Origin of the sequence: Lentzea sp. NPDC004782 (assembly GCF_040609115.1) — a bacterium.
Taxonomy (GTDB): domain Bacteria; phylum Actinomycetota; class Actinomycetes; order Mycobacteriales; family Pseudonocardiaceae; genus Lentzea.
In genome coordinates this window covers 1-88,795 of record NZ_JBEXJN010000018.1, presented here as the reverse complement: position 1 = coordinate 88,795, position 88,795 = coordinate 1, and the positions used below count along the sequence as shown (strand labels likewise).

The 88,795-nt window shown below is 66.1% G+C and carries 55 protein-coding genes and 9 pseudogenes; 42 read left to right on the top strand and 22 right to left on the bottom strand.

Going from position 1 to position 88,795, the window contains the following annotated elements; all coding sequences use genetic code 11:
- The 4 genes and pseudogenes from ABZV40_RS18805 to ABZV40_RS18790 form a co-directional block, all read right to left on the bottom strand.
- A pseudogene (locus ABZV40_RS18805) lies at positions 1-1,756 on the bottom strand (hypothetical protein); the annotation flags it as partial.
- A gap of 90 nt (positions 1,757-1,846) precedes the next feature.
- Positions 1,847-2,386: a hypothetical protein gene (locus ABZV40_RS18800; protein ID WP_355442573.1), complete on the bottom strand. Its 540-nt coding sequence runs from the start codon at positions 2,384-2,386 to the stop codon at positions 1,847-1,849.
- A 208-nt stretch (positions 2,387-2,594) separates the two neighbouring features.
- Positions 2,595-2,903, bottom strand: a complete 309-nt coding sequence (locus ABZV40_RS18795) for a WXG100 family type VII secretion target (protein WP_355442570.1) — start codon at positions 2,901-2,903, stop codon at positions 2,595-2,597.
- Positions 2,904-2,948: 45 nt separating this feature from the next.
- Positions 2,949-3,278, bottom strand: a complete 330-nt coding sequence (locus tag ABZV40_RS18790; protein ID WP_355442567.1) for a WXG100 family type VII secretion target — start codon at positions 3,276-3,278, stop codon at positions 2,949-2,951.
- Positions 3,279-3,613: 335 nt separating this feature from the next.
- Between ABZV40_RS18790 and ABZV40_RS18785 the strand changes: the two genes are divergently transcribed.
- Together ABZV40_RS18785 and ABZV40_RS18780 are read left to right on the top strand one after the other, a co-directional pair.
- Complete coding sequence (locus ABZV40_RS18785) at positions 3,614-3,844, top strand: hypothetical protein (RefSeq protein WP_355442563.1); 231 nt, start codon at positions 3,614-3,616, stop codon at positions 3,842-3,844.
- A gap of 320 nt (positions 3,845-4,164) precedes the next feature.
- Positions 4,165-4,821: a LuxR C-terminal-related transcriptional regulator gene (locus tag ABZV40_RS18780; RefSeq protein WP_355442560.1), complete on the top strand. Its 657-nt coding sequence runs from the start codon at positions 4,165-4,167 to the stop codon at positions 4,819-4,821.
- Here ABZV40_RS18780 and ABZV40_RS18775 read toward each other — a convergent pair.
- The gene (locus ABZV40_RS18775) at positions 4,801-5,334 is read right to left on the bottom strand and encodes a hypothetical protein (protein WP_355442557.1); all 534 of its coding nucleotides are present in this window, start codon (positions 5,332-5,334) and stop codon (positions 4,801-4,803) included. The two genes, ABZV40_RS18780 and ABZV40_RS18775, sit on opposite strands and share 21 nt — an antisense overlap.
- A gap of 443 nt (positions 5,335-5,777) precedes the next feature.
- Between ABZV40_RS18775 and ABZV40_RS18770 the strand changes: the two are divergent.
- From ABZV40_RS18770 to ABZV40_RS18755, 4 genes and pseudogenes are all read left to right on the top strand, one after another.
- Positions 5,778-7,036 (top strand): annotated as a pseudogene (locus tag ABZV40_RS18770) (transposase); the annotation flags it as partial.
- A gap of 284 nt (positions 7,037-7,320) precedes the next feature.
- Positions 7,321-7,563: a hypothetical protein gene (locus ABZV40_RS18765; protein ID WP_355442554.1), complete on the top strand. Its 243-nt coding sequence runs from the start codon at positions 7,321-7,323 to the stop codon at positions 7,561-7,563.
- A 529-nt stretch (positions 7,564-8,092) separates the two neighbouring features.
- Positions 8,093-9,064, top strand: a complete 972-nt coding sequence (gene egtD, locus ABZV40_RS18760) for an L-histidine N(alpha)-methyltransferase (RefSeq protein WP_355442551.1) — start codon at positions 8,093-8,095, stop codon at positions 9,062-9,064.
- Positions 9,065-9,635: 571 nt separating this feature from the next.
- The gene (locus tag ABZV40_RS18755; RefSeq protein ID WP_355442549.1) at positions 9,636-10,886 is read left to right on the top strand and encodes an FAD-dependent oxidoreductase; all 1,251 of its coding nucleotides are present in this window, start codon (positions 9,636-9,638) and stop codon (positions 10,884-10,886) included.
- 254 nt (positions 10,887-11,140) lie between these two features.
- On the opposite strand, the gene ABZV40_RS18750 is transcribed toward ABZV40_RS18755, so the two are convergent.
- Positions 11,141-11,413 (bottom strand): integrase core domain-containing protein, encoded by a 273-nt coding sequence (locus tag ABZV40_RS18750; RefSeq protein WP_355442715.1) that lies wholly within the window; start codon positions 11,411-11,413, stop codon positions 11,141-11,143.
- Between the two features lie 100 nt (positions 11,414-11,513).
- Here ABZV40_RS18750 and ABZV40_RS18745 point away from each other — a divergent pair.
- The 20 genes and pseudogenes from ABZV40_RS18745 to ABZV40_RS18650 all read left to right on the top strand — a co-directional run.
- A pseudogene (locus ABZV40_RS18745) lies at positions 11,514-11,828 on the top strand (helix-turn-helix domain-containing protein); the annotation flags it as partial.
- 4 nt (positions 11,829-11,832) lie between these two features.
- Positions 11,833-12,012, top strand: a pseudogene (locus ABZV40_RS18740) (IS30 family transposase); the annotation flags it as partial.
- Entirely contained in the window at positions 11,993-12,412 is a 420-nt protein-coding gene (locus tag ABZV40_RS18735) for an integrase core domain-containing protein (protein WP_355442546.1), read from the top strand. The pseudogene ABZV40_RS18740 and the gene ABZV40_RS18735, both read left to right, overlap by 20 nt.
- 270 nt (positions 12,413-12,682) lie before the next feature.
- Positions 12,683-14,287, top strand: a complete 1,605-nt coding sequence (locus tag ABZV40_RS18730; RefSeq protein ID WP_355442543.1) for a fatty acyl-AMP ligase — start codon at positions 12,683-12,685, stop codon at positions 14,285-14,287.
- A complete protein-coding gene (locus tag ABZV40_RS18725; RefSeq protein ID WP_355442540.1) occupies positions 14,284-15,156 on the top strand; it encodes an acyl-CoA desaturase in 873 nt (290 codons plus the stop codon). Before ABZV40_RS18730 ends, ABZV40_RS18725 begins: the two co-directional genes overlap by 4 nt.
- A complete protein-coding gene (locus ABZV40_RS18720; RefSeq protein WP_355442537.1) occupies positions 15,153-16,121 on the top strand; it encodes an acyl-CoA desaturase in 969 nt (322 codons plus the stop codon). Before ABZV40_RS18725 ends, ABZV40_RS18720 begins: the two co-directional genes overlap by 4 nt.
- A 10-nt stretch (positions 16,122-16,131) precedes the next feature.
- Positions 16,132-16,416, top strand: coding sequence for an acyl carrier protein (locus ABZV40_RS18715; protein WP_355442534.1), 285 nt, complete (start codon positions 16,132-16,134; stop codon positions 16,414-16,416).
- Complete coding sequence (locus tag ABZV40_RS18710; RefSeq protein WP_355442531.1) at positions 16,413-17,471, top strand: fatty acid desaturase; 1,059 nt, start codon at positions 16,413-16,415, stop codon at positions 17,469-17,471. Before ABZV40_RS18715 ends, ABZV40_RS18710 begins: the two co-directional genes overlap by 4 nt.
- A 6-nt stretch (positions 17,472-17,477) precedes the next feature.
- Entirely contained in the window at positions 17,478-18,668 is a 1,191-nt protein-coding gene (locus ABZV40_RS18705; RefSeq protein ID WP_355442528.1) for a cytochrome P450, read from the top strand.
- Positions 18,669-18,866: 198 nt separating this feature from the next.
- Positions 18,867-19,025 (top strand): transposase, encoded by a 159-nt coding sequence (locus ABZV40_RS18700; RefSeq protein ID WP_355442525.1) that lies wholly within the window; start codon positions 18,867-18,869, stop codon positions 19,023-19,025.
- Between the two features lie 291 nt (positions 19,026-19,316).
- A complete protein-coding gene (locus ABZV40_RS18695; protein ID WP_355442522.1) occupies positions 19,317-20,096 on the top strand; it encodes a helix-turn-helix domain-containing protein in 780 nt (259 codons plus the stop codon).
- Positions 19,985-20,374 (top strand): integrase core domain-containing protein, encoded by a 390-nt coding sequence (locus ABZV40_RS18690; protein WP_355442519.1) that lies wholly within the window; start codon positions 19,985-19,987, stop codon positions 20,372-20,374. The genes ABZV40_RS18695 and ABZV40_RS18690 overlap by 112 nt, the downstream gene beginning before the upstream one ends.
- 333 nt (positions 20,375-20,707) lie before the next feature.
- Positions 20,708-21,361 (top strand): annotated as a pseudogene (locus ABZV40_RS18685) (YdcF family protein); the annotation flags it as partial.
- A 222-nt stretch (positions 21,362-21,583) separates the two neighbouring features.
- Positions 21,584-23,107: a tyrosine-type recombinase/integrase gene (locus tag ABZV40_RS18680; protein WP_355442516.1), complete on the top strand. Its 1,524-nt coding sequence runs from the start codon at positions 21,584-21,586 to the stop codon at positions 23,105-23,107.
- A 70-nt stretch (positions 23,108-23,177) separates the two neighbouring features.
- Positions 23,178-24,935: a hypothetical protein gene (locus ABZV40_RS18675; RefSeq protein WP_355442513.1), complete on the top strand. Its 1,758-nt coding sequence runs from the start codon at positions 23,178-23,180 to the stop codon at positions 24,933-24,935.
- Positions 24,932-25,789, top strand: coding sequence for a hypothetical protein (locus ABZV40_RS18670; RefSeq protein WP_355442510.1), 858 nt, complete (start codon positions 24,932-24,934; stop codon positions 25,787-25,789). Before ABZV40_RS18675 ends, ABZV40_RS18670 begins: the two co-directional genes overlap by 4 nt.
- A gap of 379 nt (positions 25,790-26,168) precedes the next feature.
- Complete coding sequence (locus tag ABZV40_RS18665; protein ID WP_355442507.1) at positions 26,169-27,290, top strand: tyrosine-type recombinase/integrase; 1,122 nt, start codon at positions 26,169-26,171, stop codon at positions 27,288-27,290.
- Positions 27,291-27,298: 8 nt separating this feature from the next.
- The gene (locus tag ABZV40_RS18660; protein ID WP_355442712.1) at positions 27,299-27,610 is read left to right on the top strand and encodes a helix-turn-helix transcriptional regulator; all 312 of its coding nucleotides are present in this window, start codon (positions 27,299-27,301) and stop codon (positions 27,608-27,610) included.
- A 1,291-nt stretch (positions 27,611-28,901) separates the two neighbouring features.
- On the top strand, positions 28,902-29,969 hold the full coding sequence (locus ABZV40_RS18655) for a hypothetical protein (protein WP_355442504.1): 1,068 nt from the start codon (positions 28,902-28,904) through the stop codon (positions 29,967-29,969).
- A 24-nt stretch (positions 29,970-29,993) separates the two neighbouring features.
- Complete coding sequence (locus ABZV40_RS18650) at positions 29,994-30,773, top strand: serine protease (protein ID WP_355442502.1); 780 nt, start codon at positions 29,994-29,996, stop codon at positions 30,771-30,773.
- Positions 30,774-30,903: 130 nt separating this feature from the next.
- On the opposite strand, the gene ABZV40_RS18645 is transcribed toward ABZV40_RS18650, so the two are convergent.
- A complete protein-coding gene (locus ABZV40_RS18645; protein ID WP_355442499.1) occupies positions 30,904-33,018 on the bottom strand; it encodes a hypothetical protein in 2,115 nt (704 codons plus the stop codon).
- 640 nt (positions 33,019-33,658) lie between these two features.
- Here ABZV40_RS18645 and ABZV40_RS18640 point away from each other — a divergent pair.
- From ABZV40_RS18640 to ABZV40_RS18615, 6 genes are all read left to right on the top strand, one after another.
- The gene (locus ABZV40_RS18640; protein WP_355442496.1) at positions 33,659-34,486 is read left to right on the top strand and encodes a hypothetical protein; all 828 of its coding nucleotides are present in this window, start codon (positions 33,659-33,661) and stop codon (positions 34,484-34,486) included.
- Positions 34,483-34,872 (top strand): hypothetical protein, encoded by a 390-nt coding sequence (locus ABZV40_RS18635; RefSeq protein ID WP_355442492.1) that lies wholly within the window; start codon positions 34,483-34,485, stop codon positions 34,870-34,872. Before ABZV40_RS18640 ends, ABZV40_RS18635 begins: the two co-directional genes overlap by 4 nt.
- A gap of 199 nt (positions 34,873-35,071) precedes the next feature.
- Positions 35,072-35,908, top strand: coding sequence for a class I fructose-bisphosphate aldolase family protein (locus ABZV40_RS18630; protein WP_355442489.1), 837 nt, complete (start codon positions 35,072-35,074; stop codon positions 35,906-35,908).
- 62 nt (positions 35,909-35,970) lie between these two features.
- Positions 35,971-37,071: a 3-dehydroquinate synthase II gene (locus tag ABZV40_RS18625; RefSeq protein WP_355442486.1), complete on the top strand. Its 1,101-nt coding sequence runs from the start codon at positions 35,971-35,973 to the stop codon at positions 37,069-37,071.
- Positions 37,068-38,231, top strand: a complete 1,164-nt coding sequence (locus tag ABZV40_RS18620; RefSeq protein ID WP_355442483.1) for an FAD-dependent monooxygenase — start codon at positions 37,068-37,070, stop codon at positions 38,229-38,231. The genes ABZV40_RS18625 and ABZV40_RS18620 overlap by 4 nt, the downstream gene beginning before the upstream one ends.
- Positions 38,228-39,112 (top strand): arylamine N-acetyltransferase, encoded by an 885-nt coding sequence (locus tag ABZV40_RS18615; protein WP_355442480.1) that lies wholly within the window; start codon positions 38,228-38,230, stop codon positions 39,110-39,112. Before ABZV40_RS18620 ends, ABZV40_RS18615 begins: the two co-directional genes overlap by 4 nt.
- A 317-nt stretch (positions 39,113-39,429) precedes the next feature.
- Here ABZV40_RS18615 and ABZV40_RS18610 read toward each other — a convergent pair whose 3' ends face one another.
- From ABZV40_RS18610 to ABZV40_RS18600, 3 genes and pseudogenes are all read right to left on the bottom strand, one after another.
- Positions 39,430-39,714 (bottom strand): Tn3 family transposase, encoded by a 285-nt coding sequence (locus tag ABZV40_RS18610; RefSeq protein WP_355442709.1) that lies wholly within the window; start codon positions 39,712-39,714, stop codon positions 39,430-39,432.
- 79 nt (positions 39,715-39,793) lie between these two features.
- Positions 39,794-40,242 (bottom strand): annotated as a pseudogene (locus tag ABZV40_RS18605) (hypothetical protein); the annotation flags it as partial.
- Positions 40,243-40,648: 406 nt separating this feature from the next.
- Positions 40,649-41,257, bottom strand: a complete 609-nt coding sequence (locus ABZV40_RS18600; RefSeq protein WP_355442478.1) for a TetR/AcrR family transcriptional regulator — start codon at positions 41,255-41,257, stop codon at positions 40,649-40,651.
- Positions 41,258-41,392: 135 nt separating this feature from the next.
- Here ABZV40_RS18600 and ABZV40_RS18595 point away from each other — a divergent pair, with 135 nt between their 5' ends.
- The 8 genes and pseudogenes from ABZV40_RS18595 (at position 41,393) to ABZV40_RS18560 (ending at position 47,121) form a co-directional block, all read left to right on the top strand.
- Entirely contained in the window at positions 41,393-42,163 is a 771-nt protein-coding gene (locus tag ABZV40_RS18595) for an NAD(P)-binding domain-containing protein (protein ID WP_355442476.1), read from the top strand.
- Between the two features lie 100 nt (positions 42,164-42,263).
- Entirely contained in the window at positions 42,264-42,395 is a 132-nt protein-coding gene (locus ABZV40_RS18590) for a hypothetical protein (protein WP_355442473.1), read from the top strand.
- A gap of 58 nt (positions 42,396-42,453) precedes the next feature.
- Positions 42,454-43,290: an agmatine deiminase family protein gene (locus tag ABZV40_RS18585; protein WP_355442470.1), complete on the top strand. Its 837-nt coding sequence runs from the start codon at positions 42,454-42,456 to the stop codon at positions 43,288-43,290.
- Positions 43,176-43,529 (top strand): annotated as a pseudogene (locus ABZV40_RS18580) (agmatine deiminase family protein). Before ABZV40_RS18585 ends, ABZV40_RS18580 begins: the two are co-directional and overlap by 115 nt.
- 2 nt (positions 43,530-43,531) lie before the next feature.
- On the top strand, positions 43,532-43,774 hold the full coding sequence (locus ABZV40_RS18575; protein WP_355442467.1) for a helix-turn-helix domain-containing protein: 243 nt from the start codon (positions 43,532-43,534) through the stop codon (positions 43,772-43,774).
- 10 nt (positions 43,775-43,784) lie between these two features.
- A complete protein-coding gene (locus ABZV40_RS18570; protein WP_355442464.1) occupies positions 43,785-44,429 on the top strand; it encodes a transposase in 645 nt (214 codons plus the stop codon).
- The gene (locus ABZV40_RS18565) at positions 44,420-44,791 is read left to right on the top strand and encodes a hypothetical protein (RefSeq protein ID WP_355442461.1); all 372 of its coding nucleotides are present in this window, start codon (positions 44,420-44,422) and stop codon (positions 44,789-44,791) included. The genes ABZV40_RS18570 and ABZV40_RS18565 overlap by 10 nt, the downstream gene beginning before the upstream one ends.
- Before the next feature lie 305 nt (positions 44,792-45,096).
- Positions 45,097-47,121, top strand: a complete 2,025-nt coding sequence (locus tag ABZV40_RS18560; protein WP_355442458.1) for a ricin-type beta-trefoil lectin domain protein — start codon at positions 45,097-45,099, stop codon at positions 47,119-47,121.
- Positions 47,122-47,378: 257 nt separating this feature from the next.
- Here ABZV40_RS18560 and ABZV40_RS18555 read toward each other — a convergent pair whose 3' ends face one another.
- The 11 genes and pseudogenes from ABZV40_RS18555 to ABZV40_RS18505 form a co-directional block, all read right to left on the bottom strand.
- Complete coding sequence (locus ABZV40_RS18555) at positions 47,379-48,200, bottom strand: cytochrome P450 (protein WP_355442455.1); 822 nt, start codon at positions 48,198-48,200, stop codon at positions 47,379-47,381.
- A 354-nt stretch (positions 48,201-48,554) separates the two neighbouring features.
- Positions 48,555-49,032, bottom strand: a pseudogene (locus tag ABZV40_RS18550) (DDE-type integrase/transposase/recombinase); the annotation flags it as partial.
- Positions 49,033-49,139: 107 nt separating this feature from the next.
- Positions 49,140-50,591, bottom strand: coding sequence for a group II intron reverse transcriptase/maturase (ltrA, locus tag ABZV40_RS18545; RefSeq protein ID WP_355442451.1), 1,452 nt, complete (start codon positions 50,589-50,591; stop codon positions 49,140-49,142).
- Between the two features lie 647 nt (positions 50,592-51,238).
- Positions 51,239-51,580: a hypothetical protein gene (locus ABZV40_RS18540; RefSeq protein WP_355442449.1), complete on the bottom strand. Its 342-nt coding sequence runs from the start codon at positions 51,578-51,580 to the stop codon at positions 51,239-51,241.
- The gene (locus tag ABZV40_RS18535; protein WP_355442446.1) at positions 51,577-51,774 is read right to left on the bottom strand and encodes a hypothetical protein; all 198 of its coding nucleotides are present in this window, start codon (positions 51,772-51,774) and stop codon (positions 51,577-51,579) included. Before ABZV40_RS18535 ends, ABZV40_RS18540 begins: the two co-directional genes overlap by 4 nt.
- A gap of 334 nt (positions 51,775-52,108) precedes the next feature.
- Positions 52,109-52,459, bottom strand: coding sequence for a hypothetical protein (locus tag ABZV40_RS18530; protein WP_355442444.1), 351 nt, complete (start codon positions 52,457-52,459; stop codon positions 52,109-52,111).
- A gap of 410 nt (positions 52,460-52,869) precedes the next feature.
- Complete coding sequence (locus tag ABZV40_RS18525; RefSeq protein WP_355442441.1) at positions 52,870-55,128, bottom strand: NB-ARC domain-containing protein; 2,259 nt, start codon at positions 55,126-55,128, stop codon at positions 52,870-52,872.
- A gap of 1,401 nt (positions 55,129-56,529) precedes the next feature.
- Positions 56,530-56,970: a cold shock domain-containing protein gene (locus ABZV40_RS18520; protein WP_355442706.1), complete on the bottom strand. Its 441-nt coding sequence runs from the start codon at positions 56,968-56,970 to the stop codon at positions 56,530-56,532.
- Positions 56,971-57,343: 373 nt separating this feature from the next.
- Positions 57,344-59,590, bottom strand: coding sequence for an NB-ARC domain-containing protein (locus ABZV40_RS18515; protein WP_355442438.1), 2,247 nt, complete (start codon positions 59,588-59,590; stop codon positions 57,344-57,346).
- A 73-nt stretch (positions 59,591-59,663) separates the two neighbouring features.
- A complete protein-coding gene (locus tag ABZV40_RS18510) occupies positions 59,664-60,281 on the bottom strand; it encodes a type VII secretion system-associated protein (RefSeq protein WP_355442435.1) in 618 nt (205 codons plus the stop codon).
- Positions 60,282-60,355: 74 nt separating this feature from the next.
- Positions 60,356-61,000 (bottom strand): type VII secretion system-associated protein, encoded by a 645-nt coding sequence (locus ABZV40_RS18505; protein WP_355442434.1) that lies wholly within the window; start codon positions 60,998-61,000, stop codon positions 60,356-60,358.
- Between the two features lie 270 nt (positions 61,001-61,270).
- On the opposite strand from ABZV40_RS18505, the gene ABZV40_RS18500 reads away from it, so the two are divergent.
- On the top strand, positions 61,271-61,768 hold the full coding sequence (locus ABZV40_RS18500) for a hypothetical protein (RefSeq protein ID WP_355442431.1): 498 nt from the start codon (positions 61,271-61,273) through the stop codon (positions 61,766-61,768).
- A gap of 366 nt (positions 61,769-62,134) precedes the next feature.
- Positions 62,135-63,542, top strand: a pseudogene (locus ABZV40_RS18495) (IS1380 family transposase).
- 1,141 nt (positions 63,543-64,683) lie between these two features.
- Here ABZV40_RS18495 and ABZV40_RS18490 read toward each other — a convergent pair.
- Complete coding sequence (locus ABZV40_RS18490; RefSeq protein WP_355442428.1) at positions 64,684-88,779, bottom strand: hypothetical protein; 24,096 nt, start codon at positions 88,777-88,779, stop codon at positions 64,684-64,686.
- Positions 88,780-88,795: the final 16 nt, after the last annotated feature.

Genomic DNA, 88,795 nt, shown 5'->3' with positions numbered 1-88,795 from the left:
CAACCTCACCACCGATCAAACCCGACGCATCCGAACGCTCACCAGCACCCGCACCCGCACCAGCACCCGGCGACATCGGAGCCATCGGAGCCATCGGCGGCATCATCTGCATACCCGGCACACCAACACCAGACGCCCCATCACCCACCGGCGACGACGACGCCCACCGCTCAGGCACCGCACTGTCCACACCAGACCCAACCACCGGATCACCGACACCCGCCAACCCCGCACCCCGCCACGGCTCAACCTCACCACCGATCAAACCCGACGCATCCGAACGCTCACCAGCACCCGCACCCGCACCAGCACCCGGCGACATCGGAGCCATCGGAGCCATCGGAGCCATCGGCGGCATCATCTGCATACCCGGCACACCGGCCGCACGACGGTCATCTGCCGCCATGCCGTCAGGCGTGCCACCTGCGGCCCAGTCCGCGGGCATCGACGTTTTCGGGAGTGCCGGCGGCGCGAACGGGGCGACAGGTTCGAGGCCGGAGTCTCCAGGCTTGGGAATGCCTGAGCCCGTTTCGGCAGAGCTGGGCTTGGGCGCGTTGAGGCCGCTGCCAAGGCCACTCGACGAGGGGGGAAGGGAAGCCGAAAACGGAGCCGGAACGAAGGGCGCGGCGCTGGGAACACCGGAAAGCGGCGCACCGGAAGCATCGAACGGCTGCGGCGAGAACGAACCCCCCTCCGGCACACCCCCACCATCAAACGCACCGGGCGAACCCGGACGCGGCGCACCGGAAGCGTCAAACGGCTGCGGCGAGAACGAACCCCCCTCCGGCACACCCCCACCATCAAACGCACCGGGCGAACCCGGACGCGGCGCACCGGAAGCATCGAACGGCTGCGGCGAGAACGGGTTCGCGTTCAAATCGGACAGCGTGCGGACGTCGAACGGCTGCGGCGGAGTGATGCCGCTCCCGTTGGGATTCGGTACCTCCGGCCCGTTGAACTTGAGTTCCGGTAGCGGCTTGGGGTTTCCTACGAGGTCGGGCAGCCGCTGTGGCTTGCTGTCGAGGCCGGGGCCAGGCGGATTGGGCTGCGCCCCCAGCGGGTTCGGAGTGCTGATGGGGACCAGTTCCGTTTCGAATCGCGTCTGTTCGTACTGGGCCGCCAGAATCTTCAGCACTTTACGCATGTCCGCGTCGAGCATCTGGACGATCTCGGGGAACAGGCTCACCCGGATCAGCCCGTTGTCCATCACAACGCTTTGCCCTTGACTGCGCAGCCAGTCCGGAGGGCGCATCCGCTTGGCTTCGTTCGCGTAATGAACGTCGATCGCCTGGACTGTTTGCTGCGCCCACTTGAGGTAGTCGCTGGAACGCAGCAGCTGCTCGGGAACCGAGTTGATCCGGGCCGGACCTCCGCGGAGCTGTTGAGCGTGGCTTTCGAAGGACTTGGCGAACTGGTCCATGAGGGCCAGAAAGGACTTGGCCGCCTCACCCTGCCAGGGCCCTCCCTCGCCGGCGAGCGCCTCCGCCTGGGCTTTCACCTGCTTTCCGACGATGCTGAGCGTTTCCTGCGCCATGTGAAAGTTCAGGCCCGCGTTGTAGAGCGTCCTCGGGTCGGACAGGTTGATGCTGGCGTCGAGTCTGGTGCCCTTGCCGACCGCAGCCGCTCCGTAGATCGCGGCCTTGATCTCCTTCCAGCCCCACCTGTCGTAATCCGCCCTGGTCGTGGCCGCTCCGTCACCAGTCGCGATGACGGCACCATCCTGGTTCTGGAATCCCGCTGTCGAGCTGTCAGCCATGTCACGGAGCTTTCCTGTCGGCGGCCGGTGGCCAGTGCTGGAAGGGCGAGGTGCGGCGGATCGTGTCGCTGATCGTGTCGCTGGGTCAGATCAGGCGGAAGTAGCGGGAGCCGGAGCCGCCACGGGAGGCGGGGCGGTGCCTGGGGATGCGACGACGCCAGGCACAGCGGCGGGAGCGGCGACACCCGTGGCCCTCGCTATGTAATCCTTGGCGCTCTGGATGTGGTCTCCGAGGTCGCGACCAGTGGCCTTGTTGAGCTCCTCGGCCGACTTGTAGGCGGCAGCGAGCTTGTCGAGCTCGTCCGCGGTGACGGTGATGGCCTGGATCGCCTTCACGATGAAGTCGAGCGTGGCCGGCTGAACCGCCGTGCCCTTGCCCCCGCTGCCCCCGGTCACCTTGATGACCAGTTCGTGGGCATCGAAGAACGCACCGGGAGCGAGCTGCACGGCCCCAATCTTGCTCTGGACGTCCCGGAGCGGAGTGATCAGCAAACGAAGGTTTTGCGAGAAGACCTTCAGCGCCTCGGTGCTGACCCGGATGCCACTGGTCGCGTTCTTGTCACCGCCCGCGGCCTTCGGCAGGTAGTCCTTGTACTTGTCCTCGTACTGGCTCGCTGGCGGTGGCGACAAGGTGTCTGAAGGACCAGACGTGTTGCCGTCGTACGGGCGGGCTGTGTTGTCACTCTGCGGAGCAGAGTTGCTCCCGCCAGGCTTCTGAGATGCAGTCGGTTCTTTCGGTTGACCGTTCATATCAACCATTGCAATCACTCCCTCTGAAGAACGGCTTGCCGAACCTCGGTGTGGTGCCACCAGGGAATTCCGGTGGCACCACACCGATTCACTTGACGCTGTAGCCGCCCCAGGCGTTCATGCCGGCGCGCTCAACGTCCAGGTAGCTCCCGGTGATGTTGTTGAGTGTCGCCTGCGCGCCGTTCAGGCTGCGGTGCATGCGCACGGCGGCCGCATCCCACTGGCTCCTGGCCTGCTCGTAGATGTGCTTGGCGCCGTCGTCCCAGTCCCCCAGGGTGGCACGGATCTGCCGGTCCATGCTCGCCAGTTCGGACTCGAGACGGCTGGTGATCGCGGCCATCTGGTCGCACACCGAGTCCGCCATACCGCGATTGAAGGTGTAGGTGTAGCCGGCCATTGCAAGGTCCTTCCGAAGTGTGGAGCCGAAGTGGTCGCGAGGGGCCTACAGGCCCTCCAGTCCAGGCCCGACGGGCATGCGAGCCGCGAGGTCGTTGTTGTACGCCTCACCGTTCGTGATGACACGACGGTTACCGTTCATCACTTCGATCATCTCGCCGAGCTTCCCGATGATGTAGTTGCAGTCGGACACCCACCCGTCCATCGAGCGATGGAAGGTCCGCGAGGCTTCACCGGTCCAAGTGCTGCGCAGCAGGGAGAGTTCCTGATCGACCTGGTTTACTCCGGCGCGGGCGATGGACTGCGTGTTGCCGAGATACGTCGCAGCCTGGTGCATTCCCGGGGTGGTGGTGGTTGACGTTCCGGACATTGGCATCTCCTCAGTGAACGAACTTGTTCAGGTTGCCTGGCGCGGGCAGCCCTCCAGGCAAACCCCACCGGAACAGAGAAGAGCACATGTCTCTCGTCTCATTCACTCCTTCGCCGTATTGATGCCCATCCACACCACGACCGCGACACGTTCGCCCATGGAGCGGACCGCCACCGAGCAACGACTCGAAGGAACAACGAGTGCGGACGAACGGGCAGGCCTCGCGCCCACACCTGGATCTGCATCTGCTCACAGGGAACGCTTGAGGCCGCGTCTCAGATGTTCACCGCCAAATCCGGCGCGGTGAAGTCCGCTGATGCACGAACACACCAGGAGGAACCGTGAAGAAGCTGGCGGGCGGTACGGCCTTGACGCTCGGCCTGCTCACCGCCTCCGCTACGCCCGCGTTGGCGGACAGCTGGTACTACACCGGATACTGGTACTACAGCGTGGAGGGGTGCGAGGCGGGCTACCAGCAGATGCTCCCGCCTGGCAGCCATACCGACCTGCCACACGAGTGCAGGTACAACGCGGGCGGCAACGTCTACGAACTGTGGCGCTTCCGGCTCTGACTCCTTTCGCCGGTGTTCGGTTCTGCCATCGCGCATCAGGGCTGCCGGGCAGGCGGCCCGTCCGGCAGGGCGGCCGCCCGCAGCACAAGAGGTCCACAGTGGACTTGTTCGGCCGAGGCGCCATGACGCCTCTGGTTGTGGCCCTTCTGACTTCACCGGGTGGGACGGCGGCGGCGTCAGAAGGGCCCTGAGCCCAGCCGACGACGCCGTCTGCGTTCGCTCAACGCAACAGGCAAACCCAACCGGCAGCTTTGCGATTCCGGAAAGCTGCCCCCCGCCGAAGCTGGAGATCAGTCAACTTCGCACGGTTCCATGGCACCATGACCTCGCAGACAGTCTGGACGACCATCCGCCCAGCAGCCACCAACCAAACGCGCCGCGAACTCGTCCGGGTCATGGTCCAGGCGTCCGACCCGCTCGTCACCTCGGGCATCACCACCACGCTGCACTCGATTCCCGGCATCGCTCTCGTCGCGGAGCCGAGCTTGGCGGAAGTGGTGGTGGCCGTCGCCGACTCGTCACTGCCCGCGCTTCACACGCACGGCAGCCTCCGCATCGTCCTCATCGCCGACGACGTGCGCCATCCCGGCCTTCTGGCCGCGGTGGAACACGGACTGATCGTGCTGGTGCCACGCATGGAGGCAACGCATCAGGCGCACCTGCTACGTGCCATCTCCGCAGTTCACCGCAGTCACGGCCACGTTGCTGCCGAACACCAGAACAGCCTGCGGCAGGTCCTGCTGGAGTGGAGTGAGAACGACCCCCGGTCTACCGGCCCTTCATCCGAGGACCTGTCCCCGCGAGAGGTCGAAGTGCTCCGGTTCCTCGCTGCCGGCCTCGACACCAGCGAGATCGCCGAGAGGCTCATCTACTCCGAGCGAACGGTCAAGAACGTGTTGCACAACCTCCTCAACAGGCGCAACCTCCGCAACAGGGCACACGCCGTGGCCTACGCCCTACGACAGGGTCTGATCTGACGCACCGCCGGTCACCCCGACAAGCTCACGTTCGTCCCTCAAGCACCACGACAGAAACAGCAGTTCGGGCAGCAGCGACCGAAGCAGGATCACCGTGCGCGTCGCCTTCTTCTCCCCATCGATCATCAACCGATGAGGATCGTGTGAGACGAGCACATCGCCGATCAAGCGACACCACGCATCGATGTCCGATGCACCTCTCAACACCACCACGGCATCGGCCATCGGCAACGTGACTGCCACGCGCCGAGCAGCTCGCACCGTGTCATTCAGGCACTCCACGGCATGCCAGGCGATTTCCCAGTCGGCGGCAGTCACAGGTAAGTGATCACTTACGATAGCGACGAGCCGTTGGTCGGTCAGCGGACCACGCGGCACCAGCCTGCCGATGCCCAAAGCGCCGCCACCAACCCAGACACAGCCTCTCAGCCCGAATTCGGCCAGCCGGACGACAGCGTCCGCACAGAACCTCAACGTGGTGATTTCCTCCTGGGTGAAGACTCCGACGACCATCTCGTCACCACAGCGGTCCCACCGAGCCATTAACTCACTCTCCGTATCCGGTTCGACGCACCCTCAGCACAGTCAAACGAAGCCAAACGAAGGTTTACCAGGAAATCGCGAGCGTAGGGCGACACAGCGCCAAGTGCCCCCTTCCGTCCACCTAATCCTGCCCTGGCCAGGAGGCCAGGACGGCGAAACTCGAACCAGCTCCCAGGTCCCCGGCTCGGTGACCCACCGACCCGTGCACGACAAGGCATCCACCGGGCCTGGCGGCAGGCAGGTCCGGGGTGAGTGCACGCTCCGAAACCGCCGGCGTGCCGTGACCTCCCCCTGGCTCCACCAGGTTGAGCCAGGGGGTCAACGCTGTCACCCTGCGTCTCTCCGCGAACGCTCCGCTGCACCCCCTGGGGCTCCGGCAAAGTCTGTGGCGTGGATGCAGGGCGGGCGCGGCGAAAGCGCACGGGTATCACCAGCGGACGGTGAAGGACGTGCCGGTCGATGGCCGCCAGGTTGTCGTCCGCCTGCGCGTACGGCGGCTGGTCTGTCGGCTCGGAACTGCCTGCGGCAGACGTTCCGAGAACAGATTCCCGGACTGCTGGAACGCCATCAGCGCCGCACGGTGCGGCTTGTCCGGCAGATATCCCCATGTAGCGCAAGAGTTATGTGGCCGGGCGGCACGCCTGGTCGGCCTGCTCGCTGTACCCGCCGCCGCCAGCGCTACGCCACGATCATCACCGATGCCGAGACCGCCGACGTTCCGCGGCCCTGCCCGGTCGCGACGCGGCCACCCAGGAGTCGTGGCTGCGCGAGTCCCCCGGTGTCGAGGTCGTGTGCCGGGACGGCTCGGCCACCTACGCCGAAGCTGTCCGCCGAGCCCTGTCCGACGCGGTGCAGGTCAGTGACCGATGACACCTACGGCGCAATCTCTGCGACAAGATTCTGCTCGAGGTACGCGTGCACGCCGGATGCTGGGCCACCGTCAACCCGCCCCGTCCCGGCGGCGTTCACGAGCAGACCATTCGCGAACGCTGGAACAAGGTCCACGACCTACTCGGCCACGGGGTCGTCTGCTCAACTGCTCCCTCCGCCTCGGCGTGGCCCTGAAACACCGTCAAACGCTACGCCCGCATGCCCGAACCTCAGGCCCTGCGCATCACCCCGACCTACCACCCGCTCCCACCTGATCATCTGCGTGCCCGCCGCGCGGCCGATCCCGCGGTCCCTGTCACTCACCTGCACGCAGAGATTCGCGAACTGGGCTACACCGGCAGTGCCACCCTGCTGGTCCGCTACCTCAACCAGGGCCACGCCGAAGGCGACCGCCCCGTCACCCCAGCCGCCTCCTGCTCACCAAACCCGCGAACCTGCGCCCGAACGACACCACCCTGCTGAAGAAGATCGCCGCAGCCTGCCCCGAGATGACCGCACTCGCCAATCTGGCACGCGGCTTCGCCGCACTGCTCACACCGGCTGCCGGCAACGACGTGAAACTCACCGAGTGGATCGCGCAGGCCCGCGCCGTCGATCTGCCGCATATACGCAGTCTCACCAACGATCCCGAGATCGACCGGTCCGCTGTGGACGGTGCCGTCACCTGGCCCTACCACAACGGCCGCACCGAAGGCGCCAACACCCGCACCGAGAGAATCATGAACAAATACACGGACGCGCCGGATTCAGCCTTCTCCACCACCGCATCCTCCTACCCTGACAGACAGCCGGCATCACCACCGACTACGGGCCAGAGCCCTTCGCATGACACGCCCCAGCCCCTCGATCGGGGCAAGCCCGGCAGCAAGATCCACGCGATGAGCGACCGCGGCGGCATCCCGCTGACCGTGGCCATCTCCGCGACCAACCGCAACTACCACCTCGAACTGGAAACCGCCGTCGACGGTCTGGGTCCCGGTCAAGGGGCTGGCCGGCAAGCCTCGCCGACGGCCGCACAAGCTGCACGCCGACAAGGACTACGACTACCCGTCCTGCCGCACAGCGTTGCGGCGCCGGGGCATCATCACCCGGATCGCCCGCAAGGGCATCGAGTCACCCAAGAAGCTGGAACGCCACCCCTACGTCATCGAACGAACCCTGGAGTCGGTTTCCCGGTTCCACCGCCTGGCACGCCGCTACGAACGCAAAGCCGCCCACTTCCTGCCATTCGCCCAGCTGGCCTGCACGGTGATCCGCTACCGCCGAATCATCAAGCCGGACCTGCTCACCCACAACAACCCCCAATGAGATGCGGCCTAAGCTTGAGCCAAGGGCAATGCAGACACGTTGTCACGCACCTCACCTCCGGCCGGACTGCTCAACACGATCGACCGCGATGCGGAAGGCCAGGCATTCCATCCTCGACTACCTCGACCCCGCCACCTACGAAGCCAACCGCAATCCCGCTTCCTCACTTCAGTTCAGGTTGACCAGACCTTGTCGACTTGTCCGTCTGAACGGACAAGTCCACCTCAACCCGCGAGTGACCACAATGGACAGTGTTGACAGCCAGGCGCACACCGTGGCGAAACCGGACAAGCCCCGGATGTCGCCGATCTGCTGACGATGGATGCGGCGCCGAAATCGTCTCTGAACTTCTTGCTGACAAAAGGAGAAGTGCTCCGCGGGCACGATGTGAGCACGCCCTGTGGGTGTCCGAAAGGGCACAGAGCACAACCCTCACGTCCGGATCGCTTGACCACGATCATCGCTGGCGGGCAGGTTTCACACCCGCACGTGGTGACCGCCGTTCCATTGCCGTGGAGGTCCGACCCGCATGACCGAGCCAGCGCTGGACGTTCATCTTACGCCCGAGTACGCGGCGCAGGCGCTCCGCGCGGACGTGCGCGCGGGGCTGACCGCGTACCCGAAATGGCTTTCGCTGAAGTGGTTCTACGACACTGTGGGCAGCGCGTTGTTCGAGGACATCACTCGACTGCCCGAATACTATCCAACCCGCGCCGAACGTGAGGTGCTTGCCGAACGGGCCCAGGAAATCGCGCGGACGACCGGCGCGTACGCGCTGGTCGAGCTGGGCTCCGGATCATCGCAGAAGACCCGGTTGTTGCTGAGCGCGCTCAGCCAGCACGGCAGTCTCCGTGAGTTCGTACCACAGGACGTCTCGGTGTCGGCGCTGACCGAGTCAGCGCGCGCGATCCTTGCGGACTATCCGGGACTCATCGTCCGCGGCGTGGTCGGAGACTTCACCCAGCACCTCCGCCTTCTGCCCGGCGAGTCACCGCGTGTGGTGGCGTTCCTCGGCGGCACGATCGGCAACCTGCTCCCCGACGAAAGAGGAAAGTTCTTTCGGATGGTGCGCGATGTGCTGCAGCCTGGAGAGTGGCTGCTGCTCGGAACGGATCTGGTGAAGGACCCCGAGACGTTGGTGCGTGCCTATGACGATTCGCAGGGCGTGAACGCGGAGTTCAACCGCAACGCGTTGAGCGTGATCAACCGGGAGGTCGGAGGTGACTTCGACCTCGAGGCGTTCGAGTACGTGGCGCTGTGGAACGCCGAGCAGGAGCAGATCGAGTTGGGGTTGCGCGCCAAGCGGGACATGCGAGTCACACTCACCGAACTTGGCCGGACCGTGGAGTTCCGCGAAGGAGAAGAGCTGAGGACAGCGGTGTCCGCAAAGTTCCGCGAAGACGTTGTGCGGAAGGAACTTGAGGACGGGGGCTTCGAGTTGCACCGCTGGTGGACCGATTCGGAGGAACGTTTCGCCGTCTCGTTGGCCCGAGCCATTTAGGTACCGACACTCCAACAGCCGAGATTACGAGACCGTTTCAGAACAACCGGTGTGGCTGCTGGTGGTTCCTGATGTTTGGGCGGGGTTGATCGTGTGATTGAAGAGGAGCCCGATCACTCGTGGCGGCACAGTTCTCGCCTCCGTCGAACTATGGGGTGTGGCGTGATCGGCGCCCATGCCTCCGACGACGTCCTTGGTCAATTGCGGTTTCCTCTTGAGCGCACCTCTCCTTGGGAGCTCCGGATGCCGCACGGCCTGACTCCTCGTCGAGCTGCTCGGCCAGAACCAAGATCCGGCACCAGCCAACGATGCCCCGTGGCGTCTTGTAGGTGCAGTACAACGCGTTCACGCTGTCGGCGATCCGGCTAGCGCGCTCATCAACGCGGTGAGGTACTCGCAGGCCTGCCGGATCGGCTGCATCCGGCCGAAACACGGCTTCACCCCACCGTTTGCCTCCATCACAACGTGATCATCCCGAGACGAACACCTCAAGAGCGCCCTCTCCACCCGAACTCTCTCCTGTCGAGATCATCTGAGTGCTGCGGCCGCAGCAGGAAGGACTTGATCACCGATGTCGATCGCGGTTGTCGGAGGTGGAATCGTCGGACTCAGCTGTGCGTGGAGCCTGCACCGCCGAGGGTTTGATGTCACAGTCCTCGACGCGGGGCGGTTCGGTGGTGAGGTTTCAGCGGTCAACGCGGGCTGGGTCACTCCCTCGTTGTCCACCCCGCTGGCCACTCCTGGCATTCTCCGGACCGGCGTGCGGCAAGCGTTCGATCAACGCGGCTCCCTCGTGATCAGGCCGCGAGCGAACGCATCGTGGATCCGATGGCTGTGGCGATTCCGAGCGGCAGCCGCGCCGGAAGCGTACAAACGCGGTGTGAAAGCGCTCTTGGAACTCAACGACAAGACTCTCGACCTGTTCGACGAGTACCGCGACAGCGGGGTCGACTTCGAGATGCACAGCACCGGCATCCTGGCATTGGCACGTGATCACGCTCATCTGAGCTGGTTCACGCAGCTGTTCGACGAACTGGGTCGACTGGGCTTCCAGGGCGACATCGAGTATCTCAGCCCGGAGCAAGCGCGCGTGCGCGAGCCCGCGCTCGGCGACGCGGTCGGCGCCGCCGCTCGGACGTCGATCGACCGGCACGTCGATCCGATGTCACTCACCGCGGGGTTGGCGGACTACCTGCGCCGCCGTGACGTGCGTCTGCTCGAGCACACACCGGTGGAAGGGATGGTCCAACGCGACGAACGATGGGTGCTCGCGACCCCGTCCGGGTCGGTGCAAGCCGACAACGTGGTGGTGGCACTTGGTGTCGCAACCAATTCGCTGTTGCGTCCGCTGGGAGTCCGAATTCCGATCCTCGGTGCCAAGGGCTACTCGATCGACCTGCAGGGCGAGGGCCAACTGCCGACGCACGCGCTCTACTTGATGGAGCCCAAGGTCGGTCTCAGTCCGCTGTCACGCGGGTTAAGGATCGCCGGAATCTTCGAACTAGGTGGGCAGCAAGACAACGAGGTCGTTCCGCGCCGAATCCGGCAGATCGTCGAGGACACCATGGGGTATCTGCGCGACTGGCAACCCGGTATGACGGGCTACGAGAGCCAGGGGACGGCTGGACTCCGACCCGCGACCCCGGACAGCCTGCCGTTTCTGGGACCGATTCCGCAGCTCCCAGGTGTCTATCTGGCCACAGGTCACGGGATGCTCGGCGTCACGCTGGCGCCGGCAAGCGGTGAAGCGATCGCGGACATGGTCGAGACACGGACTGTTCCGGAGACGCTGTTTCCCTTCCAACTCGCCGGCAGGCTCTGACTGCTCGTAGCGAGGCCTTGCCGCCGTCGTCCTGCCGTCGACGGGAGCTGGCGGACTCCAGGCATTTCCGGTGACGGCGGCGAGTGTGAGCGACCGGCTCAGCGAACGCGGCGTTCGCGCATCCACTACGGCCTCGTGCTACCTGTATCCACGGCGCGGCCAAGCACGGTGCGGCCGTGTGCTCAAGACGCCTTCCTGAACGGCACAAGTCTGCTCGCCAGCTCGCACCGCAGGCGCCGCGGCTCTCTGAACCGTCACGGATTTGAGACCGGCTTCGGTTTCAGACCAGCGCCGGTCGGCGCGGCGGGTGTTGAAGCGTAGTACGCGGCTTCGTACTCGGCCGGGGTCAGGTAGTCCAGGCGCGAGTGCAGGCGGGCGTTGTTGTACCAGTCTGCCCATTCCATGAGCGCGAACTCGACCTCGGAGAGGGTCTTGAACGGACCGTGCCGGTTGATGACCTCAGTCTTGAACAAGCCGATGATCGACTCCGCTAGAGCGTTGTCGCAGGCATCGCCCACGGAGCCTATGGACGCCGAGAGTCTCTGTAGAGCAAGGGATCGGTGAACTTCACTGACGTGTACTGGGCGGATTCAACTGGTCGTCGCAACACCCTTGATCGAGGGTGGAATGATGACTGGACCAAAGCAAAAGAGGGTTCGGGAGTATCGCGGGCAGATGCCCTCGCCGGGACGTCCGTCGGTGGCGTGGCGCGAAGATCGCGTGAGGTGCTGGGCGGCGATCGCTGATGGGGTGCTGACCGATGAAGCATCGGTAGCGGCTGGTGTGTCGGCTCCGGTCGGTTACGGGTGGTTCCGCCACGCTGGCGAGGTGAATCCGCGACTGTCCACAACGGTCTCCGGCCGCTATCTGTCGTTTGCCGAGCGTGAGGACATCGTGCTGCTGCGCGCTCGCGGCCTGGGCGTGCGTGAGATCGCTCGCCAGCCTGCTACGCCAATACTTTCCCAAAGGCACCGAACTCTCCCGCTGGAGCGCCGAGGAAATCGCCGCAGTCACCGCCACACTCAACTCACGCCCCCGCAAGACACTCGGCTGGAAGGCACCCGCCGAAGTCTTCGCCGACCATCTACGATCAACCCCAGGTACCGGTGTTGCGTCCACCGATTGAATCCGCCCAGTACACCTCTGACCAGTACGCCCGCTCGGCGGCTGACGCCGGAGTGCGGCTTTCCGTCGGCAGCAAGGGCCAGTGCTGGGACAACGCAGTCGCCGAGTCGTTCTTCGCCACCATCAAGACCGAGCTGCTCGATCGGCAGCCCTCGCCCACGAAAGCCAAGGCGCACAAGGCGATCTTCGAATACATCGAGAGCTGGCGCAACACCCGCTGCAAGCATTCCAGCCTCGGCCACCTCAGCTCCGCCGCCTACGAATCGACTCGATACCTGCCCCCGGCCAGCAACCCGGTTCACACGTTCTTCTTCGATGCAGGCGCTGTTGCCAAGATCTGTGGATCAAGATCTTCAGGTGGCTTTCTCGCCGGGGGTGTTCGACGAGCCTGCAGTCGATGAAGGTGGGCGCCTATTCGGACGAGTGCGACGAGCTGGGGTGCGTTGACCGCGCGCCAGGGGGTGGTTGCCGCTGGACTCGCAACTGGGACTGCGATCGCTGCGAGTCCCGGGAGCGCTTGAACGAGCGCTACCACAACCATCACGGCAGTGGGCTGCCTGCACTTGTGGCTTGGGCCGCGAGCGCAAACAAGTTGGCATGGACGGGCAAAGACGTAGTGAATCCGGCCAGAGGTTCTAGATTGTGCAGCTAGCCGAAAGAAGGAATCGCGAATGGTTCCATCTAATCTTGATCACACGATCATCGATGTGCTCAGACGTCGCGCGACGCAAACGCCGGACCACGTCGCCTACCGTTTCCTGGACGATGGCACCGGCGATCGAAGCACCTCGTGCACCTATCGCGAACTGTGGGTTCACGTCCGTACGGCCTCGGCGTGGCTGCGCGAGCTCGGGCTCGCCGGGCGCCGCGTCGTACTGGCCATGCCGCCTGGCATCGACCACGTCGCCACCTTCTTCGGCGCACTGCACGCGGGTGCCACCGTCGTACCCGCACCTGCACCCACCGGCCGCAGAGCCGCCGGCCACCTCTCGTCGATCATGCATGACTGCGATGCCGCCGCCGTGGTGGCGAAGTCCGGACACCTCGAACGATTCAACCTGCTGACTGGTGATACCCCGCGCCCGGTGCGAAGGCTGAGTCCGGAGTGGATGGACGCCGAGTGGGCGGACGCGGCCGAACTCACGCCCGCCGTGGTCACCGATCCGGCCGTGGTGCAGTACAGCTCGGGCTCCACCGGGCAGCCGAAAGGCGTGATTCTCAAGCATGAGCACTTGATGAGCAACGGTCGGGTGCTCACCGCACACATCGGCGAGGAGCCTGATCGCGTAGGGCTGACCTGGCTGCCACCGCACCACGACATGGGCCTCATCGGCACGATCGTGTTCGCGCTGCACGGTGGGTGGCCGCTGGTGATAATGGCGCCGGAACATTTCGCGCAGCAGCCCTACCGCTGGCTGCGCGCCATTGGCGAGCACCGAGTTACGATCTCGGTGACTCCAGCGTTCGCTCTCGACCTCTGCACGCGATCCGTGACCGACGAGGAGCTGTCCGGTCTCGACCTGTCATCGTTGCGGCACCTCTTCTGCGGCTCGGACCAGCTGTTCCCACATGCGGTGACCTCGTTCACCGACCGCTTCGCGCCGTACGGCTACCGCGAGCAAGCACTGATCCCCTGCTACGGCCTCGCGGAGGCGACGCTGTTCGTCAGCGGACGCGTGCCTGGGTCTCCGCTCGTGGTGCATGACGGCATCACCAGCTGTGGGGTCCTGGGCGCGGGACACGAGCTCCGGATCACCGACCCCGATACTGGCACGCCAGTACCGGATGAGGTCGTCGGGGAGATCCGGGTGCATGGACCGAATGTCGCCGAAGGCTACCTGGATCGTCCGGAGGACACCGCGCGCAGTTTTCCCGGCGATGGGTGGCTCCGCACCGGAGACCTCGGTTTCCGCCACCACGGCGAGTTGTTCGTGACCGGGCGGTTGAGCGGCATGATCGTGGTGAATGGACGCAACATCCAACCGCAGGACATCGAACGCACGGTCAACGCCGCACATGACCTCGTGCGCCGGAGCGTGGCCTTCGGCGTCGCCGTGGATGGAGCTGAAGCGGTCGTCGTAGTGGCAGAGCTGCGGTCCTACGACGTGGATGTCGCCGGCGTGCGCGCACAGGTACTGGCCGCCGTCGCCGCGGAACACGGTGTCCGCCCTGCCGACGTACGCTTCGTCAGCATCGGCTCCATTCCGACCACGACGAGTGGCAAGCTGCGAAGGAATGCCGCGCAGAGGCACTATCTCACTGGAGTCACGCCATGATGTCTCTGCGCACACTCGCGCTCGTCACGGTGATCGCCTCGACTGCGGGATTCCTCGGGGCTGTCGCGTTCAGCGTCCACTTCGGACTCTCTTGGACACACCTCACGCTGTTCGTGGTGATGTACCTGTTCACCTCCTTCGGCGTCGAGGGTGGTATGCACCGCTACTTCACCCACCGCTCGTTCGCCACAGGCTCGGTGCTCGCCACGTTGCTCGGTGTGGCCGGGTGCATGGCGGCGCAGGGCCCGATCCTCTTCTGGGTCTCGGTCCACCGCAAACACCACGCGTTCGCCGACAGGGAAGGCGATCCGCACTCGCCGCAGCCGATCGGCGACGACCGCCTGGCAGTGGTCCGCGGGCTGTGGCACGGACACATGGGCTGGCTGTTCCGTCTGGACCGCACGGGATGGCACCGGTTTGTGCCAGATCTGTTGCAGGAAAACAGGATCCTGTGGCTGGACCGTTACTACGCCGCATGGGTGCTGCTAGGCCTGGCGTTGCCCGCGGCAGTGGCTTACGGCCTCACGGGAAACGCCGTGGACATGCTGGGAGGCTTGCTGTGGGGTGGCCTCGCACGCATGTTCCTGCTGCACCACGTCACGTGGTCGGTGAACTCGCTCGGGCACACCTCGGGCAGGCGTCCGCACGAGACGCGCGACGCCAGCCACAACATCGCCTCACTCGCCCCGATCACCATCGGCGGATCCTGGCACAACAATCACCACGCCCGGCCCGCGCTCGCGCACAACCGGCAGCAGTTCTGGCAGGTCGACCTCACCGGGTCGGTGATCCGCCTGCTCGACCTCGCTGGCCTGGTGACAGACGTCCGCTACCCAGACCGACCGCATCGCGAGGAGGCGCGGCGATGACGACGCCGGCGAACTCGATCGTCCGGCTCGATCCGCACAGCCTGACGATGAAGCGTTTCTCCGCTCTCACCACGATGGTCCTGCCGATGATCGGCACGGGCATGGCGGCCTGGTTGCTGTGGACAGGCCAGTACACCTGGCTGGACATCACTCTGTTCGTCGTCATGTACCTCGTGCACATGGCCGGTGTGACGATCGGGTTGCACCGCTATGTCACGCACCGCGCGTTCTCCACATCGCCTTGGCTGACGAACGTGTTGATGGTCGCCGGAGGCATGGCCGCGCAGGGACCTCTCCTCTTCTGGGTCGCCACCCATCGCCGCCACCACCGGTTCGCCGACCACGAAGGCGACCCGCATTCACCGAACTTGCACGGGTTCGCTTTCCGGCAGCGGCTCCGTGGCCTCTGGTACGCGCACATGCCGTGGATGCTGAGCGAAGAATCCACGAAATGGTCGGTGTTCGCCCCCGACGTGCTGAGAGACCGCAGGTTGGTCGCGCACCACCGCTACTACCCGATGTGGGTGCTGCTGGGCCTCACGCTGCCCTCCGTGGTCGGACTGGTCGCCGGACAGAACGCTGCGGCAGCGTTCACAGGGTTCGTGTTCGGCGGTCTCGCGCGGATCTTCATGGCCAACCAGGCCGCCTGGTGCGTCGGCTCCATCTGTCACTCGTTCGGCAGCCGGAGGTTCGCGAACGACGACTACAGCACGAACAACTGGTGGGTCGCGGTGCTGACGTTCGGCGAAGGTCTCCAGAACAACCACCACGCCTTCCCCGGCTCGTTTCGGCACGCGGTGCACTGGTGGGAGCCCGACCTGAGCGGATGGATGATCGCAGGACTCGGCCGTCTCGGCCTGGTGTGGGACCTGCGCGAACCGACAGCGACGGCGATCGAGAAGAGACTCCGCCCGGCATCGGACAGATCGGTTCCCAACATCCAGCCCTGGACATCGACGAAATGATGGAGCACTCATGAGGTCGTCCCACAAGGCCAATGGCTTCACGGGTCCGGTCACCGAGGAAACGCTGCGGCGATGGCTGGTCGGCTACCTCGCTGACCAGATGAAGGTAGATGAGTCCGAAGTGGACCCAGAACGTGAGTTCGAGGCGTACGGCCTCGACTCGCGCGTAGGCCTCCAGCTTTCTGGGAAGCTGGAGAAGATACTCGAACGCAGGCTCAGCCCGGGACTGGTCTACCAGCACCACTCGATCAACGCTCTCATCGCGCATCTGATGCGATCGGAGGTGGAACGGTGACTTCCTCAGAAGCTGACGCGTTCGCGGAGTTCCTGGAAAGGTCACGGGGCCTTGAGGGAAGAAGGCTCACCGACTCCATCCCGAAGGAGTTCTTCAGGCCGCGCGTGGGCAGAGGCCTCTTGGGCTTCGCGGTGAGTTCGGCGCTCTACGTCGGCGCTGTGGTAGCGACGGCGTTCGTTCCGCACTGGTCGCTGTTGCTCCCGCTGTGGCTGGTCGCCGGACTCGGGGGGTGGGGCCTGCACTGCATCGCGCACGACTGCGGTCACGGATCCTTCTCACGATCACGCAGGCTCAACGTCGTGATCGGCAGCGTCGCGCTGCTGCCTCTGCTGTACCCGTTCCACTCGTGGCGGCATGTGCACAACATGCACCACACGCACACGAACAACATCGAGCTGGACACGGATTGGCGTCCGCTGCCGGTCGAGGTCTACGAGCGGCTGTCACCGTTCGCGAAAGCCGTCTACGCCGGCATCCGAACGTGGGCCTTCTGGGGCGGCACGATCCACTACTGGCTGGTGTCCGCCTTCCGACCTGGGTTCTTTCCGAAAGTGGCGGCACGAGTGGAGGTACAGCGTTCTATCGCGTTCACCGCTCCGGTCGGTCTGCTGTACCTCGGCGGCCTTTGGTACTTCACCGGTACGAGCGGGCTGGTCATCCACTTCGTGATGCCGTTCCTGTTCATCCATCTGTGGTTCAGCGGCACCACGCTCATGCACCACAGCGCAAGCGACGTGCCTTTCCTGCACTCGGAGCACTGGACCCGCAACGCAGCTCGGTTGTTGCTCACCACCGACTACGTGTACCCGCGACTTCTGTTGTTCCTGACGCACAACATCTCTGTGCACACGGCACACCACGTCGCACCCGCCATCCCGTTCTACAACCTGCCTCAGGCCCAGGAGGCCCTCAAACGAGCACACCCCGGCATGGTGCGCGAACGCAGGCTGAGCGCGGGGTCGCTGTGGCGGATTCTGCGCGACCTGCACCTGCACGACGAGCGGACGGGCTTCTACCAGGACTTCGAGCACCGGCCCGTGCAGCCGGGAAGGTGAGCGCCGATGACTAGCGTGCGGATGAGCCCCAACGAAGCGCTGGCGACGCTGTTCACCGATGAAGGCAAACGGAACCCCTATCCATGCTACGAAGCGCTTCGCGAGCTCGGACCGGTGATTCCGCTCGGCCCGAACCTCACCGTCGTAACGGGACACGCCGAGAGCGCTGCCGTGCTGCGCGATCGGAACTTCCTCGTCACAGACGCTGCTGAGCACCGCCTCACCGGCATGATCACGCACTCGTCGTGGAACTGCTTCACCAAGATCGTGATGTTCTCCAACGAACCGGATCACAGTCGCCTGCGCGAGTTCTTTCGCGAACCCTACTCACCGAGAAACGTGGGGAAGACACGCGCTCTCGTCGAGAGCCAGGCGGAGCGCTTGTGCGACGAACTGGCTGAGCGAGCTCCCAGGCCGATCGATCTGGTTGAGGAGTTCACGTTCCGGCTTGCCGCGGCGGTCACCGGCGACCTGCTCGGCATCCCCGAACCTGACCAGCCGGCTTTGCGCGGCCCGATTCTGGCCGCCACGACGGCGTTCGAACCGATCTTCGATCCGGCCGAGCTGGCTGAGGGTGATCTGGCCATGGACGAGCTGCTCACCCATGTGGCGCGACTCGTCCACCGCTCACGCTCGTGTCCCCGCGACGACCTGACAAGCGCGCTGGTCCGCGAACGCGACTCACTCGGGTTGATCAGCGAAGAGGAGTTGCACGCCGGGCTGGTGATGCTGCTGATCTCCGGCGCACAGACACCGAGCGACCTTCTCGGCAACGCCATCCGGCTGGCTCTGGACCACCGCGGCCAGGAAGCGGAACCTGGATTCGTCACCGAAGTGCTTCGACACGACCCACCAATCCACGCCCTCACCAGGGTGGTGGATCGGGAAGGGGAGATCGCTGGTATCACCGTGCGGCCAGGCTCACGCGTCTTCGTGCTGCTCGCCGCCGCGAACCGCGACCACCGCCGCTTCGCTGCGGCCAACGAGTTCAACCCGTCCAGGGAACACAACCAGCCCCTCGCGTTTGGTCTCGGAGCTCACCACTGCCTGGGTGCGGCGCTCGCGACGATGCAGACCGAGGTCGCGCTCGGCGTGGTGCTGCGGCGGTTCCCCCGGATGCGACGGACGGGCGAGTACGGCTATCGAGGACAGCTGGTGCAGCGAGGCCTGACGCGGTTGGACGTCAAGCTGAGCTGATGCCAATACCACGAAGACCGCATCTCGTTCGGGGTGTTGCGAGGTAGGCGATATCGTTGATCAACGATGAGCGATGTGGAGAAGTGCTGCCCGGAGCCGTTGTGGCTGGTGGCGCAGCCTTTGCTGCCGATGCGCCGCAACGTCACCCGTGCGGAGGGCTGGCGGCGCCTGGACGACCGGTCGTGAAGGCGGCCATCGGTGTACGTGCTGCGGACCAGATGTGCCTGGTCGGCGCTGCCGGCGTCGTTCGGGGTCAGCACGCCGACCGCGCATCGCCGGTTCACCGAGTGGGTCGAGGCGGGCGTGTTCACCCGGCTGCACCAGACGCCGGACGCGTGGATGACATCCCCCACGTAGTCCTTGCTGCATCAACGAGGTGACGTCCCGGACAGCCTGGCCCTGGCCGGACATCAGCACCACGATCGCCCGCCGCAACCGGACCGGATCCTTCGAACTCCGGCTGATCCGCTGCAGCATGCGGCCTTCCTCCAACGACAACGGCCGGACGAACACGCTCGGCCGACAAGCCACAACCACCTCCCGCGCTCGACATGCGGGACCAGCCTGCCGTGTGGGGTGTCAAAACTCGGCGTCGGACCATTGACCTGCGGTGATCGCGCATGACGGCAGTGAGGCATGCTTGTGGCTGTGGCGTTACGACTGCTGTATCTGATCTTCGTCCGACTCGCTGACTGGCTGGTTCTGCTCGGCCTATCCTCCGCGGCCAAGGACGTCGAGCTGCTCGTGTTGCGGCACGAGATCGCCGTCTTGCGTCGGACCACTCGCCGCCCGCGTCCGGATTGGGCCGACCGCGCGGTACTCGCGGCACTGGTGCGACAACTCCCCCGGCTGCTGCGCGAGCATCGATTGGTGGCGCCAGGCACCGTGCTGCGATGGCATCGGCGCCTGGTCGCGAAGAAGTGGACCTACCCGAACCGGACTGGGCGCCCACCACTCGATGACACAGTGGTGGCGTTGATCGAGCGGATGGCACGGGAGAACCCAGGCTGGGGCTACCGCCGCATCCAGGGCGAACTGCTCAAGCTCGGCCACCAGGTCGCCGCGTCGACCATCCGCCGTGTGCTCCAGCGTCTGCGGATATCGCCCTCGCCGACCCGGAACACCGACGTCTCCTGGCGGCGGTTCCTGCGAGCTCAAGCCGCAAGCATGCTGGCCTGCGACTTCTTCCACGTCGACTGCGCCATCACCCTGAAACGGGTCTACGTGTTCTTCGTAATGGAAGTAGCCACGCGCTACGTCCACATCCTCGGCACCACCACGAACCCTGGACCACCCAACAGGCTCGTAACGTACTCATGGACCTCGGCGACCAGGCCGACAGCTTCCGGTTCCTGGTCCGTGACAGGGTCGGACAGTTCACCGCCTCCTTCGACGCCGTCCTGGCCGACGCCGGCGTCGCCGTCGTGAAGATCCCGCCACAGTGCCCACGAGCCAACTGCTACGCCGAACGATTCGTCGGCACCGTCAGACGTGAAGTCACCGACCGCCTGCTCATCATCAACGAACACCACTTGAGAACAGTGCTGGACCGCTACGCGTCCCACTACAACCACCGCCGACCCCACCGAGCGCGACAACTCACCCCACCACGACCAGACCATGCCATTCCGCAGCCGAGCCCAACTCCGATACGCTGTCGACCGATCCTCGGCGGCCTGATCAACGAGTACGAACCCGCCGCCTAACACACAGGTCAGAGCCACGCGGCCGACTTTTGACACCCCACACCATCGACCTCGGCCCCGCATCGACACCCGCGGCCCGCCCATCGAACGACGTGTCCGCCACGCCATCGAAACCGCCCGCGCCTATGTCCGGTGGAACCGCCTCGACGACGCGCTCGCCGTGCTGTTCGCCGCAGAACACGATGCACCCGAACAAGTCCGCTACCACCGGCTGTCCCGCATCCTCGTGCGAGAGATGATCAGGCTGCCGCGCCCGGCCGCCGGCGCTGTCGAACTGGCCTCCAGGATGGGGGTGCGAGGCACCGACCCCCGTCCGCCGTAACGTGCCTGGGCATGGCGACCACCGCACTTCCCCAGGACCTGCGAGCCGATGTCGAAACCCTGTGGGCCTACCACGACATGGGTCACGAGCCGCGCCGCTGCGACGTCGGCATCGGCCTGGGCAGCCACGACCTCGGCGTCGCCACCCACACCGCCCAGCTCTACCACCAGGGCATGTTCCCGCGCATCGTGTTCACCGGCGCCAACGCGCCCACCACGATCGACCGCTTCCCCCGCGGCGAAGCCGTGCACTACCGCGAACACGCCATCGCCCTCGGCGTACCCGCCGAAGTGATCACCATCGAGACTCAAGCGACCAACACCAGCCAGAACCTCACCAACAGCCGCGAAGTCCTCGCCAACGCGGGCGTACAACCGACGTCGATCATGCTGATCTCCCGGCCCTACCAACAGCGACGCGCCTACGCCACCTGCCGCAAAGTGTGGCCCGAAGTCGACGTCGCGTGCTCCTCCCGGCCCATGCCACTCGACGAGTACATCGCCAGCATCGGCGACGTCGACCGGGTGATCAACATGCTTGTCGGCGACACCCAACGCATCACCGAATACGCCCGACGCGGATTCGCCATCGAACAGGACATGCCCGACGAAGTCGACGCCGCCTACCAAAGGCTCGTCGCAGCCGGATACACCAGCCGCCTCATCTGTAATAACAACCGCTCTGCCCGCGCTCCGTCCGCGCGCTGCACGTGTCTATCCGAACGTATGTGCGAACGCGGTGATAGGTTCTCGCGTCATGGATCGGCAGCTTCTCGAACCGTCCCAAATGGACGGCAAGCTCACGTACAGGTTCGACACGACCGGCCGCCGGGTGGCCCTCTTGCCTGCTTGTGCATAACCGGTCTCTGACCGGAACATGCCACCTCAATGATCACGATGCGATGGCATGTCCGCTTCACTCGCTCCGAACTGCCGCAACTGACCACTCCTCTTCCCTTCGTTGCTGAGCTTCCGACTGACTGGGAGGAGTGGCTGCGGCGGGCGGATGTCGTTGCAGGCACACCGTTTCTGCTGTCACCGTCCTATGAGTACGACGTCGTGTTGAACGACTTCTTTCTGGGCGTCGAGATGGTGGCCAGTGCCAGGTACACGCAGTCGGGCTACGCGCGGGACATTGCGGCGTTCCTGACGTTCCTGTGGTCGGCGCGCGAGCGACGCTCGTGGCGGGACGCGACCGAGGCGGATCACTTGGCCTATTTGCACTGGCGGCGCCGCGATCCCGCTGGGCCGTGTGTGTCCGGCGCCGCGTGGGATCGCGAGGTCGCGGCGGTCAACCGGTTCTACCGGTGGGCGTTGAAGCGCGGGCACGTGCGCGTCAATCCGATCCCGCAGGCCACGCGACGTCGGGTTCCGCTGGAGGCGGGGTGGGCGAACCAGGCCACGCTGGACGAGCAGCGGCCGGCCACGTACTCGCACGACGCGGTCCGCGAGCGGGTGGAGTGGCTGCCGCCCGTGGAGTACCGGCAGTGGAGGGAAGTCGGTGTTCGAGGGTTCACGGCTGCAGGGTTGCCGGACGAGCGGTTCCGCGGCCGGTGGGCGGCACGGAACGCGGCGTTCTGCGACTTGATGGTGCGCACCGGGCTTCGCTTGTCCGAGCAGGCGGCGCTGACCGTGTTCGAGGTGCCGCTGGATCAAGGGGTGGGCGGCTATCAGCGGTTCTGGTTGTCGCCGTCGATCGCCAAAGGTGGGTCGGCTCGCTGGGTGTACGTGCCGGCGTCGGTGATCGCTGACTTGGTCGCCTACACCGAGATCGACCGCCCTGCGGTGGTCGAGGCGGCCCAGGATCGATACCGGCAGGTGCGACGGCCGCTGGTGGTGCCGGATCCGGTGCGGCCGGTCGCCATCCAGGTGACCGCGGCCGGGGTCCGTCGGCGCCTCAAGGTGGCACAGCTCGACGCGGCCGAACGTCGGGCGCTGCTGGTTGAGGGGCCGGATGGGCTGGAACCGGCGTTGTTCTGGCTGGGCGAGCACGGCTGGCCGTTGTCGGTGCATCGGTGGAAGAAGATGTTCGCCGAGGCGAACAACCGCTGCCGGAAGGCCGTGGTCGGGCTTGCCGCACACGCCCACATGTTGCGCCACACCTTCGCGGTGGTGACGTTGGAACAGTTGCAGCGCGGTCATATCGCAGTGCTGGCGGAGCTAACGGAGGAGCAGCGCGGTCACTACACGCGGGTCTTCGGCGACCCACTGGACTGGGTGCGCCGCCGGTTGGGGCATCGCTCTGTGGTGACCACTCAGATCTACCTGCATACCCTGTCCGAACTGGAGATGCATACCCGCACGGCACTGGTCCCGGACGGGTGGGAAGACCCACGTGCCATCGCGGCGGACGTGCTGCTGGTCGACGCGCCCTCGAACGATGATCCCTTGGGAGTGCCCGGTGGAGCGTGACGGACGTGGGAGCACCTACGCCGGTCGTCCCGCCGCCGTTCCCGAGCGGGTCTACGTCCCAGCGGCCGAGGTGGCCGACTCCGCGGGCGGCCTGGTCGTCGAGTTCCTCGGCGAGGACGGCCGCAGTGGCACGTTCCTGATAGGCGAGCTCCCATTGCCGGGATGGCATGCCGTGCTCGCGGCGGTGTTCGCCGCGCTGGTCGGCCCGGCGGGCACCCGCCGCACGCTGGCGTCGGCCACGACCGCATGGGGAACACTGGGACGATTCGCCCGGTTCCTGGCCGACTTGCCGGACCCGCCGACGACTCCGCGGCAGCTGATCGCCTCCCAGCTGGACTCCTTCCTGCTACACCGTGTTGACGCGATCGGCGCTGCGGCCGCATGGATGGAAATGGGTGTGCTGCGGCGGATCTTCCGACGGCCGCCGCTGCGTGATCTGGTGTCAACGACGGCGCTGAACTATGTGGGGCGACGCGGCCAGAACACCAAGAAACCGGGGGCACCGGGCTACTCCGACGGCGAGTGGGCACGGCTGGTCGCCGCGGCCCGCACCGATGTCGAGGCGATCCGCGACCGCATCGACGCCGGAGAGCGCCTGCTCGCGGCCTGGTCCGCCAGCCACTCCTCGCTCGACCACATCGATCGGGAGCTGGCCGAGCAGCTGGGGCGGATCGCCGAGAGCGGCGTCGTTCCGCGGCTGGCCGGCGCGATCGGGCAGGAGCGCGGGCACCGCACCGCGCTCGCGCAGCGGCTGTTCGTCACCCAGGCTGACCGGGAACCGTTACTGGTGCTGCTCGGCGCAGTGACCGGCCGCAACCCGGAGACACTCAAGGAGCTGCCCGCCGAACACCGCGTCCTCGACGGCCGCGCGGTCGAGCTGCGGGTCACCAAGCGCCGCCACGGACCACAGCGCTGGTTCGACACGGTCACCTGGGAAATCGGCCCGCCCCACCGCGAACTGCACACCCCCGGCGGCCTCTACCTGCTGCTGCACCGGTTGATGGCCCGAGGCCGCGCGTTCCGTGTCTCGCCGACCGGCTCGAACTCGATCTGGTCGGTCTGGCGCAACGCCCGCACCGGCGGCCTGGCCGGAGTGCACGAACACGAGGACCCATTCGCCGCCAGCCTGACCACCTCCATCAACTTCACTCAGTGGGCACGCCGGCACGATCTGCGCGCCGACCCCGCCGACGCACACACTGCGGCTCCGCCACTGCAAGTGCGGCTACCGCGCGTCCGCACCAGCGTCGAGGTCCGCCGCACCCGCGCGGTCGGCGGTCACCTGCCCTCAGCGGTGCGCTCGAACACCGTCGACGTGCTGTTCGCCAACTACCTTCGCGGAGATCCGACCGCACGCGACTGGGCCGAAGAGGTTCTCCGCGACGCGGTGGTCGACGCCGAGCAAGCGGCGCTGGCGGCGCACGACCGTGTCCTGCACGCGGGCGGGCGCACTACCTTGCGCATCGAACCCGCCCACCACACCGTCGCGGCGCAAGAGGGTGCCTGGACCGCGTGCAGTGACCCCGACCAGCACCCCGGCACCAGCCAGCCCTGCCGCCGCATGTCCTTCCTGGACTGTTTCCACTGCGGGAACTGCGTGATCACGCGCTCACATCTGCCGTCGATCCTCGCGCTGCTGGACGATCTTGCCGCTCGCCGCACTCAGCTCGGGGAAACCAACTGGTGGACCCGCTACGGCCCAGCCTGGGCCGCAATCCAGCGTGACGTGCTGCCGAAGTTCACCCCCGCCGAGCTCACCGCCGCACGCGCGAGTGCACCAGCCGACGCGCTGCTCGAGCTGGCCGAAGACCCCTGGGAGCGCCCGTGACCGCGCACGAGCTGCACGAGCCGGTCGACGCACAGCAGCACGTGCTGGCTGGCCGACCCCTGCGGCCCGGTGTCCTGCTCGCCGAGACCTCCCGGTTCGGCGACGATGTCTGGCGGCTGGAGCATGGCCTGCTCCAACACCACCTAAAGGCCCTCGTCCTCGACTTTCCGTCCGTGCCCGAGCGCTATCGGTTGCACGCCAAGCAGTTGTGCTACGCGATGCTCGCCGGACCGCTGCCACCTGGCGAGCGCCGACAGAACGTGAGCACCGTCTGCAGCGTGTTCAGCGAGGTGCGGCGATTTCTGCACTGGCTCGACGGTCGGCCGCCCGAGGGCACACGTCCCGCTCGCCCCAGCCTCGCCGAGGTGACCGAACAAGACATCACGGACTTCCACCGGCATCTGCTGACGCTGCCCGGCCTCGGCGCACGCCAGCACGCCCGCCACGCCGTCCGCCTGCTCTGGCGCTACCGCACCGGTCTCTCGGACCCGCTGCGCGTCAACCCACATCAGGTCGACAGCTGGTCGGACAGCAAGCGTGCCAGGGAGAACACGACCGACCGCATCCCCGAGCCCGTCCTTGGTCCACTGATCACCTGGGCGCTGCGGTTCGTCGACGAGTTCGCCCCGGACATCCTTGACGCCGAGCAGCGCTGGCGGGACTACCGATCGCGCTTCCGCAACGGCAAACGCGGCCACAACGCCGGTATCTCCCATCAACTCCAGTCCTATCTGGACGACCATGGCCGAACCGGACGTCCACTGCCCGGCCGGCCACGAGGGACGCCCGAATCTGCAGTTCATCGCCGCCGAGATCGGCATCAGCCACACCGGACTGATGCGCCGGCACCGTGACACGGTCGCCTGAGCCGCCGCACTCGTCGGCGCAACTGAACACACCTGGCTGGACACCAGCATCCGCGGACGACTCGACGACAGGCCCTGGATCAGCGGCATCGCGCTGAACCACCCCACCCAGTCGATCCGCAAGCTGGCCCGGCTGCTGCAGATCTCCTGCTACATCGTGATCGCATTCCTGTCCGGAATGCGCGACAGCGAGAAGCGGGCGGAGTTGCATCTGATGACGCATTCAGCACGCTTGCGTACTGGCGAAGTTGCAGGTCAGGGCGCTGTGTAGAGACAGCTTGCTGCTTGATCGACGAATGTGCCAGCACCTCTTGCGCTCGAACCTCCTCGACTCAACAATGTTGCATCTGATGTAACGGAGGGTGGAGTGGGTCGAGCGGCTGATCTGCCGGGCGCTGCGCATCTGGTGCTGGCGGGCAACGTCGTGCACCTCGACCCGGCGCCAGCAGTGTTCGAGGCGATGTTGGAGGGCTGGAACCGGCAGCAGCGGACGCGATTTCTGAAGTGGGAAGGGACGATCAAGCCTCGGTTGTCACTGGTCCGCCGATTCGCCGAGTTCACCAACCAGTACCCGTGGGAGTGGGAGCCCGCCGAGGTCGAGGCGTTCTTCGCCCATCTTCGGTCGACGAATCCGAACTTCACGATCTCGACGGGGCGGCAGTACCAGAACGGCCTGCGGATGTTCCTGGACTTCATCACCGACACCCGTTACGGATGGCTCGCCACCTGCCTTGAGCAGTTCGGCAGGGCTCCGGCGCAGATCCTGCACGAGTGGAACTCAGTGACCCACGTGGCCGAGTTCGAGGGACAGCCGGGGCGGCGCCCACTGACCTACGAGGAGGTCCAGGCGCTGTTCGACGCGGCGGACGCCCGCGTGGACGACAAGCGCGCCCGTGGCCGCAAGGGTTCGTTGACGGCCATACGGGACTCCGCGCTGCTGAAGGCTTTCTACGCGTACGGTCTTCGCCGTCAAGAGATGGTCGGTCTGGACTTGGCGGACTTGAGGCACAACCCCAAGGCGCCGGACTTCGGCCGGTACGGCGCACTGTTCGTCCGGTTCGGAAAGTCGTCCAATGGCAGCCCACCCAAGCGCCGCACCGTGTTCACCGTCCCGGAGATGGACTGGGTCGTGGACGTGCTCGACCACTACGTCACTGAGGTCCGACCGCGGTTCGATGTCGGCCAGCACCCGGCGTTCTGGGTGACCGAACGACGCGGCCGGTTGTCCAAACGCGGTGCCAATGAGGCGTTCGAGACCGCTCGTCAGGAGGCCGGGCTGCCCGAGGAGCTCGACCTGCATAGCCTCCGCCACTCGATGATCACGCACCTCGTGGAGTTCGACTACCCCGAGAGATTCGTTCAGGATCAGGCAGGCCACAAGGTTGCGGCTACGACGGCGATCTACACCGGCGTGTCGGACGAGTATCGCAACCGACTGCTGAAGAGCAAGCTCACCGCGCGCCACGCCGAGCTCTGGGAGAAGCCGTGATCAAGAAGATGAGGATCCGCTGGAACCTCCGCAAGCTCATGGCCATCCAGGACATGTTCCAAACCACCGACCTGGGGCCACTGTTGGCCGAACGCGGCGTTCACCTGTCCCGCGAACAGGTGTATCGGTTGGTTACCCAGTCGCCACAACGATTGTCGATGGACACTCTCGCCGCGCTCTGCGACATCCTGGGCTGCACCCCGAACGACCTCATTGAGGTCGAGACCGTCAACGCCGAAGTCCGCAAGGCCGCCGGCGAGACGACGAACAGGGCACCGGCGGTGCGCCGCACCACGATCCGGAAACCTGAAGGACTGTGATCGCCCCGTCGACGGCGGCCAGACTCGCCCGCCAAGCCGCCCGGATGGACGCCGCGATGACTGCGGCCATCACCTGCATCACTGCGGTGCTACCAGCTATGACGGCCGACGACGCAGCGGTGGCGCTGGACATCGCGGTGCCGACCACGGCGCGGGGCGCGGCACGGTTCATCGAAGAACTGGTCGATCACATGACCGCTCACGCCGATGCGCTCACGTCAGGAAGTTCGCAGTGCCCACCGCTCGTGCTTCGCCTGACCCAGGTTCTGCACGAGGCAGGACAACCAGTCATCCGGCCGGGCTGCGCACAGTGCGGAAAGATCCGTGCCGACCTGCGGCAGCTTCGGTCTGAGGGACGGATTTGCGGGACCTGCGATGCCCGGTCGAGGAAAGGAACCTGCGGCCGATGTGGAGCCACAGAGGCGAAGATCGTCGCCAAACGCCCTGAAGGCGGCATCTGCAACCGCTGCTACTGCGTCGACCCCGAGGTTGTCGAGGAGTGTGGCGAGTGCGGCAGGCTCCGCTGCCCAGCAGTGCGCCTACCCGACGGCGGATCGCTCTGCCGGGTGTGTTGGAATCGCCCCCAGCACACGTGCGTGTCCTGTGGAAAGACGGCCGCCGCCGCGCTTCTCGCCGACGGCGGGGCCTACTGCCACTTTGTTACAACCGAGAGCGGAGGCCGCGTCGGCTCTGCGGAAAGTGCGGCAGGCGCGGCAAGATCGCTCGCAACGCGCACGGGGACCAACCCGACCTCTGCGACAGCTGCTACCGCGGCCCGGAGACCGCTTGTTCACGCTGCGGACGAGTACGACCGTGTCAACGGATCACCTCCGGTGAACCGATTTGCCAGAGCTGCTACGCCCGCGACGAGCGGCCCCGGATGACGTGCGCTCGTTGCGAGCGCGATCTTCCCGTGATGGCTTACTGGCCGATCGGTCCGGTCTGCCAGACCTGCTACACCGCAATCCTCCGGTCCCCAGCCGAATGCGCACGCTGCCAAGCATCCCATCCGCTAATCGCGCGGGACGAGGACGGCGCTGGCGTCTGCGGGCCCTGCGCAGGGCACGACGTAGACTACACTTGCCGGCAGTGCGGACGGTCCGGGAACCCTTACGGACATGGGCGTTGCGCCCACTGCGTCCTCGCCGACAAGGTCAACGACCTGCTCGCTGGTCCAGACGGGACCATCCCAGCTCAACTCCAGCCGCTCGCGGACGGCCTCAGCAAAGCACATTCGCCGTTCAAGGCCATCCAGTGGGTTCACGAGCATCCGAACGCCCAACTGCTGGCCGTGTTCGTCGCCGAAGGCCGCCCGATCAGTCACGACCTCCTGGACGAGCTGCCGCCCGGTGCCACTCTTCAGCATCTCCGACAGATGATGGTGCAGACCGGGGTACTCCCCGAACGACACGAGGACCTCGAACGCGTTCCGGCCTGGTTGGAGCACCATTTGGCCGACAAGCCGGTCGAGCACGCCAACCTCGTCCGCCCGTTTCTGCACTGGCACCTGCTGCGCCGAGCCCGAAGCCGGGCAGGCAAACGCCCTTTCCCCACCACCGTCGGCCGCGACCTGCGCCGCCGGATCCTGGTCGCCCTCGACTTCCTAGCCTGGATCGATGCTCAGGAAACCACCCTGGAAGACCTACGCCAGGACGACCTCGACCGATGGCTTGACGAGGAGAGCACCCAGCGCCGCAATAGGGTCCGCTACTTCCTCGGATGGACAGCCGACCGCGGTCTCAGCCGCCGGCTGACCGTTCCGTCCATCCCGCGCCAGGAACCCGCCGACCTACTCGACGACGATGAACGTTGGCAACTCTTGCAACGCTGCTTGACCGACGAGACCCTTCCACGCGAGGCGCGGGCAGCCGGAGCGCTCATCGTCCTGTTCGCCCTCCAAGCCCAGCGGATCCGGCACCTCACCGCAGACCAGCTCATCGAGAAGGGTGACGACACCTACCTGACGGCGGGGCGTCACCCGATCCTGCTGCCGCCACGACTGGGCGTTCTGCTCCGTGGCCTGGCGGCCCGGCCGCCGGCCCCGCTCATGATCCCCCACGGCCCCAACACTCCGAGGTGGTTGTTCCCCGGCCGCGTTCCCGGGCAACCCATCGACGGCCACAGCCTCACCAACCTGCTCAACCGGCACGGCATCAGCGCCCGGCCTGCCCGCAACGGAGCCCTAGCAGCACTCGCCACCGACCTGCCAGCCGCGATCCTCGCAGACCTCCTCGGCCTCCACGTCAACACGGCAGTCCGCTGGGTCACCTACGCCCGCCGAGACTGGACCGACTACCTCGCCGCACGGGCCGCCGAGCAGAAGAACCGTTCTGCCGTCCAGCCTGTCTCATCGACATGATCTGCCGCCCGCAGAGGAGACACCATGGGATACGCCGAGATGTTCGCCTACCACGTCATGCCGATCACGCGCGCTCGTCGTGATGCAGACGGCAATTACGATCTCCTCCAGTGGGTCGGGACCGGGTTCACTTTCGGCGAAGGCACGTTCGTCACCTGTTGGCACTGCGTCGGCGCGGAGCTCCCTGATGACGAGGTATATCTCGCTGTTGGCCGACGAGGAGGCGTGCAACAGTCGAAGCGGGACTGGCCCATCGAGCTTCAGCAACTCGCCCGAGACACCAACGGAGCCGACCTCGCACTTGCCCGCATCGAGCCGTGGTTCAGCCCACGATTGGCGCTTGCCGCCGATCCCCTGGAGTGGGGCGACGACGTCGTCGCGTTCGGCTTCCCGCACACCCTGGACACCATCGATCCGGAGACCAACGAGAAGCGCATTGAGACCCATGCTCGCGTGTTCAAGGGGTATGTCACTCGCCTGTTCCCCGATGAGTATCAGGGCGACGCGGTAGTCGAGTTGGCGATGCCCGCCCCGGTGGGCATGAGCGGTGGGCCGTTGTTCAACGTTCAACGGTCAGCGGCACGTGGAGGGACATCTAACGAGCCGTTCGAGTGCTTCGGGGTCGTGTTCGGCGAGCGGATCCATCAGACACCCGACGGCGAGATCAAGTTCGGCACGGCCCTTCGGCTCGACACGCTCCGCAACGCCACAGCGGAAGCAACGAACGGCCTTCGCCTTGCCGAGTACCTCACACGCACCGAAGCGGACACTCCAGAGGTCGGGAATACTGCACGGTCCGAATAAGTGCCCTCCATCAGTAAAACGCGCCTATTTATGCTATGGTGACGGTCACAACAGAAGGAGTGGTCAAATATAGAGTGTTATAAAGTACTCGATCATTGGAGAGCAGGTCGGGGTGATGTTGGTTTGCGTATTACGAAACCGTGCAGCGCCAAAGTGTTTCAACGGCATGAGCCGTCCCGGCGGCCACCTCTGCTTCTAGCTCGTCGATCCGGCTGTGTACGACCAGTAGATTGACTAACCGTTCGCCGGCAGAGTCGTCGCCAGCGTCAGCGAGTTGGCGCAACACGTCTAGCGCCTGGTCGGTCTGATCGTGTTTGATCAGCAGGTCAGCCAGCCTTTCGCCGGCCAACCAATCGCCAGCTTCGAAGCGTTGGGCCAGTTCACCGATCCGGTCGAGCGCAGCCAGCGCGTAGACCTCTCGGCGAGCAGCGCTGTAGTCGTTCGTGTCCGCGAGCGGATGCAACGTGCTGGATGGTTGGTCTCCCTGATTGTCGTCAGCCCGCAGGTGGGCCGAACCTTCGGCCGCCTGCGCCTCGCCGGTGTCGACGAGTGGCTGCAGCATGGCGAGTGCTTCCTCGATCAGTCCCTGATCGGCCCCCACTCCAGCAAACTGGACTGCGGCGTGGGCAGCGCGAGCATTACCGAGTTGGGGCAATTCCTCGAGCCGACCCTGCTCGATAAGCAGGGGAACGAAGTAGAAGGTGGCGTACCCATCGCCAGCGTATGCGTACGGGCGCAGTACAGCCATAGCATCGTCGATGTGGCCCTGCTTGGCCAGAAGACGGGCAAGGTAGGTGGCCGCCGATGAGTTACCACAGTCCATTGCCTGCCTGTATAAGGCTTCGGCAGATCCGTTGCGGCCGCGGCGGGCGGCGTTCTTAGCCAAGAGAAGTGCGTCCCCGGGGTCGTGGTGTTCGACGAGTGCTTGCCAGGCGGTGTCGGGGAGGTGGGTAGTACGGCGCACCCGGCCGGCGTACTGGTAGAGGTAGTCAGCGACCTCATACCCTGCGATCTGCCTCATCCCCGCAGGAACGGGTGTGAGTGCGGATGTCGCACCGTTGAGCCTTGTGATGGCGTAGGAGATAGCGTGGAGGAACCAGCCCTTGGGCGCGGTGGCTTGCTGAACGGGGTTGAGGTAGGCGGGTGCCGCCGCGGCGAGGTAATCGCGTGTTATGGCCGCTCGGGCGCCGACGCGGCGGGCGTCGAGTGCGGCAGTGATAACCGCCTTGCCGTAACACTGCTCGGCCGGGGCGTGTTCCCGGTGGTGGATCAGTTGTGGTCCGGCGGCTATGACTTGGGTGAATCCAGTGTCCGGGGTGTCCAAGGCGACGCGGATGCGCCGATCTCCAGCGACGGTCTCGGCACGGCGCCGCTCCGCCGGGGAGAAGTCGTCGGATACATGGATCACGTTGGCCACGCCGAGCAGCTCCCGGTCGTTGGCGTGGAGGTCGGGCCGGCCAGGTGCCCGGACTAGCGTCCGGCCTGCGTACTCGTGAGGCCACAACGTTGCCACCAGCACAGTGCCTGCGGCCACTAAACGCCGAACGAGTCCAGCCGGGACTCCGTGCGAGCTGTCGAGGTAGCGCTGCAACTCGTCAAACCACACCACCGTGCGAGGCAACGGCGCGTCCGCCAACGCGCGGAACGGCTCGATATCTGCCGCATCAGGGTGGATCAGCCACCACTCGGGCAGCACCGCGCAGACTGCCTCGAACATCGCCCGGGTCTTACCCACCGAGGAGCTACCGACCAACAGCACCAGGCCGCCATGCTCGGCAGCAGCGTTGATCGCGGCGCGCAATTCTGGGTCGAAGTCTCGCGGTACGTACGTCGGTAGTTCGCCTTCGGCACCATCAACCTGGATTGACGCATGCACTCCGAGCAGCCGTGGCCGGGCCTCTCGTACTCGCACAGCCCCAATTGGCCGACGCAAGTGCGCGGTGGTGGCCCGTTCCCATGCCGCCGTCCAGGGCGCCTGGGCGTCCCCTTCAACGCCACACGCGGTCAGGAATCTGGTGACGGTCTGCCGTATCGGCGCGGACTTGCCGCGCAATAAGTTGTTCAACGTCGACGGAGGCAAGAGCCGGGGCGCCTCACGCCCGTGGTTGGGGTTGATCGCCTTGTCCAAGTCGGCATACGACCGCGAACCCCGAAGCCGCTGCAACGCACTGGCGAGCTCGGACAGCGTCTGCACCGTCGCCGGATCGACACTGCCTGCGCTGCCGGCGTTCGGGTCGCCGCTCATCGAGGACCTCCAGCCTGTTCGGCGACCTGTCGCCGAACACCCACCGGACCAGCGTAGAACGCAACCAATCTGCCCACGTTCCCGCTGTTCACCCGTTCAGCACCAGCGGGCTGGGCTTCGGCTTCCTCCCACCCCGATGCCGAACACCCTGACCGGGGATTTGCCTCGGAGTCACCTCAGGGAGAACCGGCCGGCTCCTCCCGCCTCAACCCGCGACGGGAGCACACCATGGCAACCAAGCACACCGACAAAACCTGGCGGCAGAAGATCACCCTCGCCGCCATCACCGGCCTTCTCGCCGGCGCCGCTCGGGAACTCGTGTCCTGGGCCCTAGATCACATCCACTGATCCACCATCACGCCTGCAGGCCCGGCCAATCGTCCGGGCCCGCAGCGTGCACAGTTCCCCAACGTAGGAATACTGCACGGTTGGAATACATGCACTCCACCAGTAGTCAAGCACCTGCGCCGCGGATGCGTCACCGTCCACCGCCGACGGCAGGCCCTACCGCTGGAAGCTGACCAGCCGCGCGTTCAAGGGCGAGGCCGACGCCACCGGCGTCGAGGCCACCTGGATCATCGGACATCCGGCAGCCCGCGCGGCCGCCGTTCTGGAGCGGCTGCAACCCACCGACCGGTCGATGCTGTTCTCCCACCTCGCGCACAGCAACGCCACCAGCACCTCCAAGACCGCCCCCACCCAGGCGCAAAGCACCGGCACCACCAACGCCCAGCTCGGCGAACTCGCCCGCTGGATCAACGACTACTGCACCCGGCACGGCCGCACCGACAACATTCCGCCGGTCAACGGCCAACCCTGGCGGCTGTCGACCAGACAGTTCCGCCGCACCCTGGCCTGGTTCATCGCCCGTCGCCCCGGCGGCTCGATCGCCGGCGCCATCCAATACCGGCACCTGAGCGTCCAGATGTTCGAGGGCTACGCAGGCACCTCCGACGCCGGCTTCCGCGCCGAAGTCGAAAGCGAACAAGCCCTGGCCAGAGGCGAGCACCTGCTTGCGCTGATCGACACCCACGAGCACACCGACATCGCCGGACCAGCCGCCGACGAAGCCCGGCACCGACTGGACGGATCCGCCGACCGGGCCAGGTTCAGCGGCACCGTGCTCACCGATCCACACCGTCTCCGGCGGCTTCTGCGGCGTGAGGACCCAGCCATCTATCCCGGCACGTTCGCCACCTGCGTGTTCAACCGCGACAAGGCACTCTGCCACCAGCGCCGGGATAACCACGGCATCGCCCGCCCCACTCTGGGCAACTGCCAGCCGCTCAAGTGCGCGAACGTCGCGCTCACCACCGACAACATCGGCGCGCTGCGCACCGAACGCGACCGTATCGACTACGAGCTCACCCGGCGGCCGAGCCTGCCTCCGCTGCTGCAGCACCGCCTCCTCAGCCGTCGCGACCAGATCAGTCACTTCCTCGACCGCCACGCTCCGGAGGCCTCGTGACCCGCCGCACCGCCCTGCCTACGCGCGACGAGATCCAGGTCGCGATCTCGCACCTCGCCGAAGCCGCCGGCAAGCCGCCGACCGTCCTGGCACTGGCACGCCACCTCGGGCTCGCCAACACCACGTTCCGCCGCAGCTTCCCTGGCATCGCCACCGAGCTCAACCAGCACCGGTCGCAGCCATCACCCCACGACCCCGCCGCCGTCAGCCAGTTCGCGCAGCTCAAACGCGACAACGACAATCTCCGCCAGGACAACCACGAACTCAGACAACACCTCGAACTCGCCATCTCGAACATCCAACGGCTCACCCTGGACAACCATCAGCTACGGCAAAATCTCGAAGCCGCCGTCAAGGTTCGTCGGCTCGACGGCCGTCACCCCTGACGCGGAAAGGCCGCGCGCCCCGCCGCTCCGGCGGTCAGGCAATGGCCCTCGGGGTTGCACCCGGCGTGTCGGCCGCCGTGCGCCTTGTTTGTTCGGGCGGACAATGGTGCCCATTGAGGCCGACCTGTTAGCGCGCCAGCATAGCAGGACGATAAGTTGCCCCTTAACGTCAACCACTTCCCGCGATCCAAGGGCGCAAATGAAGCATCATTTAGCTCAGATCCCCGCAGCACGCCGAATTCGACTCAATCGATTATTCAGAAACAATCCACAAAGGACGCTGATTGTCCCGCTGGATCATCCTCTGACTGACGGACCTCGCACGGTCCATGCGTGCACCCTCAACAGCCTCGTCGGGCAGCTTGCCGTCAGCGGCGCGGACGCGGTCGTGGTCCATAAAGGAAACGTGCGCTTCATCGATCCGGCGTGGTTCAAGCAGCTCTCGCTAATTCTGCACTTGAGTGCGAGCACCGCACATGCGCCAGACCCGGATCACAAGGTCCTGGTGGGAACCGTCGAGGAGGCGCTGCGCTTAGGGGCCGACGTCGTCAGCGTGCACGTGAACATCGGCGCCCGCGAAGAGGCACGACAGCTCGCGGACATGGCAGCCGTGGCGGAGTCCTGTGACCGCTGGAATGTTCCTCTACTGGCAATGATGTACCCTCGCGGGCCTCAAATCGCAGATCCACGTGACCCCGCGATAGTAGCGCACGCCGTGACGGTGGCTGCAGAACTCGGCGCCGATATCGTCAAGACCTACTACGTCGGCTCGGACGAAGCAATGCGACAGGTCACGTCCATATCGCCAATTCCGGTCGTCGTAGCTGGCGGGCCGTTCACCACCAGCGAGAATGATCTGATGGAGTTCGTCGATGGTGCGCTGAACGGCGGCGCGGCCGGACTTGCCATGGGGCGGAACATTTTTCAGGCTCCACATCCTGGCGATCTCACCCGAATGGTTGCGCAACGGGTGCACGGCGATATCGTGCCAGCGGCGCCGACCGAGCTGCTCGCCGCTCACCCGCAGCTGACGTAGCCACTTCGCATGTTTTCTGTTCGACCGCCTCAACCCTCCACATAGCCGAGGATGTAAACCGTATGAAGCTCACTTGGGTCGACGTGCGCACGTGCCCGAACAAGGCCGCTGTCATGGAGGAAGCTCTCCACATCAAGGTGGATGGAATCCTTTCGGACTCCATCGCCGATTTCGACGGCCTGCCGCCGACAGTGCGGAAGGTCTTCTTTCCAGCCGGAAAGAGCTTGCCTGACGACCTCAGTCAGGTTGACGTGGTGATTGTGGCGCCGGACGAGCACGGGCAGCCTCACGAGCTTGCAACAGCTCATCCTGAGGTGGAGTTCGGGCAGTACGTCGAGATCATCGACGCTGCGACGCTGGACGAGGCGTGCCAGTCAGCGCAGAGCAACCACTGGAGCCTGCTGCACTTCCGCGACCCTACGAAGATCCCGCTGGAAATCGTGATCGCCGCCGCCGCAGATTCATCCGGAAAGCTGATCACCATCGCTCAAGACGTAACCGAGGCTGAAATCATCTTCGGTGTCCTGGAGCACGGTTCGGACGGCGTCATGCTGGCGCCCGCAATGGTGGGTGACACGACAGCGCTCAAGGCAGCGGCGGACGGCACGAGTCCCTCGCTGGACCTCGTGGAGTTGACGATCACGGCGACCGAACACGTCGGCATGGGCGAGCGGGCCTGCGTCGACACATGCACCTACTTCCGCAAGGACGAAGGCATCCTGGTCGGCTCGCATTCCAAAGGCATGATCCTCTGTGTCAGCGAGACCCATCCGCTGCCCTACATGCCCACCCGTCCGTTCCGGGTCAACGCGGGCGCCATCCACTCCTACACCCTCTCGGCCGAGGGCCGTACTCACTACCTCAGTGAGCTGAAGTCCGGCAGCAAGGTCATGGCAGTCGATACCTCAGGCCGGAGCCGGATGGTCACCGTGGGTCGTGTCAAGATCGAAAGCCGCCCGCTGATCTCCGTGGACGCCGTAGCTCCGGACGGGCGAACGGTCAACCTGATCTTGCAGGACGACTGGCACGTGCGCGTGCTCGGCCCGGCGGGCGCGGTGCTCAACAGCACCGAACTCAAGCCGGGCGACACGGTCCTCGGCTACCTCCCCACCCAGGACCGGCACGTGGGCTACCCGATCAACGAGTTCTGCCTGGAAAAGTGACCGTGGGCGACACAAAGCCACTGGAAGTCGCGGTTGTAGGGGCAGGCATCACGGGGCTCACCCTGGCAGCGGCACTGCGGCGGGCCGGCATCGGTGTCGTGGTGTACGAGAAGACGAACGCCTTCGGCGACATCGGCGCGGGCATCCAACTCGCCCCCAACGCGGTGCGTCTGCTGCACCGCCTCGGGCTGGCGGACGCCCTGGCCGCTGTCTCGGTGCGATCGACCGCGATCGAAATACGGGACGGGCACACCGGTCGGGTCCGGGACCTGATCTCGCTGGACGACTGCGAGAACCGCTACGGCGCGCCGTACTACCTGCTCACCCGCTTCGACCTGCACACATTGCTTGCATCTCAGCTTCCGAACGACGTGGTCCAACTCGGCAAGGCCTGCGTCTCGGTGACCGAGAGCGACGCGGTCGTTCAGTGCCGGTTCGCCGACGGCACCGGCGCCGAGGCCGATGTGCTGATCGGTGCTGACGGCATCCGCTCAGCGGTACGCGGTGCAAGAATGGACGACCGGCCCGACTATTCCGGCTACAGCGTGTATCGCGGGTTGGTCGACGCGAACGGGCTGCCGATCTCGTTCACCGAGCCGCGGTCGGTCATATGGACCGGCACTGATCGGCACTTCGTGTGCTACCCGGTAGCAGGCGGCAGAATGGTCAACTTCGTTGCGACCGTGTCGGCGCAGGCGTGGGGTGCTGAGTCCTGGTCGGAACCAGGAGAGGTCGACGATGTGCTTGACGCGTTCGCTGACTGGGACAGCCTGCGTCCCCTGATCGAGGCTGCCGGCACGGTCACCCGCTGGGGCCTGCACGTCCGAGAGGACGGCCTGGATTGGACCACGGACCGGACGGCACTGGCAGGCGACGCCGCGCATCCGATGCTGCCGTTCACTGCGCAGGGCGCCGGTCAGGGCATCGAGGACGCGGTCGCCCTGACCGCCGCGCTGACACGCCACGGGGACAACGTCCCACTGGCGCTGCAGGCCTATGAGCAGGCACGCCGCCCTCGAGCCGTGAAGGTCCAAACCCTGTCCCGGGACATGGCACGCACCTTCCACAGCAACGCCACCGAACCTCAGCAACATCCAGAAGCCCGTCTGGCAAGCGACAGCCTCGACTGGCTCTTCAACCACGACGCGGAAGCATTATGACAACTACCGAGACGACCACCGAACACACTCGCCTCCAGAACGCATTGCCGGTCCTAGCTGATCACGACATCAACGCCTACCTCGCGCGGATTGGTGCTGATCGACCGGACCGTCCGACCCTGGAGGCGCTGCGGCACCTTCAGGAACGCCATGTGCTGTCGGTTCCGTTCGACACCATCGCGGTTCACACCGGAGAACCGGTGCAGTACACGCTCGACGCCGTACGAAAGATCGTGGAGCAGCGGCGAGGCGGCTGCTGCGTTGAGCTCAACTCCGCGTTCGGCACCCTGTTGAGCGCGCTCGGTTACCAGGTGGAGTTGCTTCCGGGCCAGATCTACCGGAAGTCGGTACTCGACAAAGGTAGCGGCCACATGGCGCTCGGGGTCACAGTTACGTCGTTCGGGCAAGACCAGGGTCCTTGGCTGGTCGACGTCGGCCAGGGGTACAACAGTAGGCACCCGCTGTGGATGAACCTGCGCGAAGCGCAACCCGATCCGCACGGCACGTATCTGCTGACCAGCGCACCCTACGGCGACGTCGACGTCTCGCTTGACGACAACCTGTTGTACCGCTTGGAGACCAGGCCGCGCGAGGTGGGGTACTGGAACCGAACCCTGTGGTGGTATCGCACCTCCCCACGCTCGCCATTCGCGGCGGCACCGATCTCCATCGCACGCACGGAACAGGGAAGAAAGACGCTGCGGGGGAACGAGTTGATCACGGAGAGCGACGGACAGCGTGTGCTGCAACGGTTCGACAGCGACGAAGCATTGCTGAACGCCTACCTCGAGCACTTCGGCATTGCACTAGATCGGGTGCCCTCGGCACAGGAACGGATGTTCACCGCAATAGCCGCCGAGACGGACACAGCATCAGCCTAGGAGCAGTGATCGGGTGAGGCGGCCTCCAGGACTACTGCCGCCACTGTGCCAACCGAACCACCGTTCGACCGAACCGGAGCCCGATGATGATCACCTGTTTGCTTAGTCGGTCAGTGGTCAACCTCAAACTGTCGCTACAAGCCGGCGCGGTGCAAGCTCGGTCGGCACACTCTCGGCCACTCCGAGTTCCGTGCGGTCGTGCATGACGGTATGGCCCGCATCAGCTGCCTGGCTTGCGCCACCGACGGCGCCGATCACTTCTGGCACCTGGCCGCCACGGCACCCGCGGCCGACCGGGCAGAGCTGTCCGAGGAACTCTACTTATCATAGATCTCGTTCGGAGCCGGTCGCAGACTGCGCTGACCCGCTCTGCCTGGGTCTCGCAGCGGTCGTCGCCCGATACCTTCGGCCAGTTGCAGCGGTTGGAACGAGTAGTGGCCGTGCACGTTGATGTGGGCGTACCAGTAGGGGTAGATGCGCAGCACGTCCTCGTCGAGCACCGGGTAGCCGGATTCGCGCAGCGTGGCCAGGATGCGGTCCAGATAGACGGTGTTCCATGGAGCGACGCAGTTGACGACGAGGCCGAGCGCTGTGCGTGCCAGGAAATACGTCCGTGCAGGTCAGCAGGTGTCGGTGGATAGCGGTCATCATCCGGCATGATCGCGGCCGTGCTGATCCGGTTCACCTGCCTCGCCGTGTCCCACGTCCTCGCCGCGCTGTGGTTCTTGCGCGGCTAACGTGCGGAATCAGCGTGATTCGATCAAGCCCGTCTGAGACGAGTACCTCGTGCAGGCGTTCTGCTACGCGGCAGCAGTCGACGATCGTGATGCCAGGTCCGGGATCGAGATTGAACACAAGCCGGTTCGGCAGATCTCGTTCGCCGTCTACGACAGTCCATTGAGGAACGTGAAGTTCGAGTGCGGCGAGGTTGGCGGCCCAGACGAGCGCGGCAAGTTCCTCCAGCATCGGATAGCGAACGACCTCGTCGGCATCGTCTCCGCGTCTGGAACCAGCGCCACGCAGTGGCACGGTCGGCAACCAGTCCGGTGTGCTGGCACAGGAGTTCTTCTGGAAGAACTCCTGTCCGCGAACGCCGTTGGGAACCGCACGAACGTGACGGGCCTGCCGCGCAAGTGCGGCAACAGCAAAGGTGCTGTCCGACTGTAGTAAGCGATGACCTCACCTTTGGTCGTCCCGACGGCCGGTTGCGGCACACCGCTTGGTGCGGCTTCCGTGCAGACCGCGCCCCCGCCGAAGTGACGGCACCGCAGTCCGGCCGCCCCAGCCCTCCGCCTACTCCGAAACCGCCCGATATCGACCGGATACAGCGCTTGTCCAAGTTGGACAGGGTAAGCGTGCGGGTACCGGTCCTGACCGTCACGCGGCTGCCACTGTCGGGGGGCGGACCTGAGCACGTGCCTGTTCCTGACACAGCCGCAGTCAACGCGGCGCGTGGGAACGCGAGGACGAGGCTGCCCGCGGCGTTGACGCGGCCGTCGCACTGGACCGCGGGGGCTGGTGAGCGCCGCTGGCGGTTCAGTCGGTTGCGGGTAGCGGTTCGGTGTTGTGGCTGCTCAGGCCGTCGAGGGAGATGCGCAGCAGGCGGCGCCACTGGTCGGGGTTGGTGTCGCCGGTGATCTGCACGGCCTGGCTCAGGGACGTGCTGAGCAGGACCAGATCCGCGGTGGTGACGCCGGGGCGCAGGACGCCCGCGTCCCGGCAGCGGGTGCGCAGGTCGTCGATGAACGAGTAGCACCGCTGGGCGCATGAGCTGGTGGGGCCACCGGTGGCGACGTAGCTCTCGACGAGCGCGCGGTTGCCGGCCTGCGTGGTGAGCATCTGCTCGAAGAAGCCGGTCAGTGCCTGCCAGGGGTCCTCGGTGGCGGAGGCTTGCTGGTGGGCCTCGGTGAGCCAGGCCGTGAACTGCTGTTCCAGGACGGTGACGAGCAGGTCTTCCTTGGTCGGGAAGTGGCGGTAGAGCGTGCCCATGCCGACGCCGCTGCGCCGGGCGATCTCCCGGACGTCGACGGTACCGCCCAGTTCGGCGAACACGGCACTCGCCGCCTCCATGATCGCGGCGCGGTTGCGCTCGGCGTCGGCGCGGCGCCCGCGGGTGGCGGGTGTGGGCTGGTCGGCGAGGGTCACGGGATTCAGCGTACAGCGAACCCCGCATTTGCGGAGCACATGCTCCGGTTGTGGTAGGTTGAAACGGAGCACATGCTCCGCCTAGTGCGGCTGAACCGCCGGACGGTGTCCGGCAAGATGAGGAGAACCCTTTCCATGGCAACGCTTGGTTTCATCGGCAGCGGCCACGTCGGCGCGAAGGTCGCCCGGCTCGCGATCGCGGCGGGGATCGACGTCGTGCTGTCCAACTCCCGTGGTCCCGAGTCCCTGGCCGCGACGGTGGCGGAGCTCGGCGAACGGTCCCGTGCCGCGACCCCCGAGGAGGCGGCTCTGGCAGGTGACCGGGTGGTGGTGAGCATCCCGCTGGCCGCGCACCGCGCTCTTCCGGCCGCCGCGCTGGCGGGCAAGGTCGTGCTCGACACGATGAACTACTACCCGTTCCGCGACGGGCGCATCGAGACCCTCGACTCGGGCGAGCTCGCCACGACCGAGTTCGTCCAGCAGCACCTGGCCGGCGCACGGCTCGTCAAAGCGTTCAACAACATCAGCGACCAGCACCTCCTCGAGCTCGCCCGCCCCGCCGGTGCCGCCGACCGCACCGCTCTGCCCATCGCAGGCGATGACCCGGAAGCCAAGGCGAGCGCCGCGGAGCTGATCAGCCGGCTGGGCTTCGACACCGTCGACGCGGGTCCGCTGTCCGAAAGCTGGCGTTTCGAGCCGGAGACCGCTGCCTACTTGGCGGCGTACTCCGCCGACCCCGACGCCGCGATCGCGCTCTTCGCGGAGCTGGGCAAAGCCGTGCGCGCCGGCACTCCGCCGCTGCAGGCACCCCCGGTAGGACCCGGCGCTCCCCTGCCCGCCGCGCGGTTGCGCACCCTGCTCGACGGCACCGCGCGCAAGCTCACCGCCGACCGGGTGCTGGCCTGACCCTGAGCACGCCTGTCAAGGCGTCGGCGCAGCAGATCGGGGCCACCGCGCACGTGAAGTTCGGTGACGGCTCGACGGCGACAACGTCAACCACGGCAAGGTGATCGGCCGCCTGGAACAGCGCGAGGTGTGGTCCAAGGTCACCGACACCGTCAACAAGTGCACGCGGGCGATGGGCCGGGTCGCGCTCGGCGAGGACGGCTGGGGCGCCTACTCCAGCAGGCGCTGCTGAGAGCGGCCAGTCGGGGCGCGTCCTGACTGAAATTTCAGTCAGGCAGGTCGTGGCGGGCATGAACAGGCGCACCTTCATGCAGTCGGCGACCGGCGCCATCAGCGGTGTGTTCGCCGGCTGCACGGGCACAGCCGGCGAGCAGCAGAAGACGTGGCTGATGCCCGAAGAGGGAGAGCCCCACCGGCGGACGTGGATGGCGTTCACGGCCAGTGAGCGGATCTGGGGTCCTGACCTGCCGCGGGTGCGTCGCGACCTGGCGACGATCGTGACCACGATCGCCCGGTTCGAGCCGGTGTCGATGCTGGTGCGGGCCGAGGACCTGGAGCAGGCGCGGTCTCTGCTCGGTTCGTCGGCGGTCGAGCTGGTGACTGCGGAGCTGGACGATCTGTGGCTGCGCGACACCGGTCCGGTATTCGTGCGCGAGCGTGGCGCGCTCGACTTCAACTTCACCAGCTGGGGCGGCAAGCAGGAGTACCGGCGGGACGCGAAGGTCGCCGGGTTCGTGGCGCAGCGCACAGGTGCCGAGCGGGTGCGCACGGATCTGGTGCTGGCAGGCGGCACGCTTGAGGTCGACGGTGAGGGCACGGCGATCATCACCGAGAGCTGCGTGCTCAACGGCAACCGCAACCGGGGCTGGCACAAGCGCGACGTCGAGGAGGAGTTGGAGCGCCTGCGGGGGACCAGGAAGATGATCTGGCTGCCGGGCATCGCCGGGCGGGACATCACCGACGGCCACACCGACTCGACTTCTACGCCCGGTTCGCAGGTCCTGGCGTGGCGGTGGCCGGGCTGGACAACGACCCCGAGTCGTACGACCACGACGTCACGCGCCGCCATCTGGAGATCCTGCGCGAGGCCACGGACGCCGGCGGCCGGCCGTTGCGGGTCGAGGTGATCGAGGGGCCGGCACGGGTGCGGTAGGACCGCGAGGACTTCGCCGCCGGGTACATCAACTTCTACGTGTGCAACGGCACGGTGGTCGGGCCGGAGTTCGGTGATCCGCGTGCCGACGCCGCGGCGAAGGCGACGATGGAGCGACTCTTCCCCAGCCATGCGGTGGTGCAGATCGACATCGACGGCATCGCCGCGGGCGGTGGTGGCATCCACCGCACGACGCAACAGGAACCGAGGTAGTCGTGGCGGAGCGCAGAACCCAGCTGCTGGAGGCGGCCGTTCGCGTGATCGCGCAGGACGATGTGCGCGGGTTGCGCGTGGAGAAGCTCACAGCCGAGGCCGGGGTGTCCACGGCGTTGATCTACTACCACTTCAAGGACCGGGCCGGGATCCTGCGGGCGGCGTTGGAGCACGTCAACGATTGTGCGCGCAGCTACACCGAGCCGTCGGCCGGCGATCCGCGCGCGCCGCTGTCCCATCGGTGACCGCGACGCGATGCTGGTCGTGGACGAGACCGGCGACCTCAAGAAGGACAACCGCTCGGCAGGGGTGTCACGGCAGTACACCGGCACCGCCGGGCGGATCGAGAATGCTCAGGCCGGGGTGTTTCTGACATACACCACTACGATCGGGCACACCCTGATCGACCGCGAGCTCTGCTTGCCGCGTTCGTGGACCGGCGGCACCGCACGGTGCGCGGCGGCCGGGATACCCGAGGACACGACGTTCGCGACCAAGCCCGCGCTGGCCTCGCGCATGATCCTGCGGCTCTCGACGCCGGGGCGCCCGCCCGGTGGGTCGCCGGCGACGAGGTCTGCGGCGGCAACCCGACACTGCGCGCCGACCTGGAGAAGCGGCAGGCCGGGTACGTGCCGGCGGTGGCCTGTGACCACCGCGTCACCACCGCTGCGGGCACCTCCCGGGTCGACGAACTCGTTGCGCGGCTACCGAAACGCGCCTGGCAGCGGCTGTCCGCCGGGAGAGGCGCCAAGGGACACCGGTTCCGCGACTGGGTCTGGATCGCCATCACCGGTGGCGACGACGCGCCCGAGGGACATCGGTGGCTGTTGGTCCGGCGCAACCGCCGTACCGGCGAACTGGCCTGCTACCGCTGCTCCGCTCCGCAACGGGTGCCGCTGACCGCGCTGGTGCGCGTCGCCGGGCGCGGGTGGACCATCGAGGAGTCCTTCCAGACCTCGAAGGGACAGACCGGGCTCGACGAGCACCAGGTCCGCACCTGGATCTCGTGGTACCGGTGCACACCCCTGGTCCTGCTCGCGCACCTCTTCCTGGCCATCACCACCGTCACCGCCCGCGCCAGTCCTGCCTCGGCCGGGCTGATTCCGTTGACACTCAACGAGATCCGTCACCTCTGCAACACCCTCGTGATCACCGCGACCGCGAACATCCGGCACGTCCTGCGCTGCTCGTACTGGCGCAGGCGACACCAATACCGAGCCCAGCAAGCCCACTACCAGCGGCAATTGCTCCAGGAACAGTGAAGATCACGATCTACGGCTGGAGTATCAGGACGTTGTTTTCCAGAACATAGCCGTGTTAGCGTTAACATCCGTCGCCGCAAGGTTCGCTCTGGCCATCGTTGATGATGGGGGCTTCCCATGTGGATAAGCGACCGCGCTCACTCGCGTGCGCGATCCTCCAGATGGCCGGTGTCGCGGCACCGCACATGTCCCTGGCCAATCACCAACGGAACATCGGCGGTCATCTGGGACTGCAACCTCCAGGCCAACCAGCTGTGGACCTTGCTCACATCGTGAATCACCATCCACAAAGGAGTGGGAATTTCATGAGAAGAGTGCTGACGGGGCTTCTCGCCGCGTGCGTCATCGTCGTGGCCCCTCCCGTGACGGGCATCGCCTCCGCCGCCCCGGCGCAGGTGGTTCCCATCGCTCCGAACGACTCGTCCGCCACGATCATCGCCAATGCGGCGACCGTGGTGCCGTCGCCCCGGCAACTGGCCTGGCAGCGACTGGAGCGGACGGCGTTCGTCCACTTCGGAGTGAACACCTTCACCGGCAGGGAGTGGGGCACCGGAACCGAGGACCCGAACGTCTTCCAGCCCAACGGCCTGAACACCGACCAGTGGGCGGCCTCGTTGAAGGACGCCGGGATCAAGGGCGCCATCCTCACCGCCAAGCACCACGACGGCTTTCTGCTGTTCCCGTCGAAGTACTCCGCTTTCGGCGTCGCCTCCGACCGCGCCTGGCAGAACGGCACCGGCGACGTCGTGAAGAACTTCACCGACTCCATGCACAAGTACGGCCTGAAGGCCGGGGTCTACATCTCCCCCGCCGATCTGCACGAGAACCAGGGCGGCGGCCGGTTCGCCAACGGCAGCAGATCCAAGGAGGTGACCATCCCGAGCGATCCCTCCCAGATCGTCAACGGCATCTCGTTCCGCTTCAACTCCGACGACTACAACGCCTACTTCGAGAACACGCTCTACGAGCTGATGTCCAAGTACGGCACCATCGACGAGGTGTGGTGGGATGGTGCCAACCCCACCGGCCGCAACCAGCCGTACAACTTCGCTGACTGGATCAAGATCGTCCGCGCTCTGCAGCCCGGCGCGGCGATGGAGAACGACGGCGGCCCGGACATCCGCTGGATCGGCAACGAGAACGGCTACGCCCGTCAGTCGGAGTGGTCGGTCGTGCCCTTCACCGGCAACGCCGCGACCGCCGCCGACAACGTCACCAACCCGCCCGGCGGAAACGACGCCGCCGATCTGGGCAGCGACAGCCTGCTGTCCCGCCGCAAGCAGGACGGGACCAGTGCGTGGAACTTCCTGAAGTGGTTGCCGGGGGAGTGCAACGGGACGTTGTCCGCGCGCCACAACTGGTTCTGGCAACCGGGCGAGGTGTGGCGCGGCGTACCGGAACTCGAGGAGATGTACTACGGCTCCGTGGGCCGCAACTGCAACTCGCTGCTGAACGTCGGGCCGAACCGGCAGGGCCTGTTCGACCAGTCGGCGGTCACCGTGCTGTCCCAGTTCAACGCCAGGCTCACGAACACGTTCGGCACCGACCTCGCCGCCGGCGCGACCGCGACCAACGACAGCGGAACCGGCAACACCGAGGGACACGCCCCCGCCCTGGCACTGGACGGCAACCTGGACACGTCCTGGCAATCAGCCGCCTCGACCGGCGGGCTGGTGTTCACACTGCCCGCGGCGCGCACCTTCGACGTCGTCTCCGTGCAGGAGGACCTGAACTTCGGCCAGCGGGTCAGGTCGTTCGCCGTGGACTCCTGGAACGGCAGTGCGTGGACCCAGATCGCGACCGACACCACGATCGGCCAGAAGAGGCTGATCAGGCTGTCCTCCCCGGTCACCACGAGCCAGGTCCGGTTGCGCGTCACAGGTTCCAGGGCCACACCGGCGATCGCCGAGCTGGGTCTGTTCCGCCGACCTGGCGGCGGCGGTGCGCAGGGCAGCATCACGTCCGTCGCGTCCGGCAAGTGCGTCGACGTCAACGGGGCGAGCAACGCGAACGGTGCCGCGGTGCAGTTGTGGGACTGCAACGGTGGCACCAACCAGCGTTGGGCCTCCACGTCGAGCAAGCAGCTGGCCGTCTACGGCAACAAGTGCCTGGACGTCTACGGAGCGGGCACCAGCCCCGGCACGTCCGTCGTGATCTGGGACTGCCACGGCGGCACCAACCAGCAGTGGACCGTCAACTCGACAGGCACGATCGTCGGTGTCCAGTCCGGGCTGTGCCTGGACGCTTCCGGCGGCGGTACGGCGAACGGCACGAAGCTCGTGATCGCGACGTGCACGGGCGGGACCAGCCAGCAGTGGAAGATCAGCTGATCCGCCGAGGCTCACCAGCCCTGCTCGTCGGCACGGTGCGGCGTGCCGACGAGCAGGGCTGCCCGATCCACATCCACGCTTTGCAGCAGTCGACTCTTCGCTGCTTCCCGGCTGCCGCACGCAGATGTGGAAGCTCACGATCTGCCCGTGCTTTTCACGCCAAACAGCAGACAGCCGGAGCCGACTGCGGAGCAGCCTGTCGCGCAGGTCGTCGAGGTCGGCCTGCGGCACGTCGATGGATCAGGGCGCACCGTGGGTCACCACGTGACGGGAAGTCGTTCGAGGCCGTACACGACATTTGCCTTGCGGAAAGAGACTTCTTCGAAGGGGACGGCGAGCCGCAGCCCCGGCAGTCGGCGCAGCAGCGTGGGCAGGGCGATTTGGAGTTCCACCCAGGCCAGGTTCTGGCCCAGGCACTGGTGCACGCCGTGGCCGAAGGCCAGGTGGCCGCGGGCCGTGCGGTCGATGTCGAAGCCGTTGATGTCGGAGTCCAGGGCGGTGTCCCTGTTGCCTGCCGGAATGCTGAAGACCAGGCCCTCGCCGGCCCGCACGAGTTGCCCGCCGATCGTGATGTCCTTCCGGGCCACCCGTGTGACCGCGTTCTCCGCGATCGTGAGATAGCGCAGCAGTTCCTCGACCGCGCGCGCGACGACCTGAGGGTCGTCGCTGTCGCGGACGACGGCGAGCTGGTCAGGATGGCGCAGCAGGGTCAGGGTGCCCAGGCCGATCATGGTGGAGGTGGTCTCATGCCCGGCCACCAGCAGGGACTGAGCGATATCGACGAGGTGCTTGCGCTTGAGCTCGCCCGTGGCGACCCGGTCGGCCAGCAGTTGGGAGATGACGTCCTCTCCCGGTTCGCGTTCCCTGCGGTCGGCCAGGTCGGAGAGATAGGCGCTGAGCGTGGCGTGCGCGGCCTGGCTTTCCTCGATGGGGATGCTCAGGTCGAGCGTCGCCTGGGACTGGGTCTGGAAGAAGTCGTAATCCGCCTCCGGAACACCCAGCATGAGCGCGATCACCGTGGAGGGCACGGGCAGGGCGAAATCGGCGACCAGGTCGGCCAGCCGGCCCTTGTCGATCATCCGGTCGAGGGTGTGGTCCACCAGGTCCTGGATGCTCGGGCGCATCGCCGCGGTCCGCTTGACGGTGAAGAGGTGGCTCAACATCCGGCGCTGCTCGGCGTGGCGTGGATCATCCATGCGGACGAAGAGCTGATCGTCCGCGTCCACAGCCCTGAGCGGCCGGGGGATGGGGGGAAGGCCTGGGGTGAACCTCACTCCAGGCACGAGAAATCCTCGCAGAGCACCGCGACAGCGATTCGTACAACTGGTCACGCTCAGGACTTATGCTCGGAACCGTCCACAAAGAACTGGGTGAAAAGCCCCACAGCCATGTCTCTCGCACGGGTCTGCTGCACGAGTAGGTGACAGTGGTAGTCACGCAGCCTGACTGGCTGGCGTGGTCATGATTGCCTCGTATTCGACGGGGGTCAACCGGCCGAGGGCGGCCTGGCGTTGACGACGGTGGTAGGTGCGCTCGATCCAGGTGACGATCGCGATCCGGAGTTCGGCTCGAGTGGACCAGGTGTGCCGGTCGAGAACATTGTTCTGCAGCAACGCGAAGAAGCCTTCCCATGGCGGCGTTGCCGCCCGCCGCGCCGACCCGGCCCATCGAGCCGGACAGGCCGTGGCGAGCGAGCGCACGGACGAACTTTCTTGATCGGAATTGCGAGCCGCGGTCGGTGTGCACCACGCAGCCGGCGACCTCACCGCGGCGGGCGAGGGCGTTGGTGAGCGCGGTGACGGCGAGGCGGGACTTCATCCGGGAGTCGATGGAGTCGCCGACGATCCGGTTGGAGCAGACGTCCTTGACCGCGCAGAGATACAGTTTCCCTTCTGTGGTGCGGTGTTCGGTGTAGGGTCGGACACGGGCGCGGTTCCAGCGTTTCTGCTGGTCCGTTTCCCGTGCCCGCCCTCCGAACCGGACGTGCGACTCGTCGCCGCATCCGGCTCTCCACGTGTTCATGCCGCTGGTATGGGTGAGCCTGGTGTGTCGGTTTGCGACCATGGCGTGGGGATGCGAGTGCCCCGATACCGGTAACGCGTGATTGCGACGGTTTCCGGTCGGAACATCTCGATATTTCCAGCTCGGATCTGCCAGCCCGGCAGGAAGCGCCGGATAAGGGTGTGCATGTTCAGCCCGAGATGTCGTTTCCGGAGCCAGTCGACGATTCGCCAGAAGGCGAAATGGTCGACATAGCCGAACGTCCGGGACGACACCCCATGACGGAAGTAGTTGCACCATCCCCGCAGCACCGGGTTGAGCCGGTGCAGCAGGTCGGCAAGTGTCCGATGATTCCGGCGGCGGGTGAGCGCCCGTATCTTGTCCACGATCGAGGCAAGTGCCTTCTTCGACGGATAGGTATAGACAGCTCGTTTGCCGGTTCGGTTCCGCCAGTCCCGGCGCTGGATGCGCCAGCCGAGGAAATCGAACCCCTCATCGATGTGGCAGACCCTGGTCTTCTCGACCGACAGACGCAGGCCCATCGGCGCGAGCACTGCGGTGACCTCGCCCCAGAGCGCTTCAGCATCGGCGCGTTGCCCGGCCAGCACGACCACGAAGTCGTCCGCGAAACGGACGAGCTTCATGACTGCGCCGCCGGCGCGTCGGTGTTTGCTGCGCGTCCATTCCGAGCCGAGCGCTTGCCACTTGCGGGTGAAGTGCTCGTCCAGGACGGACAGGGCGATGTTGGCCAGCAGCGGTGACAGGATCCCGCCCTGGGGTGTCCCGGTGATCGTCTCGCGGTTGCGGCCATCCTCGGCGAGGACGCCTGCCCGCAGGAACGCCGCGATCCAGGCCAGGACTCGTTTGTCCACGATTCGATCCCGCACCCGGTCCATCAGGGCTGAGTGTGAGATCTCATCGAAGCACGCTTCGATGTCCGCCTCGAACACCCACTCGTAGTTGCGTGCAGGTGAGGCAAGGTAATGAATCTCGGCGATCGCGTCCTGAGCCCGGCATCTCGGGCGGAAACCGTAGGAACACGGTTGGAAATCCGCCTCGAAGATCGGCTCAAGCACCAGCTTCAACGCAGCCTGCACGACGCGGTCCGCGGTCGTCGGGATCCCCAGGCGCCGGAGCTTGCCCGACGCTTTCGGGATTGCCTTCTCCCGCACCCGCTGGGGAACAAACCGGTTCGCCTTGAGCTCAGCTCGCAGCTCGTCGAGCAGCTCCCGCGCAGCGAAGCCAACATCGCGGGGTGCGATGCCATCGACTCCGGCCGTTCGTGCGCCTTTGTTGCCCCGCACCCGGTTCCAGGCCACGACCAGGAAAGCCGGGTCATAGACGAGGTTTCGGAGATCATCAAACCGACGGTCAGGCTCGGCCGTCGCCCATCGGTGCAGCTTCCTCTGCATCACCCGTACCCGTGTCTCGGCCTCATCAAGGTCGGGCCACGGAGCGCCGATATTCACCAGCGACCTCCCGGATCAGCACAGATGCCGCGAACACGCTGGACCCCTTCGCCATGTGACCGGCTTTCCCGATCTCGGACTACTACGGGTCCTCCGCCCCACCCCGGCGGCATCAGCCGACGGCGGACCTTCCCACCGGATCGCTGGCCGCGACCTGGGTCGGGGGCCACAGGGATGGTTCCCACGTTCACTGTCGAACCGTTCGACGGGGTCGGCGTCCAGCTATGCCCCTGCAGCATCGCCACGGCTACGCCGCAGACTTTCACCGTGGCCTCCCGACCGGCGACATCACCCGGTCCAGAAGTTCCCCGCACCACAAGGTGATCCGGGTGCGCGCTGCTACCCAGCCCCGATCCGCCAGGTTCGAGCTGGTGGCTCTCTTGAGAGGCGTTCAGCCGCTGGTTCCTCACGTACGCCTTTCCGTCTCGCTTGCCGAGCACGGACCATCTGGCAGTCCTGATCCGCCTCGTCGTTGACAGGGCTGCTTCCCGCCCTCACCGGCACCTCCCGGTTCAGGCTGCCCCCTGCTTCACCCCACCGCTGCGACAGCAGAGTGGAGAAGGTCTTGCACCTCCTCACGGTTCAACAGCGCCTCGTGGCGCTCGAAGTCGGCCAGCCACAACCGGTTCGGTGCTGTGGCAGCGAAGTCACGCCGGACCAGGTCGTCGTGCACCGGCGGGCTGGTCCTCTTGCCGTTGCGGCCGCGTTTCTTGCCCGAACGCGCGCCACCAGCCCATGGCCGAGCAGATCCGCCACGCGGTCCGATCAGCCATCGACCAGCCGGCGTCGCGGGCTTCGTCGGCCAGGAACCGGTAGCCGAACTCCGGATCGTCACGGTGCGCGTCGAACAACGCGTTCGCCCGATGAGCCCGCTCGAGTTCTGTCCCGGTGACCGGCCGGGCACGCCACCGGTAGTACGGCTGTCGAGCGATGTTCAACACCCGGCACGTCACCGCGACGGGAACACCGTCCGCGGCCAGCTCCGTCACGAGCGGGTAGAGCCTTTCCCCGACAGGTTCGCCTGCGACAGATACGCCGTCGCCCGGCGCAGGACCTCGTTCTCCTGCTCCAGCAACTTGATCCGCTTGCGCGCTTCGCGCAGCTCGGCCGAGTCGTTCCTGGTCACACCAGGTTTGATGCCTTCGTCGGTGTTAGCCTGGCGCAGCCATTTGAACAAGGTCATCCGGGTGGACCCCGAAGTCCCGTGCGATCTGCTCGACCGTCACGCCGGGCTCACGGTCACGCGCGACCCGCACGACATCGTCGCGGAACTCCTGAGAGTAGGGCTTGGGCACAGCGACATCCTCCCAGCTCACCATCACGGCAAGCCAACTCAGATGTCACCTACCGGTGCAGCAGGCCCTCACGATGTTCGTGGTGAACGACCTCATGCGCAACCGCGCCTAAGCTTGCGTGAACTGCGGGCCAACGCCGAATCCGGTCGGGGCGGCGGTCTCCCCACCCGGACACCTCCATGATGCGAACCTCGGTGCCGAGTGACTCGGCATGTCGGAAGATCAGAACACGTAGAAGCTAGGGCCGTTCACCGTGCAGACATTCACACCGGCGCGGCCGTCGTAGACCAATGAACCGATGTACTGACCGTCGAGAACGTGGATATCCACGCGTTCGGCGTGATCGCCGCCATAGGCGAACTGCTGGCACGTTCCGGGTTCAACAACGTAGGTGGAGAATCCGCCTCGTTCGACGAACTCCGCATAGGAGCTGAAGTCGCCCCCGGAGCACAGCTCGAAAACTCCTGGGGTGGCGGCCTGGGCGCTGCCGAGCGGGGACACGGCCAGTGCGGCGACCACGGCGACGGCGACGGCGAGGACACGGATCATCCAATGACTGCTGTGCTGCTTCACGATTCTCCTTGGCAAACTAGAGGTGGAAACAGTAAACGGAGTCAGCACCACACGAACAAGATTGCGCCCGCACATGCTGCCCGTTCGCACACCCCCTTCGGCCTGTTCTGCCTCGTACCGGAAGCAGGCCAACACGATGTCGCGGTGCCCTGGCCCGAATCAGAAAGTGCAGAGGCACGAACACCGCACTCGCCTACCTTGCCTCCGCCGCTTCCGTGGACACCGAGGCGTTCGCCGGCGTGCACACCTCACGTTCGGAGCCACCAATCCGCCTGCCCCACAGGCATGGAACAGGATCGTTGGATCGCGTGCGGGTTTCCTGCCGGGAGCCTCCGGCAGGAAACCCGCCTCTGGGTGTCGATTTCTCGACCTCTGCACGAGAGGGCGAACGACCTGGACACACTCGCGGATCAGCCGGGCAGAAGTGCCAGCTCCGCTTCCACGATTTCTCGCTGCACACGACTACCCAGAGCGTCGAGCTTTCCGAGGGCGAGCATCAGGCAACTGTGTGCCCCCTCGACGTCACCCATGTGACGCCGTGCGATTCCCTCGCCGAGCGCCAGTTCCGCTTCGGTGCGGTAGCTCATCTGGAGCGTGCCGAGTGTCGACCTCGCGTCGAGATAACTCTGTGCGGCCTCCTTCCAGCGCCCCAGCGCCGAATACGAGTCACCCGTCAACGTCAACGTCAGCGCCGTCGACCTGTGCGCCATCTCCGGGTTGGTCTGATCGCGATTCTCCTTCGTCTCCGCGAGAATCTCCGTGAGCAACTCCAGCGCCTCCTGGAACTTGCCCGCGGTCAGCAGGGTTGTGCCCAGTGCAAGCGACATCCAGACACGTTGCTTGAAGTAGTCGTAGCCCACCGACATCGCATAAGCCAGCCTGGTGTACTCGATCGCTTCCTCGTTTCGGCCGAGTCTTGAGAGCGCCAGTCCGATGGACGCGCGCGCAGCAATGGGTATCCACTCGTAGCCGATCTCCTGCGCGACCGCCACAGCCTCGTGGAGCGTTACGAGGGCGCGTTCGCGATCGTGGGCGGATTGGTCCTGAGTCCAGCCGAGCAGACTCAGCATGTCGGCTTCACCGAACCGGTCGCCGAGTGCCCTGGCGGCCAGGAGGCCTAGTTCGAACACCTCGTCCCAACGGAGCTTTTGCTCACGGCCGAACGCGTAGAACTGGATCGCGACCGCGAAGTCGAACACCTGCTGGTGCCGACGGAGTGCTGCCGCCTCACGCTGCACCGCTGTCCAGTTCGAGACTTCCTGCTCGAGCCACTCGGTCGCCTCCTCGTATGAGCGGAAGAGACAGTCCTGCGGCACCTCCCGCACGTCAGGGTGGAACAGCTCGCCCGCGGCGGACGCCAAGCCGAAGACATGCGCGGAGAAGTCGTCCCGCAGTTGGTGACGAACGTGCTCTGGGTCTTCCTCGACCCAGCGCTCCCGCGCGAAGATCCGGATCAGGTCGTGAAACTGGTAGTGACTCGACGCGGCCGTGATGTTCAGCAACGACATCTCGACCAGTTCGTCCAGCAGCAGACCGACTTCGTCCACCGGCACACCTGTCGCCACTGCGGCGAGGTCGTCGTCGAAGTGGACGCCGGGGACGAGCGCCAGCCGACGGAACACCGAGCGAGCCTGTGCCGGCAGCACCTGGTACGACACCCAGAACGCCGTCCGCAGATCCTCGTCACCCACTGAGAGCGAGTCCAGACGCTTCCTCTCGTCCCGCATCTCCGCCACGAGCTCGGCGGCCGATCGGCCGTTCCGCCAGGCAGCCAGCCGATTGCCCACCATCCGCACCGCCAACGGCAGGTTTCCGCACAGCGACACCAGCTCCCGCACCGCTTGCGGTTCTTCCCGCACCACGTCCTCACCGGCCACGGAAGCGACCAGTTCTACAGCTGAGTCCTCGGGCAAGGTGTCCAGCAGCACCCAGCGCGCCGACTCCAGCCCCGCCAGCACACGACGACAGGTCACGATCGTCAGGCAGCCCTCGCTCATGGCCAGCAACGGCCTGACCTGGCCTTCGTCGTAAGCGTTGTCCAGCACCACCAGCACTCGCTGATCCCGCAAGACCCTGCGGAACAGCGAACTGCGCTCCTCGACCGTCGCAGGCATCTGCCCTGGCGACACGTCCAGCGAGGTCAACATCCGTTCCAGCGCAACGGCGGAGCTGAGCGGCCGATCGTCGACACCACGCAGGTCCAGCGCGAGACACCCGTCGGGGAAAGAGGAGGCCAGATCGTCAGCGGCCGCCACCGCCAGCGACGTCTTCCCGATCCCAGGAGGTCCCGCGATCACGACAAGGCCACCGGTTTCGGCCTCTTGCGACAGCCGCAGGAGTTCAGGTCGCCTTCCGACCAGGCCAGACACAGCGGGCAGGACGCGCAACGACGCGCCCTTGACCGTCCCGCCCGAGCGACGGCGTCCCTCTTTCGCCAGTGAGAGGAAGGAGACCCGTTCCTCCCCGGCGAGTCCCAAAGCATCGGCCAGAAGCTCAGCCGAACGCTCCTGGGGCGCATTCGCCCGGCCACGTTCCAGATCGCGCAACGCGCGAACGCTCATCCCGGAGGCCAGCGCCAGACCCGCTTGTGACAGGCCCACCGCCATCCGGCACCTCAGCAGAACCTCGCCGAACGTCGACTCAGAACCCGAACTGTGGGGGGCATTCATGCCTTAATTCCACCTAACATCTGCCTCTGAGGGCAAACCGATCTCCGAGTTCAGCCACCACTCGGCCATTCGGGTGGGGCTGCATCTGCCATCCGCCAACTCGCTGTAACCTGCGTGCATCCATTTCCGCAGCTGCACGCCCGCCCAGGATTCTGCGCGTCGCGTCACGGTGTTGCGCCAGACGGGCGAGCGATGGTCGTCTGTCAACTGTTCGTTGTGCGCCAGTGACAGCGGCATCACACCGCGCACCCCTGTGAACGGAGAAAAACGGGAAGGATCCGAGGACCATGCGTGCCACATTCCTGCTCGCGCCTTGACGACTGGCTGGATGTCGTATGTCGAATTGGTCCGCAATCGGTCGGATGGCGGTGTCCTGTTCACCTTCGGGGCGCGTTGAGACTTCGGACGCGGGGTGACCGGTCGCCCGCTCCCGCGGAGGCTCTCAACTCCTCGTCACAGTGCATGCTGACCGAAACAGGACATGCCCACCGAACGCACACAGGGGCAGACCTCACGTCCCCGTGCCCCCTCGGGCCTTGACCTGCTTGGGTGCCGTTGGCTCGACTGGACGATGTGAACATCTCCGCGCTCCGCGCAAGCACGCCATCGGTAATTGACGAGGAGGTTCCTCCAGTGCAGTGCCGGACGCGCGGGTGTGCGTGGCGAGGACCTTGTCCCGATCACGACTTCCCGGACCAAGTCGATCCGGACATCGCACGGCTGGTGAGGCAGCGGCCGATGGGTGGAGGCAGAAAGGTCTACCGGCAGTCGGTGCATCACGAGCAGTCACGCTGGCACCGTTCGAAGGTGGTGGTGCGGTCTGTCGATGACGTTCAGACCGTCACACTGCCTCTCCCCAAGCGGCGACTCGGCAGGCGCACCACGGCACCGGTCCAGGCCCTATCGATCGAACCACCCGTGAAATCCTCGCCATCCGAAGATGTGAGCGCTCCCGTGGCCATCTCCACGCCCGTGACAAGTGCGCCGGAGACCACTACGCCCCCTCCGGCAGCGCGTCCGGTTCCCAAACCTCCAGCCGCACCGCGCCCGATTCCTCGTACGCCCGAACCACGGCAGGAATCTCCCCCCAGCGGTCGGCGCGCACGACGATTGTCAGCCGAGGCGCGCGCCACCGTGCTGGCTCGCCTCGAAGCCGCCAAGGCGCCGAGGGCCGTCACCGAAGCGATCAGCCGGTCGTCCGCCGACGTTCGTTCCGAACGCTCGGGCCGTAGCGCATGATCTTCACCATCGAGCGGACTGTCGCCGGTGACGGGGTCCTGCCGCAGCCGACGTCCGCACCGGCCCGCTGAGATCAGTTCGTCGCGCGACCCGTGTTCCGGCCCCGCTCCCTGGGCAGACCAAGTCGGGCGGGGTCGTGGAACCCCGCCCGGCGGCCATCTCTCAGTCGATCAACCAGTCGTGTCCCGCGGCGAGGCGCAGCATTACCTCCCGCACCTGCAGTACCTGTGCAGCAGTGAGTGAACCAACCTGGTTCAGCAGAGCTTCGGTCACTTCCGCGGTCAATTCGGCTTGAGTGAGAACGTCACAGCTCTCACTCAACTCGGCCAGTCTGAGGGGCACTTTGCCGCTGTCTGCGATCTTCTCAGCACCGGCTACCTCATCGGCGGTGTCCAGCACCCTCACGTCATAGGCCTTGAGGCCGCGCGTTCCACCGACGACCTGGAAAGAGACCCGCGTACCGACCTGAAGGCCGTCCTTGCCCTCAACCACCCCGTTCGCATGCACGAAGACGTCCTCCTGCCCGCCTCCGTCTGGCGCGATGAACCCAAATCCTCTCGCGTCGTCGAACCTGACGACATGTCCTGTCAACACACCCACCATGATCACCTGACCCAACACATCCCAGAAACGAACACATCAAATGAACGAAGACGACACGACGAGCCACCACCTCCGTGCCTGATGCCATCGGCGGCAAGAACGGAAAGGAAACACGTCTCGCTCACAACCCGAGAGCTGACCAGGCCTGCGGAGCCCGAGCCGACAGATGCCACCCGTCTCCCAGATCCACAGCCAACACAACACCACATGTTTTCGCCTCGCGTGGCGACCTCTGCCTGAACGGCCCCTGCACCCTACCCCGACGCACTCGATCAAGGCCGCGGCGGAGCGCTCTTCACACTGAGCACTCGCCGCTCCCTCCGCAACACGCCGACAACCATCCACATCAGACTCGAGGCGATTCGCGGCGACCTCACGACCCAACCTGAAGACGGGCAAGTTCGGTGCGCGCCTCCTCGGCACGGTCGGGGATCGACCGCGTCTCGAACAGGGTCAGTGCGAAGGTCAACGCTTCCCTTGCCGATTCGTACTCCCCCTCCTCGATTCGGCACCGGCCTTCCCCGAGCGCCGCGAGGGCCGCGAAGTATCCGGCCCCCACGTCGAGTTGCGTTCTGCGGGCAGCCGCGAACATGTCCGCGGCCTTGCGCCACAGCTTCATGGCCTGCAGGCACTGTGCGACCGCATCGAGGACGACTGCGGCCATCTGAGACCGCGCCGGGAGCATCTCGCCGTTCTGACCACGACCTTCCACCTCGTCGAGAAGCCTTTGCTGTACCTCGAGCGCCTCCTCCGACCGGCCGGCCCAGAGCAACAGCATTCCGAGCCGGTAACGCACTGGGATCTGGATGTCCCAGAAACCGAAGGAGACGGACAGTTCAGCCGCCTGACGCCCGAGAATCAGCGCTTCTTCCCGGTCGTCGAGCCTGAAGTGCAGAACGGCGAGATAGGCGAGCGCCCAGGTTTGCTCCAGCTGGTCCTCGGCCTCGATCGCCAGCCGCAGAGCCCGCTCGTGCTCCGCCATCGCCCTCTCGTTGCCGGCAATCGGCCTCACCGCCCACCCGAGGAAGTTGCGCTGCTGGGCCTCCGCCGCCACGTCGCCCAGCGCCTGCGCGGCCTCCACTCCGCGTGCGAAAACCTCCACCCACGGCAGATGCCAATTATCGTCCGAATACCAGTGCATCGCCTTCGCGAACACCAGCACGTCGCCATGTCTGCCCAGCCGAGCCGCCTCCTGTTGCGCCGCAAGCCAGTTCGAGCGTTCCCGATCGAGCCAGAAACCTGCTTCCTCCCGTGAGGTGAACAAATCCTCGTAAGGCCCTACGGGAAAGTACAACGAAGCTGCGGCGCAGGCCGTGCTCAGCAAATGGTCCAGCACTGCCTCGGTCGTCTGGTACCGCTCGGCCGGGTCGTGCTCGGCCTTCCACTGCTCGCGCGCGAAGATCCGCAGCAGGTCGTGGAACCGGAACCGCCCGGGCTCCGGTGCGGTGAGCAGCATGCTGGCGTCCACCAGTTCGCCGAGGTAGGCGTCCGCCTCCAGCTCGGTCAGTTCCGCGGCCACCTGAACCAGCTCGACGCCGAAGTCCTCTCCGGGCACAGCAGCCAGGCGGCAGAACACCTCGCGGCCACCGGTGGACAGCCGACGGTACGAGATCTCGAACGCCGAACGCACCTGCAGGTCCCCGGCCGAGAGGGCGGCGAGCCTGGTCCGCTCGTCGCGTAGCTGCTTGGCCAGGTAAGCGAGTGTCCAGTGCGGCCTCGTCGCCAGCCGATTGCCGACGATGCGCAGTGCGAGCGGCAGGTTGCCGCAGAGCGCGGCGAGCTCGCGTGCCTCGCCGGGTTCGGCGTGCACCCGATCCTCCCCCAGGATCGCGGACAGCAACCGCTGGGCATCGGCGTCCTCGAACGGCCCCAGTGAGAACCAGCGCAGCCCCTGCAGACCCGCAAGTGTACGTCGGCAGGTCACGACGGTCCGGGAGTCTGACCCGGAAGCGGCCGCGAGTACCGGCCGGACCTGCTCCTCGGAGGCCGCGTTGTCGAGCAGCACCAACACCTTCCGCCGTTCGAGAATGGCCCGGTACCGGGCGGCTTGTTCGGCTTCGGTGGCCGGGAGGTCGGCAGGAGCAACGCCCAGAGCCCGTAGCAACCGGACGAACACCACCTGCACGGGCAACGGCTCCTCGTCCGCCCCTCGCAGGTCGAGCGCCAGACAACCGCCTGGGAACTCGGGGTGCAACTCACGTGCCAGGTGCGCGGCCAGCACCGTCTTGCCCACGCCTGCCTGGCCCACCACCGCGACGGCCGGCGAGGAGGAGATCAGCGCGCGCAGCTGTTCGACCTCCGCCTCCCGGCCGACGAGATCCGGAGGCAACGGGGGCAGCTCGGCCGCTCCGGGGAATGAAGACACCGCCACGGACCGCCGACGACCTTCTCGCGCGACGGAGAGAAACTCGGTTCGGTCGCTTTCGATCAGTTCGAGCGCGTCGGCCAGGATCTCGGCGGACCGGCGCTGCGCCGCGCGTGCCCTGCCGTGTTCGAGTTCTCTCAGCGCACGTACGCTCATCCCCGACTTCAGGGCGAGCGCCTGCTGACTGAGCCCCGCGAACCGCCGGTGCTTGAGCAGCAGTTCCCCGAAAAGCGAGCGCTCGTCTCCGTCGGTCACAAACCCAACCTATCGCCGGATCAGTGTTCAGGACCAACACAGGCGCAACGCATGCCCGAGCTGAGCCTTCACTTCAACACGGAGGTGGGGAACCTCCGGGCATCCCGGCAGCGGCAGATCCCTCGATCAGCAGGCCGACGCCCTGGTCGAGGAACCCCCGGCAGGCGACGGCGATGTCCTCGTCGTCCATCGAGAGCACCTCCCTGACGAAGTCGCCCAGCAGCCGTACACAGGTGTCACCGCCGGGGTTGAACAGCACGTCCACGCCGTCGGCCAGCAGTGCGACCAGGTCCTCCACGTCGGCGCGGAGCCAGTCGGGGGACGAGATTCTCCTGCGATGCACCTCAGCGGTGGCGACGATGGCGCACGGCACGTCGTCAGGAGATTTGACGATCAACGGTAGGCCGTCACCGTTCATCGCGATGTCGAACGTGGAGTCTCGCAGGAGCAACTGGAGCTGTTCCGGTTCCGCGTCGCGGTGCAGCAACAGCCACACCCCCGCGTCCACGGAATCCGACGAGGAGCCAGGACGGTCCGGCCGGTAACCGGTGTTGACCTCGAACCGGCCCAGCCCGCCGTCGGGGGACAGCGGCCAGGCACCCAGCAGCGCCTCGGTCGGCGGCACCTCGCCCACCTCCACGGCCGCAAAGGAGTGGTCCACCAGCAGGCACCATGTCGCCGCCTCGGTCATCGTTTCTCCGCTCCTCCCGGCGGCCCGGCGACGGCCGAACGAACCGTGCACGGTTTCCGGGCACTGGCTGTCACTCAAGTCTGATCGGTCTGAGGCGCGGTGTCCTCCGCCCGTTCCCACAGCTTGATCCGCAGCTCCTGCGCCTCGCGGTAACGTTCGTACAACTCGGCGACCTCCTTGTCGTCCAGCAGCAGCGAGTTGCGGACGAAGTCACCGTAGAGTCGCACCGATGCCGGACCGCCGGGGTTGAACAGCACGTCCACGCCGTCGGCGAGCAGCACCACCAGGTCCTCGAGGTCGGTTCGCAGCCACTGCGGTGACCTGATTCGCCTGCGGTGCGGCTCCCCGGTCGCCACGACGACGCATTTCACGTTGTCCGGGGAGAGGGCGATCAAGGGGCTCGTGTCGTCGTTCATCGCGACGTCGAACATGGAGTCCCGCAGCATCAGCTGGATCTGCTCAGCCTCGGCCCTGCCCTGCATTACCAGCCTCAGCACCGCGTCCAACGGATCCGACGGCGACCGCTCATCCGTCGGCCGATAGCCGGGATTGGCCCGGAACTTGCCGACATGACCGCCGTCGTCCAACGGCCACACCCCGACGATGGCTTCGAGCGGCGGTTCCGCGTCTGCGGCCTCCGGCTGCCACGCCGGGTCCATGAGCAGGAACCAGTTCTCCTGCCGGTCGGCGATCTCCGCGCCGTCGATGGGGTCGGTCACGAGGTCAATTCTCAATGCCCCACCCCCGTCGGGTCACGCAGAAGTGACCATCACGCACACTTCGCTGCCCTGGAGTGCCGACGAACTCAGATGGTTCATCGGCCGGTGACGTGTGTGTTCGGGCAGCGACCTCTACACGAACCCTCCGAACAGGCATCTTCTCGGCACGTTGGGGAGAACAGTGCTTCCCCGACGCACCTGGTTCATCAACGGGACGCGAGGGAGCTCCTAATCTCACAGCATCCACGGAGCTCAGCAAGGAGACTACCGATGGCGCTGGTGACACCCAACGCCGCTCAAGCCAGCGCGCGCTGGTACCACGAGCACTTGTTCTGGAACACCACGGTGATCGACCAATCGGTCGTTCTGCCTCTCGGCAACGGGCTGGTGGCGTTCTCCGTACCCGCCGATTACCTGGGGCGAGTTCACAGGCACCTGCAACGCAGCGGATTGCGCATGCCCCAGACTGTGATCGACGAATGCGAGGCGCCTGCGGTCATCCTCGCGGAGTCCGACGGCGCCGTGATCGGGCAGTGCCAGATGCCCGACGGCGTCCGCTACCTGATGGTGCCCGCCGTGATCGAACTGCCGCTGCTCCCCTTCTCCGCGGAGCGGAAGAAGAGGTGGCTCAGCGCGCCGGATCCCCACCGCCGCTGGTTGCTGTCCGCAACCTGCGTGCTGGCCGCCCTCACCACAGCCACCCACTCGTATCAGGGCACACCCGGCCACCGCACCGAGACCGCACAGCCGCGCACACTCGTCGGCTGAAGCGGTGTCTGCCTCGTGTTGCCTGCTCTCCCCTCAAGCGGCAACACGACCCAGGGGCGCCTGCGCAGCGGCGGCGCAGGCGCCCCCTGCTCATTGCCCACCGCTGCGGAATGCGTGAATCCGAACAAGCCTGCAGGCGCCTCAGGGCGCGTTCCACGTTCGGTCGAGTCCGGCAAGAACACCCAGCGCGGAAGTGATGACCATGGCGAGCACCGACCGCGTGCTTTAGGACGCGCCGATGACTAACCCGCTGCTTTCATGAGGAATTGACGTGAGCGGGTGCCGGCTACGGAGAAAGGTGCTCTGAGCTGGAAGGATGTGACTTGTCTAGGGTCATGTCCGAACCAGTTCAGGAGCACCTCTCTGGTGAGCAAGCCTACCGGGTTGTATCCGTCCTTGACGCTCGACACCGCCGGAGCGGGCGTGGTCTCACACGCCGGGGCGGTGCTGCTGACCACCGCGGTGACCACGACCGGCCTGGGCCAGGCCTTGTCGGCCGCGCTGGCCCGCTGGCGGCACCCGAACGCGATCCACGACCCCGGCAAGATCGTCTGTGACCTGGCGATCGCGCTGGCCCTGGGCGGAGACTGCCTGGCCGACATCGCCGCACTGCGCGCCGAGCCGGGCGTCTTCGGCCCAGTCGCCTCCGACCCCACCGTCTCCAGGCTGATCACCGCCCTGGCCCAGGACCCGGACAAGGTCTTGACCGCGCTGGACATCGCCCGTGCCACGGCGCGGGCCACGGCATGGAGACCGGCCGGTGACCACGCTCCCGACCACGACATCAGCCCGGACAACCCGGTGATCATCGATCTGGACGCCACCCTGGTCACCGCGCACTCGGACAAGCGGAACGCGGCACCGACATTCAAGCGTGGCTATGGTTTCCACCCGTTGTGCTCGTTCGCCGACCACGGCACGCCGGGCACCGGCGAACCACTCGCGATCATGCTCCGGCCTGGCAACGCCGGGTCGAACACCGCAGCCGACCACATCACGGTGACCCGGAATGCGTTGCGGCAGCTGCCGTTCACCGCCAAGGGGAGGACGCCTCAGCCGCAAGGTACTTGTCCGCACCGACGCCGCCGGCGGCACTCACGAGTTCGTGCAATGGCTGCACGCCAGGAAACTGGGCTACTCGCTCGGGTTCACGCTGCCTGACGACGCCGTCGAACGTCTCGCTCGTGTCCCCGCGCACGCGTGGACCCCCGCCTACGACGACGAACGCACCCACGAGACGGAGCATGGATCGCCGAGGCCACCCGAGGCCACCGCAGTGCTGGAGATGTCCGGATGGCCCACGGGCATGCGGGTGATCGTCCGCAAGGAACGCCCGCATCCCGGCGCCCAGTTGCGGTTCACCGACGCCGACGGACTCCGCCTGACCGCGTTCGCCACCAACACACCCCGCGGCCAGCTCGCCGACCTGGAACTACGCCACCGACGCCGCGCCCGAGCCGAGGACCGCATCCGCACCGCCAAGGCCACCGGGCTGACCAACCTGCCCCTGCACGGCTACGCCCACAACCAGATCTGGGTCGCCATCGCCGCCCTCGCCCTCGAGCTGACCGCCTGGACCCAGATGCTCGCCCTCACCGGCCACGAAGCCCGCCGCTGGGAACCCAAACGCCTGCGGCTCCGACTGTTCTCCATCGCCGGACGCATCGCCCGCCACGCCCGGCAAGTCCACCTCCGACTCGCCTCCCACGCGCCCTGCGCCGAGCTGATCCCAACCGCCTGTCAACGCCTACACGGCCTGCCACAACTGACCTGACCAGCTACAACCCGTCCCTGCGAACAGCCGCGCACCTCCATCGGGCAGTGGAACCCGACGGCACCCAGCCGACAACGGGCCATCCCGACAACCCCGAACACCGAAAGGAGGACGCCCAACAACCACCGGACACGCTCTCAAGCCAGGCCGTCACCCGCGTGAAAGATCCGGGCTAACACGCACATTTAGGATCTGGCCGCCCGTTGTGCGGTAAGAGCATCAGCGCGGAGCGGCTCGGCCAATGGGAGCGATTCCATCAGACATGTCGAACACATCGGCGAGTGTCGATCTTTATGAAGGGGCGCTTTCATCCCGGTCGGGTTCGCTGCTCCCGCCGGGCGTACCGGATCTGCCGCACTGCCGCGCACCGTGCGATCAGGCCTCGCCAGACGCGTGGCGACGCGGATGAAAGTTCCCTTCATCCACACCAGGTGGAGCAAAGAGCCCTTCATCCACCATCACAGCCACCTCGGGCGCGGCAACCAACCGGCAGGACACAACCCGCCCCGACGCCCTTAAGTTCCTGATATTGCACCTCAGGTGGACGAAGGGTCCCCTTCAAAAGATCAACTAGAGCTGTTTGACCCTCAGATGTGCGCTACCACATCGACGTCCACAAAATCGAAGTCAGCGTGTTGTTGGTCTGCACATACTTACTCTTGCCGAACGGGCCTAGCCATCCATGGCGCGCACTGGAGGATGGTCACTGCGGGCACGGGCGCCCCAGGGCTGCTCCCCGGCCGCCGGGCGTTCTCGCAGCCATCGCCCGGTGGGTACATGGGACTCGTTCTCCTCGACGGTTTCATCGACGACAACCTCGGACCCCGGCTCACGGCACAGCAGCGCACGGAAATAGCCGCTTTCGTCACCGAACGTTCCGGCGTGCCCTGGAAGGCGCCCCGAACCTCACACCCACCCGCTGCTGCTCGCCGTCAGCGATGACCTGTGACCACCTGTCTCCGCAGGAGGCCGGCCGACCTCTCATCACCTCCGCGTGTCCGCAGAACAATCTTGGTCGCCGGCTCGGCCACCGCAGGCTTCGCAACATCTGGGCACAACACGTCACCTTACATCCAGAGGCCCCTCCCTGCCGTTCAGAACAACTCTCACCGCTGCCCTGCCACAAGAGTCGAAGACCCCCTTATTCTTCGACCTCTTCTTTGACACCAGCCCCGGTGTCACCATTAACTTCTTCGGTGTCACCATCAACGGACCAGAGGGGGCCGTAGTCTAGAACAACGAGGCCGTGAGGGTTCGAAACAGGGTCGAAGGCGTTGTCCAGCAGGCCGAGGACCAGGCCGGGATCCTTGCGCATGCGACCGGTATTGCTGGGGAGCGTGAACTCCACCTGGAGCAAGACGGCGTTCACGCGGTCGTGATCAATCCGGGGAGGCGTCGTGTTCGTGTAAGCACTGTTGGCGAAAGCGGTGGAGTTCGCCGCACCCTCGGCGGAAATGGTGATCATTTCACCCCGCCTGTCAGCTCGAAGCGTTGCGGAATAACGCGGGAAAGCTGGATAGCGACTCTCCCAGTTCGCAGTCACGTCCTCTACAGAAATACCACCAACCTCCTCAACAAGCAAAGCTCCGAGATAGATCTCAAAGATCTTACCATTACTCAGCGAAGGCCACTCCTCAGAGGAGGAGTAATCTTTGGGCAGGCGAGTGAGATAAAGACCGTTCGTACCCGCCGTTTTAGTGTCGAACTCCAAGACATGGTGAGGTTCCACAATGCGAACCTCAGCTACAGGCTGACGATTAGGAATACCGCAGATGGTGCGCCTGACCTCCGCCGCAGAATTGGCTTCAATCACACGGAAAGTGTTTTTAGCAAAGTCTTTGTAGTTGCGCAGACGGCGATCCCCCCGGTTTTCAGCGATCGACTTGATGAGTTTGCGACTATGCGCATAGAGACGAGCAGTAACATTCTGAGCACCGGCGACTACAAGAGGATGTAGCGTGCCATCCAGCGCGGCGTAAGGAGCGTAAACACGATTAGCGGGATCGCGAGCGTCGCGCCACGGGAACTGGTCGTCCATCCCGGGCATCGGCCTCACAGTGTGCGTGCGAACGATCCGGGTGATCCTAACCTCATCGTCATCGGCATCATCAGCCGCAGGCCAGGTGAACTCCGTCTGCGTCGGGTTGAGCCTCCGCTCTACCGGTTGCGCCACGGACCGCACCATCCCAGAACCAGCGGACTCAGCACCAACGTCCCCCGGCCCAGCAGGCCCAGCCACAACAGGCCCAGCCACAACAGGCCCAGCCACAACAGGCCCAGCCACAACAGGCCCAGCCACAACAGGCCCAGCCACAACAGGCCCAGCCACAACGGCGATATCGCGCGACCTCCCGAGAGTCACTTCAGGCCAGCACACCCGCAGAACACCGTCGGCACCTCGGGAGGTCTCGGCGAGGTACATCCCCGGGATCATCGAGCCATAGTCGATCACGAGCCGGACATGCTCGTCGATCACCTCTCGCCCGTTCCGCCCGGAGCTCCGCGCCACCTTCGCCAGCGCCGACTCCACGGCCTCCCGCACCGTGTCCGTAGCCTCCCGCAACCGTGCTTCCTGCAGCCCGCCCGAGGTCCGAAGGTGGACAACGATTCCCCGCTGTTCGCCTTCCCGGGCATTGATGAGCCGCTGCACAGTCCCTTCGAACCACATCGTCGCCCGCATCCGCCCCACCAGGGACAACTCCGTCCTGCCTTTCAGGAACGGCACAACTACCGGACCTTTTTCGCGGTACTCGCTCAGCGACCGCCGCGGGGTGTCGAACACCTCGATCGCCAGCTGGCCAGATTTGTTTTTCGACTCCTGCATAACGGCGACGAACGCCAAGGCTTCGGCCGGGTCGATCCCCTCACCCGCGACTACGTCCCGCACCCGCTCGTAGATCCGGTTCGCCACCTGGCCACCGCTCTCGTGCAACCGCGACTGATCCCCGCGCACAAAGATGCGGACCTCCAGCGGCTGCCACCCCGCAGCGCGCACTTTCGCCAATCCGGCAATCCACCTGGCATGAGCATCCAGGCTCTGACCCCAATCGCCGTTCACAGCGTGCGCATTCCAGTAACCGTCGACCTGTTGTTCAGCGGCCAGGCTGTACAACCGCCTGAGGTCCGCTTCCCCCAGCACCGCTTCCTCCTGCACCGGCAAGGAAAGCTCCGGCTCCTCCGCCACTGACTCAGCCGCCGGAGTGGACGTGCCGTGGCCGGCGACGTCGATCTGGTCGCGAATGTCGTGGCTCTGGTCCGTGCTGGACGGGTTGTGCTGCGCGGAGGTGTTCTCGGAGTCCGGCAAGAGCTCCCCGAGGCCACCGGACATGGTGCTCATCACGTCTGCAACGACTGATCTCTTGGGCCGCTTGGGCTCGCGAGCAAGAGTTTCAGCACCTGAAGGGAAATCCACGCGCTTCGACCCGGTGATCTGCGCGTCGACCGGCCCCGGCCGTGGTCGGGCCGCAGTTCCGCCGAATTGACCGCTCGTGTTCTGCAACCGCGCGCTGCTACCGGTGGCGTCCCGGTGGCGTATCGCCATATCGCGATGAACGACGTGGCGATCGTCGACCAAGCCGGTGACCTGACCCGCGAGACCGGTCCCGACTGTCACGGGATCGCCCACCGAACCGTCCATCACGCCGCCCGGCCTAGCCCCCGGATCGTGGCCCGCCTGGGGAACCACAGAAGCGACAGCGGGCTCAGAGCTCGCCACCATCGCCGACCCGACCACACCCTCACCAGAACCATCGGCACCAGTACTGGCACCGACGGCACCAACCACACGCCCCACCCGGTCCCGACCGACTTTGACGCCCGCGTCACGAAGCGCCTTCCAAATATCCCACGTTGTCTTCGCGTTGGGATTTCGTTCACGGCATTCTGAGATCCTCGCCTGGAGCTCTTCATCGGACACAACCCGCCTCGTCGATCTCGCCACCTCCCCACCGGAACCACCAGGCCCAGCACCACCCCTCAACCCCTCCGGCGGCTTCAACGATGCCAGCCGCACCAGCTCCCGAGCCACGACATCCCATTCCTCCCCGTCGAAAACCTCCTGACCACCCGCCGACACCATCCGCCCCGCAACCACATTCACCACAAACTCGAAGTCCTGGAAGTCCAGCTTCGCCCGCCCGTCTTCCTCAAGCTCAGACTCACCCTGCACCGATTCACCCGCGAACCTCCCCACAACCTCACGCGCCTTCTCCCGCCAACTCGCCGCCCTCTCATCGGACAACTTCGCCCACCCTGGTCCCGCCGGATACTGCTGCAACGCCGCCGCGCGCCACCCATTTACGCCACCGCCAGAACGAGCGCCCTGCCGACCAATAACCCCCACCCATCGTAGAGGCCGGGCCTCCACGGCCGTATTGATCAGATTTTTCAATCGCGTCGAGCCACCCCTGGCACCCCGGGCAATAATCATCTTGAAAATCTTCGACCGATTAGCATCAGAATCTTCTTCAATGCAAGCATAAATCATGGCGTTGATCTGATCATCGGCCATCTCCGGCGGACGTCCAGGTCGAGTGCCCTTGACCTGGTGAACCAGTCTTCTCAACCTGCTGCTGTGAGCGCTGACGCCATTTTTACGAACCCCCAAGATCGCATCCTCGACGCCGGCGTCTCGGTTTTCCGCAAGAAAGCTTTTGATCTTTCCGGAAATATCTTCATCCGTCATCGCCGACTCGCTTTGAGACATGACCTGGATTCCTCTGGCCCGGTGGACCAGATGGATCAACCGCTCGTCTTCGCCTCTGCGGCCGTGCGCGCGAATGACCGGGATAACCTGTTCCTCACTGGCGTCGGGATGGGCGGCCATGTAAGCGGCACTGAGCGCGATGGCCTGATCGTCGGTCAAACCCGGCACTTTACCTGATCCCGATACCGCCGGACCAGCCTCAGGACTCACACCGGCCGCATACTGACCATAACCGCTGTCAAACAGATAAAAACCCGAACCGGAAGGCCCACCCGGACCGTCAGCGAAAAACTCGTGGACAAACCCGTCAAAGCCAACAACATGCAGATCAACATTCAGCACCGCTACCAGCGACAGAACAACATGACCAGCATCATGGCCCCACCAACCAGGACTGCGAATGTCCTCCGCCACCCCACGCCACTCCGCCTCAGAAAGACCACCACCCGTTACACCACCAGAAAACGTACCCGTCGCATACGAATTCCGGTAATTTACAGCCACCGCCTCACGCAGCCCCAGCACATTAGGCACAAACCCCAACTCCTTCAGCCGAGCACCCCACACCCGCCACGGAACCGCCACCATTACTGCCTTGAAAAAACCATCCCCATCACCATTAACCCCGACCACCCCCAACCTCAACTCCCGCATCACCGCCTTCTGGCTCTCCGACAACCACCCCACCTCCACAACCCCCGAACCCGCCGACCCCGACGACTCACCCACCACCCCCGACCTTGGCGCACCCCCACCAGAACCACCAGGCCCAGCACCACCCAGTAAGCCCCGCGGCTTCTCCAACAACGCCAGCTTCACCAGCGCACGAACCTCACCATCCCAATTCACCTCGTCAAAAACACCATCCGCAGCCGCCCGCGCCATCCGCCCCGCAACCACATCCTGCACAAACTCGAAATCCAACCTCTGCCGCTTGTCCTTCTCAGTCTCAGAGCCCACCAACGCCGGCTTGCGAGCGAACTTGCCCACATATCTACTCGCCCTCCGCCACCAATCAGCCTTCTTCCCATCAGACAACTCCCCCCACCCCGACCACGCCGGATACTGCTTCAACGCCACCGCACGCCACCCGCCCACATCGCCAGGGTGTTGAGCGGAAGGGCGACCGGAAACGCGGGCGGTGCCCTGCTGTTCCGTCGGGTCACCGGAGGCCGCCGTCGATGGCGGCCCAGCCACCGGGCGCAGCTCGACGCGGACGTGGTCAGCGCCCTCGACGTGCCTCATCTCGGTGCGCACGACCGGGATCGCAGTGGATGTCGGCGTGCGGCGAGCAGCCCGCGTGATCTCGGAGGTCACCGCCGTCACCGCGGCGGCGGGTGCCACGCCGGTGAGGTCGCCGTGCGCGATGATCTCCACATCCGTCGCGGTTCCCAGTTCACTGACGAGCCGGTTGACGGCGACGCGGTCGGCGGGGCTCAGCGTCGGCGCGGCCGAGGGCAGGCGCAGCTCGACTGGACGGTGCTCTCGGTTGAGCGGCTCGGGCCGCGTCACCGGTGAGGGTGTGACGGTCGAACTCTCCGCAGGTGGCGGACCGGCCGTTTCGGTCGTGAGGCCCCAGTCGTGGACGAAATCGGACCAGGAGCCGAAGTCGAGCGGCGGCAAGTTGCCCGTGGTCGCTTCCAGCTGTGCCAAGTAGGCGTGCACCGCGTTCCACCAGGCCTCGAGCGCGCTCTCGTGCTGGGCCTCCGCCTGTCGCAGCGCTGACACCGATCCCTCGGCGCCGCGGCGCACGGCGTCCTGACGACCGACGAGCGCGCGCACCGCGGCGGTCAGCGTCGTATCCGCGGACGCAAGATCCCGCGCGGCGCCGGCGAGCCCGGTGGGAATCCGGTCCTGACGGCTGTCGTCGGCGAGCGCGATCGCGTTGCGCATCAACAGGTCCACGACCGCGACACGTTTGCGGGTCACCTTGCCCGTGGGCCTGGCGATGATCCGAAGCTCGATGTCGTTCATCCACAACCCCGTCAGGTCGGTGGACGGGGTCGAGGGCGTGGTCTCGCCGCCGATGCGGTGCTCGGCCTCGGCCTCGGCCTCGGCGCCGATACCGCCCACCACATCCAGCGGCAACACCAAGCCCGCACCGCCACCGAAGACCAGCTGATGACCGAACTGCTCGTGCCCAGGAGGTTGCGTACCACCAGGACCGAACAGAGGGCCCGCCACCACGCCGAACTCGGCGGCCGACTCCTCCTGGACGGTGCGGGTCACCGAACTTGCACCATCCACGGAAACCGTGGTGCGTGCCGACACACCGATCAGAGTCGGCGTGCCCGCCTTGCGTGCGTGCAGTTCGAGGGACAGGCCAGCGCCGAGGGGGATGTCCAGCACCGCACCGGTGGCGGCGTAGATCGGCAGCAGATTCTCGAAGCGCGGACCGCTGAGCGCGGCGCGCACCGCACGCCGAACCGCTGTCGGCACCTGTGCGTCCCTCGCCCCCTCGCGGTAGGCGAGCTCCACGGCGGGGAGCACGTCGTCGACGTCGAACTTCAGCCGGCTGACCCAGCCACGTCCCAGGTCCGAGCCGCCGCGCCAACGCGCGACGGCGTCCGGCTCGGACTCGGCAGCCGGCTGCACGACGGGCTCGGAGATGGCGGCCGTGATCCCGGCAAGCCCGCTCGACACCGAGTCTTCCGGCAGGTGCAGGATCGAGACGTCGCGCTCCACACGGGCTTCCGCCACCCGCAGGCCGTGCCGCTCGATCGCGACGGTGAAGGCGACCGGGGCGCGGAACCTCGCGAACGTTCCAGTGGTCTGCGCGGTGCGCTCGTGGACGACCTCGCGCGACTCCTTCTTCGTGCGCGTCTTTCGCCCCATCACGACATCGCCGATGAAGCCTCCGCCCATGACCCCGTAGGGTCCGCTGCGCGAGATGCTCTCGTTCGGAGCAGAGCCGCCCACCTGCACCGCGGGCGCCACGACCGGCTCCAGCTTCAGCAGCGTTCGCACGAGGGTGCGCACCTTGGTCCCGAGCGAGATCGTCTTCCTGCTCTGCTTCACCTCGCCGTGGGACAGACCGGTGAACACCGGGGTGTCCAGCAGCTCGTTGGTGATCACGACGTCGTAGGTCTCGCCGCGCAACCGGTCCTCCAGCCGCAGCGGACGCGGAACGCCACCGCGAGAAGAGTTCTCCAACCACGTGTGAGCATCGGACAACCAGGAGCTGATGACCTCGTAGTTGTCGTGTCCCCGGTCGAGCGGTGAGCTCGGGATGAGACGGCGGGCACGCTCCGGGCCAAGAGACCGGACCAGGTCATCGCGCAGCGCGGGAAGCACGCCGCGGAGGTCCACCACGTCGTCCACCGCACCGATGCCGAGCGACAGCGACCGTCCCGTGCGCAGATAGGCCGGCGCGGCGATGGCACGTTCCGGCGCGGGCTGCCCGGCCGCGTCCCGCGTCACGTCGGCGCCGGTCGCGGAGTCGTCGGTTTCGGCAACCGCGGTCGTGGTGGGAGCAACCGCGGCGGGCGCCGGGTCGAGATCGCGCAGGCGCGCGTCCTCTTCGGCCTGCTTCGTGCGTATCGCCTCCAGCTGCGCGGTGGTCACCCAGGCCGTGACCGCCTGGGGCAGGTCGAACTGCTCGTTCGCGGTCGCGGGTGTGCCAGGACGCAGGAAGCCCCAGGCGTTGCGCCAGCGCCGCGACCGCACCTCGACCACGACGGTGGCGCGCACGCCGAACCTCACGTGGTGTTGACGCTCGGGCTGCCTGGTGATGGAAGTTTCGGTCACGACCTCGGTCACGACGTCCTTCGCGCTGGTGCTCGACAGCATCATGGGATCGCCCTCGAGCACGAGGATCGCACCGGGTTTGACGACGGTGCCCTTGTCGCCGTCGGTCGTGACGTCCTTGTACATCGCGAAAGCCGTCATGTCGGCCGCTGCCGTCAGCGCCGTCGTGTTCTCCTTGCCCACACCGGTCTTCGACGCCAGCTGGGTGGACTCCGTCGGCTGCTGCCAGCCCTCGTCCAGCACCTCCACGTCGCGTGGCATGAAGGACACCTCGGCCGCGGCGTACTGCTTGATCCGGCGCCGGCTCCAGTGCAGGCCGCGGACACCGGTGGTGCGGCTGAAGAGACGCTGGTCGGCCTTGACCGAATCGGGCGACAGCACGGTGTCGATCAGCGTGCTGTTGTCGGAATCGGCGAAGGAGAAGATCGGGTCTCCGGAAGCACGGGTCAGCGCGTCCTTCACGGCGGCACGCACGTGCGACAGACCGCTGAAGCTCAGCACACGGATACCGTCGAGGTCGCGGGACAGGCCGCGGCGCAGCGGGTCGGCGGACACCGGCAGGCCGGGAGGGGGACGCAGCCGGATGTGGTTCATGTCCTGACGTCCGGCGGTGCGCTCCACGACGATCGGGTCGGGCCGCGTACGCGACACGTACTCCGACGGCACCCACACATCGGCCTCGACCCGGATCACGGCTTCCCGCGAGGTGGTGCCGGAGGCCGGATCCACGAGGTCGATCGGCATCGTCCGAGGCACGTGCAGACCAGGCTTGCCGATGCTCACACCACGCACCATCGCGTTGTGGCGCCGGTAACTCTGTCCGCTGAGGGTCCACTCCAGCGTGGCGGTGAAGCGGTGCCTCTGCGTCGCCACGACGGAGCCGGTGGAATCGAGTGTCCTGCCTGTCTGCCGCACCTTCTTGCGTTGTCCGGTGTTGCCGGTGAGCCCCCTCTTGGTCCAGCTGAAACTCGCGAAGATCGAGGAGACGAAGACGGCGACACGCTGGCTCAGCGGAGTGCTGACGCGGCTCCCCGCGCCGAGGCCGGCGGTCGTGGTCCCGGACGTCGTGTTCGCCGTGCCCGTGGACTCGGTGGTGGTGACCACCTCCGGTGAGGCGGGAGTGCTCACCTCCGGCGTGTCGCGCAGGTTCGACATCGACGCCTTGAGCGTGAACGACACGTGGTAGTCATGCCCCCAGCCGTGCTTGGGCAGGAGAGGAATGCGCAGGCCGTCCTCGGACAGCGCCCTGTCTGCGAGCAATTCCAGTTCGCGGTCGGTGAGCAGGCCGCGCAGCGCATCGCGACGCTTGAGCGCTCTACCGAGCTTGCGGCCGATCTTCCTGCCCGCCGAGGCGTCGTCGAACTGGGCCAAGAACATGTCGCTGCTGAGGTACCACCGCTTGTGGCCGGGCACGGTGCGAACCGAGTTCTCGATCATGTCGAGCACCTGGGACGCAACCTGCGACACCTCCAGCGACGCGCCCGCCAGCGCTCTGCCGGACTCCAGGGCCTCGGGCCCGTAGAGACGGCGCGGTGGCGTAGCGTCGGCCGCCGGCTCGGCCGTGTGGGTGGCCTTGACCTCGCGCCACTCGACGGCGCGCACGGCGTCCGCGAAGCTCATCGCGGGCTTGCCCGGCACCCGGACCTGGAGTTCGAAGACACGCTCGACCTGCTGTGCCTTGCCACGCCGGGTCGTCGTGTTCTCCACCTCGCCGCCACGGCTGATGGACAGGTTCTGTCCCTTCTCCACCCCGCCCATGACGACGGGCCCCGCGACCAGGCCGACGGTTCCGAGGTCGAACCCCGGTCCGGCCATGATCTTGGAGTTGACCCCCCTGCTCTCCTCGCCGGAGTCGGAGACCTCCACACCGACCGACTCGGCGTCGGTAAAGGTTGCGCCGTCCACCGTGCGGAGGACAGTGGGCGTCGTGCGCTCGACCAGGCGCATCTCAACGGCACTCGGAGTGTGAATCCACGAGATGAACGGGTGCTTGCCGGTGAAGAGCATCTCCGATCGGACCCAGCCGAGCCCGCGGCCGGCCTCGTCGGCGGTCACCGCCATGTCGGGATAGCGCTTCTTGATCGTGTCGCCGTCCAGGAACTCCCGCAGGTTCTCCCGTCCCGGGCGTCCAGGCTTCACCAGCGAGCGCGGCAATGCGGAGATCACCTTGTCGAACAGGCGATGTTCCCCGTTCTTGCCCGGTGGCAGCTGCTTGCCCCGGTAGGTGCCGGGCAGTCCGCGTTCGACGTGGACGGACTCGACGAACGGCGCTCCGTCAGCGGGAACGAGCGCCCCGCCCGGTTCTTCAGCCGGCGACGCCGGTACCGACAGCGGCACGACGACAGGGTCGGCGTCGCTCTCGCCGACGACGACCGGCTCGCCGACACGGCGGCCCTTGGTGTCGCGCAGACTCAGCTCGATCCGCGCCGGCACCGCGACATCGCGCATCGGGACCGTCACGCTCATCACCTTGCTGCCGCTCGCCGTGGCACTCGCGCTGACGTTCACCGAGTTGCTCGCGTCCGTCGAGAACCCGACGGTGCCGACGGCCGTGACGCCGGGCGCGGCGGGGACGATGACCAGTGCCAGTGCGGAGTTGGCCTGGCTCCCGCCCGAGGCCGCGGCGAGGGTGCCACTGCCGGCCGGGCCGTCGAGGTCCATCGGCGTCGAGGCCGACGTGTTCTCCGTCGTCGCGCGGTCCGCGAAGTACGACACCCTGGCGTGTAGCTCGTAATACCTGCCGTTGATCTTGACATCCTGCGCCTGGCCGGAGCCGAGGAGCTTGCCGGTGCTGGTCTTCAGCCTCGTCACGAGGTCGTCGACGTGGTCGCGTTCGCCGCTGGGCAGCAACGCGTCGATCGCGGCGTCGAGGGCGCCGCCGTTGGAGACCTCGCCACGCTGCCGGGCGAGCCTCAGGTCCAGGTTCTCCTGGACGTCGACCCGCTTGGCACCGGCCACGTCCTCGGTGTTCATCGTCCCCGCCTCAAGCGAAACGGGATCCCCGGCAACGGACTGTCCACTCTGGTCGGACGCACCACCATCGCGCACCGCCGCGACGTCCTGTTCCTCCGACAGCCCGGAGGTCGGCTCGATTCCGGAGGACGATGTCCGCGGCAAGCCCGGCTTCGGAGCACCGGACTCGACAACGCGGTCATCTTCGCCACGTGCGCGGAGGATGCCCGGCGCGTCGGGGAAACGCTCGTCTGGGGTCTCCTCGGTGGGGAAGAACGTTCCCCCGGAACCACCGGACGACAGCACCACCGGAGACTGAACCAGGTCACCACCGTGCACGGCATCTCGTTCGAGATGCGCTTCGAACGACTCCGGCGAGGTCCGGGAACCAGCAACCCCGTTGTCCGGCAACAAGCCAGGTCCGGAGAACCGCTCGCTGTCGGCGTAAGCGCCCCAGGTCAGCGCCCACCCCTTGAACTCCTCCGATGTCATCACCGACGGATACGTGCGCATGCCATCGTTCAGGACGAACACGGGCTGACCGTCCGCCACGCTCGCGTACACGTAGACAGTGTGGTCTCCCGTGTAGATCGGATGTCCGCTGTGTGAAACCAGACGTTGCCAGAACCTTTCCTGCTGCTCCGGTGTCTCCAGGTCAACAGCCACAGGCACGAAATGCTCCCAGCGTGCCTCGAGATCCGCCTCGCCGAACGGCCTGGAGTCCGGTTCCGGCGCCAGTGTGCTCCGCAACTTGTCGGTGTAGTAGCCCTGGTCGACGCCGGTCAATCTGCGAAGACCGCGATCCAGCACCAACGGCACGGCCAGGAGTGCGCTCGTCCTCCAATGATCTTCGATGATCTTCGGGGTGGGCACCGGGACGTCGGCACCGCGCAGCTCGGCGGAGGTGAGCTTCTGCATGGTGCGGCCCCAGCGGTTTGCGAGCACTCGCCATTCCCGCCGCACGCCGGGATCTGTCTGATCGGCGTTCAGGAGATCGAGGACACGGCGTTCGATGGCATCGAACTCGGCACGTGCCTCCCGGATCCGGCCGCGGGCCATGTCTTCCCGGGACCGGCCGAACAACCGGTCAGACCTGGACTTGGCGGCCTCGTTGGTGCGGCGGAGCTGCTCTTCGGTGCTGTCAGCCACCGAACGCCCGATGTGCAGGAGCGGCACGAGGCCCGGCGCGCGGCTGCGCACGGCGGTGTTCACCGCCGCTGCGATACACGTTGTGATGAAGTACTGCTCCTCGTGACCGGCGCTCGCGAACAACGACTCCGCGAGCGCGGCGGGGTGCTCGCTCAGTGCCAAGGACAGCGGGCTGGCGGACACCTCCGTTCTCACCCGCGGGCTGAGGTTCACGAGCCCCAACGTCGCGAGCCGCACCGGCAGGGCTGCCCCCGCCTGCAGTTCGATGCCGTAGACAGCTGAATGCCGCTCGGTGAACGGGTTCTCCCCACGGGACACCGAGGTGGTGATCTCACCTACCAGCTGTGTCAGCCGCGCGGAGGTGATCGGCCGAAGCTCGCGGCGGTCGGTCTGCTTTCCTCCGAACAGTCTCGGCGGCAGTGCCTGTTCCCTCGTCGGCACCACTGCGGCCGCGAGCAGCGCCTCGTTGACGAAGGCGCGCACCCGCTGTTTCACCTCGGGGTCACCGTGCCCCGACAAAACCCGGTCCAGCGCCTCGAGCTGGTCGCGGGTCCCCGGTGGAAGTGCCAGTCGTTCGAGCTTGCCATCAGCGGCGAGCGCCGCGTACTCCGCGATCCGCGCGCGCACCTCGGCAGAGGACATGGCCAGCTCGGCCAACCCGTACGTGGCCCGGTCGTAGTCGGCTTCGGCCTTGTCCCTTGTGGTCTGCGGATCGGGATAGGAGACGGTCACGGTCGCGCGGCGCATGTCCTGCGGTGTGACGGCTCCGGTGAAACGGCCGGTCTTGGTCACCAGGCCGACCACGACGTCAGCGGCTGTGACGACGGGGCGATCTCCCCGGAGCCTGGCGAGCTCGCCGCTCAGCACAGTGACGAACTCGTCCCGCACCCGCTCTGCACGCCGCAGAGCAACCTCGGAAGACTTTCCGAACCCCAGAACTCCGGAACGACCGTTGCTCCGGCCGGTGATGGTCACCTCGGGAGCAAGCAGGCCGTGCTCGGCCCGGACGACGGCCGCTCGAGCGATCTCTCGCGCCATCGCTCGCACCGGTACGAGGGCCTCGCGGGTGGTGGTGTGCGACCCCTCGGCGAACCAGACGTGGGCCGGGACCGATGGCTGCAGGCCACCCAGCACCACCGCGACGAGCATGTCGGCCGACGGCCTCCGGTCAGCGGCGGCCTGCAGTCTCTGCTGGTCGAAGAAGGTTTCGCCGGGTTCCTTCGTGTACATCCGGAAGTGCCAGCGCTGAGCTCCGGGCAGGACGTTCAGCTCTCTCGCCATCGCCTGCCAGGCAGCCCGTTTCGCCTGCGGCTCGGCGCCGGCGTACCCGGTCGCCTCGATCGCGCCGAGCGCGTCCGCGAGAACGCGGTGACGCTCCAGCCGGTTCGCCTCGCCGGTGCCACCGGCTGAGCGCGCGTCTGCGGCGCGAGCACCGAGATCCTCGGAAATCTGCTTGAAGGCGCCGCGGTGTCGCTCGAGATTTCCGGCTATCGCGGCCTGAACCGCGGCATCGAACTCGGCTGTGTTCGAGTAGTTCTCCAACGTGATCTGCGTGCGTCCGTCGGCACTTTCCGCGATCACGGTGGCGAAGTGATGGCCGTGTCCTCCTGGGTCGGCCATGCCGTTCAGCGAGTAGTCGGGACGGCCGTCCGTTCCCTCACCGGGGATCGTGACCCGGACGTACATCTGCCCCGGCCTCGCCCAGGCGAACTGGTTCAGGCCTGCCTGATGCACGACCTGCCGCATTCGCGTGCGCAGCTCGTCGGTTTCCCCGCCGTGCCGAAGTGCCGCGGCATACCGGCGTCCCGGCAGCGGGCGTCCTCGCACACCACCCGTCGGCCGCGTGTCACGACCGGCGAGCCTCGCGGCCGTCTGAGCATCCACAGTGGACGCTTCACCGTTCTCCGCGCTGCTCGTCAGACCATCCGCCAGGTGGAAGAATCCCGTGATCTCCTGGTCATCGTCAGCATTCACCGGTACGGTCGCCGTCGTTCCTCCCGCATCGGTGAAGAGCAGCATGTCCGCCTGAGCGCCGTGTAGCAGCTCGGCGAAGTCACGACTGACGTCGTTCAGCTCGTCGGGCAGAGATGGAACCACTCGGTACAGAACCTGTTCCCGCCCTCGTTCATCCAGGATCACGGTCGACCCAGTGGTCTCCAGCTGCGCACCGCTCCCGACCCGTCGCAGAGCTTCCCGCGCCGCGGAGAGCATTTCCCGCGAGACGAAGAACTCTCTGGACTGGTTCACGCCGCCGGGCCCCCAGGTGGACCGGGTGCCGTTGATCGCAAGCGTGCCGTCGCCCGCAATCCGCAGCTGCGGCTGGCTCTGCTCGACCATCACGGTGTCCGGCCGCCCGAACGACGGGAACGAGCCGTCGGGGCTCAGCCAGGCCGCCAAGGACCGCAACGACTCGAACGCCGGTCCCGAACTTCCTTCCACCCGGTAGGCGCCGGTCAGTACCGAACCGGCCACCGGCGCACCGGACGAGGCGGGCACGCCCGAGACGCTGTCCGGTTCTCCACCCGGTAGTAACGGAGCAGGCTGGCCCTCATCTTCGTCGGTGAGCAGGACCTTCGGCACAGACCCCGAAACCGGCCCGCCCGACCCCCGACCCAAGAACGGCCCGACAACCCGCCTGCCATCCGGCCAGACCCTGTGCAACCGGCCCGGCCCCTCCAACCCACCATCCGCCCGCACCGTCACCCTCCCCTCCAGACCCCACACCGCACCCACATACCCCAACGCCCGCACCTGATCCACAAACCCGTCGAACCCACCACCCACACCAGCACCAACAGTCGAACAACTCAACAGACCCAAACTCGGCCACCCCGACCACCCCCCGCCAAACACCCCCACCAACCGCGCCAGCCCAGCCGCATCCACCCGAACCCGCCCACCATCAGACCTGCGCCACACAGAAAACCCATCCTGGTGATGCGTCACCACCGCAAACGCATCAGGATCCACCTGCCACACCCCCGCCACAAACGCCCTCCGCACCACCTCCCCCTCACCCGGCCGCACAAACGCCACACCCCTACGCACACCACCACCATCCACCAACACCACAACATCAACATCAGACACATCCAACCCACCCCCACCCACCAACACACCAAAGGACACAGGAGAACCAAACGACCCCGCCACATCCCCCAGCACCACGCCAGACGCCATTTCCCTGATCGGCGCGTCCGTGCCTTCGTCAATGCCCGTATCGGCCACCAGAGCCCGCCCTGGCTCCGATGCCGATGGGAAGTGGCTGCCGAACGTGGCACCCGATCGATACACCAGCGATGCCGCGGATTCGTCCTGCGAGTTCTGCTCGTCGGCGACGGCCGGCCGGACGAACGGGCGGGAGAAGTTCACCGGCCGCGATCCACCCAGCTCGTGAGCCAGCGGCGCCGACGTATCCCCTCGCTCGCGAGTCTCCTTTCGCACAAGGGAATCCCCGTGCTGATCGACCTGGACCACGCTGGTGGGGCGGAAGCCGAACGGTCGCGAGAAATGTACTCCGATCTGGTCGACCGCGCCTGTGCCGATCCCATCCCCGCGCCACGACAGGGCACGCGTCTCGTGCGCGGCGGGGCCGACCCGGTCTGACGGAGAAACAACGACCGAATGATCGTCGGTGGTGACGGCCGTTCCCAACCCGACATGGCTTTCAGATCCGGCTCGGATGGCGTCCGCCGCGTGCTCGGCGGCGATTTCGCGGTCGTACACCGCCTTGGCTTCCCACCACTCGCTCCTCGCACGTTCCTCCGCACGTACGGCTTTCCGATGTGCCTCGGCCGCGGCGTTGTGGGCGTCCCGTTCCGCCTTCGTCGTGCCGCCAGGTCCCGACGCGGTCTTGAGGAGCGCCTGCTCACTATCAATCATGGTCCGCAGGACGTCCTCCGCTTCCGCCAGCTGACGACGGCGCTCGATCAGCGTATTAAGCTTGGACTTCGCCGAATCCGATCGACGGTCGTGCGCTGCATCGCGAAGTGCCGCATCGTACGCACCGCGCAACTTCCCGATGTGGTCCCGTTGTTCTTCGATCACAGCGGTGAGGTCTTCGAGTTCAACCCGTGCGTCGGCACGGCGGCGATCGTCGTTGTCGAGTGGGCGTGCGGCCTTCTCGAGGGTGGCAATCGCCCCGTTCATCTCCTTTTCGGCCTTGTACCACGCATCGGACTTGGCTTTCAGGTTCCTGGTCGCGTCGATCAGTGTGCGGGGCAGCCGGTGCCCCGTGACGGCGACCGCGTCTGCGTCACTCATGCGCATCGCATAGGCGTCGTAGACACGGAAATCGACGTAACCGGTCGTTCCCGCGTCACCGGAGTACACCAAACGGAAGTCCGCCGTGGCGAGCAGAACGCGGGTCACTCCGTGATTGTCCTCAGTCGTGCCGGTGGAGCCGGAGTCAGAGATCGTCACCCCCTCGTCGGAGGCTTTGTTCGTGAGCGTCTCCGACTTCGGGCTTGCGAACGTGGCGCGCTGGGGAACGAGATCGCCCGTGTGATCGTCGAAGGCTTCACGCCGATGTTGCGGGTCGTCCGCGGCGGTGCCGACCGCACGTTCGACCGCCGTGGTCCGTCCGCCGGAGGCGAACGGGAGAGACCTGCCTATCTCGATGTCGTTGGACGTGGCGACCTTGATCGCGCGTTTTTCCACAGTCGTCTTCTGATTCGACTTGATCTTGACGGCCGCACTCGTGCTGGCAAAGCGAAGAGCGTGTGGGAAGCGAACGTGGAGCGTGAGGTCCCCCCGCCCGCCATCTGGCAGCGGAATCCTGAACTTGCCGTACATGGCGGTCGCCGGCGAGGCTTGCACTGTCGCGGATGTGATGGCGGTCGCCAGTACGGCTCGCACTGTCACGGGTGTGATGGCGGTGACCAGGGCACGCTCGATCTTCGGGGTGATCGCGACACCGGCGCCCCGCAGCAAATCCTTTGCGTGGGCGCGCATGGTTCGGACATCACCGAAATAATGCTCGAACCAGTAGGGGTGCGTTTCCGTCAACTGCGGGCCGGACAGCCAGTCGGCCAGATCGTCCTCGGTGAGCCCGCCGGTGATGACTGGAGAAAGGGTCTCCGCCTCTCCGAACCTGCCGCCCGACACGGGAGGGGGAAACGCCTCGTCGGCCACTCTGATGACCTCGATCTGCCTTCCCACCGGCAAGGAAGCGATCGGCACACCATGCCGCCGCATCTGCAGAGTGAGGTTGAGACGGGCCCGGTGCACGACCGCGGGTCCTTCGATCTCAGCGGAGTACGAGTACTTCGTGCTGTTCTCCACGGTTTTCTCGTACTCACGACGGCGGAGTTCCCCCCCGACGTTGAACCCGCCGCCGATGTTGCCGTCGGCGCGTCGAACCGCAGGCCTTGCTCCTCCGGCCGGCGGCTCGGCGTCCAACACCACCTTCTTCCTGATCGCCGACATCCCGCGAAGGGCCCCCATGAGCTTCAGGATCGTCGTGGTGCGGCTCTTGACGTCCCAGGTGCCGAGTTTCGCGGTGATCGCGGCCTTGAGCTTGGTGAAGTTCCTGACCTGCCCCGGCTCGGGCGGCGCTGCGAAGCTCGCCTCGAGCAGCAGGTCGTAGACATGTCCCCGGAAGCGGTCTTCCAGCCGGACAGGCAGGATCTGACCGCCGTTGAGCAGACAGTTCACAGAGCGGTTCGCGTCCGAGAGGAACTGTTTGACCTGCGCGATGTTGGGGTTCTTCGGATCCAGCGTGCTCTTGGGCAGAAGCCTGTCCGCCACTTCTCGGCCGATCGAGGGGTTGGCGGCCAGAAGTTCGCGCAGCGCTGGGATCTCGTCTTCGAGGTCGATGGGGTCGATGACGCCGCCGAGACCGAGTGACAAACCCTCCGACCTGCCTGGTTGCATCGACGCCGGCGGCTCGACCGTCTGCTCCGGCTCCGCGCGGTCGTCACCGTCCTCGGCGGACCGGCGCGTCGGGTCAAGCTCAAGCAGGTGCTTCGGCTCGAGCCACGCCAGCCAGGTCAGGTCGACCTGCCTGCCCGCCCGCGTCACCGGAGCAGGCGCTGAGAGACCGAGGGTCAGGTTTTTCTTGTACTCGGCTTCCACGACGAGCGTCGCGGTGACGTCAAGCCGGGTGAGATACCTCTTCGCGGCAAGCCTGCCCACGGAGAACTTCTCGGCGCTCTCGACGTCGACCACAGCCGACCTGCCGCTGCTGAAGCTGAAGGGCGACGTGGCGAACACGGCGAAGCCACGTGGAGCAGCTTCAGCATTACCGTTCAGCACGTCGTATCGCACGGCGGAGGTCAGGACCGGCACCGCGACGACATATCCGTTGTACGCGTTGGTGGCGCCACTGGTGCCGGTGACCTTGCTCGAACTCTCGATCTCCCGCAGCACCTGCTGGTACTCCTCCGCGGTGACCTGCTGCTCGGACAACCGCGGACGGAACGACACACCCAGTGCCCCGAACAGGTCCTCGTAGCGACGACCGTACAGCCGTTTGGTCGAGTCGATCATCGTGGGACGGGTGAAGAGCCGCGAGTCCTGTTCCAGCGCCTCGGGAGCCAGCCGCTGGTTGATCCATTGCGCGATGTCACCCACCTTCGAAAGTGCGACCGGATCATTACCGGTGGCCTCGTACCAGGCGTCCACCGCCGCGCGCTGCAGCTTTTCCGCACCTGGGAACGGCACGATCTCGATGTCGTCGAACGTGCGGGGCATCGGACCGCTCAACTCGTGCGGCGCCGGCACCGGTTCGAACCTCCGTGCCGGTTCTTGCGCACCCTTCGTCCCATGCCTGCCCAGCCGCGACACGGGTTTCTTGGGAGAGAGCAGCACTTCAGGCACGAGGATGCGCACGTCGACGACGATGTCGTCGGGCAGGGCCGGGACCTGTTCGCTTCTGGGCAGATGGCGGCCTTTGCGGCCGATGCTGACCCGGCGCGTCGCCTCCGTGTGCCTGCGTTCGGATGCGACCACTTCCGCTTTGATCGTGAGAGATGACACGAACTGACGCACCGTCCTGTCACCGATCTCCCCGTCCGCGGTGAGCGCGTCGCCCTTCTGGCGTTTGACGCTGCTCTTCGTGCGCGACGACATCGTGATGTCCCTCGCCCACTCGCGCGATCCCCGGAGGCCGAAGACAAGAGCGCCGAAGGTCGCCGTGCCCGTGGTCTTCGGGCCCGGTCCCATCGCACGGAACTGTGGGCCGCCGCCCACCCCGATGTTCCCGCTCTGTCCGAACTCGGCTCCCCGTTCGTCCTTGGTGACGTAGACCGATTTGAACTGCCCTTCGGTGAGTCTGTCGCCCTCCTGCAGCTCGCCGGCGTACGCGCGAAGGACGATCACCGTTTCGTTGTCGTGGAACCACCCTTTGCGCCGCACGGGGATGCTGAGCCCAGGCCCCAGCAGCCTGTTGACCAGCCTCGCCAGCGCCGGCTCGCCCAGTGCGTTCTTGAGGTTCTGACCGCGTTCCAGAGCGCTGAGCGCCTTGGCGGTGAGTTTGCCGTCTTTGATCTTGCTGTCGGTGAAGTCCATGGCGAACCTGGACTTCCTGATGTACCAGGCCCTCTGCATCGGGACGTGCTTCAGCAACGGCATCAGCGCTCGTTCCAGCAGCTGGCCGCTGTTGACCTCCTCCACCATGCCGAGCAGGACCTGGCCGCTTTCGAACTCCTCGGGGCCGTAGACCGTCCGATCGGCCGATCCTCGGTACGTCTCGTCCGGGTTCGCCTCGACCAGACCCGTCAGCACGGCGTCCCGCTTGGTCACCCACTGGTGCGCGTTGACGTTGCCGCGCAGCGTCACCGGTTGCTGGCCGCGCCGTCCGACCTGGCGAACTTCGATGTCGTACACCGTCTCGTAGCGGACGGCGTCACCCTTGATCTTCAGTTCGTACTTCGCCGCCGTCGCGCCCGTGAACGTGCCTGTTGCCGCCCTCTCCACGCTCGCGTCGTACGTCAGACCACCAGCAACACTCGCCGAGCTGAACGGCAAGTCGCCACCGCCGCCGACGAAACCGCTCAAGCCGAACTTCCGCTTCACCGCGTGTTCGCTGGAGTGGCCGTACCGCGAGTGAGTGCGTTCGAAGATCTCGACGTCGGACCTCTGCTCATCGACCCTGACCCACCGTGCGACCGCGCGCATTTCGATCTGCGTGGTGCGCCGCCACCACTGGAACCAACTTCGGTCGGCAAAGATCGTTCCAGAGGTGATCCAGCCCTGTTCTGGGTTCGCTTCACCGTCGAAGACGGTCATCCGCTTCAGGTTCGCGGCGATGTTGCTCTCGCTGACGAAGCGTTCGACGACTTCACGGCCCGCCGTGCCGCTGGCTGTCGCTTTCCGGAAGCGCTCGCCGATCAGCTCTGTCACCTGGTCCGCGAACGACGAGTGCTGGCCAGAGTTGCTGTTGATCACGACCGATTCCAGGGCGAAGTTCTTCGGCAGCGCCCGCGGCTCGGTCTTGCGAGTCCGGTTGAGACCGAGCAGCTTGTCCCGAGCTGCCGGTGTGACCGGGACGATCCCCTTCTTCCGGGACATCTTCCTGGCCGCCGCTCTGGAAATCGAGCCATCCCAAGCATGCGCCTTGAGTACCGACGCGCCGGCGTCATCCTGCGTGTGGAGATCCGTCGGCAACAACAGCGAAACCGTCGCGTCGACGCTGGCGCTCTCCTGACCGGTCGTCATGGCTACTGCGGAATCCTTGTCGTCGAACAAGGACAGCTGCATCGTCAGGGGAACTTTGACCAGGACCGGCTCGCGGAGCTTGACCTTCGCCGAGGCGCCGAGTTCCTGGGTGAACTCGCCACTCACGACCTCCGTCGGAGCGATCGGCACGGAGGGCATCACGTTGATGATGAGGCCAGGCGTGCCCGAGTACCGCCCACTCAGAGAAACGTCCTGTCTACGAACGTCCTTTGAGGACATAGATGTCGCCGTCTTCACCTTGGTGGACTTCTTGTGCTCATAAGCGCCATCACCGAGCACAACCAGATCATCACTGTCCCAGTGCGCCAAGGCCTTGATTCGCAGCTTGTACTGCTGGCCATCGCCTTCGATGTCGACCCAATGGCCCGTATCCCCAAGCGTGCTCGCTACGGAGTTCTGCAGGCCGAGCGAATGTTGAGTGACGTGCTTCCACTCACGCACGTGGGGGGCCAGCCGGTGCAGGTGGGACTCCAGGTGGAACAGCGATCCGGTGGATTCACGCAGAGTGTTCTTCACCTGCTCGGCAGCACCGAACCCACGGCCCGCGAGCAGGTACTCCGGCTGTTTGTCGCGGACTTGGCGCGCCGTGGACGGCTTCGTCTCTGGCGCCGAAGTCGTGCCAGTGTGCGAAGCAGCGACCTGCTGCGCGGTTTCTCCGGTCCGGGGGGCCCTGGGAGCTACCGGCCCCTCGGCAAGCGCGGGAGTGACCACGCCCGACGACGGCTCGGTCAACGCCTTCAGATCGCCGACCACCACACCATCGACGCCCTCACCCCCCACCCCCAACACCGAACCAGATACCGACACCGCATCAGAATCCTCACCCGCCGACAACTCCCCGCCAGAAACCACACCAGCACCCACCACACCCGGCACCGTCGAACCTGCCGACCGCGACGACTCACCCACCACCTCCGCCCCCGCCACACCCCCACCAGAACTCCCAGGCCCAGCACCACCCTTCAACCCCCCGCCCCGCTCCTCCAACAACGCCATCCTCACCAGTTCTTGAGCCATATCATTCCAATACGCCTCACCGAAAGCCTCATGCTCAACGTGCACCATCCACTTCGCGACCACATCCACCACAAACTCGTAACCCTCCCTCTGCCGCCTGTCCTTCACAGTCTCAGGCTCCACCAACGCCGGATAGTGCGCGTACTTGCCCACATACCCACTCGCCTGCTTCCGCCACTTCGCCAGCCCCTCATCAGACAACTTCTCCCACCTCGCCCCTCCCGCCGGATACCGCTTCAACGCCTCCTCACGCCACCCACCCACACCGCCAGCCGGACCGTCACCACCCAGACCACCACCAGCCACACCATCACCAGCCACACCATCACCAGCCAAGGAACCCCCGGCAAAATGACCCTCGGCCGAGTAACCGCCCATCGGATCACCGTGGATCAGGTGATCACCGGCCGGGTGGTGTCCGGCCGGCTGGTGTCCGATAAGGACACCACCGGCCAGATTGCCTTCTGGCACCCCGGAAGCAGGGAACAACACACCCGCACCCTGCCCATCCGCCATGGAGACCAAGCCAAGATTCGCGCCAAACACGTCCGCACCGCTCATCGCCCCCTCCATCAGACCCTGGAAGGGCAGAGGATCGGCGAACGTACCCAGCCCGGACCCCGGCAACGCACCCGACGCCCCAGCCCACCCTCCAGACCCGCCAACCCCCAACGATGCGGCGACGTCCCCATCACCGACAACAGCAAAGCCCCCAGCCCCAATCCCAGTCACATCGCCGTACCCCGCCACCCCCACACCAGCCAAGTAACCCCCGGCCGAGTAACCGCCCATCGGATCACCGTGGATCAGGTGATCACCGGCCGGGTGGTGTCCGGCCGGCTGGTGTCCGATAAGGACACCACCGGCCAGATTGCCTTCTGGCACCCCGGAAGCAGGGAACAACACACCCGCACCCTGCCCATCCGCCATGGAGACCAAGCCAAGATTCGCGCCAAACACACCCGCACCGCTCATCTCCTCCATCAGACCCAGCAAGGGCAGAGGATCGGCGAACGTACCCAGCCCGGACCCCGGCAACGCACCCGACGCCCCAGCCCACCCTCCAGACCCGCCAACCCCCAACGATGCGGCGACGTCCCCATCACCGACAACAGCAAAGCCCCCAGCCCCAATCCCAGTCACATCGCCGTACCCCGCCACCCCCACACCAGCCAAGGAACCCTCGGCCGAGTAACCGCCCATCGGATCACCGTGGATCAGGTGATCACCGACCTCATTGCCACCGGCCTCACGCTCCTTCACGCCACGCCACAATCTGTAAACCCTGTCCGTGCTGATCAGTGGGTTTTTGCCGGGGGGGGTATTGCCGGACAACGTGGCGACATTCAGGTAGGTGAGCGGGGATACTTCGTCGTTCTCGCCGACCAGGCCTGCCTCACGCCGCGAGCGGCCGTTCAGGCCTTCCGCCCACTGCCAGACCACATCCCGGGCCACCTGGGACTTCAGGCCACCCCTTCCGTCGCGGAGCACGAATGCTTTGAACCTGACGTCGCCCAGGAGGTCTTTGATGTACTCGGCCAGGGTTTGCGGCTGCTCGAGGTCGGCAGGGCGACTCCATTTGACGATCGACTTCTCCTCGGACACCGACAACCGCACCGGATCAGCCCCGCGCCACAATCTCCGGACCGCGCCCTCAATGATCAGTGGTTTTTCGCCGAGGGCGAGTTTGCCGGACAACTCGGCGACATCCCGTTGGGTGAGCGGGGATACTTCGTCGTTCTCGCCGACCAGGCCTGCTTCATGCCGCGAGAAGCCGTTCAGGCCTTCCGCCCACCGCCAGACCACATCCCGGGCCACCCGCGACCTCAGGACACCGCCTTCGTCACGGAGCCTGAATTCCGCGAACCTGACGTCGCCCAGGAGGTCTTTGATGTGCTCGGCCAGGGTTTGCGGCTGCTCGAGGTCGGCAGGGCGACGCCATTCGACGATCGACTCCTCCTCTTTCTCCGACAACCACACCGGGTCCGCACTCCACGTTGTGTCTACCGTGTCCTCGCTGATCAGTGCTTCGTCGTTGACGGTTGTGCCGGACAACGCGGCGACAACCGGTGCGGTGAACCGGGATCCGTCGTTGTCGTGCTTTCCGTTCAGGCGTGCCGTCCACCGCCAGACCACATCCCGGGCCACCCGCGACTTCAGGCCACCCCTTCCGTCGCGGAGCACGAATGCCTTGAACCTGACGTCGCCCAGGAGGCCTTTGATGTGCTCGGCCAAGGTCTGCGCCTCGCCGACACGGCGACGCCATTCGACGATCGACTTCTCCTCGTCCTCTGACAACGACACCGGCTCAGCCCTAGGCCGCAAAACCTCGACCGTCTCCTCGCTGATCAGTGTTTTGTCGTCGTTGAGGGTTGTGCCGGACAAATCGGCGATAGCCCGGGCGGTGAGCCGGGGTCCGTCGTTGCCGTCCAGGCCTTCCGCCCACCGCCAGACCACATCCCGAGCCGCCAAAGACTTCAGGGCACCCCTTCCGTCGCGGAGCGTGAATGCCGCGAACTCCTCCTCGGTCAGGATGTGGCTGATGTAGTCGACCAGGAAATCCTTCCCGCCGACACCACGACGCCACCCCACGATCAACCTCTCCTGGTCCTCCGACAACCGCACGAGGTCCGCACTCCACGATCCCCTGACCGCATAAATACCGATCAGTGGTATGGGCTTACCAGTGCGGTCATGACCGGCTGTTCCGGACAATCTGACAACATCCGGACCGGTGAGCGGGGATCCGTCGTTGCCGCTCACGCCGTCCAGGCCTGCCTGCCGCCGCGAGAGGCCGTTCAGGCCTTTCGCCCACCGCGAGAGCACTTCCCGGGCCCTGCCGGACTTCGGGCCACCCTGTTTGGTGCGGAGCGTGAATGCAGCGAACTCCTCCTCGGTCAGGATGTGTTTGATGTAGTCGACCAGGAAATCCTTCCCGCCGACACCACGACGCCACCCCACGATCAACTTCTCCTGGTCCTCCGACAACCGCACCGGATCAGCC

Excerpts from the sequence above, each read along its gene's own strand:
- ABZV40_RS18520 (WP_355442706.1), bottom strand. The coding sequence starts at position 56,970 with ATGGTGGGTGTGTTGACAGGACATGTCGTCAGGTTCGACGACGCGAGA.
- ABZV40_RS18555 (WP_355442455.1), bottom strand. The coding sequence starts at position 48,200 with ATGATCGACAAGGGCCGGCTGGCCGACCTGGTCGCCGATTTCGCCCTG.
- ABZV40_RS18775 (WP_355442557.1), bottom strand. The coding sequence starts at position 5,334 with ATGGTCGTCGGAGTCTTCACCCAGGAGGAAATCACCACGTTGAGGTTC.
- ABZV40_RS18630 (WP_355442489.1), top strand. The coding sequence starts at position 35,072 with ATGAAGCATCATTTAGCTCAGATCCCCGCAGCACGCCGAATTCGACTC.
- ABZV40_RS18535 (WP_355442446.1), bottom strand. The coding sequence starts at position 51,774 with ATGACCTTGTTCAAATGGCTGCGCCAGGCTAACACCGACGAAGGCATC.
- ABZV40_RS18705 (WP_355442528.1), top strand. The coding sequence starts at position 17,478 with ATGACTAGCGTGCGGATGAGCCCCAACGAAGCGCTGGCGACGCTGTTC.
- ABZV40_RS18500 (WP_355442431.1), top strand. The coding sequence starts at position 61,271 with ATGGCGCTGGTGACACCCAACGCCGCTCAAGCCAGCGCGCGCTGGTAC.
- ABZV40_RS18680 (WP_355442516.1), top strand. The coding sequence starts at position 21,584 with ATGATCACGATGCGATGGCATGTCCGCTTCACTCGCTCCGAACTGCCG.
- ABZV40_RS18720 (WP_355442537.1), top strand. The coding sequence starts at position 15,153 with ATGACGACGCCGGCGAACTCGATCGTCCGGCTCGATCCGCACAGCCTG.
- ABZV40_RS18595 (WP_355442476.1), top strand. The coding sequence starts at position 41,393 with ATGGCAACGCTTGGTTTCATCGGCAGCGGCCACGTCGGCGCGAAGGTC.
- ABZV40_RS18660 (WP_355442712.1), top strand. The coding sequence starts at position 27,299 with ATGAGGATCCGCTGGAACCTCCGCAAGCTCATGGCCATCCAGGACATG.
- ABZV40_RS18650 (WP_355442502.1), top strand. The coding sequence starts at position 29,994 with ATGGGATACGCCGAGATGTTCGCCTACCACGTCATGCCGATCACGCGC.
- ABZV40_RS18570 (WP_355442464.1), top strand. The coding sequence starts at position 43,785 with ATGCTGGTCGTGGACGAGACCGGCGACCTCAAGAAGGACAACCGCTCG.
- ABZV40_RS18725 (WP_355442540.1), top strand. The coding sequence starts at position 14,284 with ATGATGTCTCTGCGCACACTCGCGCTCGTCACGGTGATCGCCTCGACT.
- ABZV40_RS18690 (WP_355442519.1), top strand. The coding sequence starts at position 19,985 with ATGGACCTCGGCGACCAGGCCGACAGCTTCCGGTTCCTGGTCCGTGAC.
- ABZV40_RS18625 (WP_355442486.1), top strand. The coding sequence starts at position 35,971 with ATGAAGCTCACTTGGGTCGACGTGCGCACGTGCCCGAACAAGGCCGCT.
- ABZV40_RS18715 (WP_355442534.1), top strand. The coding sequence starts at position 16,132 with ATGAGGTCGTCCCACAAGGCCAATGGCTTCACGGGTCCGGTCACCGAG.
- ABZV40_RS18510 (WP_355442435.1), bottom strand. The coding sequence starts at position 60,281 with ATGACCGAGGCGGCGACATGGTGCCTGCTGGTGGACCACTCCTTTGCG.
- ABZV40_RS18560 (WP_355442458.1), top strand. The coding sequence starts at position 45,097 with ATGAGAAGAGTGCTGACGGGGCTTCTCGCCGCGTGCGTCATCGTCGTG.
- ABZV40_RS18645 (WP_355442499.1), bottom strand. The coding sequence starts at position 33,018 with ATGAGCGGCGACCCGAACGCCGGCAGCGCAGGCAGTGTCGATCCGGCG.
- ABZV40_RS18780 (WP_355442560.1), top strand. The coding sequence starts at position 4,165 with ATGACCTCGCAGACAGTCTGGACGACCATCCGCCCAGCAGCCACCAAC.
- ABZV40_RS18795 (WP_355442570.1), bottom strand. The coding sequence starts at position 2,903 with ATGGCCGGCTACACCTACACCTTCAATCGCGGTATGGCGGACTCGGTG.
- ABZV40_RS18790 (WP_355442567.1), bottom strand. The coding sequence starts at position 3,278 with ATGCCAATGTCCGGAACGTCAACCACCACCACCCCGGGAATGCACCAG.
- ABZV40_RS18615 (WP_355442480.1), top strand. The coding sequence starts at position 38,228 with ATGACAACTACCGAGACGACCACCGAACACACTCGCCTCCAGAACGCA.
- ABZV40_RS18755 (WP_355442549.1), top strand. The coding sequence starts at position 9,636 with ATGTCGATCGCGGTTGTCGGAGGTGGAATCGTCGGACTCAGCTGTGCG.
- ABZV40_RS18640 (WP_355442496.1), top strand. The coding sequence starts at position 33,659 with ATGCTGTTCTCCCACCTCGCGCACAGCAACGCCACCAGCACCTCCAAG.
- ABZV40_RS18730 (WP_355442543.1), top strand. The coding sequence starts at position 12,683 with ATGGTTCCATCTAATCTTGATCACACGATCATCGATGTGCTCAGACGT.
- ABZV40_RS18525 (WP_355442441.1), bottom strand. The coding sequence starts at position 55,128 with ATGAATGCCCCCCACAGTTCGGGTTCTGAGTCGACGTTCGGCGAGGTT.
- egtD (WP_355442551.1), top strand. The coding sequence starts at position 8,093 with ATGACCGAGCCAGCGCTGGACGTTCATCTTACGCCCGAGTACGCGGCG.
- ABZV40_RS18585 (WP_355442470.1), top strand. The coding sequence starts at position 42,454 with ATGAACAGGCGCACCTTCATGCAGTCGGCGACCGGCGCCATCAGCGGT.